This window comes from Bacillus sp. FSL W7-1034 (assembly GCF_038593365.1).
Lineage (GTDB): Bacteria > Bacillota > Bacilli > Bacillales > Bacillaceae > Bacillus > Bacillus altitudinis.
On the sequence record NZ_CP151989.1, the window covers coordinates 3,571,451 to 3,686,793 of the forward strand.

The window sequence follows — 115,343 nt, forward strand, 5'->3', positions numbered from 1 at the left end:
TGGCTTTTGAGGTAATCAATTCGGTAATCGTCTTGAATTGATCCGTCTTCCTCTACTTGATCGACAGCACCCAATCCATTTTCTACGATAAACAATGGTTTTTGGTAGCGGTCATACAGCTGATTCAGTGTCGTACGAAGCCCTTTCGGATCAATTTGCCAACCCCAATCACTTGCTTCTAGATAAGGGTTTTTCACACCTTCAAATAGGTTACCGCCAGTCACTTGTCCAAGAATCTCTGGATCTGTACTTGTCACAAAGCTCATATAATAACTGAAGCCAATATAGTCAACTGTATGGTTTCTTAAAATGTCTTCGTCCCCGTCTTGGAACTCAATGTTGATGTCATTTTCAAGGAAATAACGTTTCATGTAACCTGGGTAATAGCCTCTTGCCTGTACATCTGAGAAGAACAATGTTTTACGGTCTTGCTCAATTGCAGCAAACATATCTTCTGGTCTTGAGCTGTACGGATAAGTTGTCATCGCTGCAATCATACAGCCGATTTTCGCATCAGGAATGATTTCGTGTCCTGCTTTGACAGCTAAAGCACTTGCAACAAATTGGTGATGCGCTGCTTGATATTGAATGCTCTTCTCGTCTTCGCCTTCTTCAAATACAAGGCCGCCCCCTGTGAAAGGAGCATGTAAGACGACGTTAATTTCATTAAAGGTCATCCAATATTTCACTTTGTCTTTAAAGCGAGTGAACAATGTTTTCGCGTATGTTTCATAAAGATCCACAAGCTTACGGTTTCTCCATCCGCCGTAGTTTTTCACAAGTGCAAGCGGCATTTCATAGTGAGAGATAGTGACAACTGGCTCAATTCCGTGCTTATGCAATTCATCAAATACTTTTTCATAAAAAGCGAGGCCTGCTTCATTCGGTTCCGCATCGTCGCCATTTGGGAAAATACGCGGCCAAGAAATGGATAGTCTGAAGCACTTGAATCCCATTTCTGCAAAGAGTGCAATATCTTCTTTATAGCGATGGTAGAAATCGATTGCATCATGATATAAGTTAAGGTCTTTCATTGATTCATCGAATGGGTGCATAATACCATTTGGTGATACATCAGCTGTCGATAAGCCTTTTCCATCTTTATTATAAGCACCTTCAATTTGGTTACCCGCAACAGCGCCGCCCCATAAGAAACCTTTAGGAAATGTTTTTTCTAACTTGTTCATGTTGAATACCCTCCTCTTTTTCTTCTACACTGACTGTAAGCAGTGTCTCTTTTACTGTAATCGCCCCCTCTGTTTTCGCATTAACTTGTGCATAATCATTTGTGTTGGTGACGATAATTGGCGTTGTTACATCATAGCCTTCTTGCTGAATGCCCTCGATATCAAATTCAACGAGCACATCTCCTGCTTGAACAAGATCACCTGACTCTACATGACTTGTGAAATGTTTACCGCCAAGTTTTACTGTATCAATCCCCACATGGATGAGAAGTTCTGTGCCTTGATCACTCTTTAAACCAATAGCATGTTTCGTTTGGAAAATGGTTTCAACCTTGCCGTTGAACGGTGCTACTACACGTCCAACTGTTGGGACAATGGCTGTTCCTTTACCCATGATTTCATTAGAGAATGTTGCATCATTTACTTGATTGAGCGGCTTTAGTTGACCTTCAAGCGGGCTTTGTACCACTTCATTTTGAAGCGCTATTGTGTCTTTCTTTTCTTCTGGTTTGTCTGCTTTTGTATCATCTTTCACTGGTACATCTTTGAACCCTAGAACAAGTGTCATGATGGTTGCTACAACAAAGCCGATCACTAATCCAATGATGGAGTAAACAAATGTCGGTCCAATGAACGTTGGGAGACCTGGAAGACCTGCTGATCCTGATATCACATATGACTTTACTTTGAAGATAGACATGAACACGCCGCCTGCTGCTGCACCAATGAGGGCTGCAAGGAACGGTTTTTTCAATCGCATGTTCACACCATACATAGCAGGTTCAGTAATACCCATTAACGCAGTGATACTTGTAGACATCGCCAGTGATTTGAATGTTTTGTTTTTTGATCTTAAGAAGACACCGAATGCTGCGCCTGCTTGTGCCATATTCGCTACAAACATCATTGGAAGAATGAAGTCAAAACCGTTTAATGTAATGTTGTTGATCATGATTGGAAGTAGTGCATAGTGCATGCCCGTAATGATCAATGGTGACATAAAGCCACCGATTAAGAGTCCGGCCAAAATACCTGCATGTTTGAACAATAAATCAATTCCACCTGAAAGGCCATTTCCGATAATACCACCAAGCGGTCCAACCGCGATGAGCATAACTGGTACCACGACAAGAAGTGTAACTGTTGGAACAAGAATGATTTTTAGTGATTTCGGACTATATTTTTCCGCGAATCTTTCCACATATGAGCCGAGCCAGATCGTGAGTAGAATTGGAATCACCGATGAAGAGTACACAACGGCAACCACTGGCAAGCCTAGAAATTCTGTATTTCCTGCACCTAGTAAAGCAGTGAGCTGCGGGTGCAGTGCGGCTGCTGCAATGGCAGCGGCGATATACTGATTTGTGCCAATTTTTTTAGCTACGCTTACAGCAAGCAGAATCGGTAAGAAGTAAAAGGCTCCGTCTCCGATAGCTGTTAAAATCGCATATGTGCTGCTTTTATCTGAGATCCATTGGAACGTCAGCATTAATGCCAAGATCCCTTTGATCATACCAGCTCCAGCGATGGCTGGAAGAATCGGTGTGAAGACACCAGAGATAAAATCGAAAAGTTTAGAAATCACATTTTGTTTTGAAGCTTCTTCTGAACCGCCTGACTTTACATCTGTTGATAACCCAGAATCAGCAATCATTGCTTGATAGACGTTTGATACGTCGTTGCCAATAATGACATGGTATTGACCGCCGCTTTGATTCACGCCCATGACGCCGTCTGTTGATTGCAGCTTCTCTTTATCCGCTTTGCTTTCATCGTATAGGTTGAAGCGGAGCCTTGTCATACAATGCGTGACTTGCTTTACATTCTTTTCACCGCCGACAAGCTCTAGAACTTCTTTTGCTGTTTGTTTGTGGTTCATTGTGTAACCCTCCAATCGTTGATTTCATCTTGATATAGAAAAAACCTAAACATCCATTAATGCCCGAAAAATAGCGATTCAGACATTAATCGATATTTAGGTTTTGCCTGCTTAACCAGTAACAATCCTTCATAGCGATTGATCGTTATTCAATTTTATAAGCCTTTAGATACAAAAAAACCTAAATCATGCCTTATCAAAGATAGGGACAATGATTTAGGTTTTGCCTGCTTGACCAGTAACAATCCTAAAAGATTGTGGGTTATTAAGTTTATAGTTATAAATTAGCATGTTAATTTCGTTATGTCAACGCTTTCTTTTTGATTTATTTTCTTTTTATGACTCGATCGATGTGCAAAGTTAAGTATAACATCTCATCTTCTATGAGACTTCGGTTGTATTCTTTTTGAACATAGTCATTAATTTTCTCCGCACATTGAAAAGCGGCTGTATTTTTTTCCTTTACCACTTCATACAGAAACTCATTTTGATTTTCCATTTGTGTTTCGTTAAACAGACGCTGTCCAAAAAACTTCAAATGCGTGACAAAACGGAAATAATTTAATGATTCTTCGTCCAAATCAATTTGGAAATGATACTTTACGATGTTCAAAATATCTTGAATCAGTTTTGTAATTTGAATGACATTCGGCATTTCCTCATTCAGTTCTGCATTGACAATATGCATCGCAATAAAGCCTGCTTCATCCTCGGGAAGATGGATGTTGAGCTTGTCCTGTATGATCCGAATCGCTTCTACACCACACATGAATTCCTCTTTGTACAGCCGTTTGATTTCCCAAAGCAAGGCATTTTTAATGTCCATTCCTTTTTGATGACGTTCAATAGCAAAGGTAATATGATCCGTTAATGTGACATAGATGCTGTCATTTAAATTTTTGTTAAGGGTCGTTCTTGCGTGATCGATAATTGCCTCACACACTTGCATATACTCGATCGGAATATCATAAAGCAGGGTTTTGAATTTTTCTGATATATCTTTATTTTGAATGGAAAATACTTTTTCGATACGTTCTTCGTCAATCGGGTCTCCGCTTTTCTTTTGAAACGCAATCCCTCTGCCCATAATGACCAGTTCATGCTGCTCGTCGTCATACGCACTGACCACATTATTGTTGATTACTTTCGAAATGATCAATTGATCCCCCCCAGTACATTCCGCTTTTTCGAGCATTTCATTGTTGATTGATATGTCATGTTATTATTATTTTCAAAAAAGAGGACTTTAAGATGATTTTACATTTTTTTTTGATACGGTCAACTAGAAAGAATGACATATTACCTCTCAGAAATGACGATTTAGGGGCAAAAAGGCTAAAAATAGACAAAAAACACTCTTCAAAAAGAGTGTTTTTTACAAAATTAGGAGCAATCCCAGTTATAGACGACATTTTCGAAATGTTTTCGTTTGAGGTCTTCTGGTTTGATAAAAAAGTTAGCAATGCCGCAATCTCCCCACAACATGTCCACTTCATCATCTGAGTCAATTTGCAATAATAGCACAGTATGTTCTTGGTCTACATAGGTACGCGGGTCTTCTTGTGTAAAACCTGGGTATCCGCCAACTTTATGGCCAAAACCACTTGCTGTCTCATAAAATTCATCTAGCAATTGATCTGCTTCATCACCATCAATACCAACAGCATCTTCGAATAGATCCCAGCTTTGCTTTCCTGTGACTTTTTCAAAGCGGAAATCTCCTACACTGATCGTTTCGCTTGATAATTCACCTGTAATCGCACCTTCCTTCGTAACTGGAAAATAAAAATCGTCAGGAATTTTCACGAATGAAAAATCAGTCAATAAGTCTTCTTCAGCTAAGAAAGGTTCCTCAATAAATTTGATCCGAAAATCTTTTTGCTCTGTTTTTTGGTCAATATTCATCCCATAAAGATCATCATGTACAGAAATAAACACTTGCAAAAGTCCTGTTTCTGGGTAATCTTTCAGCTTTGGCAGCTGGCCGAAATTGATTTGTGCCAGCAGCTTCATAGGATGACCTTCTCCATCAACGGGATATTCTTCGTTTTTTGGGAAATAAGGATCACCTGCTATTTTGCTGTCATATGGTCCTGTTTTTCCTTGTTTTATCTGTAATTGAATTAGTGGTTTTTCGGTTTGATCTAGCAATGGACGGTAAGGCGCAAGTACTTCTTGCAGCTTTGCTGATTGTGTCAAGATGGTCTTCCTCCTTATGAATAGGTCTAATGATCAATACAGGTCTCTCTTTTTCTATCATACAGAAGTGTAACTTCCCTGTCAGTGAAAAACCCGTCAATATCATGACAAAAAACTCACTTTAACACGTTAAAAAACCTCCGATACGGCTGGAGGTTTGGTGATTCGTTTATTTATTTCACTTGATAATTCACTAAGTCTGTTGCCAATGATTTCATCGTTTCGTTCGTTTCGTGCAGCCCCTCAATAATTTTTGTGAAAGTGCCAACGAGTTCTGCTTGATGTTCAGAAGAAGCCACGATTTGTGCTATTTCTTCTTCCATTCCTTTGATAGAGCCTTGCACATCTTTTAGCGCTGTTTCAATATCAGTCGTTGCTTGCTTCGCGTGAGTAGACAGCTTTCTCACTTCTGTAGCAACCACCCCAAAGCCTGCTCCTGCTTCACCTACTCTTGCAGCCTCAATGGATGCATTGAGTCCAAGTAAGTTCGTTTGATCAGAGATACCTTTGATGAGATTAGACACTTGGTTGATTTTAGAGGAATTTTCGACAGTGGTTTTTGTATTTTGTAGAATTTGTTCACTTGTCGCTTGTAGTTCCTCTGAATGTGCGGCCACTTGCTGTACCATTGCGACTAGTTTTTCGGAAGCTTCGTTGCTTTCCGTCATGATGTGATCTAATCGTTGTTGATTCGTTTGGTCATATGCTACACAGAAGGCAGCGATCACTTGACCATTGTCATCTTTAATCGGGACGGCGACGATGTCCATAGGAATTCCGTACACCTCTTTAGGAATCTGGATAAACGATGGCTCTCTCCCATTTTTCAACATTGAAAAGTTTTGGAACCCGGGAGCTACAACATCCCCAGCTTTAAACCCTAAGTCAATGTTCCCGTGCTGCTGATAATAAAGAACCTTCTCTTTCCCTAATACAGAAAAGGTTAGCTGCTCTCTCATAGCTAGTCCAACGATTGGTAAAGCGTCTATTATGTTATCAATTCTCTGTGACATTCGCTCACGTTCATCCTCTCTTTTTCTCAGTACACTCTCTTTATCGGTTCTTTATATGATCTATTACAGCCTGCAATGTGTACTAATATCAACCAAATGACCTAAGACATATAAAACAGCCACATTCTATCAAGAGAATGTGGCTGTTTTTAAAAGAAGAAGATGCATATCAACACACTAATGACGATGAAAAAAAGATACATGCAGTCGATCCATGAAGTGCTGATGACATGATAATACGTTCTCTCCCTCGTCCCTGTGAAGCCTCTTGCTTCCATCGCAATGGCTAGTCGTTCAGATTTCCGTACACCTTGCGTGAAAAGAGGGAGTGCATAACGTATAAAGGCTTTCCAACTGTTTTTTTGCTTGTAACCTCTAATTTTATGTGCAGCCTTCATTTGCTTCAATTCACTTTGAAACAACGGGATAAACCGGAAGCCTGCCAGCATCCCATATGCCCATTTGGGTGACATTCGGCATTGATGGATTAAGCTCATCATAAAGGCCGTCAAATCAGTTGTTGATGTAAAAAGGAGACCAAATGTCACAAACCCGAGCATTCTAAAAGAAATGGTCAGCCCATTTCTTAAACTCTCCTCTGTGATATGAAACCATGCCCACTTCCAAACTGTATGATCTCCCTTGCCAAAGGCCGCGATCATCCAAAACACGAGAATGAAAAAGAGCAGATAAGGTACAAGTCTGGTGATGAGGTATTTCAAATTCCAGCCGCCTAGGACAAGTCCAATTCCAAGTGCAAACAGCCAGATGATGAACGTCGTTTTAGGATCAGAAATCGCCATCAGACAGCACATCGCAAGGAGATGGGCGAGTAATTTCATGACTGGATTTACAGTGGATAGAAAGGAGTGATTACTTTGCAATCGTCATCACTTCCTTTCTTTCAGCCATATAGCGGTAATGTAACGGCACTCTCAGCTCACAGGAAGTGACAAGTTCCTGATGAGAAAATAAATCAAAAGGCGTACCATCATAAACATGCTCCCCTTGATGAAAAACAAGCACCTGATCAGCGCACTCATCAACGAGTTCCATATCATGTGTGACCATGATAATAGTGGTGCCTTGTCGTTGACGTTCTTTTAAACGCCGGATTAACTCCCTCGCCGTTTTCTCATCCTGCCCGAAGGTCGGCTCATCTAAAATGAGTACATCCTGATCAAAAAGAAGCATCGTGGCAACACTTAATCTTCTTTTTTGTCCTAAGCTTAAGGTGAAAGGATGCGCATCTCTATGCTTCTCTAGGCCGAACTCTACCAATAGCTGATTCGTTTTTTCTTGCACAACAGGCTCTGGCCAATTTCGCTGTCTCCCACCAAATGCGATTTCATCAAACACTGTGTCCTGTATAAATTGAAGTTCTGGATTTTGAAATACAAAGCCTGCTTTTTCATATAATGTTCGGTCAGACCACTTTTTCAGATGTTTTCCTTTTAAGTAAATGTGACCTTTCTTTATTGGTTCTAAACGGATGACATGTTTAAGAAACGTACTTTTTCCGCTCCCATTTTCACCGATGATCGCAACCCAATCTCCTGCTTTTATATTAAGGTGCAGGTCATCTATAATGCTTTTTTTCCCGTAGCTTAATAGTAGATGATCTGTGCGAATAATGACCTCTCGATCTGTTGATGACAATTTCTCATGACGTTCTTTTCTCGCCTCAAAGGTTTGCAAGAGTGTTTGACTCAGTGGATGAAACGGATCTTGTACGATAGTGGACCATTTCTCGGGAAATATTTTCGGACGCCAAATGCCGGCTTCTTTCATTTCTCCCTCAAATGTGTTCATCAAGTCTTTTGGCGTTCCATCTGCTATGATACGGCCTTGATGATCTAATAAGATCACCCGATCCATCCACTCGATGACACCGTCTAACACATGCTCCACAAAAATCATCGTCTGATTCTGTTCAGCCGAAAGCTGCTGAAGCAATTGAAATATCTCCATTCTTCCTGCTGGATCAAGCTGTGCTGTCGGTTCATCAAAGAACAGGACATCTGGCTCTAATGCTAGTAAACATGCAAGCGCCAACCGCTGCTTCATTCCGCCAGATAAGGTATGAATATCTGTATTTGGGTCGACATCCAGCTGTACTTTTTTCATGAGATGCTGAATCATGTCATCCATTTGTTCTCGAGGGACAGATCGATTCTCTAAGCTAAACGCAATTTCTTCATTGACTCGGTGCATACAAAACTGCGAATCTGGGTCTTGAAACATGACACCAGTATGCCTTTGCCGCATCACTTCTCCCTGTACTTCAGCTTCCATATGCTCTGGAATAATGCCAGCAAGCACAGAAATCAGCGTAGATTTCCCGCTTCCACTTGGTCCTAATATCAGCACCTTTTCCTCCTTTTGAATAGAAAGAGATACTTGATGAAGAACGGGATTCGGCTGTTCATAAAAACGGACAGTGAGATTACTGCACGCGAGAAATGAATCCATGCTGGTCACCCTTACTTCGTTTTTCTTTCATGATGGCATATTGATTCAGCACACCCGTTTTAGATAAAGCATCCACCACAACCTTTGCCAAGCAACCACCGAGTAACATGCCGCTAATGACTTGAGTGACAAGTGTCATGAGTAACACTTGAGGCGTGTAATAGCCGAATCCATTGGCAATGAGGCTATATGCCATTGCCCCTACTGCTGCAAAGGCACCAGACAACATGAGTGTCCACATGCGATATCGCTTATAGCCAAATAGAGCGAAGGCGATTTCTGCTCCAAGTCCTTGGCATACACCAATCAAAAGCGCAGAAAGACCGAAGTGGCTGCCTGTCAGTAATTCCACGGCAGCGGCAGCTGTTTCTGCGATGAGGGCAGCGCCAGGCTTTTGGATAATGTAAGCAACGATTGGACTGGCAATGACCCAAATTCCGAACATGATGTTGCCTCCTGCTGGACCGACAAGGGCTGTAATCGGTAAATAAAGAGTCGACCACCCTAAATAGATAACTCCGCATGCCACTGATAAAATGACAGCAAGAACGACTTCTTTCATCTTCCATGTCATGAAGAATGCACCTCCATTTGGACAGGCCACTCTTCGACAGTAAAGGCCATGTCCCAGAATTTATACTCAAGCTGACAGCTTAAGATGAAGTGCTGTTTCATTTTCTCCTTTTCCTTCTCACTTGCTCCTTCCGCCCACTGATCAAGCCGTTTGCAAAGCTCCACTGTAACAGAGTCCGTTAACCCGCCATAAAACGTGATCCACTCATAGAATGGATGGGCAGGGTCGGGCTCAACATCTTTAAGCATTCGTTTGCCTATTTCCCAATAGGTCCAAGGGCAAGGGAGCAAAACCGCAATGATTTCTCCTAGCGTCCCTTCCTTTGCGACTTGCAGCATGTGATGAATATAGTGATGGGCACTTGGCGCCAAAGACGCACCTTGCAGTTCATCATAAGCGACACCTGCCACTCGGCAAAGGTTTTGATGAGGATGTGTCTCACTATCAAGGACAAAAGCCATTTGTTGATGGAAAAAGGTAATGTCCTCTCTGTCTGTACATCTGCTGATGGCTGCCGCATAAATTTTAATAAAGGCATTTAAATATTCTGCATCCTGTTTGACATAATGAATGATCTGTTCCTTTTCGAGTTCTCCTGCTGCGAGTCCTCTCACAAACGGATGCTGATAAATCGCTTCAAATAATGGTTCTGCTTCTTGCCTTAATTGGGTTGAAAATGTCATAAAAAAAGCCTCCTCTTTTTCAGTTGAATAAATGAAAAAGCCACCCCGAATGGAGCGGCCTTCTTATCGATTCAATCATGAATAAGACAAGGTCCAGCTCCACTTCCCTCCGCTAGTACAAACTAGATCAGGTTCAAAGGGTCCAAGATTTCCTCTTGTCTCAGTCATACATGACTCCCCTAGTGGACTTTTGTCATTTAATTATCTTTACTCTACACATGTGGCGATTTGATGTCAACCGCCGATCTTAATTCAATGTATTGATCGTTGGCAGCTTCTCGATCCCTGCTGCATAGTAGAAATTAAGGACACTGAAGAAATCAATTGGCTTTCCTGTCTTTAAATCAACAGCCAAAATATGATCGCCGTAATTTGTCAGGTCATCAATGTCTAAACGCCTTGGCGTTGTCTTTCCGAGAGTATCAACAAAGCTGCTATGGTAGTACTGCCCACTAGCAAACGATGATTCATGATACATAAATAATGTCTCCACATCTAAGTAGACAAGAATGGCCTCAGAGGAACTCGCGTATGGAGCAGAGTACGATACTGGTGCCGAAATACTCTTCACTTTTACACTGTCAACAGAATGCGTTCTCTGTTGATATTTTCCATCATATGAGAAATAAAATACACGCTCCCATTTATAATCAGCGGTCTTAGATTGTTTGTTATATACTTTTGTACCATTTGCGAAAACATCCCCATTGGCATACGAAGCAACAAAGTATTGCAATGTTGATGACAGGGATTCAGCACCTGTGAAATTTGGTGGGTTTTTTGCATTCACCTGTAATGTATATGAGTCTCCAAAGTCTCCACCGCTAGTAATACCAAACGCATAATCACCCGCTGGTAAATTGCTTAACGCAAGCAGACTGCCTGCCGGTTGAATCAGATCCGTTGGATAAGCTTGTCCTTCTTCATAATCAATAACAAATAACTGAACGAAATAATCAGCATTTGGAGAGATAATCCGGCTGATGAGCGCCTGAGGGGACGATGTACTTAAGAACCATAAATCAACTGGATCTTCCTCGTTTAAAACTGCCGATTGATTAATGGCTAGTCCATCAATAGAGCGAACGGCAGACGTGCGCATCTTTCCATCTGCAGCCGCTTTTCGTTTAATACTTATTCCCTTTTTCTTATCTACTTTAAATGATTTTTTTACTTCCTTCTGTTGAACCGCAGTCCCTTTATCCTGCTTTTCAAACGACTCTTGCACTTGCTGAATGGCTTTTTCAGTCAGTGGCGATACTTTTTCACTTGATTTTGGTGCATCTTCTGCTTTGATTGCTGGTGAAAATAAACCTGTTGTGACCAATAAAATAGACAGTAAGGCGGCGGTGATTTTGACATAAAATGCTCTCACAGGAACATCCCCTTTTCCCTAATTTGGGTTTTTTACCCTGTGATTATTTTACCATTTTTCTAATACTTGTTTTGGACTTTTTTAGGAAATTTTTATAACAAAAAACCAGCCGTATGCGTCACGACTGGTTTATTTGATGATTTATGCAATGGTTTTGACAAATAAACGTGCTGTTTCTGCACTTGATCCTGGATTTTGTCCAGTAATGATTTGTCCGTCTACAACGGCGAATGGCGCAAATGCATCGCCTTTTTCAAATGCTGCCCCTTGCTCGCGAAGTTTTGTTTCCAATAAAAATGGAACTTTAGATGTCAATTGAACAGCATCCTCTTCCTCATTTGTGAATCCTGTTATTTTCTTGCCGTCGATAAATGATTTTCCATCACGATCCTTCACATCAACAAAGGCAGAAACGCCATGGCAAACTGCCCCAACGGCTCCATTTTTGTCTGAAATCGCTAAGATCGCATCGGCAACCAATTGATTGGACGCAAAGTCGATCATTGGGCCATGTCCTCCAGCAAAGAAAATGCCATCATACTCAGCTGGGTTTACATCTGTCAGTGCCTTTGTGTCTTGAAGTAATTCATACACATCTTGATATTGTGCTGGAACTCCTTCAGGAATTGAATTTTTATCGATCGGTACTGTTCCACCTTTTATTGAAACAATTTGCACGTTGAGTCCATTTTCTTTAAAAATATGAAATGGCTCGGCTAATTCTTCAAGCCATAAGCCTGTTGGGTGTCCGTTCATTTCTGAGCTGCTTGTTGATACTAATAAAACGTTCTTGCTCAACTTTATCATCCTTTCTATTTATCATGTGGCTATTTTATATTTTGCACAATTAAATATCAAGCAATCAGACTTGGATACAACTCTTTATGTTATACCCGATTTTTTAAAAAATATAGCCTCACTTCAAATCTAATCATTCTGTCACATTCTATTGACAGGGAATTTCATGTAAAATTGTGATGAAATGATATAATATGAGAAACAATTGACAGACCTCTTGCGCTAGAGGGAATTTAAAAGGAGTGGAAAAAGAGATGAAAACCTATTCGATTGTGATGATTATCATCACGCTCTGTATCATATTGGCTGTCTTTTTAATGAATCTTACGGGCGTCATGTATGGAAAAATCATATTGGCTGTCGCTGTTGCCCTTTGTCTTACGTCCATTATTCGTTTGATGGGAATGCGTAAAAGATAAAAGCCGCCCTCTAGGGCGGCTTTACCGTGTAGACAAACCCCTCGCATTCAGTGTCAGTCATGCGCTTCGGTGCTCACCAATGTCAAATTCGCTCCGATGCTCGTCCTTCCTAAACTGCAAAGGTTTTCTATCACGCTGATAGGATTATATAGCCAGGATAAGTGCAATTAATGCAAGAAAAGCTGGTAACCCTTGTTTGATGATAATCGATTTATTAGACGTCACACCGCCAAATACTGCTGCGATGAACACACAAAGAACGAAAAATAGCTGAATCATATATCCTACGGTATTCGAACCAAGAATGAGCCCCCAAATGAGTCCAGCAGCTAGAAAGCCATTGTATAGCCCTTGATTAGCAAACATCACTTTCACATTTGGATCCTTTTGTAAGTGTTCAGGCAGATTGAAAGATCTTTTCGCCATTTTTGATTCCATAAAAAACATTTCTAGTAACATGATGACAATGTGCTCTAAAGCGACAATTCCTACTAAAATCATTGCTAAAATATTCAATTTAGTGAATTCCTTTCTGATAGACGGTCTCGTATTTGTATTTTGTCCGTGTATAAATCAAAGTCTTGGATTAGCTCTAACGCCTCATGAAAACGACTTTGTGGAATGTCTTTCATTTTTCTTACACCAAATTCCTTTTTAATAAAAGCCATGATGGTATTAATATGAAGCTTACCGTGGCCATCATACTCTAAATGGCTGCAAAAAGTCTGCATCGTCCCTCGAATCACCTTTAATTGCTTGGCAGTGACACAACTCATTGGTAACGCTCATCCTTTCTTGGTTTTTTAACAACTAAAAAGAACATTGAATGAAAGAAAAACCTTCCAATCTCTATTATATAATGGTTTCATTCGGATATCAAAATAAAAAAGAACAAACATTCGATCAAAGACGAGTCATACGCTAAAAATCCATGTCTTAACGTATCAAAAAGCCGGATTCATGGATAGAATCCGGCTTTTTGTTTAGTTGCTTTTAGAAATTAATACCTTTCCAACAGAACGGTCCTTACTTTGTCCGACGACTTTAAAGGATAGGCCGTATGTTGGCACATCACGTCCTGCATCCGGGTTATTTGGATTCACATAGTTCTTTTTATCACTAAATGTACGCGTTGGGCGGATATAGCGATCCTCTAAGGTTAAGCCTGTTGTCGCTGTATAATCAATATTCAGCTTCGTGCTTGGATTCAAAGAGAATGCTGCATCATGTACTTGGAAACCTGTCGCTGCAATAGAGCCGTCACTCCATTTCAACACTTGTTGATCTGCATCTACGACTCCAAGGAAGCCGTTCCCTGGATGTTTTCCAACCCAGTTATCACTGTACGATTGATCGACGTACCACACGACCAAACCGTTATTATAGCTCATCAGACTTGCTCCTCGTTTGATATGCTTTAAGCCTTTATCGACATCAGCATAAGAGCGCCATTCTAGTAAATAATACTGAGCGGCATATTGTTTTCCATTAGATTGAGAGAATCCATTAAAAGTGAACGTGGACGTTCCCTCGGCATCATCTGACCACACTTTTGCTCCATCTGCTGTAATCTTTAGATCATCTACAAATAAACCTGGCAGTGAATATCCTGCATCGGTTGTATAGCGGAATTGCAGATCGATCTTCTTCCCTGCATAAGCAGAAAGGTCAAAGGATGCATCTACCCATCCATCTGATTTTCCATCGATGCCATTGCCTTCATTCGCTCCTGCCTCATTTCGATCATTCGTAATATTACCAGCAATGGTTGTCCATTTGTCTGTCCCAGTTTCACGAACTTCTACATACGCATAGTCATAATCTTCTTCGATATCGTACCATGCTTTAAACGTAAGCTCGGCTTTGCTTCCCTTCGACAAATCAATCCCTGATGTCGTCATGGTAGCATTCAAATTGTCACCTGTTCCGCTGAAGTATGAATATTGCCCTTGTGCAGGCTGAGTGACCACAATCTCTTTATCTGGCAAATCAACTCGAACCGCATCATGGTTGGTTCCTTTTGTTGCTGCTTCATCGATTAAAACTGTTTTGCTTTTTGTTAATGTCTTACCATCAATGGTTTTTCCAGAAAGCCAGTTGCCGCCATGCAAGTTTTGAAGCATTTCTTTTGCATATGGACTAAAACCTGTTGGTTCCGTACCAGGTACTTTACCTGCCCAGCTTCCGCTTGACATGATAGACCAATAAGAAACGGGCTCTCCTCTGCCTGTGTATTGTGTATCGTATTCATCAGGCAGACCAAGATCATGTCCAAATTCATGTGTGAACACACCTGCTGCGCCATCTTCAGGCTCAATCGTATAATCTAGAGCGCCTAACTTTCCGCCTTGACCCACTTCTGATTCAGTGTTTGGAATCTCAAATACATCACCAAGTGACCAGCGATGCGACCAAATCGCGTCAGAGCCAAGCTGTCCGCCGCCAGCTTCTTCACCTACGCCAGCGTGTACAACCATGAGGTGGTCAATGATACCGTCCGGCTCATTATAAACACCGTCCCCATCCATATCATAGCGGTCCCATTGATCATATTCACCAAGGTCAATGTTTGGATCCTTTGCCGCTGCTTCGAGGGCTTCTTTCACCAATTCGCGCGGTCTGCCGTCACTGCCTGATTCGTCTGGTACGTTCCCGCCATAATATGCTGCTTCATGCTTGGCTGTATACCATCCAGCTACTGTTCCACTAATTGTGTAGCTTCCACCGGACTGCTTTTCATAATACTGCTTCATAGATACTTTTCTTTTACCATCTGGACCAATGTAGCCATTTTTTCCGAAAAGCATATCTTGGTAATGCTGCTGATCATACTTGTCATAGTACATATCAGTCTCTTCTTTTTTAATACTATTATGCTTATAATCTTTAAAATCTACTAATAAGACCAAAACTTTATCATTACGGACGTCGCCTTTATATTTTTCCTTTTTCACCGGCTTTACTTGATTGCCTTCTTTTCCTTTATGCTTCTTTAACTTTTTCTTTTTGGCTAGTTTATTATGTACATTTTGTTTGTATTCTTTTAGGAATTCAGGTTCTTCTGTTAAGGTACTTGCGCTTTGTTTCATCGCTGCTTCTTCTTTTTTCTTTAGGTAGTTCTTTAATGCTTTTTGGGTTTCTGCCTCATTGGCATTCTTTTTGATCTTTCCTTGTTTTTTCAAGGCTTTGATGAGGCGGTCTTCATTGACAACACTTGCGTCGAATGGAATACCTGAATAATGACCACCATCTGAGGTTGTTGACTTTTCTGAGGTGTGGGCAGATAGAGGGGTGCTGAAAGCTGTCAATGTGCCTAAACTGAGGACAGCTGTTAGTGCGATGCTCGTCCATTTCCCTTTTTTCATATTGGTTCCTCCCTAATTTGGTAATAAATAATATCTAATTCTAGCATATTCCAATATACTTAAGTCGAAAAACATTTTATTTTCAGAAACTTTGTGGAAAATGCACAATACGAGATTGAAATAGGTGGAACGAATTGTCGAAAATAAAAGAACCCTAGGCTATAAATGCCTAGGGTGTTTGTTGTTTTTCTATGAAAGTTGCTCTCCTTGATATGCAACAACATCAAGTGGAGCGGCTAAAAATTCTTTTGCCTTTGCGACGAAAGCTTGGAAATGTGCACTTGCATTATGGCTTTGAACCGCTGCTTCATCTTTCCACACTTCTACCATTAAAAAGGTGTTTTCTTTCTCTGTATCCTTGAAAAGCTTGTAGGACACATTTCCTGCTTCTTCCTGTGAAGCTTTCATTAAACCGTTGATTTCTTCTAGAAATACGTTTTCTTTCTCTGGATGAATGGTCATCCCTGCATGAATAATAATCATATGATCGTCTCCCTTTTTTTAAAAATTATTTCCACTCTGTGATGCGATCGATCGGTAAACGGTAAGAAGCATAACCTTCGTCAGCCGCTTTCCCAATGGATAGAAGCATAACTGGTACATAGCGCTCTTTATCCCAGCCGAATGTTTCAGCGATGACTTCTTTGTCATATCCGCCAATTGGGTTTGTATCATAACCATGCGCACGAGCAGCAAGCATCAGCTGCATTGACACAAGTCCACCGTCAATTAAGATCGTTTCACGATTCACTTGCTCTGGAAGAGCTTCAAAATGTGCAGTTAATGCAGCAATTTGTCTTTCTTTTACTTCCTGCGGCATGTAACCATTTTCTACTGCTTTTGAATAAATTTCTTCTAAGTATTCATTGTTTTTCATATCTGCAAACACAGCGATGACGGCTGATGATGTAGCTACTTGTGTTTGGTTGAATTTTGCGAGTGGTGCAAGCTTTTCTTTTCCTTCTGGGCTGTCAATGACCATGAAGCGCCAAGGCTGTGCATTCACTGATGATGGTGCTGTTGTTGCCTCTTCTAAAATCTCCGTCATTTCTTCTTTGCTAATTTTCACTGCTGGATCATAGTTACGAATGGAGCGGCGCCCTTTCATAATATCCATAAAATCGTTTGTTTTTAATGTTGTAGCCATGTGTAACACTCCTTTAGGTTGTTTGAATCTTCTCGATGTTTTGTTGTATACGGATGAGCACATCAGTGAGAAGCTTTCGTTCTTCATCACTTACGTTTTCAAGCATTTCTGAGATAAATCGTTCTTTTTCTTTTTTAGAAGCTTCGATTCTTGTTCTGCCTTCATCTGTCAGACGAACAAGCGTGACTCGATTATCTTCCGGCTTTCTTCTGCGCGTGACCATTCCTTTTGTTTCTAACTGTTTTAAGTGACGCGTCACAGCCGCACTATCAATATTTACTTTTTTCTGCAAATCGGATTGGCTGATTTCGTCGGCTTGGAATAACAGTGATAGCAACTCCAGTCTTGATTGGCTGATGCCCGTGCATGCTTCGAACTTCACACCCATCATACGGTTCACGCACTGCAAACGATATAATACCTCTGCTTCTTCAGAGCAAAATGCAGTCAATGCCATCCCCTCTTTTCTATTCAGATCAATTAGTTGATATATCAATCATTGACTCGTCAACTAATATACACCCATTGTTTCATGATTGCAAGAGGTTTGTTTCATAAAGTGAAATTTTTTATTTCAATCAAAAAAGACGAGCTTTTGCTCCTCTCAGACCGTAGACAAAGGGCTAAAATGTAGTTTATTTTAGCCCTTTGTCTTCTTTTCAGCGTGAAAGAAAACCTTTGCAGTCTAGGATGGACGAGCAATGGAGCGGAGCGAATTTGACATTCGTGAGCACCAGCGCGCAGGACTGACACCGAATGCGAGGGTTTGTCTTCACGCTGGGACGAGCTTTTGCTCGTCTTAAGAACTTGGTGTCGATGTTGGTCCCACATAGTAGCTGATAAATCCAATGATCATCAAGACTACAAAAATAAAGAGAATGAGTTTGAGCATTCTCATGGTTTATCCCCTCCCATTCATCTAACTTATCATATCTAGAAGAAGCGCTACCTAAAATTTACATAAAAAAAGACAAAAGCGATTCATCACTTTTGTCTTCTTCTCTTTATTCTGTAATCACTGTATGAATCAAAGTCGGAGCATCAGCATGGTCAGCGATGCGGATGTTGTCATAAATTTTCTCCATGACATTCGCTACATCCTCACGATTTGCATGCAGCGTCACGAGAGATTCACCTTTTTCTACACGATCGCCTACTTTTTTGTTGAGCATGATGCCAACAGATAGGTCGATATCGTCTTCTTTTGTTGCACGTCCTGCTCCAAGAATCATCGCTGCAACACCGATTTCGTCTGCGACGATTTCAGCGATCACACCTGATTCTTTTGCCGGCACTTCGATTTGATAAGGTGCTTGTGGCAGTTTTTCCGGTTGATCTACAATCGAGCCGTCTCCACCTTGGTTTTCTAAAAATTCCTTGAATTTCTCAAGTGCTTTGCCGTTTTTCATGACTTCAATTAGCTTTTCTCTTGCTTCATCAAGTGTCTCTGCTTTTTTCGCAAGAACGACCATTTGACTTCCTAATGTGAGCACAAGCTCGTTTAAGTCTTCAGGGCCTTCGCCTTTAAGCGTGTCAATCGCCTCTTTCACTTCAAGGGAATTTCCAATCGCTAATCCTAGCGGCTGAGACATGTCTGAGATGACAGCCATCGTTTGTCTGCCAACATTATTTCCGATACGAACCATTGCTTTTGCAAGCTTCTCAGAGTCTTCAGGTGTTTTCATGAAAGCACCTGCACCTGTTTTCACATCTAATACGATTGCATCTGCGCCAGCAGCGATTTTCTTACTCATAATCGAGCTTGCAATGAGCGGGATTGAGTTAACAGTTCCTGTTACATCACGAAGGGCATACAGTTTTTTATCAGCAGGTGTCAGGTTGCCTGATTGTCCAATGACCGCTACTTTATGACGGTTCACCAGCTCGATGAACTCGTCTTTTGTAATTTCAACGTGGAAGCCTTTGACTGCCTCTAACTTGTCGACTGTTCCACCCGTATGTCCAAGACCACGCCCAGACATTTTTGCAACAGGTACATCAAGTGCTGCAACAAGAGGAGCGAGTACAAGCGTTGTTGTATCGCCTACACCACCTGTTGAATGCTTGTCTACTTTAATACCTTCGATAGCAGACAGGTCAATTGTGTCCCCTGAGTTTGCCATAGCGAGTGTTAAATCTGCACGTTCTTGATCCGTCATATCTTGGAAGAAAATCGCCATCGCCAAGGCACTTGCTTGGTAGTCAGGAATTGTTCCGTCCGTATAACCTTTGACAAAGAAAGAAATTTCCTCTGAAGATAATTCTTTTCCGTCACGTTTTTTCGCAATGATATCTACCATTCTCATTGTTTTCACCATTCCTTTTTTAGTTTAGTAAATCAAACCGACAACGCCTGCTGTTAAGAAGCTGACGAGTGTTGCACCGAATAACAGCTTTAATCCAAAGCGTGCGACAACGTTTCCTTGTTTTTCATTTAAGCCTTTCACTGCTCCAGCAATGATACCGATAGACGAGAAGTTCGCAAATGACACAAGGAATACAGAAATGATCGCTTCTGTACGAGCAGTGAAATGAAGACCGTCGCCAGATAGAGCAAGCATCGCTACAAATTCGTTAGATACCATTTTGGTCGCCATAATACTTCCTGCTTGTACCGCTTCACTCCAAGGTACACCAACAAGGAAAGCAAATGGTGCAAACACATATCCAAGTACATCTTGGAAAGAAACACCGATGGCAGCTGTGAAAATGCCATTAATCATCGCAATTAATGCAACGAATCCAATCAACATCGCAGCCACAACAATGGCTACTTTGAAACCATCCATAATGTATTCGCCGAGCATTTCGAAGAAAGATTGTCTTTCTTCTTCTACGACTTCAAGCATGTCTTCGTCTTTAGACACTTCATATGGATTGATGATAGACGCAATAATAAATCCACCAAATAGGTTCAGCACAAGTGCTGTAACAACGTACTCCGGTTTAATCATTTGCATATACGCACCGACAATGGACATTGATACAGTCGACATCGCAGATGCACACAATGTATAAAGACGCTGTTGAGGTAATAATCCAAGCTGCTTCTTAATGGAAATGAACACTTCGGATTGACCCAAAATCGCTGACGCTACGGCGTTGTAAGATTCTAGTTTCCCCATTCCATTGACTTTACTAAGCAAATACCCAATTCCGCGTACGATCAGCGGAAGGATACGCCAATGCTGCAGGATACCAATCAAGGCAGAAATGAAGACGATCGGCAGCAAGACATTGATAAAGAAAGTTGACGCATTATCATTCATTAAACCGCCAAATACGAAGTTGATCCCTTCACCAGCATAGCCTAGAAGCATTTGGAATCCTTTTGCAAAGCCCCCGACTAGGAAGTTCCCAACACCTGTATTGAGCAGAATATAACCTAAAATAAATTGCAGTACAATCATGACAATGACTGGACGGAATTTCACTCGCTTTTTCCCGTTACTTGCCAGCCATGCAATGGCGAGAATCACCAGCAAACCGATAATACCAATGACGTATTTCATGTTTTTCCTCCTTGAATGAATTCGTTTACATTAATGTGCTTGTATGGAACAAACCCTATTTCGCAAACAAATTGCGGAAGAAAATCCCAGAAATGAGATCCTTCCGCATATGACTTTTTCATCATCTAATGAGTCATGATTGTTATCCTACCATAGGATCGTATGAATTAATAGTCTTTAGAAGGAGCTGATTGATCCCCTTTAATAATGGAAACGCCTGCACTGGCACCAATACGGGTTGCGCCTGCAGCTGTCATCGCTTCTACGTCTTCTTTTGTTCTTACGCCGCCTGATGCTTTGACACCGATGTCAGGTCCAACTGTTTTACGCATTAATGCGATGTCCTCAGCTGTTGCACCGCCTGTACTAAATCCAGTCGATGTTTTGACGAAATCAGCGCCAGCTTTTACAGAAAGTTCACAAGCTCGTACTTTCTCTTCATCTGTGAGTAAACAAGTTTCAATGATGACTTTCACTAAGGCTTTGCCTTTTGCTGCGTCTACAACGGCACGAATATCTTGTTCAACTGCATCATATTCGCCATCTTTCAATGCCGCAATATTGATGACCATGTCCACTTCAGTTGCACCGTTTTCAATGGCATCCTTTGTTTCAAATGCTTTCACTGCTGTTGTGTTTGCACCTAACGGGAAACCGATGACTGTACATACATCAACGCCTGTTCCTTCTAGTTCTTTCGCCGCAAGAGATACCCAAGTTGGGTTCACACAAACGGAAGCAAATTGATATGTCTTTGCTTCATCTAGTAACTGCATGATCGCAGCTTTAGATGTATCTGGTTTTAGTGCTGTATGATCAATGAGCTTTGCTATTGTCATGATTCACACTTCCTTTTAAATATGATACTTTCATCTTAAATGACTATTGAACAATTGTAAATATAGTTATGAAATTTTGTTCATCTATTTTGTGACATTTAAAAGAGCTCTTGCTGTGTGCTGATCGATCATCAATACGTTCGCATATTTTCCTCTCAGCGCCCCATGGATAGAGGCAACCTTTCGATGTCCACCAGCAACAAGAATGGAACGCTCTTTTGTTCTCAAATCATCCAGCTCCACACCGATTGTGCGATTGTTAATCGCTTCACTGCAAATGCGTCCTTCTTGATCATAAAAACGCGAACAGATATCTCCAACACTGGATGTCTTGAGCAGCGCCTTTTCTTCTTCACGGAAATAACCAAGCCTAAACAAAAGCGCCTCATCTCTTACCGTCCCAACAGTAAACACAGCGATATTTGCCTGTTTGCCCATTTCAATAATGCGCTGAATATGTCTGTCCTGTTCGACCATCTCTTTAACGGCGGCACTATCGAACACAACAGGCAGTGGCAAATAGCGTGGTGCCGTTTGAAAAGCTGATGCAAACAGCTGGATCGTTTCCGCAGAATATGTATTCACATGCGAATGGCTGATTCCGCCTTTCAGCTGAACCACTTCTACCCCTTTTACCTGTTTAGGTTGCATCTTTTGAGCAATTTGATACATCGTGGTGCCCCAGCTCACTCCAACGATATCGCCGTCTTTCACCGTATTTTGAAGATAATCTGCACCAAACCGGCTCAAGTAATCCGTAATCGTTGGATAATCGTCCTTTGGCGAAAATACCACATGAGCCTCGAGCAGATCATATTTTTCTTTCAGCAATAAGGACAGCTCATTTAAATCCTCAAATGGGTCCATCACTGTAATTTGGACGTACCCTTTTTCCTTCGCATACTGAAGCAGACGAGACACCGTTGGCCTCGACAGGTCAAGCTGCTTGGCGATTTCTTGCTGACTGTAATCAGATAAGTAATAGAGCCTTGCTGCTTCAATACTTAATTGCTGTTTCTCCCGATCCATTCGTACGCCTCCTTTTTTCCTCTATCATAACAAATTGTTCACTTCACCATGCACAAATGTTCATTTAAAGAAAATGGTGTAAGCTGCGTGAAAGGTCTCTTGCTTCTCTAAGGTTTGAATGCCGAATTTCTCCTTATACTGCCCGTTTGTCCCTTCCATATCAGCGATCCCATACCAAGGCTCAATACAAACAAAAGGAGCCATTGTTCCCTTTTCTTGATCATATGGAGACCAAATACCAACAAACGGAAAACCACTGAGATCGACCTCAACGCCGTGACCTGCTTGAGAAGTCAATGATACTTGATCAATATGACTAAAGATCATTGCATCGTTCTGAAAAAGTTCTGGGCGAAGTTGAATCGGCTCAAACTCAACACCTTTCTCCTTCTCTCTCACAAGTGAATTATGAAGTTCATATTGAACTGGATCATGTTCGGTGGAAGGTACCAATGTGAGTGAATAATCAGATGTCTGCTCGCCTTCAACAAGCGGGACATGAAATGCCGGATGCCCGCCAATCGAGAAATACATCGTGCCATCTCCTTCATGAACAATTTCCCAGGAAATCGTTAGTCCATTTTCCGACAGTGCATAACTGATGCGCGCTGTAAATTCATACGGATATTGTGACGTGTGACGGCCATTTGATTGATATTGAAAAATCACCTGATCTTTTGCTTCTTCAAATAGTTCAAAATCAACATCACGCAAAAATCCATGCTGCGAGAGTTGATACGTTTGATCGTCTATCTTGTATTGATCATCCTTCAACCGTCCTACAATCGGAAATAAGACGGGCGACACCCTGCCCCAATAAGCAGGGTCACCAGACCACATATATTGACGTCCACTTTCTTTATGAAGCACCTCTCTCACCTCGGCACCTCTCTCATTGATTTGAACCAATAACAGATCATTTTCAATCGTTTTCATTCAACACATCCCCTTTCCTTCTTCTTTTATTATGACAGGGATTTTCGGTTTGAGTATAAAAATAAGAATCCCTCAAGCCTTAGAATGTTTCTTCATATAAAAAAATTTTAAAAAAGACAGAAATTCGCCAACAAAATGTAATGCTGATTCGTCTAATCTTATATAAAATAAAAGAATCGTTGTTCTTTTGGAGTGACAACAAAAAAGACGCGTTTGACATTGATGGGGGATTCTTTTTCATGAACAGCAAGGAAAACCGTTTACGTTACATATTAGGATTAGATGGGCTGAGAGCTGTTGCCGTATTGGCGGTCATTGCTTATCACTTACATATTGGACCTGCGAGCGGCGGGTTTCTTGGCGTTGATTTGTTTTTTGTGATTTCTGGTTACTTGATTACAACCATCTTGCTGCATAAGCAGGATTTGGGCTATCAAGAGCTTCTGCCTTTTTGGATGGGCCGCATCAGAAGGCTGCTTCCAGCTGCCTACGTCATGATTTTTTTAATCGTCAGCTGGTGCGCCATTGCTGGTTCAAATGCATTAATGTCCATTCGTGGCGATGCCTTATCGTCCTTTTTTTATGTGAGTAACTGGTGGTACATTTTTCATCAGCTCTCTTACTTTGACAGCTTCAATGCTGTATCTCCACTAAAAAATTTATGGTCTTTGGCGATTGAAGAGCAATTTTATCTCATTTGGCCGGTACTGTTGATTGCTGGACTGAAATGGGTGAAAAATAGATCCCATCTTCCTATGATCACCTTTGGTCTGGCACTTGTATCTGCTTTATGGATGGCCATTCTCTATTCACCGGATACTGACCCGAGCAGGATCTATTATGGAACAGACACACGTGCGTTTGCACTCCTCATCGGGTGCAGTCTTGCATTTGTCTGGCCCATGCACAGACTTTCCAGCAGAAAATTACTTCCTATCGGCAGACGTATGTTACAAATAGCCGGATTCGGTTCGATGGTCATTTTCCTCTTATGTGTTTATGCAGTCGACGAATTTGACGGCTTTCTCTACCAAGGCGGTATGCTTTTATTCTGTTTGAATGCAGCGATCTTAATTGCGTGTGTCTGCCATCCTGCCAGTCTTATTGGGAAATGGCTGTCTTTTCAACCACTCGTTTGGCTTGGAAAGCGGTCTTATGGCATCTACTTATGGCATTATCCAATTATCGTGCTGACCACACCAGTCATTGAGATTGGACAGCCTTCCATGGGACGTGTCACATTGCAGCTCATCGCAATTCTACTCATATCAGAGGCTTCCTATCGTTTGATCGAACAGCCGATTCGTAAACTCGGGTTTAGACACTATTTTGCCTCTTGGTCGATTTGGAAAACAGGAATCAAGCAATGGTCTATGTCCAATAAAGTGTTTCTTGGGATTGCGGCAGTCCTTTTGATTTTATTTACCATTGGCATGTCTAGCTCGTCTCATACATCCCCGCATGCGCAAGAAGTCACACAAATTAAGACAGCGCCCCAAAAGGCAGGCGGTCAGACAGAATCAAAAGTGAAGAAAAAGAAAGACAAACATAAGAAAAAAGCAGCGGATCCTAAACAATTTCACCAAGTTCTTGCCATTGGTGATTCCGTCATGTTAGACATTGCTTCAAATTTAGAAAAGGCCTATGAACCCATCACCATTGACGCAAGGGTCGGAAGGCAAATGAACGAAGCCATCCGCATCGCCCCTCAATATGCTTCTTTTAACAAGGCTGATGCCGCTGTTATTATTGAGCTTGGCACAAATGGTTATTTTACAGAGGGGACTTTGACCTCATTCATTCAACATTTCTCGAAGGCACATATTTTTCTTGTGAACACTCGCGTTCCAAGATCTTGGGAAAATGATGTGAATGCAGTCATTGAGCGTGTGGCCAATCAACACCACAATGTGAGCTTAGTCGATTGGCATTCAGCCGCTACCGGACAGCCATCCTATTTTCAGCCAGATGGTGTTCATCTTTCCACAAAAGGCTCTGACACATTGACTGAGCTCATTAAAGCCAGTATCAAGAAAAAAGGAGATGTGTCCTCGGCATCATAAGAAGACTAGCATCCTGTGAAGAGAGATTCAAAAAAGACATGCTTTCCTATGATTGGAGGCATGTCTTTTTTTGTGATGGATGAGCACGGAGCTGCATTATGTTTTACTTTTAAAAGACCAAACGATGACAGGGATGAGAATTAACGATAAAATTCCTCCGCTTAAAGATAATGTAGCATAACTCGTATTCGCCATGACCATTCCTGAAAGGGCACCGCCAGAAGCACCTGCTAACGCAACAAAAACATCGAGTGTTCCTTGGGTTTTTGCCCGGTTTGATGGTTCTGTAGAATCCACTATTTGAGCAGTACCACTAATTAAACCAAAGTTCCATCCCAATCCAAGTAAAGACAAAGCAATGATTAATAGAATCATTGAATCACTTGGTGCGAATGCTGCTAATAAACCAGCAAGTAACAATGTGATGCCCGACGCTATGCTCATAGCTGTTCGTCCTAGTTTATCTACAAGTACACCCGTGATAGGTGAAGGAAGATACATGGCTCCTATATGAAAACCAATCACAATGCCCACTTCGGCTAATCCATGACCATGATGCTGCATATGCACCGGTGTCATGGTCATGAGTGCCACCATGACAATTTGAGTTAAGATCATCACTGTGGCCCCTACTGTAAGCCCTTTTTTATCTGTTTTTTTATCAGCAGCATCTGGTTTATTTCCATGCCCATGTTCTGCTTTGTAAGTTGCTATTCTTCGGGCAATGTCTAATGGATCAGGACGCAGCAGAATAAAAAGGACAAGACCAGCTACAATAAATGCTACTGCTGATAAAATAAAAGGACCGGCAAGTGCTGGAACACCAATGGACACTGCAAATTTACCCATCACTTCAACTAAATTCGGACCTGCTACTGCTCCAAATGTTGTCATGACCATTGTTGTACTAATTGCAGTTGCACGCTGTTTAGAATTCGCTAAGTCCGTCCCAGCATAACGCGCTTGTAAGTTCGTGGATGTTCCTGCTCCGTAAATGAAGAGCGATGCAAATAATAAAATGACACTATTCATCATAGCTGCCAGCACAACGCCAATTGCTCCGAGCCCTCCAACAACAAAACCTGTCGATAAACCGATGCGTCGTCCATAACGTTGTGAAAGCTTTCCTACAATGAAAGCTGACCCAGCTGACCCCAAAGTAAATAAAGCGATTGGGACTCCTGCATAGGCTTCAGTTCCAAGCATTTGTTGTGCTAAAATGGCACCTACCGTAATTCCTGCAGCTATTCCAGCCCCTCCAAATATTTGCGATAGACTGACAACAAACAATACTCGTTTATATAAATTTTTCAATTTTTGGGGTGAATCTATATAATTCTTCACTACATCTTTTTCTGTATCTAACACTTGTAAACACCCACTTGAGATTTATTTGCCCAATGTAACCATTATATCAGTTCCGACTACAATCCTTGATTTAAATCTCTTCCACCTCTCGGCCATTTCATGGAGAGCAAGCGGTTGTTTTCGGATCATAGACACCTTGTTTTGAAATGGATCATGAATAAAGCGCCCACATGACTGACCTGTTCTTTTGAACTGATGCGTATCTTTTGTCGTTTTCTTTTATGCCGTTAAAAGGCTGGCTCTCAATGCTAATGGGTGCTTTTCCTTCGTTTTTTGATCCACCAACGCAAAATCACCATTCTCATACGCTAATGAAAATAATTCTTCGATATGAAAAACACCTGCCTGAAACTGCTTGCTCAATACATGCAGTGCCACAGCACTGGCGACTTGAGCCGTTGCTTGAGACTCATCGCGACCTTTTATTCCAAGCGCTGCTCGATGAATTTCGTTACCCTTCATTCCTACCGCTTCCACTTTCACTGCATATTGATCTGTACCCATTTGAGCAGATTGAATCAGTGAAATGGCACGTTCCTTGATTTTCGGCATCGTGAGAAGGGACGTCATTCCGAGTTTCCTTGTGAGAGCAAATGCACGTGTCGCTACACCAGAATCAAAACAGAGCCTTGTTGTCACAGACGGCACATGGAGCGTCGAAGGCAATGTTTGCTGGTCAGAGAAAGGGAACTGATAGGCTTGCCGCTTTCCAAGCGTTTTGCCAAAATCAATGCGTTTCCCTCCAGTAAAACTTTTGACTTTCTTTCGCTGATGATTCTTCGTCAGCTCATAATCCGTATGCACATGATCAAGCGTCCATTCAATAGCTGCTTTTCCATGCTGGTCACCTAGCCCAAGCATGATACTAATATCAATTTGCTCCACAGAGGTCAGAATAGATGCCGCCTTCGCTGCAAGCAAATTGGTGAGACCAGGTGCAAGACCTACGCTCAGCACAGCCGTTGCGTTCAATTGCTGTTGATGGACCTTTGCTAGCTTCTCAATATAGGCTCCTTTTGCCGAAATATCGAGATAATCAATACCTGACCGTAAGCATGTTTCAGCAAATGACGTGTCATCTTGATCCAGACACATGATCACGAGTTTCGTTTCATCCATCCAGTCCGTATCCACTTGTTGTCTTACGTCTATCTGAAATGGACGTACACGCCCATTCGTTTGGCGTGCAAATTGTTCAGCCTTCTCATAACTTCGGCCAGCCGCAAAGACTTGCCCAGGATATACGTCACTTAATTGAAGACATATTTGCTGCCCCACATGTCCATAACCGCCTATCACCATCACTTTTGACCTCATTTTCCAACCGCCTTTCTATCGCCTCTTTTACAAACAATCCCTTTGATCATGCCCGCTTGAAAATAAGGTCTGATGTCTTGAAATCCCGCTTCGGTTAATTGTGCTGTCATCTTTTCTTCAGACACGGGATATGTGGTGACACCCAGCCTTTCTCGGAAGGACGTAAACACTTCCTTTCCCAAGCCTTGACGCTTCATGAATAGAGAAAGCATATGAAGCTCCTGCTGAAATGTCGGCGTTTCCGGGTCTCCTTGAATAAACGCCAACACGAGAGGAGCACCTGGTTGAAGCCGGCGGGCGATCTCCTGTAAAAAGGTCAGCTGATCTTTTACAAAATGAATGACAAGCAAACTTACTGCTGCATCGTACGACTTTTCAACCGGCACTTTGTCTAAGGACATCTCATACCATGTGACGCGATCTTGCATATGAAGCTTTTCCACTCTGCGCTTGGCCATATCAAGCATGGTTGGAGATGGATCAACCCCTGTGATATGCCAGTCTTTATTTCTTTGAAGCATGTTGATGATCTCTTCGCCCCCACCTGCTCCGACTGTTAACATGCGAGAAGCCGCTCCCATTAATTCGATTTCTACTCTATCCACTGTCAGCTCATGCAAAAGATGATAGCCCGGTACTTTATGTGCAATTGTCGCTGCATAGGATTCAGCAACAGGATCATGCCAATGTTGATTTACACTCATATGTCTTCTCCTCCAGTTTCCGCTTTGCTTCGTTTCCTTTACACTAACGGTATGTTATCTTCATTGTAAGAAGATAGATGAGAAAAAACGATCCCTAAAAGTGGGGATATTGAGGAGGAGATCAAATGAACAATCCAGCCGCTCATTTTCAGCAGCTGAGAAAAAGCATTCGAGATGAACTTGCTGCTATCTGTGATTTTGATGCTGCCTGTATCACAACCATTGATCCAGCTACTCTCCTCTCGACGGGTTCTTTTACAGATGAACCGATTGAAGCCATACATAACGAGCTGTTTCAAAATGAATATTTAAAAAAAGATGTTCACCAGCATGAGGATCTAGCGAAAGGTCCTGTCCACGCTGCCAGTCTCGTCCAAAGTGGAGAATACATCAATAGTGGTCGATACCAGCACATTTTGTTACCTAACGGATGGGCAGATGAATTGCGGGCAGCCCTTGTGATTCAAGGTGAATGCTGGGGAATCGCCAGCCTTTATCGGAAAAAGGAGAAGGAACCTTTTCATGAACAAGATATACAAGCGGTTAGTCGCCAAACACCAGCACTCGCAGCCAAGCTGAGAGATGAACTTTTTAAAAGAAGAGAAACGGAAGAAGATGAAACGGCGGAACACCAAGGCTTCCTCATTCTTTCACACGATTACCATCTTCTTTATGGAAATGAAACTGGACTTCATTGGCTTCACACCTTCCAGACCTTTGAGCAAATTCATGACGGTGCCATCATGCCCCGTCCGTTTAGAGCATTAGGTGCTAAGCTTTTATACGGCGGCGGTGACCAAACAGCGGTCAGCATCACCAGAATGCCGACAGGGCGTTTTCTCTCTCTTCAAGCATTTCGTTTAGCACAGGCAGCCGGGGAGGAAGAGGCTGTCATGATTCATATTAAGCGAGCTCAAACAAGTGAAATCCTTCCTTATATAGCGAAAACATATCGGCTGACAGAAAGAGAAATGAACGTCCTTGACTGTTTAATAAAAGGACAATCCACAAAAGAAATTGCCAGTACGTTATTTATCTCGCCTCATACGGTGCATGATCATGTAAAGGCGATGCTCGAAAAAACAAATTTGAACAGCAGACGTATGCTTGTTTACTTTTTCTCACACATATAAAAAAGCGGCTACCTCATTGGTAGACCGCTCTTTCTTTATTTTCCGATGACTCGCTCATGCAGGACATGTGCGACTCCTGCTTCGTTATTGGATTTTGTCACAACATCCGCAACTGCTTTGACATCTTCAATGGCATTTCCCATCGCAACGCCACAGCCCGCAAATTCTAGCATCGACACGTCGTTCCCATTGTCACCAATCGCCATCACTTCTTCACGAGAAATCCCCAGTTCATGCGCTAGAAGCTTCACAGCATTCCCTTTGCTCACATCAGGATGAAGAATTTCTAGGAAGAAATCTGTGCTTTTTACCATCATGTACTGATCCTTCACTTCAGATGGAATGGCTTGTATCGTCTTTTCCAAACGTTCCGGCTGATCAATATACATCATCTTCGGAAGTCTCATGGATGGGTCTGCCTCTTCGACAGGTAAATACTTAAGCGGCAATTTCGTTAAATACGATTCAAGTACCGTGTATTCACTAATATCCCGATTTGGTGTGTATAGATGAGCCGAATCGAAATAATGCATAGGTGTATCCAGCTGACGGCTCAGTTCATATAAAGAAGTCAAATCATCATAGGATAAAGTTAATTCTGATACGACTTCATTTGTATGGCTGTTTTGTACAAGCGCTCCGTTATAGGCGATGACATAATCCCCCTCTTGATCAAGCTGCAGCTCTTTTAAATAGCGGTGCACCCCGCCAATCGGCCGGCCTGTACATAAAACAATTTTAACGCCTTCTGCCTTCGCCTGTTGAATGGCTTCAAACACCTCATCCGGCACCATATGCTGATCATTTAATAACGTACCATCCATATCAATTGCGACTAATTTATACATTCACTGCTCCCCTTTTCTCAGCAAAACGTGCTGTCACTATTTTGAGTGATCATCTACATGATCACATGCTATTCATCATACTATGTACCTATTTTAGCCTATCGTTTTTTTCTCACGCTGTCTACTTGTTCCTATCTGTAACAAAAAATCACTTCATCCTCATCTATTATAACCTATTCTATAGAATCCGCTGTGAATAGAACAGACCTGTCATTTTAACAGTATGAAAAGGAACAAATGTTCATCGGAGAATATTTTGAAACTAGCAAATCTAATTGTATGATGGATAGCAAAGAAAGGAGGTGCAGGGAATGATTACATTTACGAGAGGAAAATTGTCAAAAATGTCTGGTGTACATATTGAAACCATTCGTTTTTATGAAAATGAGGGTGTGCTCCCCGAGCCTAAGAGAGCACATAACGGCTATCGTTTATATGATAAAAAATATGTACTCATGCTATCCTTTATCACTGAAGCAAGAAAGCTAGATTTCTCACTCAAAGAAATTCGAGAAATTATCACGTCACTATTCGAGAAACAGTCGAAAACAGAAGCGGAACAGCTGCTCGAACAAAAAGTAGAAGATATTCAAAAATCCATTCAAGAGTTAAAAAAGAGGAAGGCGGCCATTCAACTGTTAACGAAACAAACATTAGCTAACATTAGTTAATTGTAGAGACTGCCAAAGATGTGCCGGTATTTTTTACTGGCACCCCTCTGCGCCTAGCTGTTAAGTACACGTTGTATGAAAACATCAGGTATACTAGAGACAGCTTGACGTGACATCAATCGTATGAAAGGGGTTATGAATAGAATGAGAATAGCAACCATTGGAACAGGTGTGATTGTGGAAGGTTTCCTCCAGGCAATTGAACAGCTTGAAGGTGCTTCTTGCCACGCTGTCTATTCAAGAAAGGAAACGACGGCAAAGAAACTCGCAGATCAATTTGGGGTGCAAACGACTTATACGGATTTAACCACTATGTTAGAAGATCCCCATATAGAAGCGGTATATATCGCATCACCCAATCGTTTACATAGCGAGCATGCCACGGCTGCATTGAAACACGGAAAACATGTGATTTGCGAAAAGCCTTTTACCTCTAATGTGAAAGAACTAGAAGCCTTAATCGCTCTCGCAAAGGAAAAGCAGCTCTTCCTATTTGAAGCCATTACGACCGTTCATATGCCCAACTATCATTTAATCAAAAAACACCTTCATCAATTAGGCAGAATCAAACTCGTTCAATGCAACTATAGTCAATATTCAAGTAAATATAATCAGCTGCTCGCCGGGGAAACACCGAATGTCTTTAACCCAGAGTTTTCTGGCGGTGCCCTCATGGATATTAACATTTACAATGTTCATTTCATTATGAATCTATTTGGTTCACCGAAAGACGTTCGTTACCAGGCCAACCGCCATCCAAACGGCATCGACACATCTGGTGTTTTAACTTTTACTTACAATGATTTCATCGCCACAAGTGTTGGCAGCAAAGATACAAGCAGTATGAATTTCGCTTTGATTCAAGGGGAAAAAGGGTTCCTGCATGTGAAAAATGGTGCGAATGGCTGTGAGGAAGTGTTGCTGCATATAGGAGAACAAGTCACTTCACTCAATGCACAAACCAATTCAAACCGCCTGTTTTATGAAGCAGAAGCATTTCAGCATATCATTGAAACAGGAAATGTCGAAAAGTGTTATGAATGGCTTGATGACAGCCTTTCTGTTATGAAGGTTCTTGAAACCGCTAGGAAAGACGCCGGTATTGTTTTCCCAGCGGATCATGCTTAAATAAAAAAACCGCCTTCTGATGAAAAGGCGGTTTTTTGACATTAGATACTCTTTGAATATGCCACCAGACGCTGAGACATATGATTCACTTCATCAACTGAAGCGTTCACTTGCTCTGTTAAAGCAGCCTGTGTTTGCGTAAGAGCTGTCATATTGGAGATATTTTCAAGAATTTGATCGATTTGTGTTTTCATTTCAGTTAAACTAGATTCGATATTTTCTGTCGCATTGGCACTATGAAGCGCTAGCTTACGTACTTCATCGGCAACGACTGAGAAACCGCGGCCCTGCTCGCCTGCTCTTGCTGCTTCAATTGCGGCATTCAAACCAAGCAGATTCGTTTGGTTTGCCACTTCTTTGATCAAGTCTGAAATGTTCTTCGTCTCATCTGCACTGTTTTTCGCCAGATTAGCAGCAGACGTTGACTGCTCTTGGGCGACAGCAAGCTCTTGTGCTTGGTTTGTTACAGAACTGATGCCAGATACCATCTCACTAATAGAACTTGAAAGCTGCTCTACTTGGGAAGCCATTTCATGGGCTGTTTTTTCTTTATTTTTTTCTAACGTAATATCACGAATCGTTCCTGCGACACGTAAAGGGACACCCTTCTCATCACGAATGGTTTCACCGCCCGCATGATACCAGCGGTACTCGCCATTTTTACTCTGCAATCTATAATCAATGTCAAATGGTGTACGGCCAGAATGATCATTTAAGTGATCCGCAAAGGCTTGGAGAGCCGATTCTTTATCTTCAGGATGCAAACGATCACTCCAGCTGCTCAACACGTTCGGGAAATCCTTTTCATCTATAAAACCAAGCGTTTTTCTAAACTGCGGAGACCACCAGAATTCATTGTTTGGATTGACAGGATCGCCAGCCTCTACAACCATATCCCAAGGAGCTTCCACAAGCGCACGGTTGATCAAGTCATATCTTGTCACGAATGCTTGCAGCTCTTCTTCTTTCAATTTCTGATCATGAATATCAAAAAGAGCCCCTGCCACACGAAGAGGTACCCCATTTCGATCTCGAATCGTCGTTCCAGTTGCTTTGAACCAGCGATATTCGCCATTTTTCAACTTCAGACGATATTCGATATCATACGGTGTACGGCCAGAATGATCCAATAAATGCGTAGAGAATGCATTCAAGGTGTATTCCTGCTCATCTGGATGAATTCGAGATGCCCAGCTGTCTAAGACATTCGGAAAATCGTTTTCATTTTGAAAACCTAGCATTTTGCGGAAATCATCTGTCCATGTGAATTCGTTTTTTGGATTCACAGGATCTCCTGCTACAACCGTCATATCCCATAGACCCACTTGAATCGCTTTTGTCACTAAATTCATACGCATATGAATATCTTCTTGCACTTCTTGCATCTTTTGCAACGCTTCATTTATTTGAGCCACTGCTTCTATTGTTTGACTAGAAGAGAATGCAGCAGTATCAATTCTGGCTGAAAAATCTCCCTTCTCAATTCGTTCAACTAATTGACTGCTTTCACTAAGAAGGGCTTCCGACGATGAATCACTTGCTTTTCTCATAAACATCTTCAATAACTCCTTTCATTCTTTCATACATTTTTGAAATATTTTACAGTTATAAACAATTCTTTATTAGGACTTTAGTAATACAAAAGATATATCGACAAAAACTGAATATTGTTTATGTCAGAATGAAGGCAAATGTTCATTTTTTCACGAAGTTTTAGATTTTGGGGATGGGTCATGGAAAAGATTTATGGAAGAAAACGGCTCATTTGATAGAATCAACCGCCTATTTTGTCTGAAAAATCTCTTTTTTTATATTGACACTGACCGCTCGAAAAAAGAAAATGGAACATAAGCATTTTAAAAAAGGAGAACGTCATGAGCGCGAATCAGGAACAACACGAATTAAAAAAGCTTTTATCGCCGCGTCATATTCGCATGATTGCGATGGGCGGGGTCATTGGTACAGGAATCTTTAAAGGAAGTGCCGATACAATCGGCTTAGCAGGTCCTGGAGTTATCTTTTCCTATGTATTTGCTGGATTGCTTCTTCTCATTGTCATGGCGGCTTTAGCTGAAATGGCCATCGTCTACCCGGGGAATAACCTTCGCGACCTCATACAGATTGCGCTTGGTCAACGTTTTTCATTTGTTGTCGGATGGGTTTACTGTTTTATGTGGCTCACTGTATGTGTCATTGAAATCATTGCAGCGGGGAGTTTACTTCAATATTGGATGCCAAACGTACCTTTATGGTCTTTATGTTTACTTTGCTCGCTCTTAGTCATCGGAATTAATTTAAATAATGTAAAATACTTTGGTGAAATTGAGTTTTGGTTCGCTGGAATGAAGATTTTCGTTATTATTGTGTTTATTCTTCTCGGTGCTGCATTATTATTTGGAATCATTCCGAGCGAACAAAGCACGCCTGTTCTCACCAATTACCAAAACTTTGTCCCGAACGGATGGGGTGCTGTCTTTGCCTCATTATTAGTGGTGATCTTCTCGTATGGAGGCTCTGAATTGATCGGGCTGACCATTACAGAAACAAAGGATGCAGAAAAGGTATTACCTGGTGTTGTCAAAAGTATGATGTGGCGCATCATCTTGTTTTACACACTGCCGATTTTGATTATTTGTGGACTCATTCCTTGGAATCAAATTGATCCGAATAACAGTCCTTTTGTCCAAGTCTTTTCAGCAGCTGGCATGCAAGGTGCCTCTCACTTCATTAATTTCGTCTTAATTACAGCCGTTCTATCTGCCGCCAACTCTGGTATTTACGGCACGACGAGAATGATTCATTCTCTATCTAAATCAGACGGCGGTCCAAAAAAGCTGGCACAGGTCAACAAAAGAGGTGTACCTATTTTAAGTTTATGGGTGACCGTTCTATTTCTTTTAATCGGAACATTCTTTGCTTACTTGTACCCAGATCAAATTTTCAGCTATATGCTGGCTATCCCTGGTTTTGCGGTTTCTCTTATTTGGATCAGCATCTGTCTGGCTCATTTGAAACTGCGTCCAAGATATCCGCAGGAGCCGTATTTCAAAGTTTGGTTATTCCCGTATTTCACTTTATTTGCTGGTCTTGTACTCAGTGTCAGTTTTGTTATGTTCCTATTCAGACCAGAGAACTTACCTAGCTCGATTATCAGTATCGGTTTCTTAGCAGCCGCCATCATTGCTTCATTCTTAATGAAAAAGAAAGCTTAGAAACGCAAGCAAAAACCCGCCTCAGTGGCGGGTATCAGATTGTTGACAAAGGGCTAAAATGAACTTGATTTTAGCCCTTTGTCTTCTTTTCAGCGTGATAGAAAACCTTTGCAGTCTAGGAAGGACGAGTACTGGCGCGGAGCGAATTTGACATTCGTGAGCACCAGCACGCAGGACTGACAAAGAATGCGAGGGTTTGTCTACACGCTGAAACCCGCCTCAGTGGCGGGTTTTTTCATGAGCAGCTGCTGTGACTTCGAAATCGACAGACGCTTTTGGGATGCCGTTGATGATGATGGTTAATGTATGAATGCCCTCATAGTGCTTTCTCGTTGTCATATTTTGAAACGACTGTGATCGGACAAATTCTCTATGCAGGGCCGATCCTGTATCAAATTCTGTGATTTTAAATACCTTTTGATTGCGTGTACCACGAGCTTTCACGTAATCAATGGCATACTCTACGCGCAGCTTTAATGGCTTATCTGCCTGAAGAATAAAATGAAACGTCAGCTTCTCTCCAATACGAACGGGGTCTTGCGTCACCTTCAAATCCGTTACTTGGATAGACGGATCATCTCCATAGCCAAATAAAGCCATGATATCTGGATCGCCTTTTTTCAATAACGTACGAGATGCATGTTTGACAATCCAGTTTGTATGTTCATTGGTTCCATACCAGCTTTTGACCATTTGCTTCATGAGGTCTGGCTGAATTGCAGAAATATCATTTAAATGATTCGCTACACTTTTTTGCACATACTTGGCCGAATCTGACTTCAAATTTTCTAGAATGGGCAGCGTGACAGAAGGGTCCTTTTTCAGCGCAGGGACGGATAATCCCCACGGCAAACGAGGCCTGCACCCTTCACTAGCGAGACGGCGAATATGTTCATTTTGATCCTGTGACCACACAAGCATCTGCGCCAGCATTTTCTCTTGATCTTGAATGAGAAAAGGTCGAACGGCAAATTCAGCAGTGGAAAACGGTGTAAAGAATTCAAGTGCTTTGATCGAGATATCCCAATGGTCAACACCATATGTCTCGACGTAGTCTGGAAATACGAGCGCACTGAGCCCTGTAAAATGCGGTGCTGTCTGACGCAGTACATCGATTGCCTTCTCATAATCTTCAGGCAGACAGGCGTGCATCGATTCAGTCACTCTTCTCATTCGTCCTTTTAACTCCAGCTGCTCCCAATCCTCTTGAAACACGAGCTGCTGAAAGTGATCAGCATCAAATACAGTTGACGCTTGCGCCAGTTTTTCTGCTAAATGTTGAATAAATGGTTCATTATATACATGTTTTAAAGGTTCGATCGTGTCCGCCTCCCATAGCTCAATATCATTATTTTATCCTAAATTGTCAAAAGCGGCATAACAACAAACCAAAAACAGCCCAATCCCGAAGAATTGAGCTGTTGTCCCGTTATATAAACATATTTATGATCATAATAAATGCAATGGCGCTAACGGAAATGATGGTCTCCATAGCCGTCCAAGTCAAGAACGTCTCTTTAATGGTCATACCAAAATACTCTTTGATCAGCCAAAAACCAGAGTCATTGACATGAGACAAAATCAGTGAACCCGCTCCTGTTGCTAAAACAAGCAACTCTCTGCTCACATCCGGCATGGATGCAGCAATTGGGGCTACAATTCCGGCCGCTGTCATCATGGATACTGTAGCTGATCCTGTTGCCACACGAATAACCGCAGCAATCAGCCAGCTAAGTAAAATCGGTGAGATTGGGGAGTGTTTGGCTAAATCAGCAATATAATCCCCAACGCCTGAATCGATCAGTACATTATTGAACGCTCCGCCTGCACCAATCACAAGCAGAATGGAAGCGATCGGTCCCAAACAATCGTTACTGAATGACAGCACTCGGTCACGGCTCATCCCTTGTATAAAGCCAAGACTAAAGAAAGAATACACTGTCGCAATCAATAAAGCTGTTATGGGATCTCCAATGTACTTGAACATCTGATACCACATACTATCCTCTGGCAAAATAATATCCGCCAACGTGGCAAGCAGCATAAGAATGACCGGCACCAAAATGGTAAACATCGTATTCGCAAAACCAGGAAGCTTCCGATCAGCATGTCGTTCCGTGAATTGCTTTCTGAGCAGCTCTGGAACTGGTTTATGTATCCATTTTCCAATCCACTTACCGTACAGCGGTCCAGCGATAATAGCTGTTGGCAAACCGACGATGATTGAAAAGAAAATCGTTTTTCCCACGTTGGCATGATAGATGCCTACTGCTGCCATTGCAGCTGGATGAGGCGGGACTAGCCCATGCACAACAGACAAGCCTGCGATTAATGAAATCCCAATCGTCACGAGCGAAATGCCCGTTTCAATCGCAATGGTAAAGAGTAAGGGAATGAGAAGAACGAATCCGACCTGGAAAAAGACAGGTATCCCCACGATAAAGGCTACAAACATCATCGCCCAATGCACATTTTTCGTCCCAAAACGACTGATGAGTGTTTGAGCTATCCGCTCAGCGCCCCCTGACTCAGCCATCATTTTCCCAAGCATGGTCCCAAGTGCTAGTACAATCGCCAGTAACGATAACGTGTTCCCTAATCCCGTTTTAATCGATTGAATGATTTCCTGTAAATCCATTCCTGTAGCAAAGCCTACTAGCATAGAGGTAATGATCAAACTCACAAACGGATTCAACTTAGCGACTGTAATGAGAATGAGTAAAAGGACAATCGCCGCAATCACAATGAATAAAAGCATGTTCTCCCACCTTTTCCCTGATGTTTAACGATTTTGTTTTAATTGCAACGCACTAATGACATCAAATTCATCCTTCAGTTTGTCATAGAGACGCTCATATAAATAAAACAGCTCTATGTATGTTTCGTTGTTCTTCATATTTGGTTCATGGCGGGCAGAAATACGGATCCATTCCTGTACCTCTTCTATCTCTTCCATATGACCTAAACTATGAAGTGCAAGGACAGCCGCCCCAAGTGCGGAAGCCTCGTAGCTCTCTGGAACAAGCACTTCTCTGCCCATTGTATCCGCCAAAATCTGCCGCCATAGCGGGGATCTCGCAAATCCACCAGAAGCCCTGACATCCTTCGCTGGACCTGTTAAATCTCTTAGTGCCACACCGATCGAGAAAACACTCATAATGACGCCTTCTAACACGGCTCTAATAAAGTGCTCGAGCTTATGCTGAAGACCGATCCCGAAGAACGTGCCTCTTGCGTTTGGATTCCAATAAGGTGCTCGCTCACCTGTTAAAAATGGTAGAAACAGCAGTCCTTCTGAGCCAGCTGGAACCTTTTCTGCAATATCAATCATTAGATCGTAAGGGTCTACACCTAGACGCTTTGCTACCTCCACCTCGGAAGACCCAAATTCATCCTTGAGCCATCTCAGCATAATTCCGCCGTTATTGGTCGGTCCTCCGACGACCCAATGCTTGTCCGTCAATGCATAGCAAAATGTTCTTGATTGCTCATCTGTAATTGGCTGATCTACGACTGTACGTACTGCACCACTTGTCCCAATCGTGACTGCTACCTCACCTTTGCCAATCGCACCAACACCAAGATTCGCTAGTACACCGTCATTTGCACCCACAACAAATGGTGTATCTTCTTCAATGCCCATTCGCAGCGCAATTTCTGGCTGAAGCCCACGTAGCTGATGCGTCGTTGGAACAAGTTCAGACAGCTGATTCACCTGAATTCCTGCAATACGTAGTGCCTCCTCGTCCCATTGAAGCGTTTCCAATCGGAACAGTCCTGTTGCTGATGCGATTGAATAATCGACCACATACTGACCGAAGAAATGATAAAGAACATACTCTTTGATGGAAATGAATTTTGCTGCCTGATTGAAGACGTCAGGTGTCATTTCCTTGATCCATCGTATTTTTGAAAGCGGTGACATTGGATGGATCGGTGTTCCGGTTCTTTTATAAATTTGAAAGCCATCTAAGTCCGTTATGATTCGTTTCGCTTGTTCTGCACTTCTGTTATCAGCCCAAATGATACTGTTTGTTAATGCTTTTCCATTCTCATCCATGACGATTAAGGAATGCATCGCCGTACTAATTCCCACACCTATGAGGTTTTTTGCATCAAATGTTGCTTTCGTCAATGCGCCTCTTACACTCGCAATCACAGCATCTAAAATATGTTCAGGGTTCTGCTCAACCCATGCTGGCTGGGGGTGAATGAGGTCATAAGGAACAGAATGCTTTGATATGACTTTCCCCTGTGGTCCAAATAGAACCGCCTTTGTACTTGTTGTTCCAATATCCAAACCAATTACCGCCTGGTTTCCCTTCATCTGTATCACGCCCAATCATTGATTTGAAATAAAGTGTCGTGGTGCCGGTGTACCTGATAAATCCCATTATAGGAATATTTTTTTCGACATTCAACGATCAAAAAGAAAATAATTTTCACTAAAAACCTCAGAATCGTTACCACAACAGCATTTTTCACTAATAGAAAAATTTATTTTTGAAACCATTACACTCTTTTTTGAGAAATGGTTTCTCTCATTTGCTTTAAGTTTGTTAATGTTTCCTGCTGCCTTAAATGTGCAAGCGCAAAATATAGCACATCAATCACAGTAAGCTGGGCAAGCCTAGCAGACATCGCTTCCGTTCGGAAAGCCGTTTCTTGCGTTGATGTATACAGCGTGACATCTGCAAGCTGACTCAATGGAGAACGCTGATAGCTTGTAATGCCAATGGTTTTCGCTCCTTTTTCCTTGGCTGTTTTCATCGCATCCAGTAAATCCTTATTTCGACCAGAATGAGATATACCAAGCACTGTGCTCTTTTGATCAAGCAGACCTGCCGACATCGCTTGAAAGTGAGAATCTGTATGAACAATACAGTTGATGCCTGTCCTCATAAATTTGTGAAAAGCATCTGTGGCGATGAGGCCAGACCCACCGCTGCCATAAAACTCTAAGCGCTCTGCTTCATGGATTAATTGTACGGCTTTTTCTACATCTTCTGGATTCAACAATTGAAAACTATCCTTTAATGCAGTGATGTTTGCCTGAAATACCTTTTGCATAAAAACGGCAGTATCATCGTCAAGACTCATCTCTTCATCTACATAATCAGGCTTCGTTTGGTCTATTTCCTGGGCAATAGCAATCTTCAAATCTTGATACCCCTCAAATCCAAGCCTTTTACAAAGACGAAAAATCGTTGCCTCTGAGCTCGCTGTCTTTTTGGCAAGCTCGACAATCGACAAATGGATGATGTCGCGGGGCTCACTCGTAATGTGCTCAGCAATTGCTTTCAGTTTTGGCGGCAATCCTCTGCTTGCTGCCCTTATCTTATCCATACTACTTAAACTGATAAAAGCCAATTGACTTCACTCCTTCTCTATTCATGTGAGCGCATACATTTCCTCATGTTCCCATCTTATAAAAAAGAAGCCTGTTTGCACAGACTTCTTTTTTAAGAATTCAAGACTTTGATCATTAAATCAAAAAACCCTTCAGCATCTACATCCATACACATTTGAAGATTGCGATCTTTTCCCCATTGATGCTGAAAATCACATATCATTTGACCATCGCAGAACTCACTCTTCGTCTCCACTTCTACATGAAAAGCCTGTGTATTCACAAGTTGTTTATCAATTGCAAGACTTACAGCAAGCGGATCATGCATAGCACATGCCCACACCCCATTCCGCTCAAAATAGCGCTGGCGGTAAATGCTTGTGCTCTCTCTGATATAACTGGCTAACGTTTCATTTTGAATGGCATCAATTCTCTCATCCGTTAACAAGACCTGTCTCGTGACATCCAGCCCTACTTGAGTCAATGAAGGGAAACCAGCCTCCAGCACCAATTTCGCCGCTTCTGGATCTGCATATGTATTAAATTCCGCAACCGGTGTGACATTCCCCTGTCCCTGCACGACACCCCCCATAAAAATGACTTCTTTCACGTGATGAATCAGCTCAGGGCATTTTTTTACCGCAAGGGCTAAATTCGTTAACGGTCCTGTCAACACGAGCGTAACCTGCTTCGAATACTTCAGCACTTGGTCAATGATAAAATCAGGCGCAAAACCTTCATCTGCGGTCTTCTTAGGCTCGACATCTTTTAAAGCGCCGCCAATTCCATCCTCCCCATGCACCCGATGTTCATAATGAGGGACTCTCAAAAGAGGCGTTACTGCACCTTTGATGACAGGGATTTCCTCTGCCTCAACCAACTCAAGCACTTTACACGTATTCAACGTCGCCGCTTCAACAGACACATTCCCGCACACCGTTGTGATCCCCAACATATCAAACCGCTTACTTTTCACTGCAAGCAAAATACCAATCGCATCATCAATTCCAGTGTCTACATCCAAGATCAATTTCTTTTTATTTGCCATGTTTGAAAGCTCTCCCTTGTTTGTAAGTGTTGTTAGGGGAATGATAGCATATTTTGAAATTGATTTAGGGAATCAATCGGCTTTGTCGACTTGTTATTTCACTTTTTCTCCAATGTCTTTCAAATATTGTTCGCGTTCTTTTTTAGATAAACTATTTAGATAGTCTTCTTTCACTTGAGGATCAAAATCTTCCCAGTTCTCAAAACGATCTCCTAGTTCTGCTGAATAACTCATTGAACCGATTTCTTTTGTTCTATACTTTAATGAAGCGGAGAACTCGTACTTTTCTGGCTCATCATTTATATATCCTCTAATTACGATGTAGCCCATTGGATCAATAGTTACCCTCTTCTTAAACGTTATGGTCTTAATAAAGTGATGGATGTCTTCTTTGCGTAAACATTCTTCTATTTTAGGCTTCATTTTTTCTGCGAGCTGTTCTGCTTTTTCTTGATCGCTCTTTTCTTTTACCACATCATTTGTTTTACTTTGCTTATTGTGCTGAGTGATTAACGAAGTCACTGAGACAATGATGATAACGACCAAAACAGATACAAGTTTTATTGTGTTTTTCATGTCTACCGTTGCCACCTTCTTAATAATGAACAATAAAAAACAGGTAGGTGATTACCTGTTTTATTATTTTTCTCCAATATCTTTAAGATACTGTTCACGTTCTTTTTCGGAGAGTCTTTTAAGATAGTTTTCCTTTAGTTCAGGTTCATCTTTGAATTTATCCCAGTCTTTAAATCGATAAGATAATTCAGGAGAAAAAGTCATGGTACCTACTTCCTTAGATCGATATTCTAATGATGCAGAGAAATCATACTTTTCTGGGCTACCATTAATATGCCCTCTAATTATTATATAACCCATTGGATTAACGTTTACTCTTTTATCAAACGTAATGGTTTTAATAAAGTTGTGAATATCTATTTTATGTAAACGTTCTTCTACTTTCGGTTTCATTTCTTCTGCGAATTCTTCTGCTTGTTCTAAATCGTTCTTCTCTTTCACTACTTCATCAGAAAAACTCTGATGAATGAACTCTACAATGAACACAGTTATTGAGATGACGGTAACCACAATGATGATAGAAAATTTCAATGTATTTCTCATGAAAAGCAAAAACTCCTTAATATACTTTTAATCAGTCTACCAATGAAATTGACAAAATAAAAACAGGTAGGCTAGTACCTGTTCTACTCTTTTTCTCCAATGTCTTTGAGATATTGTTCTCGTTCTTTTTTGGGGAGACTTTTTAGGAAATTCTCTTTTAATTGTGGTTCATCTTTATATTTTTCCCAATCCCTGAAACGAATTGATAACTCGTATGAATAACTCATTGAACTAATTTCGTTAGTTCTATACTTTAAAGATGCAGAAAAATTGAACTTCTCAGGTTCATCGTTAATGTATCCTTCAACTACAATATAACCCATTGGACTTATGGTAACTTCCTTTTTAAACGTTATATTTTTTATGAAATGATGGATGTCCATTTCATAAAGATCCTCTTCTATTTTTGGCTTCATTTTGTCTGCGAATTCTTCTGCCTTTTGTTGATCACTTTTCTTTTTTTCTTGCACAGTATCCCTTCCTCCTGGATCGCTAGTTTTATTTTGCTTATCATGTTGGTTTAAAAGCACTAACACAGATATGATTATTATTACAATTAGAGCAAATAAAACTTTTAATGTATTTTTCATTAGCACCAATATCCACCTTTTGAAATTTAAAATATATTTTTAACCTTTATGCTCTATAAACCCAGACTATAATAGATATTTAATACATTCTATAATATAATCATTATGATAAATATTACAGGAGTGACATTTTTGTCTAAAAAAATATCAAGAAATACGCTTAGCGACGAAGACTACAATAAGATTTCGGACGAATCCTATAAAATAGATAATTATAGCGATTCAAACATGATAAAAATAAGTAATGGTAACAACATGTACGTCATTGACTATAAAGAAACCGAAAAAGGGCTCAATGCCTTAACTCTTGTTTCTGAAGAGGATTTCACTCGCTCAAATGGCGGAAAAGACCTCACCAAAATCAAAAACGCCGTCATCGCCTACCGTGGCTCAGAACCGATTGGGGCAGGCCAATATAAAGATACCATTAAAAAACATGGAAAAAAAGAGTCAGATGATCTTCTTTCTACCATTTTGACAAAGCTGCCTCCTTTTAGCCAGTCAGAGACGTCAAAGGAAGTCACGACGAAGATGACGACAGGGACAACGACCTATACAAATGAGATTGTGCAAGATTGGTTGATTTCAGATACGAAGTATTTGATTAAAAATATCCCCTTTGAACACGGCGCAGAGAATCAAATGGTGCAGGCGGACCGGTATGCGAAAGAGATCCATAAGAAAATGCCGAATGCGAAGATGTATGTGACAGGGCATTCACTTGGCGGATCAAATGCTTCCTATGTTCTTGTCAAAAATGATTTTATTCAAGGCGGGGTCACCTTTGAGAATCCGAATATTTACCCAAATCTATCGGATGGTCTGCAAGCCAAAGCATTAAAAGGTGATTACCGCAATAGATTAACAGAATATATCAATCTCAATGATGGGCTATCTCTCTTAAATCGTCATACGACAGAAATCGGTCGTGTGAAAGTGATGTATGATGCCGCTTTACCTGAAGGCGTCGATTACACTGAGGACTCCTCAAAGGCCGTCCAATTTATGAAAAATCTCCTCAATCGGGCAATGAGTGTGAATCCTTCACTTGATGCGAATTTATTTCTTGAAGCCCTCGCCGGCAGCCATGGCTTAGACCGGTATTCCTTTTCGTCAGATGGCTCCGTTCAAACCATTGATGATATGTTGAGAAAAAACCCTTCTCTCACTGCCGCCATGTTACATCAATTGAGCCAATCAAATGTCCACCCGCAAAGTGTGGTAGCGATTTTAATCAAGTCGCATGTTCTTATGAACACAGGTCGTAAATTCTCCACATATGCCGAGCACCATATGCAGCAAATCATTCGTAAAATTGAGAAACTCGATGACAAAGTGGAGCAATCGGTGGAACGCGTTCGTTCAAGATACAAACAAATTGTCGGTTTTGGTTCGTATGACCAGCTGACGGCTTCAGATGTGGATGCTGTGATTCGCCACTTAAAAACAGAGGGTCTTGAAAATGAATTCTATTCGGTCAAAAAGTATGATGCAGCGATTGATCATGCGATGGATATGAAAAGGTGGATGGACTCAATATCAGATGATATGAGCCAGCTAGGAAAACAATACCACGATGCAGATACAACCCTTGCCAAGAATATGGGTATTTCTTAAGGAGTACGACAAATGGAATTTTCAAAGAAACAACCAACAGACGCAGATCGTTTTTTGCAGAGAGTGACAGATACGCATACATCTAGCTCCATCTTCTCTCAAGCAAACTTTAACACGGAAGACATGACACCAGCAGAGCTGGCTGCTTTGAAGGCAAAGATCAAAGAAGAACAGAAAACAGCGCTGATCAGAGCCATCCGGCATCAACTTCAAAATGAATTTGCAGAGGATCGCCAAGAAGCCAAAAAAATAGTAGATCTGATTGATGACCTTCTGATTAACGTGTACAAACATCAAAGGAACATCCAAACCCATATGTCAGGTGAAGCCATTGACGCGTTAATAGAGAAAATCGAAAAAAGACTCACATTTTTTGAGCTGAAAGAAGATGTTCAATCCGCCATCGACTCGATCGGCATTTAAATGAACCTGCCATCCGGTGAATCTTTTCCCCGTCTCACTCGTATATACTAAGAGTGATTGATTTGAAAGGAGTTCTGTTTGTGGGATATATGTTGTTATTTTCGGTTGTGATCGGTCTTGTCCTGACCCTTTTGCTCACACCACTCAGGTTAATCGTTAGAAAGAAAGGGACTGAACAACAGGTGCCGCTTATGTGGATTGCGGGACTGGCACTGCTGTTTATCATCGGGATTTTCGGCTTCTACTACATCACCAATTTAGACCGCAACCCATCATCACTGTGGCTCATTGGACTTGTTGTGACAGCAGCAGGTGCCTTTTTATCAGTGGGATTGGAGCGGAAGATCAAGGGCGTTTTATTTCTCATATTATTGCTGCTCGGTGTTTATATGGCAACCGCTTTTCTATTTAATGCAAATGAGAAATTCGACGTGTCTAAAATGGAGCAAAAAGTCGAAATCAAAGCGTTCGATGAGACAGAGACACCTGCGAGTGTACCACCGCAATTTGCTCGCAATAAGATGAAGAAATCGTTCGGACAGGTGCCAAACACGAGTTACTACGAGCTTGGCAGCTTGCAAATTCAGAAGGTCAATGGTGAGTATGTGTATATCGCACCCGTCGAGTTCTCCGATTTCTTTAAATGGATTCGTTCTGGTAGCACACCGGGTTACTTTACATTAAGTGCGACCGACTCATCTGCCAATCCAAAGTTTGTGAAAACCGAGATGGTCTATACGCCTTCTTCCTATTTCAATAAGGAAATTGAGCGGCATATCCGTCTTCAGTACCCAGATTTGATTTTCTATGGAGACACGCAGCTAGAGATCAATGATGATGGCAAGCCTTATTACATCCAAACATTTGGAGATTTCATCTCTGCACGAAACGGGTTTAAAGCTTCAGGTGTGGTTGTTGTGGATGCCAAAACAGGTGAAACGAAGAAATACGCCTTAGACAAAGTACCAGCCTTTATTGATGGCGCTGTGTCACCAGAGGCTGTCAGTCTGCAGAATAGTTACTTCGGCAACTATGTACATGGTTTCTGGAACAGTATGTTTGGAAAATCAGATGTGAAGCTGCCTTCTGATGAGGGGACTGAAGCCAATGTAAGTCCGGTGTTTGATTCAAAAGGGGATATGTATTACTTCACAGATTTCACCAGTCCAAAAGAGGGCGTTGATTCCATGCTCGGGTATGCACTAACAAATGCCCGAACAGGAAAAGCCACGTATTATACGGGTAATCTTGAAGAATCCTACATGGATTCACAGGGAGCTTTGCAAATTATTGAGAAACGATTTATCGAGAAGAAATGGAAGGGCCGCATGCCGATTCTTTATAATTTCTACGGGGAAGCCAGCTGGCTTACACCTGTTCTCGATTCAAACGGGTTCCTGCAAAACTACTTTATTGTTTCGGCAGCCAATCCTGAAATCGCCGCATACGCTTCTACACCAAATGAAGCACTAAGAGCCTATAAAACTGCTCTTCAAAAAGGCGGCGGTACAGTCAATAGTTCATCAAAGCAAGAAAAGAAAGAGTCGACAGGCAAAGTGAAGAGGGTGTATAAGGAAAAGACCGGTGATTATACAACCGTCACCTTCTTACTAGACGATGGGAAAAACTACACCATGTCATCTGAAAAAGAGCCTCTTATTATTTATTTAAAAGAAGGCGATCAAGTCAACATGAAGTACACAGATACAGGTGAGATTTTCCTCCCAGTCGATGAAATCAACATCAAAGGATTATAAAAAAAGACGTTTCTCCTACTGCGGAGAAGCGTCTTTTCTCTCTTTTCTCAACAACTCGACAAGCAATTCCTTATTTTTATTCCCACCTGTCATCGGGGATTCGATATAGGAAAATGTCCGTTTAAAGTCCATTCCCCTCACAGAAATGACAGCCAATTCCCCGCCAATGCTGCCCCGCTGGAGGACATATTTAGATAAAACAGATAGCCCCATTCCATGAATGACAGCTTCTTTTATCGCTTGATTGCTGCTAAACGTCACAAAAGTCCGCGCTTTCAGTCCATTTGATTTCAGGACGTGCTGTAAGTATTCTCCTGTCCCAGATCCTTCTTCTCTTGTGATCCATGTTTCATTTTGTAATTGATCAATGGTGACATCCTTTTTCTTTGCAAACGGATGGTCTAATGGGGCAACGATATACAGTTCATCCTCTAGGAACGTTTCTACAGAGAGTTCTTTGTCATTGGTTTGTCCTTCAATCAGTCCGATGTCGACATGGAACAACCGAACATGTCTAGCGATCGCCTCTGTATTATCAATGACTACCTCAATATCAACATGCGGATAGAGCTGATGAAATTGTGCCAAAATTTGCGGCAGCACATACTCTCCAATGGTAAAACTCGCTCCAATCGTGAGCTTCCCTCGTGCCAGATGATGATGCTCATAAATATCCTGCTTCGCCTGTTCATATAAACGAATGATTTGTTTTGATCGATGGTACAGCATATCTCCAGTTGGCGTCACCGTTAATTGCTTTGGCGAACGATTGAGCAGAACCGTCTGAAATTCCTGCTCCAAGTTCTTAATGTGAAGACTGACACTCGGTTGAGAAATCCGTAGCTTCTGAGCTGCTTTTGTAAAGTTTTTCTCTTCTACCACTGTCACAAATGTCTTCAGTGCATCATAATACATCTGTCCCTCTCCTATCAGAAATCTTAATCCTACATCTTCAATACATATATCTTACTAATTCCTTTCCAACTCGTAAAGAACAGCCTAAACCAATCAATTTAATAAAAATATTTACTAATTTTTTTAAAGACTCTATACTGAAAGGAGATATTTTCTATAGGAGGTGCTGACTTGGCAGCTAAAATAAAGGACATTGCGGAAAAAGCCGGATTATCCATCGCCACCGTGTCTCGCGTACTGAACCAAGATCCCAACCTATCGGTTACGGATCAAACACGTGAGAGAGTATACGCGGCAGCAGAAGCTTTGTCCTATCAAAAAAAGACATTCAAACATTCACTAAAAAAAATTGCCTTTCTCTATTGGATGACCGAAAAAGAAGAGCTTGAAGATATTTATTTCAAATCCATTCGTCTAGGCATTGAGGAACTCACCAATACCAGAAGCTTAAATGTTACCGCTTACAACCCATCTGATGGTCTTCAATCGATTGATCCTTCTACAGAAGGCATCATCGCCATCGGTCGATTTAAAAAAACTGAGCTTGATCAATTATATGCGATCACAAAACATATCGTCTTTATTGATACATCACCAGATGAAGACCGCTTTGATTCTGTGAAACCAAACCTGAAACGAATTGTAGAAAAGATTATCGATTCTTTTATCGAAAAACAGCACACATCCATCGGATTTATTGGCGGGACAGATCTTGATCTCAATACAAATAGGCGGATTCCAGATATTCGTGAAACGACCTTCCGCCAGTACATGACAGCACACAACAAACTGGATAAACAATTGGTCTATATCGGTCACCACTTCTCTGTAGATGAAGGCTATTCATTGATGATGAAGGCGATCGACGAGCTCGGCGATCACCTGCCAACCGCTTTTTGTGTCGCAAGTGATCCTCTTGCGATAGGCTGTTTACAAGCATTAAATGAACGCGGTTTTTCTTTACCAAATCGAGTGAGTGTCTTTAGTATCAACGATATTCACGTCTCTCAATATGTGTCACCACCGCTCACAACTTATCACATCCATACCTCTTTACTTTGCGAAACAGCTGTCGATTTACTTTTAGAAAGACTGGTTGATGGCAGAACATTACCAAAAACCGTGCTGATTGCCTCAGAACCTGTCTTTCGGAAAAGCACGATATAAACAGCTGGAAGGCCTGCCGTATATGGTGGGCTTCTTTTCTCTTTATTTCAGTAAAAAATTTTACTTAATAAATTTAATAAAATGTGTTTACTTTTTTTACTCAAGTTGATATTCTCACATTAAGAAAGCGTTTTCTTATCATCTGTGAAAAAAGAACGAGAGGGGATTACGAATGAAAAAGGGAAAATGGGCGACATTATCGGCAGTCGTTGGTACTGCTGTGCTGCTGCTGTCAGCATGCGGACCAGGAGATGACAATTCAAGCGGTACACAGCCGGCATCTACAGGTACAAAGACCTTGCTAGTGTGGGAGGATGTCAAAAAGTCTGATGGGATTCAAGACGCCGTCAAAGAATTTGAAAAACAAAACGACGTGAAAGTCAAAGTGGTCGAAAAGGCATATGCCGACCAAATTGAAGCGCTTCGTCTTGATGGCGCAGCCGGCACTGGTCCAGATGTCATCACCATGCCTCACGACCAAATTGGATCAGCTGTCACAGAGGGATTGTTACAAGAAATCAAACCAGATGAAAAAGTAATCAATTCCTTCACAGACGAATCGATTCAATCACAAACGATAGATGGCAAGCTGTATGGCCTGCCAAAATCCGTTGAAACCACTGTGCTTTTCTATAACAAAGACCTTGTCAAAAAGGCACCAACGACACTCGATGGCTGGTATGACCTTTCGAAAAAGCTGACAAAGGACGGGAAATACGGTTTTGTTGCGAAGTGGGATGAAATTTATTACGCAGAAAGTGTATTAGGCGGTTCAGGTGGCTATATTTTCAAACAGAAAGACGATGGTTCTTATGACGTCAATGATATTGGTCTTAATAACGATGGTGCCATCGAAGGCGGAAAATACATTCAGACATTCTTTAGCGAAGGACTTTTCCCGAAAGGTATCATTGGTGAGCAAGGAATCAATGTCCTCAATTCCTTATTCACTGAGAAAAAGGCAGCGGCTGTCATTTCTGGTCCATGGTCATTTGGTCCTTATAAAGAAGCGGGTATCGACTATGGCGTGTCCGAGCTACCAACACTCCCTAACGGAAAACATATGAGCTCGTTCTTAGGTGTAAAGAGCTACAACGTCTCCTCTTATTCTAAAAATAAAGAACTTGCCGAGAAATTTGTTGAGTTTATCACGAACGAAAAAAATTCGAAAAAGCGCTTTGAAGTAACAGAGGAAATTCCACCAGTGAAAAAGCTGATGAAAGACCCAGTCATTACTGAAAACGCTAATGCGGATGCTGTTTCAAAGCAAACGAAATATGCCACGCTGACACCGAACAATCCAGAGATGGCAGAGGTGTGGAAGCCGATTGACAGCGCATTAGGGCTGATTGCGACTGGCCGTACCGATGTGAAAAAGGCATTTGATGATGCGGTTAAACAAATCGACTCGCAAATTAAAGCGAATCACTCCAAATAAACATCAAGCGCAGGTAGCTGTTCATCTATCATGCTGCCTGCACTTGATCTAATTTCATATGAAGTAGGTGTTAGACGTGACGGGTAACCTTGAACTTGACCGCACACACATAATGGAATCAAAGACACACCGGAGACGGGCGCTAATGTTCTCTCTTATACCCGGGATGGGGCAAATATACAACAAACAGTATGGCAAAGGGGCACTCTTTTTCCTGTTTGGCGTTTCTTTTCTACTTGTGTTTTATGATTTATTCAATATTGGCTTCTGGGGGCTGTTCACACTTGGTACGATGCTGCCTCGTGACAACTCTGTTTTCCTTTTAGCAAAAGGAATTATTGCACTTTTAACAGCTGGATTTGGCATCGGTTTTTATGTACTCATGATACGTGATGCATTTATGAACGGAAAGAAACGTGATCAAGGGGTTCCGCTTCATTCCATCCGTGCTCAATACCATCAGCTCATCGACCAAGGCTTTCCTTACTTAATGAGCACTCCTGCTTTCTTTTTACTTCTATTCTCTGTTGTCTTTCCTATTATGTTCAGCTTTGCGCTGGCCTTTACAAACTATGATTTATACCACTCGCCTCCTGCCAATCTCATTGATTGGGTAGGCATCAAAAACTTTCAAAATATCTTTTCAATCGATATTTGGAGAGACACATTCATTGATGTACTAGGCTGGACGGTTGTATGGACGTTGGCTGCATCGACCCTTCAATGTGCTGTCGGCATTTTCCTAGCGGTTCTGCTCAATCAAAAAGATTTAAAAGGAAAACGGTTTTTCAGAACGATTTTGATTCTGCCGTGGGCTGTTCCAGGATTTGTGACCATTTTGGTGTTTGCTGGATTGTTTAACGACACGTTTGGTGCGATCAACAATACCCTTTTTGCATCGATTGGAATTGATCCAAAACCATGGCTGACAGATCCATTTTGGAGCAAAATCGCTCTTATTGCGATGCAGACTTGGCTTGGTTTTCCTTTTGTGTTCATTATGACAACTGGCGTTTTGCAGGCCATTCCTGAAGATTTATACGAGGCTGCAACCATTGATGGGGCAAATTTCTTTCAGAAATTCCGTTCCATTACATTACCGCTTGTCCTCTATTCAATTGCACCTATATTAATCACGCAATATACGTTTAACTTTAACAACTTTAATATCATCTATTTATTTAATGGCGGGGGGCCGCCTGTTGCTGGATCCACAGCGGGGGGAACAGACATCTTGGTGTCTTGGATTTACAAACTGACGATGCAGTCTTCTCAATATGCACTCGCTGCCGCTGTTACAATCTTACTGTCAATCTTCGTCATTGCCATTGCACTTTGGCAGTTTAAGAGAACGAATTCATTCAAAGAGGAGGACATGATGTGATATGGGATCAAAACAAAATAAGCTCATTCGCCTGAGTATCACTTATTTCATCCTTTTCATTGCCTCCGTTTGTATTCTATATCCACTCCTTTGGACGATCGGCGCTTCCTTTAATCCTGGGAACAGCCTGATGAGCACAAGCATGTTTCCGAAGAATCCAACGTTCAGCCACTTTACAGAACTCTTCTTCGGTCAGGGGGCACTTTATGCAAAATGGTATTGGAACTCAATGAAAATCAGTATTGCGACTATGCTCTTAACGTTGATCCTTGTCAGCTTTACAGGTTATGCCTTTTCTAGGTTCCGATTCAAAGGACGCAAGAATGGACTGATGCTCTTTTTGCTGCTGCAAATGATTCCTCAATTTTCAGCGCTGATTGCCATATTTGTATTGGCTCAAATGCTTGGACTCATTAACAGCCATCTTGCATTGATTTTGATTTATGCAGGCGGACAAATTCCGATGAATACGTATTTAATGAAAGGCTATCTTGATGCGATTCCAAAGGATCTTGATGAATCAGCCAGAATGGATGGCGCAGGGCATTTCCGGATTTTCATCCAAATTATTATGCCACTTGCCAAGCCGATTTTAGCCGTTGTTGCCATCAACTCATTTACAGGACCGCTCGGTGATTTCATTATCTCCAGTGTCATTGTCCGCTCACCCGAAATGTATACGCTCCCAATCGGTCTATACAATCTTGTATCAGACAAAATGGGTGCCAGCTACACGACCTTTGCAGCAGGGGCTTTACTCATTGCGATTCCAGTTGCTTTATTGTTTCTTGTTTTACAAAAACAATTTGTATCCGGCCTCACACAAGGCGGGACAAAAGGATAAGGGGAGATTTGATGAAGAAATGGTTGCTTGTCACTGTTGTCGTTTTCTTTCTGATGGGGTTAGGTATTCTGCCTGAAGCAAAGGCTGATACGATTTCGGTGAAACCGATCAATGGATTGCAAGGTGATTTCATCAAAGGAGCCGATATCTCCATGCTCGCAGAAGTGGAGCGAAGCGGCGGCAAATACTACAACCAAAACTGGCAGCAGGTTGATCCGCTCAAGCTATTAAAAGAGAAAGGTGTCAACTATGTGCGCATCAGACTCTGGAACCATCCATACGACAACCAAGGCCGTGCCTATAACGGGGGGACAAACGATTTAAATACCGCCATTGCTCTCTCGAAACGTGCAAAAGCACAAAACATGAAAGTGCTGCTTGATTTTCACTACAGTGATTTCTGGACCGATCCCGGTAAACAGTTCAAACCGAAAGCTTGGATCAATCTCTCCCAAAGCGATTTAGAAAAAGCTGTTGGCACTTACACAAGCGATGTACTTAAAGCGATGAAAGCACAAAATGCCCTACCAAATATGGTACAGGTCGGGAATGAATTAAATTCAGGTATGCTTTGGCCGAACGGAAAGAGCTGGGGTGAAGGCGGCGGTGAATTTGACCGACTCGCTGCTTTGCTAAAAGCGGGGACAAATGCTGTCCGCTCTGTCGATTCAAACATCAAAGTCATGCTTCATCTTGCACATGGAGGGGACAATGGTGCATCTCGCTGGTGGTTTGATGAAATCACGAAACGAGGCGTTTCGTTCGATACGATCGGTTTATCTTACTACCCGTATTGGGACGGGGGATTTAGCGGTCTTACTAACAACATGAATGATATTAGCGCCCGCTATAACAAAGATGTCATCGTGGTAGAAACCGCCTACGGCTTTACAACAGCAAATGGTGACAACCTCGATAACTCATTTAACCAAGATTCAGTCAATACGGCCGGTTATCCAGCATCACCACAAGGGCAGGCATCTTTTATACGAGATCTATCAGAAAAAATTTCACAAGTAAAAAACAATCGCGGGAAAGGGTTCTTTTATTGGGAGCCGCTTTGGATTCCAGCAAAAGGTGCTCCGTGGTCTAGTCAATACGGGCTCGCTTATATTCAAACAACCGGCACAGTCGGGAATGCTTGGGAAAATCAGGCCATGTTTGATTTCAACGGAAAAGCCCTGCCTTCTCTTGATGTATTTAAACAAATGACACCGTAATTAAACAGATAGGACGTGACAAAATGGGAAAGCGTTACCCACTCGTTCACCCAGATGTGAAAGGCTTTTTGCATGGTGGCGACTATAATCCTGATCAATGGCTTCATATGCCGGAGATCATTGACGAAGATTTTCGATTAATGAAGCTTGCACACTGTCAAACATTCTCTATCAACATTTTCGCTTGGAGCAAGCTCGAGCCAAAAGAAGGGGAATATGATTTTGCCTGGCTGGATGATATCATGGATCGCTTGGCAGCGCAGGGAGCTCACGCCATTCTCGCCACGCCAAGCGGAGCAAGACCTGCTTGGCTCTCGCAAACATATCCAGAAGTCTTACGCGTTGAAGCAAACCGCCAGCGCAACTTACACGGACTTCGCCATAATCATTGCTTCACCTCACCGGTTTATCGAGAAAAAACGAATACACTCAATCGTTTGCTTGCTGAACGCTACAAGGACCATCCAGCGCTGATCATGTGGCACATTTCAAATGAATACGGCGGCGAATGTCATTGTGATCTTTGCCAAGAAGCATTTAGAGACTATTTGAAAGACAAATACAACCATGACCTTGAAGCTTTGAATCAAGCATGGTGGACGGGATTTTGGAGCCACACCTTTACCGATTGGTCACAAATCGAGTCACCAGCCCCTCATGGCGAGCACATGATTCATGGCATGAACCTAGACTGGAAGCGTTTTGTCACAGCACAAACGATCAATTTTTATCAAAATGAAATTGAACCGCTACGAGAATTAACACCTCATGTGCCAGTAACCACCAATTTTATGGGCGACTATCCGCATATGCGTCCTTTTCTTGGACTGGATTATCATCAATTTGCAAAAGAAGTCGACGTGATCTCATGGGATAGCTATCCAGCATGGCATAGCGGCAGAGAATCCACTGTAGAATTAGCGTCAAACGTCGCCTTCGTTCACGATTTGTATCGTTCATTAAAGGGCGGTCAGCCGTTTCTTGTGATGGAAAGCACACCAAGCCTCGTGAACTGGCATGAAGTGAATAAGGTGAAGCATACAGGAATGGCACACCTCTCTGCCATGCAGGCGATTGCCCACGGGTCCGACTCCGTCCTTTATTTCCAGTGGAGACAAGGCCGGGGCGCCTCTGAAAAATTCCACGGCGCTGTTGTGGATCATTCAGGACATGAACACACGCGTGTGTTTCAAGAAGTCGCTGATTTAGGAAAACAGCTGGAGCAGCTTCAACCGATTGCGGGTACATCCGTTCAACCAGAGGTCGCCATCATATATGATTGGGAAAACCATTGGGCAATTGATGATGCGCAAGGCTTAAATAATACCAACAAACGCTATGTAGAGGCTTGCCAAACTCACTATCGTAGTTTCTGGAAAAAGGGCATCCCTGTTGATATTGTCGGGATGGAAAAGGACTTCTCATCCTATCGAGTGCTTGTGGGACCAATGCTCTACATGATCAAACCAGGCGTGGCAGAAAAGATCGAAGCATTTGTCAAAGAGGGTGGCATTTTTGTGGCAACGTACTGGAGCGGCATGGTTGATGAAAACGACCTCTGTTTCCTCGGTGGTTTCCCTGGCCCTCTCCGCCATGTACTTGGTGTTTGGGCAGAGGAAATCAACACATTGATGCCAGATGAACACGTTTTAATGACCACAGGAAATGGACGCACCTACCATGTCGGGCAATATTGCGAATCCATTCACCCAGAATCAGCCTCTGTGTTAGGGCATTTTGAGAATGGCTGCTATGAAGGACAGCCCGCCCTTACTGTCCGTCCATTTGGCAAAGGGAAAGCATACTATATGGCTTCTGAAAATGAGCAAGCGTTTTATGATGATTTTTACGAAGATCTCATCACAGGAATAGGGATAAAGCCGATCCTCTCCTCTTCAATTCCAGAGGGAGTCAGTGTACAGAAACGAACAGATGGATCGCAGGACTTTGTGTTTATGATGAATTTTACAGAACAGCAACAGAACATTTCACTAGATTCAGCGGAAAGCTATGAAAATATGCTGACTGGACAGCATACATCTCAACAGTTACAACTGAATCCTTACGAATACGTTATTTTGAAAAAATAGTGTGAAAGAAGCGTCCATTCAAAGGGCGCTTTTTACTTTTTGTTGAATCTAAATACCTATATATTTTCTCCCGGTAGTAGATTGTCAATAGAAGTATTATTTTTTATCTAAATTTTTTGACATATTGAACACCGCACCATGATTGGCCTCGCCATCCTTTTTTACCATTGTATAGGTATGAAAGCGGTTGCCTAATACTCATATTTTTGATACTCTTTTTTTCAATGCAAATGTGGGATTGCATTGGTAAAAAAACAAACAAATGTAAACGGTTTATTGTAGGGGGAGGGGCTTATGTTAACGTTTGTTGGATTGTTGATTATTTTAACGATTGTTGTTTTGCTGATTTGGGGGAAAGCAAGTCCAATTGTCGCCATGGTCATGGTGCCTTTAATAGGGGCGCTCATCGCAGGATTTGGTATCAATGACATTCAAACTTTCTTTGAACAAGGGATTATCAAAGTTTTGCCAGTGGCGACCATGTTTATCTTCGCCATTTTATTTTTTGGCATTTTACAAGATACAGGGTTCTTTGAACCTGTAATTAAAGCGTTAATCAAGCTGACAAAAGGGAATGTTGTCACAGTTGCGATGGGAACTGCCTTGATTGGAGTCATCGCACACTTAGACGGAGCAGGCGCTACAACCTTTTTATTAACTGTACCTGCACTGCTTCCACTTTATAAAAAATTACATATGAGTCCTTATTTATTGCTATTGTTAATCGGAACGAGTGCTGGATTAACCAATATGATTCCATGGGCTGGCCCCACAGGACGGGCAGCTAGTGTCCTAAATATGGACCCATCTGAACTGTGGGTACCGCTTATTCCCATTCAGCTGATCGGGGTCGTGCTCGTATTAGGAATGGCATTCATTTTAGGAAAAAGAGAAGAAAAACGAATTCGGGTGAAAATCGCGGCAAATGAAATAGCTGCTGTCCAATTAGAAGGCGCCGATTGGGATCGTGCTATTCAATCGATCAGCGAAACAGGCGATGCGTCTTTAAAGCGTTATCACTTAATGTGGGTCAACCTCATTCTATTTTTAGCTGTTGTTGTCCTTCTCGTGCTGAACGTGATTCCTGCTAGTTATATGTTTATGATTGGTCTTTCACTAGCACTTCTGATTAACTTTCCAAATGTAAATGTACAAATGGAGCGAATTAAGGCGCATGCTCCAAGTGCACTAATGATGGCAGCTGTAATTTTCTCCGCAGGTTCTTTTTTAGGAATTCTTGAAGGAACGGGCATGCTGAAGGCGATTGCAGTGGACAGTATTCACATTTTGCCAGCTTTCTTACTGCCATTTTTACATATCATTGTGGGGATATTTGGGGTTCCGCTTGATATGCTGACAAGTACGGATGCCTATTATTATGCACTTCTGCCGATTGTCGAATCGATTACATCAGAGGTTGGTGTGTCAGGGACATCTGCAGCATACGCCATGATGATTGGAAATATCATCGGCACCTTTGTCAGCCCCCTTGCACCTGCTGTATGGCTTGCCATCGGTCTTGCAGGGGTCGATATGGGGAAACATATCCGCTACTCCTTCTTTTGGATGTGGGGGTTCAGTATCGTTTTACTCATCATCGCCAAACTGATTGGCATCATATAAAAAAGAAAGACATGCGCAAACCAGCGCATGTCTTTTTCTTTGAATTATGAAGGATACTCACTCGTGTGAATGTCTGTTTTCGGTTTTCTAATGAGTGACATCAATCCAACGATTAGCAACAAGATCATCGGAACGAAAGCAAGACCAACAGTTCCAATTAAAAGAGTCACAGCCGAAACCAAGAAAAGAATACCAGAAAGCACGGCACGGCGGTCTGTTTTCAAAACAATCACACCAACAAGGGCTAAGACAGCCGCAATTGCGGAAACAACCATAAACTGAACGCCAAAGGCATGAACCGATGCCTCAAGTGTTTCAACTGGCAAGGCGCTGCCTTCCTCTTTTAACACTTCATTCAATTCTTCATAAACTGCTGGGTCCACAGAGAGCATCAATGCCCCAAAACCAACACCAATTACGTTGAGGACAATACTGATAATCCCCATAATTTTTTCACCTTTACGCTTAATCATTGATAGAAACCTCCTAAAAAGTTAAATTAACCTGTTTTTACTTCTCGCTTTTGGAAGACGATTAAAGCAACCGCCAAGAAGATGGCCCAGTAAATGACTAGGACCGTTAGTGAGAATCCTAGGGACATGCCTTCGATATAAGTAGGTGTTTCTGCGAAATACTGTACAGGATCGTTGGCAAACAATAAGTATTTCGCCCAATCAAAGAAGAACATCAAAATGCTTGTGATGGATGCTCCGACAACATAGGCTAATACACTAATCGCTATGGAAATGGCCTCACTTCTAAACACCGTTGAGATGGCAAAAGAAAGTGTCCCTAATACAACAAACATAGCACAATGCGCCAAATAATAAGAGACCATATTTGCAAACTGAGACCGTTCAATGACTTCACCATTTTGATAAGCTAAATACACATAATCATGGTTTAGTCCAAAGAATATCGCACCTAAGATAAAGGATAAGATAAATAGGACAGCGATCAAGAAAAGTGAATATAGTTGAACGGTAAAGTATTTAGACAAAAGAACCTTCAACCTGGATGGCGGACGAATCAGTAATAATTTAATTGTACCATGCTTATATTCAGCCGAAACAATTGTGGCTGCAATAATAATCACAAATACACCGACCAGCTGAAGCAAATTAGCATTTGTTTTCACATAAGTCCATGCATTTTTACCGAATTGATCGGCTGGAGGTAGATCATGTTTGATTCGATACTCATTGATCGCTATATCGGTTTCAAGGGATCTCTTATAAAATCCTATATTATCCTCTTTCAATTCTTTCTTATTTGCTTTATTGATTTCTTGCAACTCAGTTTTCCAATCACCGGATGCTTGATCTCCGTCATTTGTCTTAACAGCAAAAATCAACGTCGCAATCATACCTAAAACAAGAAGCCCAACCATAATCCAAGTACCCACACGATAACTGATTTTCATCCACTCGTTTTGAATGAGGCGAATCATACGTCTGCCTCCTTTTTACCTGTTAAGCTTAAGAACTTATCTTCTAAGGTTTGTTTTTCTATTTTGATTTCGTACAAATGAATAGAAGCTTCGCTCAAATGACGAATCAATTGTGGCATCTTCTCTTCTAGGATGGAGAAGAATAAGTACTGCTCCTCTTCTCTAACTGTGATGCCTTCCTCAAATGCTTCAATGAGCTTTTGAGCTTCTTCAAGCTCACTTGATGCTACTTTCATTCGATAATTGACCAAATCATCCTGCTTCGTCTCTGCACGCTGATCCTCAATCGCAATCAGCTTTCCTTTTTGGATAATGGCGAAACGATCACACATCAATTCCATTTCTGACATGAGATGACTTGAAACAATGACAGCAAGCCCTTCTTCCTTTGCCAACCTTCTCAAGTAATCTCGTATCATACGAATTCCCTCTGGATCTAGTCCATTGGTCGGCTCATCTAAGATTAGCAGTTTCGGTTTATGTATCAATGCCTGAGCAATCCCCAAACGCTGCTTCATTCCTAATGAAAACGTACGGACACGCTTATGTTTCACATGCTGCAAACTAACTAGTTCTAGCAGTTCATCAATTCGACCTTCATCCACTTTTCCATTCATTCTGGCAAAATGAACAAGGTTTTGTCTTGCCGTTAAATGATTATACATTTCTGGATTTTCAATAATTGCACCGACATCTTGGATGGCATGCTGATATGAGGTTTGAATACTATGACCATTAATCAGAATGTCACCGGATGTAATGGGAGAAAGACCGACCATCATGCGAATGGTTGTCGTTTTTCCTGCGCCATTCGGCCCTAAGAAGCCAAAGACTTCGCCCGCTTGGACAGAGAAACTCAAGTCTTGAACAATCTTTTTCCCGCGAATATGCCTAGATACATTTTGCAGTTCTAAAACGTTCGTCACGTTACCTCTCCTTCTTTGTCTAAGTATCATCTATCATCTATTTCCTGATAAACACCATGATCCGTCAAAAATAGAAGAACACTTCCATATGGTACAGCAATGCCCAAAAGTTGTGAAGGGGATTAGGCAAAATTTAGAGAATCATCTGCCTTTTTTAAGGTAGAGTTAAGAAAAGCGTGAATTTTTATAAGAAAAGAGGCTTGATTTTTTAAAAAAAGAATGATTTTCAATAGGTACATATGTATGAAATGATGTTTAAGATTATACCTTTCACCTATAAATATCGAAATAAAAAAGAGGCTGATGATCGACAGCCTCTTTTCATATATTATACTTTCTTCACAAACTCCGATTTTAACTTCATCGCGCCAAAGCTAGGAATTTTACAATCAATGTTATGATCGCCTTCGACTAAACGAATCCCTTTGACCTTCGTCCCTATTTTTAAAACCGAAGAAGAACCTTTGACTTTTAAATCTTTAATCACAGTGACCGTGTCACCATCACTTAATAGATTTCCATTCGCATCTTTGACAGCAAGCTGTTCCTCTGCCACTTGTTCTTGTTCTAGCGACCACTCATGCGCACATTCAGGACAAATAAGCATGCTGCCATCCTCGTATGTATAGGTTGAACTGCACGATGGACAATTCGGTAGATTAGACATTTGTGTTTCCTCCAACTTTCTTTTTCATTTAGAACCATTTTACCACATTTCTATAGAAAGGGATGTGATAGAAAAGGAAACATTTTTCATCATTTACTTATCTCTTCCAAATGTCATAACAGCCGCAATATTCCTTGCTGTTCTCTCTACATGCACACTAGCATCATACATGGCTTCAGCCAGAGTCGTGACGCCAGGGACAATACTAAAAAGTGCATCAATGCCATGATCATGTACGACTGCACTGTCTTTTGAGAGGGACCCAGCGATGCCAATCACAGGGAGTCCATATTGTTTCGCAGCTTTGGCTACACCGATTGGCGTTTTGCCGTAAATGGTCTGTTGATCAATCCGCCCTTCCCCTGTAATGACTAGGTCAGCGTCCTTTAGTACGTCAGCAAAATGTACGGCTTTCAGTACAATATCGATTCCCTTTTGCAGATCAGCCTGTAAAAAGCCTAATAAACTCGCGCCCAGTCCTCCTGCCGCTCCTGCACCTGCCGCATCCCCAAAGGAGACATGAAGATGCTGCTTAGCCACTTGTGCAAAATGAGATAAATTCTTGTCCAACAGTTGAACCATTTCTGTATCTGCTCCCTTTTGAGGACCGAACACAGCAGACGCTCCTCTTTCACCCGTTAAAGGATTATCCACATCACACGCCACTTCCAGACGGACTGATCGCAATCTTGGATCCAGTCGAGATAGATCAATAGAAGCTAATTGATTCAGTGATCCACCGCCCGGCGTGAGGTCTTGGCCTGCTTTATCGAGAAAAGAAGCACCTAAACCTTGCATCATGCCAACGCCGCCATCATTTGTTGCGCTTCCGCCAAGCCCAATGATTAAATGCTTCGCTCCTTTATCCAGCGCTGCAAGCATTAATTCTCCTGTCCCTCTAGACGTCGTGAATAAGGGGTTCCGTTTTTCTGGCGGGACAAGATGTAATCCTGATGCTGCTGCCATCTCTATGACAGCTGTCTGCCCATCTCCCAACATACCAAAAAAGGCATCCACAGGTTTGCCAAGCGGGCCTGTGACCACTTGATTGACAATGGTTCCGCCTGTCGCATCCACTAACGATTGAACTGTGCCTTCTCCTCCATCTGCCATTGGGATTTTCATATATTCTGCATCTGGCAAAATAGAGCGAAATCCTCGTTCAATGGCACATGCTGTCCCATAAGCAGATAAACTTTCTTTAAATGAATCTGGTGCGATCACAATTTTCATCCAAAAACCCCTCGTTTCTCATTAAGTCCTCAGCCGAACAGCTGGAAAATACCAAAGATAATGGTCGATACAACGGTTAATGTCAAACCAATTAACGATTCAAAGGGCATTAATTTCAACCGTTCTTTTATATCCATTTGAACACTTCCAGCCGTTGCATGGAAAAAGCTTCCGTGTGGCATATGGTCTAGCACAGTTGCGCCAGCGTGAATCATAGCTGCGCCTGAAAGGGCAGATACACCAAGACCAATAAGAGTTCCGCTAAATACACCACTTGCAACTGCCGTCCCTGCAGTTGTCGAAGCTGTGGCTGCTGACATAAAAATTCCAGACGTTGGTGCAAGCAAGTAAGGAGGTAATCCCGAAGCGTCAAGCGCCTGAATAAATACCGCTTTCATGGAAGAATTCGATACAATTCCAGCTAATGTACCTGTCCCTAGTAACATGATCGCTACACCTGACATTTTATGCAGCCCTGACATCGCATAATCATTGAGAAACTTCCCTTTTTTCATGAAAAGAGCGCCTACAATTCCTCCTATTGGTAAGGCAATCATTGGATCAATATTTATTTGAAACAACGGTCTCAAGGCTAACAAGAGAATGGTCACAAGCGGGCCTACAAGCGCTTGTAGAAAACCAGGTACTTGAACCTCGCCTTGGTCAGCTCCCTCTTCCAAAACAGGTGTCCCTTTATTCGCAAGCTTTTTGGCTAAAACATACGTGACGGCTATCCCGAAAATAGCCGGTATGACACCTGCCGCCATCAGGGAAGTAAGCGGGACACCAAAAGCATCAGAGGCTGCAATGGCATTCGGATTCGGTGACATGATATTCCCCGCCTTCCCTCCTCCAATCATCGCAAGTAAAATACCCGTTTTAGAAAGTTTTGCACGCTTGGCAATGGCAAGTGCGATTGGTGCTACTGTAATGACTGCTACATCTACAAAAACACCCACCGTTGTTAAAATCATTGTTGCAAGTGCGAGTGCTAAAAGTGCCCTCGCCTCTCCAAGTTTTTTCACGATGGCCTCCGCAATAGATAACGCTGCACCCGACTCAATTAAGACCCCTGCCAGTACACCTGCCGCCATGATTCGAAGAACAGCCGGAATCATGTCCTTTGCGCCTTCCATCATGACGTTCACGGTCTGCACAACATCTACACCGCCAACCAAACCGCCAATAAATGCGCCTGCCAGCATGCCATAAGCAGGTGATACTTTTTTTAGAATGAGAACAATAGCGATCACAAGCGCAGTCAATGCGCCCAATGTACTTACTGTCACATCTCCACCCATACTCCATCCCTCCTGATTGTCTTTTCTTAATTGTAAGCGTTTACTTGTCGGGATCGAGTTGTGAATCTAGATGAACTTCTTTTATTTATTTCTTCATCCAGTTGTGCAAATGCACAATTAAGACAGTTGATTGTCCAATTGTGCTATGTACAGCTCCATCAACTGTTTCACATGACGAGGATCTTTTCCGGTCAATGCCTGGATTTTATCTAAACGATATCGCAGTGTATTACGGTGAATAAATAGACGATCAACGATTCTTTGTAAATCCCCGCCCTCTTCAATGTAAACCTTTAACGTTTGAACGAGTTCCGTTTCTTGTATCAGCGGATGATAAAAATCACTCCACCGTTTGCCCTCTTTGGCGGCTCTCGCTTTTATAAACAAGCTTTCAAGCTGATAAGATTCAAAAACATATATGCTTTCCTCTGGATGGAGCACCTTTCCTAACCGCAGGGCTTCTCTCGCATGCTGAAAGGACAACGGTAATTGACTCATGTCCTCAGCGACAGTTCCTACACCCACTAGCACTTGTCCATCAACTGCACCTGCCATTGTTTGTTGCAGCTGTTCGATCACATGCTTGAATTGATGGTCACATATCGGCTGTCTTAATAGGATCAATTCATGACGGAAGGTCATGCCTAGTAAATCATCCGCATTCTTATCGTATTGAATGGCATGCATCATTTTGTGTACAGTATCCTCGGACGATGGAATCGGCTGAAAAACAATAGCCATTCGCCGCTTGTCTAAATCCATTCCAAGCCAGTCAGCACGATGCTTCAGCTGATGATCACCCATGTCAGATTCGGAGATGAGCTGATTCACAATTTCACTCTCTATTCGCTGCCGCCACTGGAAGCGTTCAAGTAGAAAAGACTGCTCTAATACGAGCTCAGCTGCCATTTTCACCAGCTCGGCATGATGACGAATGTCCCCTGGCTCACCCGTAATCCCAATTACACCAACGACTTGTTCGCGAAAGCAAATAGGCAGATTGATTCCAGGCCTCACGCCTTTTAAGCAGCGGGATGTCTCCTGATCAATCTCCACACTATCTCCGCTTGACAGCACTAGACGTGCTCCATCATGTTTTTGTCCAATCCTTTTTCGTTCACCAGACCCAATAATGACACCATCTGCATTCATGACATTGATGTTTTGATGTAAAATATGCATCGTACGTTCAACCATCTCTTGCGCCAATTCACTGGTTAAAAATTGCATTCAGCATCTCTCCTGAAGGGGTTTTCATTCAATGTATCATAGTGTCATTGCACAATAAATGCAAAGCTAAAAAAAAACAGCCATTGACAAAGATACGCCAAAAAGTGTTTAATCGAATCAAGGGACCGACCGACAGTCTAGTCAAAAGAAAGGATGGCTTTATGAGAACCGTTAAACATCCTGAGGAACGCAAAAATGATATCTTAAATGCAGCAGAGAAGCTTTTTTCAACCAAAGGCTATCAGCAAACCACAATTATTGACATCCTCAAAGCCGTTGGCATTGCAAAAGGCACATTCTATTATTACTTTACTTCCAAAGAAGAAGTGATGGATGCAATCATTGACCGGATCATAAAAGCAGATATCATCGAGGCAAAGCGTATTGCCGCTGATCCAGATATCTCAGTGGTTGATAAATTATTTCGCATCATCATGGCACAATCTCCTAAACAGGGCAGCCATAAAGAAGGCATGATCGAACAATTTCATCAGCCTGCTAATGCAGAGATGCATCAAAAAAGCTTGATCAAAGCCATTACAGAGCTATCACCCGTTTTAGCAGAAGTCATTCAGCAAGGGGTAGAAGAAGGGATATTTCAAACGGATTACCCGCAAGAAACTGTCGAATTTCTCCTCGCTTCTGCACAGGTTATCTTTGATGAGGGACTTTTCCAATGGACCACAGCGGAAAGCATACAACGAGCTCTAGCATTTATCGCAATCCTTGAAGCCTCATTACATGCAGAAAAGGGGAGTTTCTCCTTCCTTCTCCAACGTTTAACTGGAGAACCGGAAGACAATAATCAGTGATTGGTCACTTCAATACCAATCCTGCATACATTATAGACTGACGGTCGGTCTAAAAGGAGAGTGATTTTCATGTCGTTATCAGCCAAAAATGGTTCCACCCACTTTATCTACCTCGTGCTCGGGCAAATTATTTCCGTTTTCGGGTCTTCCTTGATTCGTTTTGTTCTATCTTTACACGTCTTGGATATGACACATCGTGTTGATTTATATGCTCTGCTTTTCGCTTTATCCAATATCCCGCTCCTCCTTTCGCCATTAGCTGGAGCAATTGCTGACCGGTTTAACAGAAGAAATTTGATGATTTTATTTGATGTTCTTACTGGCATTATGATTCTGTCTTTTTATTTCTGGTTATTTTCAGGTCATGATTCACTTTATATGATTGGAGCCGTCATGATTCTCCTTGGTGTCATGAGTACGTTTTATGCTCCTGCTGTGATGTCCAGTATTCCTCAGCTAGTGAAAGAAGAAAAATTAGAACAAGCGAATGGCATCGTGAATGGCGTACAGGCCCTTTCAGGTGTTGTCGCTCCTATCATTGGCGGCGTTTTATACGGACTCATTGGGAGCCAGGTCATCATAGGCGTTAGCAGCATTGTATTTTTTCTATCAGCATGCATGCTTTTACGGTTAAATATCTCTTTCTCACCTAGCCCACTCGCAGAACCGATGACCAAAGTACTCTTGAAAGATATGAAACAAGGCTTTTCCTATATCGGAAGCCAGTCATTTTTAAAAAGAGCCATGCTGCTTGCAGCGCTACTAAATTTCATCCTCACACCATTTTTTATCGTTGGAGGTCCCATTATTTTAAGGGTCACAATGAAAAGCAGTGACATCATGTATGGAATAGGAATGGGCATCATTGAGTTTGCCGTCATCGCAGGCGCCCTGCTAGTTGGTCTTGTAGCGAAACATTGGCGGATTCCTACTTTGTATCGCTGGCTGCTCGTCATCGCAGTCATTTTGCTGCCTGTTGCTTTTTCAACATCCAAGATGGCTCTTCAATTTGGTACATTTCCAGCCTATTTTCTCTTTTTAGCAGGGTGTCTCCCAATTGCCATGCTGCTCACCATGATTTCGATCGTTGTCATCTCACATGTGCAAAAGAAAACACCCAATGCTCAATTAGGAAAAGTCATGGCCAATCTAACAATGGTCTCTCAATGTGCTGCACCGCTCGGTCAAATGATGTATGGGTTCTTGTTCAACACTTTTTCCGCTAGCATGTATGTGACCGTGTTAATCGTGAGTGCCTTGATGTTTGCACTTGCCTTCCTTACAAAAAATATGCTTCGACATGAAGGAGAATCAGCCTCATGAGATTGACGTTTATCAAGAAAGACCTAACCCGCCACCGTCTCATTTCAATCGGCTTAACCCTTTGCATCATGATGACATCATTTTTAGCAACAAGCGCTGCGCAAATGACGGCCCAGCTGAATGGTTCCATTTCTGATCTACTCCAATCAGCCAAAGCACCAGACTTTGTCCAAATGCACGATGGCAGCTTAGATGAAAAAGCGGTCGATATATTTTCAAGTAAACAGTCGATGGTGAAGGCACATCAAATTGTTCCAATGATTCCGATCGAACACGTCAGCATCAAGTTCGGGCAGGAGCCTGCTCAAGCGGGTGTGATGGATCATTTATTTGTAAAGCAAAATCGCTATTTTGATTTCCTTTTAAACGAACGAAATGAAAAGCTCACTGTAAATAAAGGAGAAGTAGCAGTCCCTATTTATTTTCAACAAAAATACCATTTAAAGATTGGCGAAAGGTTACTCATTTCAAAAGGCTCTCATCAATTCTCTTTTCAAATCAAAACGTTCTTACGAGATGCCCAAATGAATCCAAGTCTTGTCAGTTCAAAGAGATTTCTTCTGCATGATGCGGACTGGGTGGCACTGAATCAAGTGTTTCAAAAAAAGGAGTACTTAATTGAATTTTTATTGCATGATGCTAGTCAAGCAGATGCTTTTCAATCACTCTATCAATCATCTGAGCTGCCACAACAGGGGCCTTCTGTCACATTATCCCTGCTTCGCATGCTGAATGCTCTAACAGATGGTATGGTGATCGCCATTCTCCTTCTTGTCTGCTTTCTGCTCATTAGCATTTCCCTCCTCTCTCTTCGTCTCGCTATGACGGCCGCTATAGAAGAGGATGAACGTGAAATTGGAATCTTAAAAGTACTAGGAATCCCTTTATCAAAAATCAAACAATTATACGTTGGGAAGTATGCTGTGCTTGCCTGTATAGGGTGTATAGCAGGATATTTGATGACACTCATGTTTGGTGATTTGTTTACAGCCAATATTCAGCAATATATGGGGAATCGCTTCTCTTTTATTCATCAGGTGATTCCGCTTTTGGTGTCAATTTTGACGGCAATGATCGTCATCTCATTCAGCTATACTGTCCTAAGGAGATTTGGTCAAATATCAGCCGCTCAAGCTATTCAAGGCGGCATAAGCTCACCAAGCCGTAAAAAACAAATTCCTATGTACCTCCAGAAAAACAGATTCCTCCCAGTCAATTTTTGGTTTGGATTGAAAGATCTGTTCTCGCGAATAAAGATGTATTCAACAATTACATGTATTATTGCGCTTTGTACATTTTTAATGTTAATGCCGATTCAGTTATGGTACACATTACAATCACCAGATTTCATCACATATCTTGGCTCTGGAAAAAGTGACCTTCGAATTGATATTCGGCAGGGAAATCATTTAGAGAAAAGTACAAATAAAATAGAGTCTATGATTAGCGTAGACCAAGACATTCAAACATCTGCCGTCTATGAAACAACTTCTCTACAAGCCAAAACAATGGAGAATACATTAGAAACGCTCTATTTAGAAACAGGTGATCTATCAGCATTCCCTCTCACCTATTTACAAGGACGGGAACCGTTGAAGGAGGAAGAGATTGCTTTATCGGTGTTGAGTGCTGACTCACTTCAGAAAAAGATAGGCGAAAAAGTCACTCTCGCCACAAATGGACAGCAAGTTCAAAAAATGGTTACCGGCATTTATCAAGACGTCACCAACGGAGGGAAAACAGCTAAAGCATTATCTCAGCCTTTTCCTCATTCATCCCTTTGGAAAACCATTCAAATACAATTAAAACAAGGAATAGATATGGTAGGGAAAAAAGCAGCACTTGAAACAAATATGTCTCCTGCAAAAGTGACAGATATGAAAGAATATGTGCATCAAACAATAGGAAGCACCGCATCTCTAGTAAAATTGATTGCATTATTTTCAACCATCGCAGCTTTTGGAACAGCCAGCCTAATGTTAATGATGTTTCTGCACATGTTAAGGGCGAAAGATTTAAATCGTACTCACTTGTTAAGGACGATTGGTTTTTCTCAAAAAGATTTAACCTATCAATACTTAACAAGTTTTATCGTCGTTCTCTCTATTGGCGCCTTCATTGGAGCAATCGCTGTTCATACTATTGGTCCGGCGTTGATGAGTGCAGGCGGAGCATCATTAGGAGCATCCAGCCTTCAGTGGTTAGCCCCAAAATGGGTTTGGATCGTGTATCCTCTCCTGCTGTTTATAGTGAATTTAACTGTCATCTCGTGGTTATTGAAGTCCTTTTTTTCTAGTAAAATCAGTCGTCATACTCTTTCATAAGGAGATGTTTCACATGGAACAATTAATTGAAGCGAAGCAATTGTCTTTACAAATTGATTCATTAAAAGGACAAAAACAGACCATTCTTAGAAATATTCACTTAACCATTAAACGTGGAGAATTTGTCACCATTATGGGACCTTCAGGATGCGGAAAAACTTCTTTGCTTTATCAACTTAGCGGTATAGAGACATCCTCCAGAGGAGAAATCAAATATAAAGGTCAACTGCTATCAGAAATGACAGACAAACAGTTAACAGCTTTACGCTTATCAGAGATGGGATTCGTCTTTCAACACAGCCACTTACTAAAAAACCTCACTCTATTTGATAACATCATTGCTGCAGCTTACTTAGCGAAGAAAATGCTGAGAAAAGAAATCAATGAACGAGCGAAATATTTAATGGAGAAACTTGATATTGATCATTTAGCTGATAGATATTTATCAGAAGTATCAGGAGGACAGCTCCAAAGAGCCTCTATCTGTCGAGCTCTTATGAATGAACCAAACATTCTTTTTGCCGATGAGCCCACAGGTGCTCTTAATTCAAGCACCACAAAGGAAGTCATGGATATTTTTTCACAAATCAATTCTGAAGGAACAACTCTGCTTCTCGTCACCCATGATCCAAAAGTGGCCCTTTGCTCTGAAAGAATTTTGTTTATGAATGACGGTGAAATTTCAGCCCATTTAAATTTAGGAAAATACGATCGCTTTACCGCTGAGAAACGAGAGGCCTTGTTAAACAAGTGGTTACAAAACTTAGGGTTTTAATTGGTGTCAAACAGGCAGAAAGCTGCCTGTTTTATTTTTTCTTACACTCAAAGGAGTAATCCATAGTCAAACTATTTGTTTCTAGTATGATTTTGCCATCTTCTTGTTGACAAGATTCTGTCAGCAACTCAATTTCTTTGCTATAAAAGTATCTCTTTGAGATATAAAGAGTGACTAAAACAAGTAAAAGCGTCGTCATCACAATTGTCATTTGCCAGTTTAACATTTGAAATCTTTTTTTCATTTCAACATCCTTTCTGAAAGGTCAACACTTGTCTCGGATATTCACCTTTCTCTGTAACTTCCAGTTTCTTTTCCAAAATCATCTAGCAACATCATAACTGATTTTCCCTTCTAGATCGACCTTTCATTGTTCTTCTCTCATAGCTAAAAAAGCTTTATTTCATATATTCGGATGGTATTTTCGACCATAAACTTAAAACTAATAGTATCTATCACGTTTTTAGACTTCAAAAAAAAGATTTTACTCATTTGAATAAACAATCAATCATCAATACAATAACGTACATCTCATGACATAAGGTCCTTTTTATTACCTCCTGTCAATCACCTCCCAGAAACGATTATATTTTACCAAAAATTGTGATATCGTTTTTTATTGAAACAGGCGAAAGGATGTTAAAGAGGTGACATTTCCATGAAAATCATTTCAGCTGAACAGGTGGGGAACCGTTTAAATGATTGGCGAATTGCCATTCGTAAGCATGATGTGCACAATGCAAAGACAATCTACACAGAATTAAAGGAATTACTTCAAGAGATGGAAGAGAATCAGGAGGTCTTGACCTACTATTCATTGCTAGAAGGCAAGTTTAAGCTCATGTTATATGAACGAAGAGGTAAAAAACTGAATGAACCGACAGTGCTAGAATACCCTTCTAAAACAAACGACTTAATTGAATATTATTTTTACCTATATAAAGCCCTTTACGCTTCATATAACAGAGACTATGCATCAGCCATCGGACTGTTTAAAATTGCTGAGAAAAAACTACAAAACATTCCTGATGAAATAGAAGTAGCAGAATTCCATACGAAGGTCGCAAACCTATATATGATGCTTCGCCAAAGCCTGATTTCACTTCATTATATTCAGAATGCTATCGATATTTTCAAAGGTCATTATGGCTATGAAAGAAGACTGGCAGCAGCTTTTGTGATCGCAGCCACCAACTTCATGGATATTGGCGATTTCAAAAGAGCTGAGAATTACTACACAAAAGCATTACACATCTCAAATCAATTAAACGATCATTTTTTAGCATCACAGCTTTATCACAATATCAGTATTCTATATGCCGAAGTTGGAGAATCAAAAAAATGTATTGATGCCCTAGAAAAGGCTCTTAGTGATGATGACTACCTTTCATCTTGTTATTTCGAACACTCCATGTTTATGTTACTAAAAGAACTACTCTCCATTGATGAAAAGTCGCAAGCTCTCTATTATTTTGAATTGGTCAAACAAAAACAAGAAATAGACAGAAACCCCATCTATACAGCAAAAATGAATTTTCTCTATCACCTATATTTCACTGAAGACATATCCAAAAAAGCTCAAACCTGTTTCGATGACATCAGTATTCTGAAAGAATTAAAGGATGTTGAAGGTGCCCGTGAATTAAGTGCACTAGCTGCCAAACACTTTGAAGAGCTAGGTTCAATTCACCAAGCATACCTCTTTTTGAAGGATGCCTATCAATTAGAACACACTACACTTAATTGGAGGAATTATGATGAAAAAAGTGAGTTTACTCATTTTCGCTTTAGCCATCGTTGTTTTCGGACAAACGGTGTCTTACAATTCGTTAAATGATACAAATCTTGGCCCAACAGAACGACCTATCGGAACATAAACCGATACAATACAAATAACCACTTGCCTCGTTACAAGGCAAGTGGTCCACATTTATTTTAGTTCTTGATAAGAAATGAGGCGGTGAATATGTACCGCCAGATACGTAAGTTCGTCATTAGGAATAACAATACTATGCACCTGTTTAATATAATCTTTGATTTTGAAAGCTACATCCATCGCTTGAGGATACAAGTGTGCAATTTGTTCAAACAACTCATTTTCTTGATCTGATAATAATTTATTTGCGTAAAATCTTTCAACAAAGAATTTCACATGTGTAATAAATCGGCTGTAATGAATATTCTCTTGATCCATTTTCATATTCAACGTATAGCGGACAAGATTCACAATACTTCCGATCATCTTGGCATACTTCATGCCATCTTTGGAATCGGACTCTTCACCTAACGCATTAATTAAATGGAAGGCGATATTGGCCGCTTCTTCCTTTGGTAATTGTATGCCCAATGTATTGTTGACTAACTCAAGCGCATAATTACCTACTTCAAATTCTTCGGTATAGTAGTTTTTGATTTCCCAGTATACTCGATTTGTAATATTAATATTCTTCTTGTGCCGTTCTACTGCAAAATTCAAGTGGTCCATCAAGGTAAAATAGACACCAGAATTCAGACTTGAGTTTAAGCGTTTTTCAGCATATTGAACAATATGCTGAGTTAAATCGATAAACTCTTGCGGCATTGAATCTAACAGTTGGAGAAATTCCTTCGCTCTCATGTTATCGACAGACATAAACACTTGATCTGCCTTCTTTTCTTCAATCATTTGACCTGGTTTTTGTCCATAACCAATCCCCCGGCCGAATAGAACCATCTCCTGTTGGTTCTGATCTTCAGCCAGAACCACACTCGAGTTTAAAACTTTTTTGATTTTAAACATCGTTATCACCTGTTTTCATGATTGTGGTTTTTCAATCAAGCGATTCACCATTTGTGTCAATGACCTTTTTGTACCAATAAAATGAGTCTTTACGAGAACGTTTTAATGTACCGTTTCCATCGTCATCTTGATCTACATGAATGAACCCGTATCGTTTTGACATCTGTGATGTACCTGCACTTATAATATCAATTGAGCCCCAGCTCGTATATCCGAAGAGGTCAACGCCTTCTTCCACCGCTTCTCTCATTTGGCGGAAATGCTCTTTGAAATAGTTAATACGATAATCATCGTGAATTGATCCATCACTTTCAACAACATCTTTTGCACCCATGCCGTTTTCTACAATGATCAGTGGTTTTTGATAACGATCATATAATTCTATTAAAGAAATTTTCAGACCAACCGGATCAATTTGCCATCCCCAATCAGTAGATGGAAGGTAAGGATTTTTGACCCCACGGATGGTATTTCCATCCGTTTTTTCTAATCCTTCATCAGCTGATTCAGTTAAAGACATATAGTAGCTGAACGAGATAAAATCTACTGTATTTTCTTTTAAAATAGAAAGATCATCTGATTCCATTTGGATATGAATGTTTTTTCTCTCAAGCATGCGCTTGATAAGCGGCGGGTATTCACCAAATACCTGAACATCTGCATAGAAATAGTTTTCTAAGTTTTGTTTCAATGCCCGCTCCACATCATTCGGATGACAAGTGTGCGGATACGTTGTTAATTTTGTCAGCATACACCCTACTTGACTGCCTGGTATGATGCGATGACAATCTGCTGTTACGAGTGCAGAGGCAATGAATTGATGATGGAGTGCTTGATAAACCGTTTCTTCCTCTTTCCCTTCTGGGCAGCGATCAGGAATGATTCCTGCTGTAATAAAAGAGTGGCGGTGAATACTATCTATTTCATTAAAGGTAAGCCAATATTTCACATCATGTTTATAGCGTTCAAAACATACATTGGCGAACTTAACAAAGAGATCAACGACTTTTCTTTCAACCCAGCCATTATATTTCACGCTCAGTGCTAACGGCATTTCATAATGTGACAGTGTCACAATCGGTTCTATGTTGTGTTTTTTCATTTCTGCAAATAAACGATCGTAAAATTGGAGTCCTTTTTCATTTGGTTCTTTCTCTTCTCCAGTTGGGAAGATACGGCTCCATGCAATAGAAATGCGAAGAGTTTTAAAACCCATTTCAGCAAATAGAGCCAAATCCTCTTTATAGTGGTGATAGAAATCAACACCTCTGCGTTTTGGGTACTTTTTATCATCTGGGTCTTTCATCGCTCGATCTATATTTTCAGAAGTAACAGCTAGATGCCCTTCATAATCTTCTACACTCAAATTAGACCGGTACATCGCAATATCAGCAACAGATGGGCCCTTTCCATCTACATTCCAAGCGCCTTCTGCTTGGTTGGCGGCAATGGCGCCGCCCCATAAAAATCCTTTTGGAAAACCTTTTATTGTCGTCATATGTTTAGCCTCCTAATTGGGTGATAACCATCAATGTATCTTGGCGATTGACCTCTTGTAATGGCTGTACCTTAATATCATATTGATCTGTATTCGTGATGACAGCAAGCGTAACTGGATCGTATCCTGCTTCCATGATTTTTTCTACATCAAATTCAATGAGTAAATCCCCTGCTTGTACACGATCTCCTGCCTGCACTTTTGGATAAAAATACTGTCCTTCCAACTGTACAGTATCAATGCCAATGTGGAATAAAACTTCCACCCCTTTGTCCGTTTTCATACCAAGTGCATGGTTTGTTTCGAACAGCAAGGTGACCTCACCATCTACTGGTGCATATAACGCTCCTTCTGAAGGAACAATGGCAATTCCGTCTCCCATGACCTTTGAAGAGAAAATATCATCTTTTACTTCAGATAGAGAGATCATTTGACCAATCACAGGGCTTTTGAAAGTTTCCCCTGCTCCAATTTGTTCAGCAAATGCATCTTGATCATTTGTCTTTTCTTCTACTTTTTTATCCTTACCTAATACAAAAGCAGCGATAAAAGCAACAACGAAGGAAATGACAGCTCCAATGACAGCAAACATTAGATTTCGTGGAAGCTCATCTGATATAAACATCGACATACTTGCTAATCCAGGACCAACAAGTACAAAAGCTTGTATACCAACTAATCCAATGAAGATCCCGCCAACAAACGAACCAATCATGACACTTCCAAGTACGCGTTTATTTTGAAGTGTCACACCATACAAAGCAGGCTCTGTGATGCCAAAAAATGCTGAAATTCCTGCCGAAATGGCTGTTGATCTGAGTACCTTGTCTTTCGTGCGTAGTGCCACTGCGAAACATGCTCCACTTTCCGCAATATTATGCGCAAGTGATGCTGGTAAATAAAGTGCTTCTTTCCCGAGGTTCCCCATCGTTGTCACTGCATAAGGGACCATTGCTTTGTGCATGCCTGATGCAACCATAAACGGGAGTACCGCTGCTAATATTGCGACAGCTACCCAGCCTACTGTATTAAACATCGCAAGAATAACGGATGAAAATCCTTGTCCTGCTGTAAAACCAAGTGGTCCTAATAACAGTAACGTAACTGGTACAGTAATGACTAATGACATCATTGGGACAAAGAAAATCCGAATTGGTTTTGGTGAAAATCGTGTGAAGAATTTTTCCATTTGAGCGTAAAGCAATACAGAAAGGATTGCTGGAAACACTTGATACGCATAAGCTATATTTTTTACGTCGAATGACATTAATTGCGCACCTTCAGTAAGCATGGCTGTCATGTTCGGAAGAAGGAGTGCACCGACTGCTGATAATGCGACCAGTGGGTTTACCTTTAGTTTATTTGCCGTTGTGACAGCGACTAGTAATGGCAGGAAGTATAGTGGTGCGTCACCCACCATATTCAGTATTTGATAGGTTTCGCCTTTTGCATCCACCCAGCCTAATAAAGAGAAAAGGAGAAGAAATGATTTTAAAATTCCTCCACCTGCGATAGCCGGAACAAGCGGCTGGAAGACACCCACAATGAAATCTAATAGAACTGTGCCTGCTTTTCTTTTTTCTTTTGGCTGATTGGATGGCACGCCTTGCCCGGATGAGCTGCCGCCCATTAAATTTGTTACCTGTTGATACACTTCAATCACGTCATTCCCAATGACCACTTGGCATTGTCCTGACATTCTGACAGCTATGACACCTGGTGTTTTTTCTAATGCTGGTACATCTGCTTTTTTCTGATCAATTAGTGTGAAGCGAAGTCTTGTTGAGCAGTGTTCAAGGTGTGCAATGTTTTCTTTACCACCTACATGCTGTAAAACATCTTTGGCGACTTGTGTGTAATCCATTTTTTCTCCTCCTTTTCTCATACATGAGACCTATATTTTGGCAACAAAAAAAGGACCTAAAACGACAAATTAAAGAAATTCATCGTTTTTAGATCCTGCCTGCATGACCAGTCACATGTCTAATTTATTTATATTGGATTTGTTTTTAGTATATATTGATTATATGAAAGCGTCAACATTTATTTTTCTGAAATTTATTAAGGTCTATATACCCAAAATACTTTTCTTTATTTACTTAAAGCAACTCTTTTGTTCCTTCTATCATCAATCAACAAAATGTTTCTCCATAAAAAACCAGATAAGTTGATTCACTCATCTGGTTTAAGATGCCTATTTTCTCTTTTCTTCTGCTTTCTTTTTAAATGCTTTCGCTTGTTTTTCATATTCCTTTTTCGTGACAGCTTTTAACTCTACCGAATCGCCTGTCATGATATATGGTTTAGGGAGTTTTTTATATTCCTGACGCGTGAAAGCTCTTAACTCTATTGTACCGTTGGTCTTTTTAATTGGCAGTTTGATTGATTTTGCATCTCGATCAGTCGAACCTATAAGTACACCTTGTTCAATTATAGGATCATAGCTCATGTCTAAAAATCCTCCACCATCCGTAAAGCCTCCGACTTCTAATTTCATTTCTTTATATGGCTTACAACCATCTTCAGAAACAGTTGTTATTAGAAAAGAGCCGAGCCATCCATTCTCAATATGCATGCTTTCCACTTGTAAAAATAGTTGTTTGTCCTCTGCCGTATATAGAAAACCATATACCTTCGCTACTTTATCCCTGAAGTGTCTCATATTGTCATAAAATCTAGTTTCTGATGTATCAACTAGATGTTGATGTCGATCTTGAATTTTTTTGTGATACGAATCTAGCTTTTTTCGATTGGTTGCTTTATATATCCTGCTTTTCTTATCACCTTGTTTTTTTACAGATAGGTCTTTCCCAGACATTTGAACTTCGTATATGATTGTTTCTTTGCCTTGTTTGACTCGAAATTCATAACCGTTTTCCTTTGAACTCCCGGACACTACATATTGTTTTTTATATATTTTGGGGTCCCACCATATTTCTTCTATATACTTTTCATTCAAATGCCCCGTTACTTTGCCTTTATTCTCAGATATCTCAAACCAGCTCATTCTATCCTTCGTTTTATACGCAAATGCATAGGCATGATTTAATGAATTCTTTTGTGCGATTGCTTGATATGCTGTCCAGCCGCCTCCACCTAAGATGAGTACTGCCAGGATAGACACGACCCACATTTTCAGTTTACTCATACGTACCTCCACTCATATATGTTTTGAAAAACCTTCATGATCCCTATTTATTCTGATCGCCCTGAAATGCCATTCACAACATTCATCTGTTCCAACACGATCTACTTTTGCCATTCTTTCGCCTTCTTTTTGAATGCTTCTGTTTGTTCTTGATATTCCTCTTTCGTGACCGCTTTAAATTCTATTGTCCCGCCTGCCATTTTAAAAGGAAATTTAATGTATGTTGCGTCTCGGTCAGTTTCACCTAAAATAAAACCCTTTTCAATTGCAGGATAAGTACTCAAATCAAACATCATCCCATCTGAAACTCCACCAGCTGTATGTTTCGTTTCTTTATAAGGTTCACCACCATCTCCTGGGGCCTTTCTCATTAGAAAAGAACCTGCCCATTCAGACTGCATATACATTCGTTTTACTTTTAGAAATAGTTGGTACGAACCATCCTCTGCCGTATACAGATAACCATAAGCGCCTGTTACTTTCTTAATGAAGTTTCGTACATAATCATGAAATCTATTTTCCGTGTCATCCATCAGTTTCTCATATCGAGTATGAATGTCCTGTTGAACAGCACGTAGGTTTATTTGATCAACTGCTTTGTATGTGATGCTGTGCTTTTCACCTTGTTTTTTCACAGAAAGATCCTTTTCGGCAAGGTGAACTTCATATGTGACCGTTTCTTTCCCTTGCTTCACATAAAATTCGTAACCGTTTTCAATTGATTTCCCAGTTAATTGATATTTGTTGATAAATAGATTGGGGTCATAATGCCTTTTCGGATTTTCCTCTAAAATGGTTTCATTCAGATGACCTGTTACTTTTCCGTTTCTTTCCGTTACCTTGAACCAGTTCACACGATCATGAGTCTTATATGCAAAGGCGTAGGGATGATTCAAACCACTCTTTTTTGCGATTGCTTGATAGGCTATCCAACCGCCTCCACCAATCAGTAGTACCGCCAGAATAGTCATGATCCAGATTTTTGATTTACTCATATGTCCCCTCCAAACTATGATCGTTCACTCTATATGAAGGATTCATCTTATTGATTAACCAATCAGTGATCTCTTCACCTCCTTTCTAGCATTTATTTTTTTCTCATACCTCTTGTATCTGCAGTTATACATCGTTTATTATATATCTAAATGATATATCTTTTAGATAGGTGTGTTAATCAATGAAAAAATACAATGATACGACGTATGCGATTTTGGGGATTTTAACGACAGATTGTAAGTCTGGGTATGAAGTGAAGCAATTAATTGATAGGAGCTTGCATCACTTTTGGAAAATTAGTTATGGACAAATTTATCCAGCTTTAAAGTTAATAGTCGAGGAAGGGCTTGCGAAGGTTTCACCCGCTTCTACAACTGGGCGCTCAGACAAGCGGGAGTATCATCTGACTGAAAAAGGGCTGGACACGTTGAGGCAATGGCTGGCGCAGCCGCTCGATCAAGTACCATCAGAACGAAATGAAGTGTTATTAAAGTTATTCTTTGGTCAATATCTTTCGTTTGAGAAAAAATTGGTGCTTTTACAAGATTATGAGAGGCAGCTCCGTATCCGTTATGAGACATATGTTGCGATTGAACAAAACATTCAAGAGCTGTATCCAGATGAAGCTGATGCGAAGTATTGGCTATATACATTAGATTACGGAAAGAAAGTGGCGCAGGCTGGAATTGATTGGTGCGTGGAGACCTGTGAATCGATGAAGAAAGAAGGATGAACAAGTGAAAAAAAATATACGTGCTGGCAGGTATACAACAGACAATTCTGAACCGATTGTTGTGTTCATTATCGGAATGAGAATCAATAAACGCTGGGCTGTCCATCAATGGCTGCCAGTATTTAAGGCGATGCCGGGGATGATCAAAGAACTTTATACACATCAAGAAGAACTTGGTTTTCTCGGGACAGAAAATTACTTCGGTTTACGCACCACCACCATGATCCAATATTGGAAATCAACAGAGGATCTCCTTGCCTACGCCAAGATGGAGAAGCATTTGGCTGCTTGGAAAGGATTTAACCAAAGAGCACGAAATAATGACGCGGTCGGAATTTATCATGAAACGTATCAAATTCAAGCCGGCTCATATGAATCTATCTACGTGAACATGCCTTCATATGGATTGAGCCAAGCTAAAGCACCCATCCTAATTGGAAAAGGGAAAGGAAAAGAAACCGCAAAAGAACGCCTTTCTACAACAAATTCCTAGAGCTGATTCTCTAGGAATTTCTTTTTGCAACCATCACAAAATGTTTTAATATACGGGCAGTTAATCCCCAAATGGTGTAACGATCGTAATCATAAAACCACTCCTCAATCGAACGACTCCCCCAGCTGTATTTTTCACCATTCATGATTTTTTCATAAGGAAAGTCCTCTCCTGGTGTTGGCTGCACCGATACATGGTGTAAGTATGGTTCGTATTGGATGAGCCATGATAGAGGCACAGTAAAGGTCTCCTCTACTTCTTCTTGATTAAAGGAATGTTTGACCTGCTGTTCATCAATGATTCCGACAAATGGATATACCACAAAGGATGGAGAGGCAATATAAGGACTGAGCTGTCCTAACACCTTGACGGATTCGGGCGGAATCCCTAGTTCTTCATATGTTTCCCGCAGTGCGGCTTCTTGTGCGGTTTCGCCGCCGTCGAGTTTGCCTCCTGGGAAGCTAATATCGCCAGGCTGTTTTCTCATCGTCAGTGATCGCACTTCAAATAAAACATGCCATTCCCCGTTTACTTGCACCAAAGGGACAAGGACTGCCGCTTTGAACGCTGTCTCTTCTCCGATAAATAGCGGCTGTGATTGATGTAAGTCACTTTTTAATTGATCAATGAACATGGGCATCACCTATTTTCCGTTTCTCTTTTCTTTAGCGTATCATTGATTTCCTTTTGAATAAAGGCGATCTTTCTGACAATTATTTTTATCATTTTGACAACTATACTTGTCAAAATGAATATAATACTTTACAATCAAGATAACATTTTGATCAGAGTTGAGGTGACAGAATGAAAAATCGGCTAAAAGAGCTGCGGGCACGTGATGGTTTAAACCAAACGGAGCTTGCGAAACGGGCAAAGGTTTCCCGCCAGACGATCAGCTTAATGGAACGAGATGAATTAATGCCGTCTCTCTTACTTGCTATGAGGCTTTCACGTATTTTTCAAGAACCCATTGAACAAATTTTTCTATTCGAGGAGGATGAACTCACATGAAAACTGTATACAAAATGCTCTTAGGTGCTCTCCTTGGTTTTCTCGGTGCTTACTGTTTACTGGCAGCCGAATTTGAGCTGACACTTCTGCAAGCTGCATTTGAAGCGACTCTTGTCATCACTGGCTTGACAGTTCTATTCATCATTTATTGTTTTTCAGGCATTTCGCGCATGAAGAAAAGAGTCTCTCTTTCAGTATCTGGTGATGAGGAGGATGAACTCGAGGTAAAACAGTACCGAACCTTTACTGATGTAACGTTAGCTAATACGGTGAGTACCATTTTATCGATTATTGCAATTGGTATTTCCATCGTAACCGAGCAACCACTCTGGCTGATTCTCGCAAATGCTGCCTTATTTTTGATCACCGTCATTCTTTCTTATGCATCGATCTCTGTCCTAAAGCTCGTCTATCCTAATCGTCATCTACCTAGTCCATCCGATAAAGATTATGGCAAAAAACTGCTCGCCATTTCTGATGAAGGCGAAAAGCATGTGATGCTCGATGGGCTTTTTCACACTTTTCAAATGATGAATATTTTATTGACCGGTGCCATGTTTATTTTGATTGTCTATTCTCTTGGCGCCAATCACTCTCAGCTCTTCTCCATCATCGTCATTGGACTTGTTCTGATCATTCTTAATGCATACTATATGTTGAAGATTCGAAATCGTTAAATAAGCAAAAGCACAGCCCTTTAAAAAGGCTGTGCTTTTTTCGTTCATTATGCTGAACGTCGTTTCTGTCGTGCATAAATCAAAAATAGGAACCCAAACCATACGGGTGTCAATAACAGGGCTGGACGTGTAGCATCAGCGAAAAGCATGATGACAAGAATGGCAGCAAAGAGCACAAGAACCGCTATATTCACAAAAGGTGTAAATGGCGCTTTAAAGGTAGACGCCTTATGCAGTTCAGGACGTGTCTTCTTATATTTCAAATGACATATTAAAATAATACTCCATACCCAAATGAAACAAATGGCACTAATCGTAGTCACAATACCGAAGGCTTGTTCAGGAATTAGCTTGCTTAAAAGAGCCCCTACTGACACCACAATTGTCGACACAAACAGGGCATTACTTGGAACAGCATGTTTATTTAGACGGCCAAAGGATGCTGGTCCTTGTTTTTGATGACTGAGATTATACAAAATTCGGCTCGTTGAGAACATGCCGCTATTACAAGCAGAAGCCGCAGATGTCAGGACGACAAAGTTGATGAGCCCCGCCGCTACTGGTATCCCAATGAGCCCAAAGGTTTTCACAAAAGGACTTTCTGATGCACTGAGTTCTGTCCATGGGTTGATGCATAGTAATACAAAAATCGCACCTACATAGAAAAATAGAATTCTTAATGGAATTTTATTAATCGCAGACGGGATGTTTTTTTGCGGATTCGCTGTTTCTGCTGCTGACACACCGACAAGTTCCACGCCCACATACGCAAAAATCACCATCTGGAATGACAATAAGAAGCCTGTCACACCATTTGGAAAGAATCCTCCGTGTGACCACAGATTCGTTACCGTCACGGGCCCTGCATCTGTTTGGAAACCAATGATTAACAGGACAATTCCAACGCCAATCAACAGTAATATCGTAATCACTTTAATCAGTGCAAACCAAAATTCCATTTCTCCAAAAAGCTTCACCGTTAATAAATTAAATCCTAGCAAAATCAATAAACAAATAATAGCAGGAATCCACTGCGGAATATCAAACCAGTACTGCACATACACCCCGACCGCAATAACATCCGCCATCGCTGTCATAATCCAGCAAAACCAATACGTCCATCCTGTCACAAAGGAAGCCCATGGTCCAAGATAATCCTCTGCTATATCCGTTAAAGACTGATAGCCCGCCTTAGATAAGAGCAATTCTCCAAGTGCCCTCATGACAAAAAAGATGGCCATTCCGACAATTAAGTACGCAAAAATGATCGATGGTCCAGCCAATTGAATGGCCTTTCCAGACCCTAAAAACAGCCCAGTTCCAATCGTTCCGCCAATGGCAATTAATTGAACATGACGGTTTGATAAATCTCGCTTTAACTCTTGTTGTGCCAATTTCAACACCCTCCTACGACACGATCCTATACTGAAATAATGAACTCTCAAAAAGTCCATAAAAAAAGAGATTGGATGCGCTCCAATCTCACGGTCATAAAAGAATAGCAAAATAGAGAAAAGCAATACACAGTATGATCCATGCATCACAAATACAATATTTCGTACTCTTCTGTCCTTTTGCCTGAGATTGTGAACCCTTCGGCGCCGCACATACATGCGGTCTCTCCAGAAGCTGCTCCTGCCATAGTGTGACCCACAGCAATCATAGCCTTCGATATTTACTTTAAATGTTGCTATTTCTGAATAATTTTATATTTTACGCCTCTAAAAGAAAGCTGTCAATGGTAATCTTTTAAGATGTTGTTTCCTCCTTATCTGAAGCTGATATGACATCACTTCATCAACACCCCTTGATTAAGGTATAATGAAACAAAGAATGTTCGGCTCGTTTGGTGGAGACATCCACCTTGATGATGAACCATAGTTAGGCAATCCAATGAAGTTGGTGAAGACAAATGAAAAAAATGAACAAACAGCGTGTGACATTACAAGAAGTCGCTCGGCATGCCGGTGTATCGACTTCAACGGCCTCACTCGTTGTTCGCAACAACCCTAGGATCTCTGAAGCCACACGGAAAAAAGTGCTGCAATCCATGGAGGATTTGGGATACGTGTACGATCGCGTCGCTGCCAACATGCGGTCGAAAAGTTCAAATATTGTAGGTGTGATCGTCACGGATATTTCAAACACCTTCATTTCTGAATTTTTAATCGGTGTGCAAACCACCCTTGAGTCACTTGGCTATACCGTTTTACTTGGGACAACCTTTGATAGTGTAGATAAGCAGGAGCGTCTCATCTCCACAATGGTAGAGCACCGAGTGGGTGGAATCATCTTAAATCCAGCATCGAAAAGTTCGACACGAACGGTGAAACAATTAAACAACATTCGCACACCAAAAGTATTGGCAAACCGTGAATTAGCAGATGTCCATTGTGATTATGTCGGCGTTGATTATGAACAAGGCACTTGGATGGCGGTCCGTCATCTTCTTCAAAAAGGGCATCGCCGCATCGCCTTCTTAGGTGGAATCAAATCCTCCTCGACTTGGATTGAACGGATGAAAGGGTTCAAAAGAGCCCATGATGATGAGGACCTGACGATGGATGAATCTCTTATTATCGATATGGTGCCTACCCGTGAAGGCGGGAAAGAAGCCCTTGCCCAAGTGATTGACCTTCCCGAACCACCTACTGCTATTTTTTGCTTCAGTGATTTAGTGGCGTTTGGGGTCATTCAAGAATTGGCAGCGCGTGACATCAAGCCTGGTGAAGACATTGATGTAGTTGGGTTCGATAACATCCCTGAAGCGGAGATGTATCACCCGCCGCTCACCACAGTCTCATCATTTCCACGATCCATTGGAGTCAAAGCAGCCAACCTCTTATATCATAAAATGAACGAGCAGGATGAAGAACTGCAGCGATTGATATTAAAGCCTCAACTTCATATTCGAGAAACCTCGACATGATCATGAAAAGGAGAATTGCAAAGCGATTCTCCTTTCAGATTGTTGACAAAGGGCTAAAATGAACTTTATTTTAGCCCTTTGTCTTCTTTTCAGCGTGATAGAAAACCTTTGCAGTCTAGGAAGGACGAGCACTGGCACGGAGCGAATTTGACATTCGTGAGTACCAGCGCACAGGACTGACAAAGAATGCGAGGGTTTGTCTACACGCTGAAAGGAGAATTGCAAAGCGATTCTCCTTTTTTTATTGAGCAAGTCAACTATTTCTTTATTACATTTTTCTTTTTTTAAATCGCAAAGTCATAAACTTGACACATTTTATACACAGGAGTATATTTATCTCGTTGCTTCTTTTAGTATATCGTTATACCTTTTGTAAACATATCGTTATTTATGATATCAACTACAGTTAAAGATGGATCTTTTGATTCTGATCAAATCGAGGAAGTCCATCAACTTATGATAACTGTTATTATTTTTAATTATTTAGTAGAACGATGTACTTATTTGAAGAACAGATGAATATTCATTATTTTTTCATCAATCACACAAGGGGTGTTGTGATGGACTTAATATTATTTACGTTTAAGGAAATAACAAAGGGTAACAAGAATTTGGCCCGAACAGGGTTTCAAATATAGGAGTGGGAACATGAAAAATCCATACATTAAATCATCACTTGGCATGTACTTAAACTATTTCATGCTAGGCATGATCAATATTATTGTGGCATCAAACATGGAAAGCTTATCTGAACGCTACCATGTAGATATTCCAAAAATCAGCTTGCTTGTATCAGCAATCGGGATCGGTAAATTAATTGCTCTCTTTTTCTCTGGCCGGCTGGCAGACAGCTGGGGGCGAAAACCTGTCATTATTACAGGTAACTTTCTCTACTTATTATTCTTAATTGGAATTCCAATAACGACCAATTATACATTGGCTTTCATTTTTGCCATTTCCGCAGGGATTGCGAACTCATTACTTGATTCAGGAACATATCCTGCTTTGACAGAATCATTTCCTAAAAAAGCAAGTTCAGCTTCTGTATTAGTGAAGGCGTCTGTATCAATTGGTGCGACTGTTCTTCCATTTATCTTGGCATTCCTTATTGCACATGACATCTTCTGGGGCTGGGCATTCTTTGGTCTAGGACTTCTTTATTTACTTGTAGGCATTTACTTGATCTTTATGCCGTTCCCAAATCATAAGCAAACGGCTTCTCAAAACGATCTTCCCGTTCAAGAGCAAATGAAGGAAGAACCGAAAATGTTTGGTGAAGGTTTAGCTGTTGTACTTATGGGATTCACGTCTACTGCATTATTTGTCGTATGGCAAACTTGGCTTCCACAGCTCGGGTTGAAATTGATTGGGCTTGGCTCAGGACAAGCGACACAGCTTCTTTCTTATTTTAGTATTGGTGCACTCGTATCTGTTCTATTGCTTTCAATCGTATTAGATAAATTCATTTCACCGATTATGGTCGCCATTATTTACCCAATCGGGGCATTCCTTGCCATGCTTTCACTATTTCAAATCGAAACGTACGGCATTGTCATTGTTAGTACCTTTTTCTTAGGATTATTTACAGCCGGCATTTTCCAGTTGGCGATGAGTATTATGATGAAATTATTCCCTACAAACAAAGCAACGGCTTCATCATATGTCAACATTGCGGCAAGCTCAGCGTTTATCCTTGTTCCGCTGATTACAAGCGGACTCGTCAGCACGTACGATATTAAAATGACTTTATTTTTCGATATGATCATTGCGGTCATCAGCGTATTGTTAGCAGTCTTTGTTTTACGACGCATGAAAAAATTGTTTAGATAATTAAAGGAGATGTCAATCATGACAAACATACACGAACGTAATATTGATGGAAAAACAAAATTAGTCGGTCTTCTTGCAACACCAATCGGGCACAGCCTGTCACCACGGATGCACAACCTTGGCTATACACTAACAGGAATCAACTATGCTTACCTTGCTTTTGAGGTAGGAAATGATGAACTAGAAGCAGCAGTAAACGGGATGAAAGCAATGGGTGCAGCTGGATTTAACGTATCCATGCCGAACAAAATGAAAGTACTCGATTACTTAGATGAACTAGATGATTCTGCAAAATATACTCGCGCAAGCAACACAGTTGTGAACAAAGATGGCAAGCTGGTTGGTTACAACACAGATGGTCTTGGTTACGTAAGAAACTTAATTGAACACGGCGTTGAATTAGCTGGACAAAAGGTTACACTCGTTGGATCTGGCGGCGCTGCAACACCGATCGCCATTCAGCTTGCACAATCAGGTATTCGTGAAATTAGTATTTTTGCTCGTAATGATCAATACTTTGTTCAAGCAGAGGAAAATGTAAATTACATCAACAACGAAATGAAATCATTCGGTGTCAAAGCGAATATCTTCCCACTTGAAGACAAAGACGCTTTCCGTCGTGAAGTAGCTGAAAGTGCGATCTTAGCAAACGGGACAAGCCTTGGCATGAAACCATTAGATGAGCTCAGCATTATTGACGATACCCTTGATGTATTACGCAAAGACTTAATCGTGACAGATGTCGTCTACAACCCGCAAAAAACAAAACTTCTTGCTCAAGCACAAGAAGCTGGTGCCAAAACGATTAACGGTCTTGGCATGATGCTATGGCAAGGTGCCCTTGCGTACAAACTCTTTACTGGCGAGGATATGCCTGTTGAACAAGTGAAACAAATTCTGTTTGAAAATGACCGTTTCTAAACGAAACACAGAAAAAAGACGACCTCCGCTTTGGAAGTCGTCTTTTTTTATTCGTGTATCATCACACGGCGATATCGATAAAGGATATACACCGCGCCGATGATCGCCACAACAGCCACACCCGCATCAAATATAAAGATTTGCAAAATGGTCGAGTGGGTTTCGATCAAACCAGTGACGACTGGAATCACAATGGCGGACACTCCGCCTGCTGTTGAGATAATTCCTGTCATCGTCCCTTTGTTTTTCCAGAAGAACTCAGCCATTACGGTTAACGTCAGCTGAAAGACACCCGCTGTTGAAAAGCCCAATACAAATGCATTGACGGTCCCGATGACTGGAGACTTCACGACCAATAGCACACAGATAGAGGCTAATGTAATAATCGGATAGAGTAGCAGCACGGTGACCGGACGAACAATGCGGCGCAAAAGAAATGCGAGTAATAAGACAGACAGCAAACCGCCCATGCTATAGTAACTAAGCAGCTTCACAGCACTGCCAGAAGCCATTCCCAATATTTCCTCACCGTACGTAGGCAGCCAAATTTGCGGCAAGGCGTACAGACCATTTGATGTAAAACTGATCACAATCAGTGCGACCCCTTCTCTCCAAAACGTAGGCTCTGATGAGAAGCGCGGAAGTCCATCATGCTCCGTCACCTGAACTTGCTCCACCTTGCGATGATTTGGAAATGGCAATGTCCACAGCATCATCACATTCACTAAATAGATAAAAGCAGGTACAAAAAACGCAAATCCATAAAACAGATCATGCTCTGCTAAAAAGAAAATAGCGAGCGGCAGAATGGTCGCCCCAATCGAAATAAACGCCTTCACCATCACATTTGCAGATCCCGAGTTTTGAGGAAAAGCTTCCATTAAAGCCGGATACGTCCCTGCATCCATCGCCGAATTCGCCACCCCTGCCAAAATCGCAAACGCAAACGCGATTTGATAATTCGGAGACAATGGGATTCCGATGAGGAACACCGCCATCAGCACCCCGGAAACCAAAATGACCGGCTTTCGTCCAAAACGATCTGACAGTACGCCCGATAGACCATACGTGAGCACCCTGCCAATACCGAGTGCAGATATCATATAACTTATCCCCGCACTATTTGTATCTAATTGTTTGATCAAAAATGGCATATTAGAAGCCAAAATAATATTGACCATACCTAATAAAAAATAATTGATATAAAGACTAGAAGCCGTTCTCAAATACGGATTCCTCATGCTGACACACCCCTCAACACATTGCAATGAAGTGACAAATAATGGTTACGCTTACAAGATTCATGCGTGAGGAGAAACAGCTTTGCAACCTTCACGTACTTGAAACAACTCATCATTTCATACAGCTTACATGCCCTTCATTTATCAAGCATCTCTTCAAATTTTCACTAGCTCTTATTTTATATGAATGTGAAAGGTAATGATAGTGAATTGCTTAAATTTGAGGGAAATGGTGATAGAAAAAATCCCTCTAAACTCACATCCCCCAAAGACTAAACTCATAAAAATATTCTTTACGCTCTATGCATCATCCAAAATGAAAATCCTCTGCTATTAAAATGAAATCACCGTATCCACTTGAGAATTTGATGTGCTCAAGAAGTCTCGTTAAATGATGAAACACTTCATCTACATTCATCAAGAGCGATTCAATTTCATGATCTCAGAAAAACAGCAATCTCCCTTGTTTAGGAGTCGCTATCACCCTTAAGGCCATTTCCGTTAACAGTTGTGTAGGCTTTTCTATATGCTCTAGTTAGTTGTCTCCATGTATTTGACTTTTATGTTCTCTTGATTGCAGGAAAGTTAATACCTTCTGACAAAACAAATGATTTTCTTTGATCTCTAAAAAAGGGGGAAATGAAACAACCAGTCACCGAAAGAGTTTCGACAACTGGCTGTTTCATACGGTGTTTTGCTCCCAGTCTCACAAAACGGGAGGGCAAGTCCCAAATGTGGGGATTGTTTAAAATATTACGGATTATTCTCTTTTAGAGATACTATGAATGGCTTTGTATTCGCTCCTGTATTTTCTGGGTATGATCTTGATTTAAAATCATTGCCAATTCGGCCTCATTTAGAACAGATCCCCATCTAAAGATAATTTCACCATTCAAACCATACTTCAAAAAAAGCGCTTGATAATCTACTTCATGACTATTCTGATCCAATCCTGTGAAAAACAAATCTTTTATAGGTTCCTCTGTGAGCATAGAATCTCTTCTACTGGCAATCATGAAACTAGATTGATACTGATCCATTATTCGCAATGCCTTATCTAAATCAGATTGAGGTACTTTGGCCATACTGACATAAAATTGATTTTCTTGTTCATCTAAAAGTAATTCTGGCCCCTTTTCAAAACCTGAAGTATTTATTTCCGAATCAATTGATTTCCATACTTTTCGGAATCTCTCTATTCGCGAATGTACATCATTTACTTTCTTACTTAGAAAGATATAAAAATGGTAATTAGTTAATTGCCCGCTAAAAATTTCGATTAATTCATTTTGACAATAACTTTGAAAAGCCTCTATTCCACCATCATTTAAAAAGTGATATCCGTTTATACTATATACACTTAACTGTTTACATTCATTTATTTTCTGATCTAACCACTTATAGTAGTTTGTCACACCTTGTTCGAATTCAAGTTTTATTTTCATTAGTCACCTTTAATCAGTAATTAAAATTGCTCGAATTGGACAACTGCTTTTTCTTTTTGTAAAAACTCATCAAAAAAAGATACTAATCTATTTATATTCTCTTCTTTTGAATATAGTAACGGATTATAACCATCTGAAGGAGGCATATAATGAATAAATGGTTCCATATCCTCAGGGTAACCAAAATCAGCGTATACTTCACACAATTCATCCAATAACTCTTCAGGTGACTTCTTATTTTTTTCTTTTAAGTGAGACGTTATACCATATCTCCATTTCCTTTTTTCAATGTCCCATTGGCTAGATTCTTCTTCTACCAAATCATTGTATAATTCTACTAATATCATTTGGAGTTTTCTATAATCCTCATCTGGATCGCCAGCACCCCAAGCTAATTCTAGGATTAAAGAATTTTCACATTCAGTATGATTAGATAAGTATTCCACTGCATACTTGCTTATTTCTTTGTATGAGATCAAATCTAGCCTAATTCCTACATATATAGTTTTCCAATCATAGTGAATATTATATGTTTTTAAGACCTCTATAGAAAATTTCATTTCTCTTCATTCCTATCTCTTAGGATTTTGATTAGGCAATCCTGTAATTTCACCTTCTGGAATAAACCTTCTATGAGTAACTCCCTTATTTGGATCGACAATCCACTCAAAAATACCATTTTGATCTTTAACCGAAAACACTCTTTCAATTATTCGCAAATCTTTATTATAAACATCCTTATAGCTATAGTATTTCATACCACCCTCTATTTGATACAGCTTAACCTTTGTTTTATCACCACCGACCAAATCAAACTCTTTAGCCAATGGTGTGTAATTGTCAATTATATCATTGAAACCATGTTGACCATCTGGCTTTTTCAACGCACTCCCGACCCTTTTACTATCTATTACCGGATGTTCAATTTTATCTCCTTTAATCCCCATCTTCCCATGAAATCCTTTCGCCCCAAACGGCAAAAGCATCCCCAGAGCCGCATTCATACTCTCTTCCTGCTGTTCTTTTGAGATCTTATTTCCAAACATGTCTCGACCCGTAATCGCTTCGCTGAAGCCGTTTGTTGCGGTGAGGCCATATAAGCCTTTTTGTGATGTTTTCAACGCATCGAAAGACTTCTGTGATGTCTTGTAAATGTCGACTGCTCTGACTGCCGCCGACGTGGCTTGAGTCGTTTTATAAACGGCTTTCCCACCTTTAAAAATGCGTCCTGCCCAGCCGACAATCGGGATGTAGCCTGCTGCTGCCATGCCGCCTGCGGCGACTCGTTGGCCTGCGGTGAGTTCTTCACCTGTGATCGGATCGACACCTGTTGCGGCACGTTTTGCATCGTTCACGCCTGTCAGTTCATTGACGATATTTCCTCCGTAATCAAGAGCTTTTTCATACCACGGACGGTTGGCTAGCGCTTCTTGTTCCTTTGCGATCTTGCGAGCTTCTTCTTGATCTTTTTTGATTTTTAGATATTCAGAAGTTTGCTTCTCAATATCGCTTTTTGCCTTGTAGATTTCGCTATTTTGATACGCTTTCTTGTCAAAATTCATAGGCGAAATGGACTTTCCGTCATTTGTTGCATTGATCATTTCTGCGTACAATGCCATTGTAGCCTTCTCCTCAGTCTCTGACAAAGCATATTCATCTTTTAGATTTTGATCAAGTTCTATTAAATCTTTAACCGTTTTCTTCCGTTCATCTTCCGCATCTGAAATCTTTTCGTCAAAGGTTTTACTATCAAATACCTCCAGAGAAATGAGGTCATCAATATCTTGAAAAATCGTTTTGAGTGCCTTTTTTTGATCCTTCACGATGCTTTTGGCATTCTTGATTCCCATATGTACAGCGTTGTCTAAAAAGTGTTCTTCTACAAAGGTGTCGCCGCCAAAATTTGTATCATCAAGCGTCCCAGAAACACCTTCATGAAAGGCCTTTTGCTTATCGATGAAGCTGATAAACATGTCCACATTTCCGGCGAGTTCTTTGTAGAAGCTTTTAATGTTATCGGCACCTTTTCCAGTGAAGTCGTCACCGAGGTTGGCAACACCTTGAAGTGCCTTTTTTAAATCTATCATTTGTTCGCGGAGTTCCTGATAGTGTTTTGCCCTTGTATCCATGGCACTTGTTAGTGCTTTTGCATCAAGTATCTTGCCCAGATTAAGCCACTCCCTCCATTATTGATCATAAAGTCTATTTTACCGTGACCTCCATAACGGAAAAATAGGCTAAATGACATAAAAAATGGAATGGACTCTCTATTCAATTTACCCTCTACAATGGATAAACGAGTTTATCCATTGTAGAGATATAGAAAAGGCCAGACAGTTCATTATACTCTGTCTGGCCACATGTTCACGTTACTTATAATCATTGATTGGTCCTTTATCCATCAAAACATCGATCTCATTTGAATATTTCATTTTTAACTTCGGTCTACGCTCAGAGTTTGGTTTACTGTAAAGCTCTAGTGGACGGATGATCACGCCATCATTTGTGTTTTGAAGAATACCTGGAACACAAGAATAAATTCGATCATTGTCATTTGCATGTTTCGCGTGAATCGTGACAGACGTTCCTTGATGATTATCGATACTCATAGACACTCTATATCTATAGAAAGAACCTGTTCCATTTGATTGAGCAGAGTAAACAACGGGTACCACCGCAAGGATATCATCATTTAACCTTAGTTTAATGACTTCTGTTTTCATTGATTCACGATCTCTACCGACATCTCCCATATGCTCAACAGCCCCGTTACCGTAACTTTTGAGAGCGGGAACACCTTTTGCGCCAAACATGGCCACATCTATTTGTTTTCCTGACTTCGTATAGACCAATGCGTAAATATCATAATCGGTTCCAGACTCCCAAGATACTGTAGCCGTAATCTCTGGTGTTTTTTCAATGATGATCGGTTTATGACCTTTGTCTAGACTAATTTTACCTTGAACTTTCTCTAAGCTAATAGGTGCAGCGACTTTCTCTTTAGCCGCTGTGTTCATTGGAGCAGGCTCATTAATTTGTTTTTCAGAAACCATTTCAGGAGGTGTAGAAACATCCTGTTCATCAGGTTCAACCTCCACCCCATAAAGCTTGCATAGCCCTTCCAATCCAGAATCGAAGCCACGCCAGATGGATCGTGCTTTCGTTTCACTATTTCTTATGTATAGCTCTACTACGACAATGCCCTTTTCATTTGTAAAGCTTACTGGTGTTAGGTATAGCACCTCATCACCTGTTCGAATTTCTGCTTGCAGATTCTTCACATGAGAAAAGCCGATTCCTCGATCCTCTGTTAGTGTAATAGCAATCTTTGTGATTCCGACAGGCACTTTGCTCATATCAAAATTCAATTGATGTCTTTTCAACTGATCTGATATCTCTGCTGGTAAAAGTGTCGCGACACCCGTAGTACTCTCCGGCTGATTGTAAAAAATAATGCCATTATCTCCTTGAACTAGATTTGAATCTGTTAAGAGAAACGCCGTTAAAGAAATATCAATTGCAGATGACACTTCATAACTGATGGATAATTGTCCCTTTGGAGAGTTTAGTACGGTATTGGCACCCATTTGCAGAGTTTGATTCATTTCAACAACTCCTATTCTTTATCTACCATTTATCGTTTTTATAGACCAATTATACCAAATAGTGCAATAGAACCTATTAATATCTTTCTCTCTTTTCATCTCTGCAATGATATGAGACAATGCCACCTAAAAACAAACTACTCTCGAAAGGAGAATCAATGTGTATAAAAAAATCATCCCAGCTGTTACAGTGATATTCGGTTTTTGGATTCTTCTTCAATTAGCATTTAGTATCAATGTCTTCCACAATCCAATGAATTATTTTATTGTGATCACTCTCTTTTTTCTTTGTATTCAGGCTACATTGAAGCATAGGAAATAAAAAAACCCGAACAAGCGAATCCCACGCTCATCCGGGCCAGTCATTTCTTTATTACACTTCTTCACCATTCGTTGCGATGACGTTTTGATACCAAGTAAACGAATCTTTTTTAAGACGATTCATTGAACCATTACCTTCGTTATCGCGGTCAACATAAATCATGCCGTAGCGTTTTTTCATTTCACCGGTTGTGAATGACACGATATCAATGATGCCCCAAGGTGTGTAGCCGATGAGGTCCACACCGTCATATTCAACCGCTTTTTTCAGTGCTTGAATATGAGAAGCGAGATATTGAATTCGCTCTGGGTCATGAATAGAGCCGTCTTCTTCCACTTGATCAATGGCACCAAAGCCATTTTCCACAATGAATAGCGGGATTTGATAGCGATCGTAAAAACGATTCAATGTATATCTTAAGCCTGTCGGATCAATGGACCAGCCCCAGTCACTTGATTTGATATACGGATTTTCTACACCATGTGGCAGTGCTCCATTGACAATGTCTCCGTTGTGATCAGATACTGCATCGCTTTTGACCGTTGTAGACATGTAGTAGCTAAAGCCAAGGTAATCTACTTTTCCTTTTCTTAAACTTTCTTCATCGCCTTCTTCAAATGGAATGTGATAGCCTTCGCGTTCAAATTCTTTTAACGCGTAGCTTGGATAGTAGCCACGCACCTGGACATCTGGGAAGAAATAGCGCTGTCTCATATATTCTTCTGCCAGCATGACATCCTCTGGGTTTGAGGAATATGGATAAATTGGCACGTGGGACACCATCGCTCCAATTTGAAAGGACGGATTGATCTCTTTTCCTTTTGCCACTGCCCATGCACTTGCAAGCAATTCATGATGGCCCGCTTGATACATGACTTCTTTGGCATTTTCGCCTTCTTTGACAGATACCCCTGAATTTGTCCAAAGGAACAACGGGTTGTTGACGTCCATTTTGTTATTGATTTCATTAAATGTCATCCAGTACGTGACCTTATCCTTGTAACGATTGAAGCATACTTCCGCAAATTTTGCGAAATATTCAGCGACTTTTCTGCTTCGGAATCCGCCGTATTCTCTTGCCAAATGAAGGGGCATTTCAAAGTGAGACAACGTAATGACAGGCTCGATTCCATGTTTAATCAGCTCATCAAACACATCATCATAAAACTGTAAGCCTGCTTCATTCGGCTCTTCTTCATCCCCTTTAGGGAAAATTCGGCTCCAGCCGATCGATGTTCGCAAGCATTTTAATCCCATTTCAGCAAACATGGCGATATCTTCTTTGTAACGATGGTAGAAATCAATGGCTTCATGGTTTGGATAAAAAGTTCCTTCTTCTATCGTTTCCGTGATCTGTCTTGGTACACCATGAGCACCTGCTGTCATCACATCTACAACACTCGGCCCTTTGCCAGCTGCATTCCATCCACCTTCGAATTGATGAGCGGCTAATGCCCCACCCCATAAGAAATCTTTTGGTAAAGTCATTATCTATTCCTCCTATTTCACAATTGTCATCATGACGTCAGTTGGCTGACATGTCGAACGTTTCTCTACAATCACATCTTCGTATGCTTGGGTATTGGTAATGATAACAGGTGTGATTGTTTGTAATCCTTTGCTTTCAATTGCTTCCTGATCAAATGTCATCAACAAGTCACCCTTTTTCACCTTGTCGCCTTCTTTGATATTGAGTGTAAATGCCGATCCATCTAGAGAGACCGTATCAATTCCTACATGAACAAGTAACTCTACACCAAATTCAGAACGCAGACCAATCGCATGTTTTGTTGGTGCAAGCATGACGACACTGCCGTCAAACGGTGCAAACAGTTTGTTATCGGTCGGATGAATGGCAAAGCCTTTCCCCATCGCCCCAGAGCTAAATACGGCATCTGGCACTTCAGATAACGAAAGCACCTTTCCTGTAAGTGGAGCCGTGATCATTTCTTCATTGTTCATAGAAGTATTTGCCGTTTCTCTGTCTTGATCTTTAACAGGTGTTTCACCAGCTGACTGTTCTACCGTATCTTCTCCATATCCGAACATTTGAATAAGCACAACTGGTAAGATCAGCGCAATGGCCACACCAATCAAAATACCAATGATAGACGTTGGATAATCTGCACTGATTCCGTTCACAATGGTCAGCGGGCCGGGCAGTCCTGCATATGCAAAGTAATAAGGCGTAAAGAAGCTGGCCACAACGGCACCGACCGCTCCAGAAATACACCCGAAAATAAACGGCTTTTTAAAACGTAAGGTGACACCGTAAATCGCAGGCTCCGTAATACCGAAAAGTCCTGTGATTCCAGCTGAAACCCCAACTTTCCGTGTTTCCCGATTTCTTGCTTTTAAAATAACTCCCAGCACCGCACCGACTTGAGCGATAACAGCGATGGTTTGATATGCCTGAAAGGAGTCACGTCCATATTGTTCAAAGTTCGCAAGTACCATTGGCGTGATGCCCCAGTGAACACCGAAAATCACGAGGACTTGCCAGAAACCACCGATAATGGCACCTGCCAGAGCTGGTACATTTTCAGCTAAGACATTGTATCCGTTTGCAATTCCATTTGCACCTGCTGTCGAAAGAGGACCGATTAATAGAATGGTTAACGGAACCATGACGACCATACATAAAAATGGGACAAATAGCGGTTTGACGACCTCATGAATTCGTTTGTTTAAGAATTTTTCTACATAGGAAAGAATCCATACTAAGAAAAGCGGTGGCAAGACGGATGATGTATAAACCGTTTCAGATAACGCAATCCCTAAAAAGGTCACACCTTCCCCTGATGCTACACGTCCAGCAATCTCTGTCCAAGAAGGACTGACAAGCGCTGCTGTACAAGCAACCGCAATATACATATTCGTTTTGAAATGCTTGGCTGCAGTTATCGCAATAAAAATGGGCAAGAACGTAAACGGTGCCCAAGAAATAAAGCTAAACACTTCATAAGTGCCTGTTTTCGAGAAGCTTGGAAATATCAAATTTATTAAGATAAGTGCACCTTGCAAAATACCAGCTGCGGCTAAAATATACACAAATGGCGCAAACACAGCGGACATGGTCGCAATGACCCGATTCAGTATCGTTCCTTTGTTTTCATTCGGCTGGTCATCATCCGACGTTTGGAGCTGAACAAGGTTGGAAAAATGCTCATATACCTCACCTACATGCTGACCGATCACAACCTGAAACTGACCACCGTTTTCCACCACTGTAATGACGCCAGGCATGGCGTTGACTGCTTCTTTTGCCTTTGGATTAGAACGCTTCAGCACCAAACGCAGCCTCGTGGCGCATCTTGCGGCACTCACCACATTTTCTTCTCCGCCAACTGCTTCTAAGATGTCTTCTGCAAGCTTTTGATAATCCCTCACTTTTGACATATAAACCCCCCTTTATCACTACTAGTATATGTACATTATAATTATACCGGTACAATTTATCAATACATATATAATTTGAGTTTGCATATCAAAGAGAAATCGAGATGTGCTATAATACAAAGACAATAAATCGTGAAAACAAAGAGGAATGGCTATGTTAAAGTATCAACAAATTGCGAGCGATATTGAAAAATATATTGTCACACATGAGCTGCAGCAAGGAGACAAACTCCCTGTGCTTGAGACGCTCATGAATCAATTTGCTGTGAGCAAAAGTACAATTATCAAATCATTAGATTTACTCGAAAGAAAAGGGATTGTCTATCAGGTGAGGGGCAGCGGCATCTTTGTGAGAAGGCATAGGCGCAAAGGCTATATTAGCCTATTATCCAACCAAGGGTTTAAAAAAGATTTAGAGGAATTTCAACTGACATCAGAAGTTCTCACGTTAGATACCGTCAAACCGCCAGAAGAAGCTGCGCTGAATTTAAACATTGAACCAGATGAGGATGTTTTCTACCTTAAACGCATTCGTTACATCAATGGACAAACTTTATGTTTAGAAGAGTCCTATTACCGGAAAACCATTATTCCTTACCTCAACACAGAAATTGCAGCCGATTCTGTATTTAAATTCATTAGTGAAGGCCTTGGTCTTAAAGTGGGCTTTTCTGACATGTACCTGCAAGTTGGCAAACTAAACGAAACTGAAGCGAAGCATCTCGGACTTAAACAAGACGATCCTGCCCTCCGCGTTGAGACCGTTTTCCATCTCACAAACGGACAGCCCTTCGACTTCTCGAAAATCACGTATAACTACATGCAATCCCAATTTTTTATTCAGGCGAATAATTATTATGGGTGATGAAAGGAAAAAGCCCCTGATACATTCAGGAGGCTTTTCTACTGTTCTCTTTTAACCTTTAAATATTTCTTCCCTCTCTCTTGAGTAGTTAGCCCGTCAATGAGAGTATCACCATAAAAAATGACTAAATAATCCCCTTTACCTATAAGAACAACTGGAAAAGCATGATGTTCCTGCAGACTCTTTTCAACATCATCTGGATGAAGCTCGACTTCCATTTCATGACCAATGAATGCATACTCAAACGGAAGAGTATGATAAAGTTCTACAAGACACTGTTCGATCTCCTGTTGAATACGAACGACATCATGTGAAACAACCTCTGTCCACTTTAAATATAGAACGAATCCCACAAAACCAGCTTCTTTTTGTATGTTGATAGTCGTATGTTTTAGACATGTTCCCGCCAATTCAAATTCTGTATAAAAACCTTCCAAGTAATTGTTTTTGATTTTATTCTCTTTTACATCATGTTCGATCCATGCTTCGCCATTAGCGTCCTGACTAAACTTTACTTTTGTTATTGAAATGCCTTTCTTTGTTAAATAGTCAATCAGTTGGTGGAAAGTGGTTATTAAATGAATGTCATCATAGAATACCAATCCAATATTGATATATCCTCCTAAAGCTATGCTGAATCCCTCGCCTTCTTTTTGTTTTGTTCAAGCATACTACAAAAAAGCAGGTTCCTTCGTACCTCCCTTTTGATCCATCATTATTTTTTTCTTAAATGTCTTCACCGCCTTACCACTATTTGACAATATTTTTCCTGTAATGGTACGTAGACTTTCCCGCCCTTAGTGCTTAGTTGTTTGATATTGTATTACATGAACAATTCCAATACATCACATCAAAAAGATTCATTTTACGAATGCATCCTACACACTTATGATGAACATAACAACATGGTTAGGAGGATTCGTCAGATGAAAGATATTAGGGTGTATCATGTCGATGCGTTTACAACTGAGAAATTTGGAGGTAATGCCGCTGGAGTGGTGTTGGATGGGGAATGGTTAACGGAGGATGAGATGCAGAATATCGCCAAGGAGTTGAACTTACCCGAGTCCGTTTTCTTGCTGCCGGCACATGATGAGAAAGCCGATTATCGAGTGAAATATTTCACTCCAACGGAAGAGGTCAATTTCTGCGGGCATGCGACGGTTGGGTTGACTTGGCTTTTAGCGACGGAGCTAGATATGGCTAAAGAAAAATCAGGGGTTGTGTTAGAAACAAAGATCGGCCATGTTCCCGTTGTATGGCACGAAGAGAATGGCAAAGTTGTGGATGTCGAGATGACACAGGTCACGCCAAAGACGCGAGATTTTATCATCGATGTAGAAGAGCTTAGTGATATTCTCGGTATAAGCAGTGACAGGATTGATCCATCCTATCCTATAAAATTAGCAAACACCGGAAACTGGCATCTCCTGATTCCGCTGAAACACCAGAATGACATTGATCAAGCAGCACCAAACTTAGCAACTTTAGGGAAAATGAATAAAGAGCAGGATATCACAACGACTCATCTTTATACGTTTCAATCCACAAAGGACTGTGATCTTTATACAAGGGATTTTGCACCTGGCATTGGTATACCCGAAGATCCTGTAACGGGAGCAGCAAACGGGGCATTGGCCGGATATCTGTATTTGGAAGGGATCATTCCTCAGCAAGAAACCACTCATCTGAGCATTGCCCAAGGTGATGCAATCGGCAGACCAGGATTGCTTCGTATCACGGTCATTCCGAATGAAGCAAAGCCGGTCATTAAAGTAGCAGGTGCAGCGGTTATTACCATTCGTGGGGTGATCACGCTATAAATTGATCAGCTTGAATAGAGACTCTCGTTCAAGCTGAATCTATTTAAAATGATCTTTGACTGCTTCAATCCATCTTTTAGTAGAGGGAGAGGCTGCGTTAAAAGATTTAAACGCCATATTGATTTCGCGATAAACACGGGTCTCAAGTGGAATTACGTTCGCATGAGGCACCTGAGGCGGCAAAATCAACTTCGGAATGATCGTAAGCCCAAGACCTTCCTGAACCATAGAGATGATCGTATTGTTGTCCCCAATCTCAAATAAAACATGGGGCTTCACGCCTCTGTCTTTTAATAATTTCTTAATGAGTTGATCACAGCCCGCTTTTGGCATAATAAATGGTTCATCTTGGAACGAAGCCACTTCCATCACCTTCTTTGTATGGAAACGATGACTCTCTTGCATGAGCACTACCAATTCATCTTGAAACAGTGGAACAGTTTCCAAATCTCTAGATGGCTGTGTTAAAAACCCAAGATCAACTGTGCCAGATGCGATCCACTCTTCAATCTCTTCATAGCCGCCTTCGTATAACTCCAATTGGATATTGGGATAACTTTTCGTAAAACGATGAATGAGCTGCGGAAGCATTTTTGAAGAAAAACTAGAGAACGTGCCGATCTTGATACTCCCCACTTCCATCCCTTGAATCAACGCCGCCTCCTGCTCAAGCAATGACGCATGATGAATGATTTGGCGAATATGGGGCATCACTCGCTCACCTGCATCTGTCAGCGACAGCCCGTTTCGATTCCGATGAAGCAGCACAATCCCAAGTTCTGACTCAAGCTTCGCCATATTATGACTCACACCCGACTGCGTCAACCCAAGCTTCTCACCGGCTTTTGTAAAACTGCCGCATTCGACGACTGTTTGAAATACTTTGTATGGGAATGTCATTCGTTTGCTCACCTCGTATTTTCATATTGTAATTTGAAAAATAGATCAAAATGTCTGATTCATCTCGAAATTCAATTTTCACCTATAACCACTGAGATATTTTGCTAAATTTATGATACGATAATAGGCAAAAAGACTACAGGGGCTTGCTATATGAGTGAACTTTTTATTGAAAAACGCGATTTTATGACAGATCAAATTCAATCTTTACGAACCACCGTATTTCATAATCAACCTATTGTCTATATTCTTTATGATGAAAAGAAGAGACCATCTGCTTATATAGGTCAGTCAGTCCAAGCTAGCAGGCGTTTGAAAGATCATTTGAAAGACAAGAATAAGAATAAACTAACCAAAACCATTCTGATCGGACATGAACGCTTTCATCAATCTGCCTCTTATAATATTGAGACAAATCTCATAAACTACTTTATTGCGGAAAATCGTTTTCAATTAAAAAATGTTAGCCAGACGCGATCCAGGGAGATGCACCATTATTATCAGAAAGACTTTTACAATGAATATGTCTTTAATGAGATATGGACGCAACTTCAAAAAGAGGAGATCGTTACTCATTCAATTGATGCATTAAAAAATAGAGATATTTATAAACTGTCTCCCTATAAAGAATTATCACCTCAACAAGTAGAAATTAAAAATGAAATCTTATCTTTTTGTAAAAAGCATATCAAACAGTCCGGTCACCATGTGATTTCGATAGAGGGTGATGCAGGAACTGGGAAAAGTGTTTTACTAAGTTCTCTCTTTAATACGATCCAAGACTTATCAAACGATATGGAATCTATCTTAAACAAAAAGAACAATTATTTACTTGTGAATCATGCTGAAATGCTTAAAACATATCAAAATATCGCAAAAAGTCTGCCAAATCTGAAGAAGAAACAAATTATGAGACCAACCTCGTTTATCAATCAGATGACAAAGTCAGGTGATATGGCTGACATCGTGTTAATTGATGAAGCCCACCTTTTATTAACAAAAGATGATAAGTACAATAACTTCCATTATCAAAACCAACTAGAGGAGATTATCAAACGAAGTAAAATCACCATTGTCATTTTTGATCCAAAACAGGTACTCAAAATTAAGAGCTACTGGAATGAAAAATTACTCGAGGAAATAACAAACAGATACCATGCCAAGACTGTGAAACTTACAGAACAGATGCGTATGCATGCCGATACTGATACGTTGAAATGGATTGACCAGTTTGTCTCAAAACGATTATTAACTCTGCCTAAAAAACAAGAATCTTTCGAACTTAAAATTTTTGAGAATCCTAATCAATTTAAAACTGCCATTCAAGAAAAAGATAATGAAGTAGGTTTGTCCCGCATTGTATCTACCTTTGACTTTTTACATAAAAAAGATGGAGCTGCCTATATTGTAGATGAAGACGGTATCAATATGCCATGGAATTTTACAAATGATAAATGGACATGGGCTGAACATGCAGATTCAGTTAGAGAAGTGGGCTCAATTTATACAGTTCAAGGATTTGATTTAAATTATGTCGGCGTCATACTTGGCCCTTCTATCAGCTATGATGAAGAAAAGGATGAACTCCTCATTGACACGTCAAATTATAAAGATACAGGTGCATTCACATCCAGAAGTGACATGTCAGAAGAGGAAATCAAACAGGCAAAAGAAAAGATTATACTAAACTCAATTAACGTTCTGATGAAAAGAGGCATTCACGGGCTTTATATTTATGCAACAGATGAAAAATTGAGAAGGAAATTACAAGAGATAAAAGAAGCAGATGAACGTTCCTGAATTTAGATAGTTTGTTTTATTAAACACAAAAGCATAATGCCAGGTTACGATTAAATGAGTTAACATCGCTGCTATATTAATTATTTTTTGATTTATTATTCTTAACTCCACTATTAAAATCAGCTAGAATTAAACTATGAATATAATAAGGGTGATTTATATTATGAAAAAGACAGTTCATGTCGTTGGCGCTATCATTGAAAATGAAAAAAACGAAATTTTTTGTGCACTCAGAAGTCCAAGTATGACTTTATCTAATTACTGGGAATTCCCAGGAGGTAAAATTGAGTCAGAGGAAACTCCTGAACAAGCATTGAAGCGTGAATTCTTAGAAGAATTCACTTGCAATATTGATGTAGGCTCAAAAGTAGAAGACACGACATATGAATATGAAAATGTCATCGTACGACTTGAAACTTATAAAGCTAAATTAGTAAAAGGAAAGCCCATTGCATTAGAGCATGCTGACACTCGCTGGGTTAAGAGAGATAAACTAACTGAGCTTCATTTTGCTCCTGCAGATATTCCTGCAGTAGAAAAAATTATGAATGAGAAAATGTGATTGCAATGGATCAACGGCAGCAACTAATTGAAAACATCCAACACTCTCTATATAAAGGATTTATAGATAAAAATCAAAACGGATCATCACAATTTAGCCCAAAACTTCTAACAAACAAATATCCAGAAACAGTCTTAACCACATTACTCCAAGAATTAAAAATTTGTGAGACATTTATGTTTTCGGTTGCCTTTGTCACTGAAGGTGGTTTAGCAACTTTAAAAGCTGTACTCTATGATTTAAAACAAAAAGGCATTAGAGGACGCATTATCACATCAACATTTTTGAACTTTAATCAGCCAAAAATGTTTAAGGAACTTCTTAAACTGGAGAATGTTGAAGTTCGTTTAGCAAGTGCTAAAGGGTTTCACTCAAAAGGATATATTTTCGAACATCACAACCATTATTCACTCATTATTGGGAGTTCAAATTTAACTGATAATGCTTTAAAAGCGAACTATGAGTGGAATCTCTATTTTACCTCTTTGGAACATGGAGAAGTGATTTATCAATTGAAATCACAGTTTGAAGAAGCTTGGAATGAAGCAACACCTTTAACAAAAGATTGGATTAATCATTATAAACAACTCTATGATTTAAAACCCATTATTAAACAAAATGATTTGAATGTACTAGAATTAGATAAATACTATCTAACAAGTTCAATAGTTAAAAGCTTAACTATTCGTCCAAATAAAATGCAAGAATCAGCACTGAAAAATCTAGCTGCTTTACGCTCTAAAGGGGGGGGAAAAGCATTAATCGTCTCTGCTACAGGTACTGGGAAAACCTATTTATCAGCATTTGACGTCCGAAATTTTTCCCCTAAAAAAATGCTATTCCTTGTACATCGCGAACAAATCTTAAGGGACGCAATACAAGACTATCGGAAAATACTTGGTGGAAAAGAAGAAGATTATGGTATTCTATCAGGCAATTCGAAAAATGTAGATGCTAAATACTTATTTGCAACAGTCCAAACCATGAATAGAGACCTTTATTTAAAAACATTTGAAAAAGATCACTTTGATTATGTATTGATCGATGAAGTACATAAGGCCGGTGCTAACACCTATTTAAAAATTATTAATTATTTTACCCCTCAATTTCTACTTGGTATGACAGCAACACCTGAACGAACAGATAGATTCAACATTTACGAATTGTTCGATTACAATATCGCTTATGAAATTCGCTTACAAGAAGCTCTTGAAGAAGAAATGCTCTGCTCTTTTCATTATTTCGGTGTCTCGGATTACGAAAGAGATGGTGAAATTATTGATGATACAACAAAGCTTCGTACTTTGGTATCTTCCGAAAGAGTGAAACATATCATTGAGAAGATTCATTATTATGGTTATTCAGGAAAAGCCTTACGTGGGTTAATGTTCTGCAGTTCAAAAGAAGAGGTTTATCAACTTTCCATCGCTCTAAATTATAAAGGTTTTAGAACAATTGGTTTAACAGGTGACAATTCTCTAGAAGACCGTGAAAAGGCTATTAAACAATTAACCGATGGAGAAATAGACTATATTTTAACTGTTGATATATTCAATGAAGGAATCGACATTCCTTGTATTAATCAAATCGTAATGCTTCGCCAAACGCAGTCTAGTATTATCTTTATACAACAACTAGGCAGGGGGCTTCGTGCGCACCCTTCAAAAGAATATGTGACAATCATTGATTTTATAGGTAATTATAAGAATAACTACTTGATTCCAATTGCTCTTTCTGGTGATCAAACCTTAAACAAGGATAATATTCGTCGAAAAGCGTCTAATACAAACTTTTTAAAAGGTGTATCTACTATTAATTTTGAAGAGATTGCTAAAAAGAAAATATTCGAGTCAATTAATAACACAAATTTATCAACACTAAAAAAATTACGTGAAGCATTCATAGAATTAAAAAATCGGATAGGACGTATTCCTTTCTTGTATGATTTTATGGAACAAAATTCTATTGACCCAGAAGTTATCATTAATTATTCTGATAACTATCATAACTTTTTAATAAAAATGAAAGAGTCACTTCCTGCAATATCAGATTATAATCTATCGGTTTTAAACATGCTGTCAAAGGAAATTTTGAACGGAAAAAGGATACATGAAGCTGTATTAATTGAAGCACTACTTCATAACAGTGTGATTTCTAAAGAGAATTTTTTTCAAACATTAAAAAATCATGGTACTTACGTTGATGATACAACCATTCAATCTATTGAAAACATATTCACACTAAAATTCCATGTTCAGAAAGATATTAAAAAATATAAAGCTAAGCCATTAATTGATATCACCAATGGATATTATCAATTAAACGAGGAAATCAAAGGGAGTTTAGAGAATTCCCATTTCTCAACATTTATAAAGGATATTCTAAAGTGTGCTTTTGAAAAAAACAAACGTTATGATAGAACAAAGGCCTTTACTTTATACAAGAAATATTCCCGTAGAGATGCTTGTCGTTTATTAAACTGGCCTCATGATGATTCATCAACTATTTACGGTTATCGTGCTAAACACAAGACTTGTCCTATTTTTGTGACCTATCATAAACAGGATGAAGTTGAAACAACTCAAAATTATAGTGATGAATTTTTAGCACCTGATTTATTTAAATGGTATACTCGTAATCGTTTAACAATAGATTCACCTGAAGTAAAGAATATTTTGTCTTATAAGGAAACTGGAATGGACATACATCTTTTTATTAAAAAAGATGATGGGGAAGGTACCGATTTTTATTACCTCGGGCAAGTGGAAATTGATATGAACAGTGTTAAAACCGAAACTATGCCAGATGGAAAGGGCAATTACCTATCGGTCGTTACTATGAATTTATTACTCGAACAACCTGTACCGCAAGATATCTATCATTATTTAATTGAATCATAAACTCGTAATTGATCTCTATTTTTATAATCCATTCTCTATAACTAGTAATAAAAATAGCATTGACAGAGGACTTTCTTTAAAGGGGGTACTCTTGACAATGCTTTATATCTTACATGTAGCTCCTTATGCTACATGTAAGATATAGGTTTTGGCTTTATTGCAGAAAGATCTGTTTTCGTGATTTTCTGCAATTTAAAATGTCGACTTCATATTTAACTTATTCTAAATTCATCTTTAATTCATCGTTGTCGTCGACGAAGACCTAGACGCCGCTTCATCCGCTTTCACACAATCAATCGCAACAACCAATGCAATCATCACAGGCTCCATCTCTTCTTTCAAAATATCCACCTTGTAGCTATCCCCCCAAGTAAACCATTCCTTCTTTACCTGACCGATCACTTCGCCGCTTTGCAGCACTTGGAAATTCATATCCCACCAGTTCCCTTGTACTTCGATACCAGCAGCATCAATTGAATATTTTGCTTTGAAGAATGTAAACTCTTTTTTGATCGTCAATACCTCTTGTCCATTGACTTCTACTAAAAACTTCGGTAAAAAGCTGAACATTTTCTTCGTAATTAAAGCGATGACTTCTCGTTCTGTATTCAAAATGGTAAACGTCTTTGGCACCTTCATAAAGCTGCCTTCGACCACATATACATCATTCTCCTGTTGGTCCTTTACCGTAAACCTGCCGCTCAGACTAAATACCTTTTGCTTCATATACAGCTGCTTCATAAGTACCTCCGATTCAGTTCAAAAATTTATCCGTTCTTCCCTTACCCCTGATTATACCAAAAAATAGAATGTGCAAAAAACCACCTGATATCAGGTGGTTTTCGATTACTGATCCATTTTCAGAGATTCTTTTTCATATGTTTGAAAAGCATCTTCCATTCCCATGATGACCTCTTTCATTTTGACATAACCACTTGTATAAGGAATAGAATCTCTAATCTCTTCCCACATAAAATGATAGAACTTCAGGTCATCTGTTTCACACATCACAAAATCTGTGTAATCCTTACCTGGAAGAGCTTCAGCATCAAAAAAGCGCACCGTCACATGTTCCTCATATTTCTGCATCAACTCTTGCAGCGAAGCCGCATGGGTTCTGCGCTCCTCTCGTGGTAAAGCAAGCCAAGATGGATAGAACTCTAATAAAACAACCATCATATATTTCATCATCATGCCCCTCGTTTCTTCTATGATGTGATGATTGTACGCCAGATCTAGAGAATGTGCATTAACATAGGTTAATGTTCAGCAGGATGCAGCAGCCTGCTCAGCGAAACCGGAGAAATACCGATATATGAGGCAATATGATATTGAGCGATACGCTGATGTAACCCGGGATATTTCAATAAAAACGCCTGATATCGCTCAATGGCTGGCAAATATAGCAGTTCCCTCTCACGCTCTTCCTTTCTCGTATACAGCCTTTCTACACTCACCCGAACAAACCGCTCCCACATATGACTTCTGTCCATCAATATTTGAAGTAGATCATACGGAATTTCAATCACGATAGAATCCTCCATCGCTTCAATCGAATAAGGAGAAGGCTGCCCATTGATCATACTTGCATAAGAAGTAGCAAAATCATCTTCCAACGTAAAAGCCACGTTGTACTCCCTTCCATCCGGTAACAAATAGAAGAGACGGAAGAGACCTGTTATGCAGAAATAGGCATGCTTCACTGGATCGCCAGCCTTGATCACGCATGTACCCACTTTTAATTGTTTAATCGTTGTTCCATCTTTAAAGGCTTGCCAATGATTTTGTTCAATTGGATATTTCGATATTTTGGTTTTGAACGTGTCGTATGGGTTAGTTATTTTATCCATCTGTAAGTTACCTCTCTAGTAATGGAAGACTTGATAAAAAATTGTATCAGGAAACACTCAAGTTATAATGGAAATATAAGCGATGATGAGGGGAGAAACAATGAAAAAAATCACTTTTTTTGACTGGACCATCCATTTACAAGCGGACTTAACAGCGATTACCGATCATTATGAAAAGAAAATGGTCATTTTAGAGCCATCTGTTGAACTAAATAGCATCATCTGGATGGATGACAACAACGAGCTACAAATCAAACCTACTTGGGATTGTGTCATTTCAATTGATCCAACCAATAAATCACTGACAATCCGGCAAACAAAAGAAGTATTCGGAGATGTGTACGAATGAAAATAGGAGGAACTATGAAGAAAACCGCTTTTTATGATTGGACGATTCACTATCCTGACCATTTAACAGCAGTCAAAGATGATACAGAAAAGAAAATGGTTTTTCTAGAACAAACGATTGAATTTAAAGGAATGATCCGTATTGATGAGAGTGACGAACTGCAAATAAAGCCGACATGGGATTGTGTCATTATTGTAAATGCAAAACAGATGTCTATGACAGTTCGTGATGCAGAAGACTTTGTAGGTTTACCATAAACATTAAAAAGAAAAGTCTCATTTGACACACACAAACGAGACTTTTCTCAAATACTATTTCTTTGGAAAAACCGTCGTAAAAGTCGTTCCTTCTTTTTCATTGCTTTCTACTTCAATAGAAGCATTGTGGTACGACAGGACTTCTTGCACGATGGATAATCCAAGACCCATTCCCTCTTTATTTCGTGCCTGATCTACCCGGTAAAAGCGTTCAAATATTTTTTCTAATGTGTGGTGTTCTATGCCAATCCCCGTATCTCTAATCGTCACAACCGCTTCCGATTCATTTTCATTACAATGAATACTGATTTCCCCAAACTCTTTGTTGTACTTAATGGCATTGCCAATTAAATTCTCCCAAACATTGATCAGCAAGGTCCGATCCGCATATACCGAAACAGGCTGTAGATCCAACTTAATTTCTAGACCTTTCTCTTCTATTCGCCATAGCATCGAATGGACCACTTGATGAAGCTGCTCATCCACCCTGACGATTTGTTTATTCGTTGGATATGTCCCTTGATCAATAGAGGTTAAAATGAGAAGTTGTTTCGTTAAGTTAGATAATCGCTTTGCTTCTGTTTGAATAATGTGGTTGTATTTTTTCCCTTCGCTTGATGAAATCTCCTCATTTAGTAATTCAGAATACCCTCGTATATTTAATAGTGGTGACTGAAAATCGTGCGAGACGTTATTCACAAATTTCTTCCTTGCTTGATCGGTATTCTCTAACTTCTGCTGCATCATCCGAAAACGATCAGCAAGCTGACCAATTTCATCTTTTCGATTGATCATTAATGGATACTGAAAATTATGGTTTGCCATCTCTTGCGTCGCACTCGTCAATTCTGAAAGAGATTGGGTGACCTTTCGAGACATAAATAAAATGCCAATGATACTGCTCACAAAAACGGCGAAGATAAATCCAAAAATAATCAAATGGAACTCTGTAAAGAAACTGATATTATTTGGGCGTAAAAATAAGCCCCATTCTTCCCCGTCAATTTCTATTTTCGTCCCCACTGTATTTTGTATATCATTTGCGAAATGACTCATGATTAAGTATGAATTTTTAAAGGATTTGATCCCGTTGTACGCTTTACCGCCTTCAAATAAGGCGTGCATTTGGTCATTCCATTTTTTCGTTTTAAATGGTTCGCCAAACATCTTCATCTCCCCATCTTCTTTAACCAAAGCGATTTGGTACCCTAGATCGCTCATGGTTTGCAAAAAATCAGAAGAGGCCTGCAAGGTAATTTCATGTTCTTTGATTTGTTTAGATAACTGCTCGGCAATGGCTAAATATCGATCATTCATTTGCTCTTTGACAACATGATTGTAAATCAAGTTAGAACAAATAAATCCAATGAAGATGCTAATCAAAACAATCAAACACGTATATAGCATAAAACGTTGTTGTAGTTTCATTCTTTTACCTCAAGTTGATAGCCGAAACCACGTATTGTGACAATTTCAATCGTCGCTTCCGCCCTTTTTAAACGTTCTCGTATGCGGTTAATATGCGTGTTTAATGTGAATTCGGGTTGATCTAACGTATCCCCCCAAATGTCATCAATTAAATCCCAGCGGCTTACATTGCGGTTTGCCCGCTGCAGCAGATAATATAGAATTTCTAATTCCCGCATAGGCCAGATATATTGCTGATTGGCAATCGTTAATTCCCAGCGGTTCGTATCAATCTGAACATTTCCCGCAGTTGTTATAGCTTCTATAGATTTACGATATCGTCGTAAAATCGCATTTACACGGAATAGCAGTTCTTTCGTTTCAAATGGTTTGACGATATAATCATCAATCCCTTGTTCAAATCCTTGTTGCTTATCTTCAATCTGCCCTTTCGCTGTCAACATAATGACCGGCAGTTCATATTGTTTCGTCACAATGTTCGCCAGCTGAAAGCCATCCATCCCAGGCATCATCACATCAATAATCATGAGATCAAATGACTGTTGTTGCAAAAAAGCAAGCGCTGCCTCAGCATTGCTTGCTTTTTTCACTTGGTACCCCGCCTGCTCTAAATGGATGGACACTAATTGCAAAATGGCTTCATCATCATCCACAACCAATACATGCAATTATCCTTCCTCCTTTATTTCCTTAGCTTTGTCTTTTTCAAAGAATAATATGAGTGACGGCAGCAACATTCCTCGCACGAAGAATGTATCGATGATAATCCCAATAGCGACAATAAATCCAAAGATAAATAAATCCGTAATCGGCATAGTCATTAATGCGGCAAACGTTGCAGCAAGAATGATCCCCGCTGAAGAAATCACCCCGCCTGTATTTCGTATCGCTACTTCTAATGCAGCTTTGACGTGTAACGTTTGGCGTTCTTCTAAGAAACGGCTCACAAGGATGATGTTATAATCAATTCCTAATGCCACGAGAAAGATAAAGGCATACACAGGGGCACGAGTTGAAATCGCATCATATCCAAATAACACATCGACTAAGAAAATACCTAAGCCTAATGCAGATACAAATGAGATTAAAATCGTCGCCATCATATAAATCGACATTTTCATGGAGCGTGTCAAAACGAGTAATAAGATCAGAATGAGTAATGTTTCCAGTAATACGATCTTTTTAATATCGGATTGATTCACTTGTTGCTCATCCACTAATTTAGCTGTTGTGCCAGCAAAAGATAACTGTACCTTTTGACCATCTGATAATCGATAGGTGGCTTGATTTGTACGGAAATCTCCTAAAAATTCAATAGCCTCTATACTGTATGGATTCACTTTTAATGATATCGTCATTTTGCCGTGCTCTCCATCTTTGGTTACCCCCGAAGGACGAGCCGATCCTATCTCTTCATTTTCTGAGAATTGGGCGGAGATTTCTTGTAAATGTTCCTGAGTTAGCTTTTGACCAGTCACAAGTACTGTTGTCTGGGCTAGATCACCTTTATTAAATTTTTCCTCAACGATTTCAAATGCAACACGAGAAGGTAAATCCTTCGGGAAATTTTTCACCGAGTTAAATTCATAATGTAAATTGAAAATATTCGCACCTGTCACAAGTAAAAACAGTAAGACCGCACCACCAATTAATCCTGGTTTTCGAACCACGAATTTGGCAAGAGGTCCCCATATGCCATGTTTTGCTTCTTTTGCTTCACCATATGTCGGTACTTTCGGCCAAAATGCTTTGCGGCCAAATAATGCAAACAAGGCTGGAATCAGTGTGACAGAAGCCATCATAATGACCACCATCGCAGCACCAAAGATTGGCGCAAAGTTTTGATAATCACGGAAATCCGCCACAAATAAAATGATCATCGCCGCAAATACTGTACCGCCAGCAAATAAGACCGGTTTGGCTGTTGAACGCATCGCTACTTTCATCGCTTCAAATTGATTTTCATGATGTTGTAACTCCTCACGATAACGCGAGAAAACAAACAATGAATAATCAATCACAGCAGCAAATAACAAAATGCTCATAATCGAGGTGGTTGAGTTATTGATTTCAAGTCCACCCACGCCAAGTAAAGCCACAACTTGATTGACCACTTGATAGACAATGACCGTTGCGAACAATGCAATGATCGCTAATAACGGAGAACGGTAAATGACGATCAATAAAACCAAAATGATTGCAACAGTAGCTAATAGCAGTTTCAAGTCGGCAGATTCAAACAGCTTCACCGTATCCCCCGCTATACCTGCTGGACCCGTAATATAAAAATCAGCATCTAGCCCTTTCGCTATGTTTGTACCGACATCCGTTGTCTCATCATTAATCTTTGCATAATCAGCATTGCCTAATCCTGCTTTCAAATTCATTGGCACAATCATGGTCGTTTCATCTTCTGATAAAAAAGCGGATAACGCTTGAGGAGGCAATGCGGACACATCGACAATATCTTCAATCCCCTCAATCTTTGCCTCTTTGATTCCTTGAATGATCGTTTTTACATCTTGAATAGCCAGCTTTCCATTAGGGTTATGGAACACATATAATCCCGGAGTCCCTTTATCACTTGGGAAATACTGATCTAACTTCTTTTGTGTCACGATGGACTGAGCATCACTAGGTAAAGATTGAAAATTGCTCACTTTATGATCGCCCAATTTAGGCCCAGCACTCAACCCGATCATGAAAACAAGCCAAATGATAACAGTCAGCCAAGCTCCTTTTTTTGTAGACATTTTATCAATAAATGATCTAAATCCCTTCATTGATGGTTCTCCTCCTTTTCTCACCGGTTCGAGTATATCGCCTGTATATAAACTTGATATAAACTCAGGGAAAAGGACGAGCCATGAAAATAAAAAAAGCAGAGGTTTATCCCTCTGCTAATCCTTCATAACCATTTACAAAATATGCGATCGTCTCTAACTCATCTTCTTTTAGTTCTCTGTTCACATGTGTTTGATATTCACTCTTGATTCTCTCCTGATCTCCCCCATAAAGATCAGTGTATTTCGCCATCATTCGAAGCTTGTCTGTTTCCTGACGAAACTCCTCTTTTGTCCACGGCCTTTGGTGCGATGGAATATACGTCTCCGCATCAAAAGCATCTAACTCATCTAAAAGACGCAAGATTTCTTTTACCGTATAATGTACTTTTTCAGCATACATTTTCGGATAAATGCAATCACCAAGAAACAGGATTTTTTCCTCTTTCACATACACGATCACTGAATCTGCAGCATGATCGCCCCCAACATGCTGCACAACACAAGTGACCCCGCCAAGATCAATCTCCATCCGACGATCAAACGTGACATCCGGTAAAGCCACCTGAATGTCTCGATGATTCTTATATTCTTCTTTTATCGCCTTCGCACAAAACTCAATCTCCGTTCCTTCCCTCACCCGCTCATCAATCGCCTCATCTGACCAAGAAAACGGAAGAAGCTTCTCCATTTCCTTTCTGGTTTTTGCAGAAGCAATTGAAACCGCATGAGGCAGCGCCGGTAGACCAAAAATATGATCCCAATGCCAATGCGTGAGGACCACCATATCGGGCGTGGCGTTCTCGTGTTTTAAAGTTTTTTGGATAAAATAGTTCGCATGATCTTCTGAATTACCGGCATCGATCATTAATGTTTTGTTATTGCCTTCGACCATGCCTAGGATGGGGCGGTCAGTGAGTGATACTGGTGTGATGAAGGAGAAGGTTTTGCCTATTTTTTTGATTGTGTGCATGGTGTGCCTGCTTTCTAATATTCAGATTTTATTTTCGTAGTGCGAAGGTAAACCGAATCCTATTTCTTTAATAAGTATTTGGCTAACTTTCGATCTTCTTTATCCTTTGTCTTCACGGCAATATGTTCAATCAATTCCCTTGTGGCCGCTTTCTGCGCATACGAAGGAGGCCATTCCTTTAATACACTTAAAGCATGATACTGTAAATTTCCATCATTTGATCTAAGTGCAGCTTGAATCAATGGTAATCCTACACCGTCGTGTTCATATAAATCTTGCACAATATATTGTAGACAAGCCACTTCATCATCTGAGAGGTTTGATAACGATAAATGTGTTTCTGCAAATGTACAAAGCTCTCTAATATGCTGGTGATGATTTGTGTCCATCACAGCAAAGTATATTTCACTATTTGTCGGATCTTTCTCAAGTAAAGCAAATAGATGCTCAATCACATCTAAACGATAAAAGAGAGCGATTTCAAGTGCTTGGGAGCTAAAACCCTGTTGTAACGAATCGGTTGCAAGCTTTGGCCATCTACTGTCATTGATAAACGGTTGAACAGCTTCCTGGATAGCCTTATAATCGTCCTGTTTCCATGAAGCATTCAATCGGTCTTCCCAAATCTCTTGTTCATCATTTAAAAACTCATTTATTTTCAATATTGAATAAAAGTCCTCAATTGTTTGGCAGTGCTTATGAGCATGGTGAATAAATCGGCAGAGAACTGAGCTTGCATTTGAATACTCATCGATTCCGTAGATAGAAACCTCATCTTCTAATAACGCTTGAATGATGAGACTCGCTCCATCGTATATTTCTTTGGAAATTTCATCTTCTGATAAAGCTGTTTCCAGATCACCATTAAGAGCACAAGTATAAGCTAAGTATTCATTCATGATTGTATTTTCGCAGCCCTTTGTTAGTAGCCATCGTTTTATTTCTGGTGTCGAGGCTTCCAATTGCTCAACAGCCGAAATCTTTCCCCATCCATCGACGGACTTTGCAAGACGCCAAACATGTTCGTTTCCTTGAATTGTGCCATTCTTCAATGCAAACACGACATAAGAAGTAAATTCTTCATGCATACCTATTGTGAATAAAAGCTCTTTGTATTTTTCACAGTTTGTACATCCCAGTATCATGACTGCAAATTTGACGACCTCCCGATGTGCCGCATGTTCAAGAAGCCATAACGCTTCTTGCTGTACACGGGATTCATCCCATTGTGTTTGCTGAAATCGTTCAATTAGCTCACTGTTGCGACTCGCCATATTGTTAGAAATGATTTTTTCATATGTTTTTTTTCTCGTTTCGTTTGTAGGATGA

103 protein-coding genes, 1 pseudogene and 2 riboswitches (2 of these 106 running past the window's edge) are annotated in these 115,343 nt (G+C 40.6%); of the genes and pseudogenes, 36 read left to right on the forward strand and 68 right to left on the reverse strand.

All coding sequences use genetic code 11. The features are described from left to right. From NST73_RS18435 to NST73_RS18485, 11 genes are all read right to left on the reverse strand, one after another. On the reverse strand, nt 1-1,187 hold the 5' portion of the coding sequence (locus tag NST73_RS18435; RefSeq protein ID WP_342499272.1) for a glycoside hydrolase family 1 protein. The gene continues 232 nt to the left of window position 1, outside the view; 1,187 of the gene's 1,419 nt are visible here — the first part of the coding sequence; the start codon lies at nt 1,185-1,187; its stop codon lies off the left edge, out of view. Beyond that, on the reverse strand, nt 1,159-3,066 hold the full coding sequence (locus NST73_RS18440; RefSeq protein WP_342499273.1) for a beta-glucoside-specific PTS transporter subunit IIABC: 1,908 nt from the start codon (nt 3,064-3,066) through the stop codon (nt 1,159-1,161). Before NST73_RS18440 ends, NST73_RS18435 begins: the two co-directional genes overlap by 29 nt. 325 nt (nt 3,067-3,391) lie before the next feature. Continuing rightward, entirely contained in the window at nt 3,392-4,225 is an 834-nt protein-coding gene (locus NST73_RS18445) for a PRD domain-containing protein (protein ID WP_017368351.1), read from the reverse strand. Nucleotides 4,226-4,449: 224 nt separating this feature from the next. Then, nucleotides 4,450-5,265, reverse strand: a complete 816-nt coding sequence (locus NST73_RS18450) for a YwqG family protein (protein WP_144679024.1) — start codon at nt 5,263-5,265, stop codon at nt 4,450-4,452. Nucleotides 5,266-5,438: 173 nt separating this feature from the next. After that, nucleotides 5,439-6,278 carry a methyl-accepting chemotaxis protein gene (locus NST73_RS18455; RefSeq protein WP_041508003.1) on the reverse strand — a complete coding sequence of 280 codons (840 nt, stop codon included), beginning with the start codon at nt 6,276-6,278 and terminating at the stop codon, nt 5,439-5,441. A gap of 149 nt (nt 6,279-6,427) precedes the next feature. Continuing rightward, on the reverse strand, nt 6,428-7,162 hold the full coding sequence (locus tag NST73_RS18460; RefSeq protein ID WP_024719222.1) for an energy-coupling factor transporter transmembrane component T: 735 nt from the start codon (nt 7,160-7,162) through the stop codon (nt 6,428-6,430). Next, nucleotides 7,152-8,750 (reverse strand): ABC transporter ATP-binding protein, encoded by a 1,599-nt coding sequence (locus tag NST73_RS18465; protein ID WP_268361312.1) that lies wholly within the window; start codon nt 8,748-8,750, stop codon nt 7,152-7,154. The genes NST73_RS18460 and NST73_RS18465 overlap by 11 nt, the downstream gene beginning before the upstream one ends. After that, entirely contained in the window at nt 8,725-9,324 is a 600-nt protein-coding gene (locus tag NST73_RS18470) for an ECF transporter S component (RefSeq protein WP_019743666.1), read from the reverse strand. The genes NST73_RS18465 and NST73_RS18470 overlap by 26 nt, the downstream gene beginning before the upstream one ends. Further along, nucleotides 9,321-10,007, reverse strand: a complete 687-nt coding sequence (tenA, locus tag NST73_RS18475) for a thiaminase II (RefSeq protein WP_017358641.1) — start codon at nt 10,005-10,007, stop codon at nt 9,321-9,323. The genes NST73_RS18470 and tenA overlap by 4 nt, the downstream gene beginning before the upstream one ends. 87 nt (nt 10,008-10,094) lie before the next feature. Continuing rightward, nucleotides 10,095-10,198: riboswitch (TPP riboswitch) on the reverse strand. A 56-nt stretch (nt 10,199-10,254) separates the two neighbouring features. Further along, nucleotides 10,255-11,382, reverse strand: coding sequence for a hypothetical protein (locus NST73_RS18480; RefSeq protein WP_041091253.1), 1,128 nt, complete (start codon nt 11,380-11,382; stop codon nt 10,255-10,257). Between the two features lie 141 nt (nt 11,383-11,523). After that, nucleotides 11,524-12,180: a type 1 glutamine amidotransferase domain-containing protein gene (locus tag NST73_RS18485; protein WP_017358640.1), complete on the reverse strand. Its 657-nt coding sequence runs from the start codon at nt 12,178-12,180 to the stop codon at nt 11,524-11,526. Between the two features lie 224 nt (nt 12,181-12,404). On the opposite strand from NST73_RS18485, the pseudogene NST73_RS18490 reads away from it, so the two are divergent. Continuing rightward, nucleotides 12,405-12,599 (forward strand): annotated as a pseudogene (locus NST73_RS18490) (hypothetical protein); the annotation flags it as partial. Nucleotides 12,600-12,743: 144 nt separating this feature from the next. Here the strand turns inward: NST73_RS18490 and NST73_RS18495 are convergent. From NST73_RS18495 to NST73_RS18545, 11 genes are all read right to left on the reverse strand, one after another. Then, nucleotides 12,744-13,115, reverse strand: a complete 372-nt coding sequence (locus NST73_RS18495; RefSeq protein WP_007498006.1) for a DUF1304 domain-containing protein — start codon at nt 13,113-13,115, stop codon at nt 12,744-12,746. Continuing rightward, a complete protein-coding gene (locus tag NST73_RS18500) occupies nt 13,112-13,375 on the reverse strand; it encodes an ORF6C domain-containing protein (RefSeq protein WP_008345710.1) in 264 nt (87 codons plus the stop codon). The genes NST73_RS18495 and NST73_RS18500 overlap by 4 nt, the downstream gene beginning before the upstream one ends. A gap of 207 nt (nt 13,376-13,582) precedes the next feature. Beyond that, the gene (locus NST73_RS18505) at nt 13,583-15,964 is read right to left on the reverse strand and encodes an immune inhibitor A domain-containing protein (RefSeq protein ID WP_096882063.1); all 2,382 of its coding nucleotides are present in this window, start codon (nt 15,962-15,964) and stop codon (nt 13,583-13,585) included. A gap of 189 nt (nt 15,965-16,153) precedes the next feature. Next, nucleotides 16,154-16,447, reverse strand: coding sequence for a putative quinol monooxygenase (locus NST73_RS18510; RefSeq protein WP_008345714.1), 294 nt, complete (start codon nt 16,445-16,447; stop codon nt 16,154-16,156). A 25-nt stretch (nt 16,448-16,472) separates the two neighbouring features. Further along, the gene (locus NST73_RS18515) at nt 16,473-17,111 is read right to left on the reverse strand and encodes a nitroreductase family protein (RefSeq protein ID WP_017368360.1); all 639 of its coding nucleotides are present in this window, start codon (nt 17,109-17,111) and stop codon (nt 16,473-16,475) included. Between the two features lie 13 nt (nt 17,112-17,124). Beyond that, on the reverse strand, nt 17,125-17,568 hold the full coding sequence (locus tag NST73_RS18520; RefSeq protein ID WP_045033720.1) for a MarR family transcriptional regulator: 444 nt from the start codon (nt 17,566-17,568) through the stop codon (nt 17,125-17,127). Nucleotides 17,569-18,115: 547 nt separating this feature from the next. Beyond that, nucleotides 18,116-19,417: a pyrimidine-nucleoside phosphorylase gene (locus tag NST73_RS18525; RefSeq protein ID WP_041091254.1), complete on the reverse strand. Its 1,302-nt coding sequence runs from the start codon at nt 19,415-19,417 to the stop codon at nt 18,116-18,118. 24 nt (nt 19,418-19,441) lie between these two features. Beyond that, complete coding sequence (locus NST73_RS18530) at nt 19,442-20,623, reverse strand: NupC/NupG family nucleoside CNT transporter (protein WP_017358632.1); 1,182 nt, start codon at nt 20,621-20,623, stop codon at nt 19,442-19,444. Between the two features lie 167 nt (nt 20,624-20,790). Next, on the reverse strand, nt 20,791-21,462 hold the full coding sequence (gene deoC, locus NST73_RS18535) for a deoxyribose-phosphate aldolase (RefSeq protein WP_096882069.1): 672 nt from the start codon (nt 21,460-21,462) through the stop codon (nt 20,791-20,793). An 84-nt stretch (nt 21,463-21,546) separates the two neighbouring features. Next, on the reverse strand, nt 21,547-22,491 hold the full coding sequence (locus NST73_RS18540; protein ID WP_007498020.1) for a sugar-binding transcriptional regulator: 945 nt from the start codon (nt 22,489-22,491) through the stop codon (nt 21,547-21,549). A gap of 60 nt (nt 22,492-22,551) precedes the next feature. Then, a complete protein-coding gene (locus tag NST73_RS18545) occupies nt 22,552-23,427 on the reverse strand; it encodes an aldose 1-epimerase family protein (RefSeq protein ID WP_039164984.1) in 876 nt (291 codons plus the stop codon). Between the two features lie 239 nt (nt 23,428-23,666). Here NST73_RS18545 and NST73_RS18550 point away from each other — a divergent pair, with 239 nt between their 5' ends. After that, complete coding sequence (locus NST73_RS18550) at nt 23,667-25,490, forward strand: acyltransferase family protein (RefSeq protein WP_135009513.1); 1,824 nt, start codon at nt 23,667-23,669, stop codon at nt 25,488-25,490. Nucleotides 25,491-25,586: 96 nt separating this feature from the next. On the opposite strand, the gene NST73_RS18555 is transcribed toward NST73_RS18550, so the two are convergent. The 3 genes from NST73_RS18555 to NST73_RS18565 all read right to left on the reverse strand — a co-directional run bounded on the left by NST73_RS18555 (nt 25,587) and on the right by NST73_RS18565 (nt 28,879). Continuing rightward, nucleotides 25,587-26,858, reverse strand: a complete 1,272-nt coding sequence (locus NST73_RS18555) for an MFS transporter (RefSeq protein ID WP_047947042.1) — start codon at nt 26,856-26,858, stop codon at nt 25,587-25,589. 219 nt (nt 26,859-27,077) lie between these two features. Further along, complete coding sequence (locus NST73_RS18560) at nt 27,078-28,175, reverse strand: saccharopine dehydrogenase NADP-binding domain-containing protein (RefSeq protein ID WP_342499274.1); 1,098 nt, start codon at nt 28,173-28,175, stop codon at nt 27,078-27,080. Next, on the reverse strand, nt 28,172-28,879 hold the full coding sequence (locus tag NST73_RS18565; protein WP_342499275.1) for a class I SAM-dependent methyltransferase: 708 nt from the start codon (nt 28,877-28,879) through the stop codon (nt 28,172-28,174). Before NST73_RS18565 ends, NST73_RS18560 begins: the two co-directional genes overlap by 4 nt. 125 nt (nt 28,880-29,004) lie before the next feature. On the opposite strand from NST73_RS18565, the gene NST73_RS18570 reads away from it, so the two are divergent. Continuing rightward, the gene (locus NST73_RS18570; RefSeq protein ID WP_096882075.1) at nt 29,005-30,012 is read left to right on the forward strand and encodes a LuxR C-terminal-related transcriptional regulator; all 1,008 of its coding nucleotides are present in this window, start codon (nt 29,005-29,007) and stop codon (nt 30,010-30,012) included. A 35-nt stretch (nt 30,013-30,047) separates the two neighbouring features. Here NST73_RS18570 and yidA read toward each other — a convergent pair whose 3' ends face one another. Further along, on the reverse strand, nt 30,048-30,860 hold the full coding sequence (yidA, locus tag NST73_RS18575) for a sugar-phosphatase (protein WP_008345739.1): 813 nt from the start codon (nt 30,858-30,860) through the stop codon (nt 30,048-30,050). Between the two features lie 311 nt (nt 30,861-31,171). On the opposite strand from yidA, the gene NST73_RS18580 reads away from it, so the two are divergent. Both NST73_RS18580 and NST73_RS18585 read left to right on the forward strand, forming a co-directional pair. Beyond that, the gene (locus NST73_RS18580) at nt 31,172-31,531 is read left to right on the forward strand and encodes a MerR family transcriptional regulator (RefSeq protein ID WP_007498034.1); all 360 of its coding nucleotides are present in this window, start codon (nt 31,172-31,174) and stop codon (nt 31,529-31,531) included. A 144-nt stretch (nt 31,532-31,675) separates the two neighbouring features. Continuing rightward, on the forward strand, nt 31,676-32,659 hold the full coding sequence (locus tag NST73_RS18585) for a Gfo/Idh/MocA family oxidoreductase (protein ID WP_342499276.1): 984 nt from the start codon (nt 31,676-31,678) through the stop codon (nt 32,657-32,659). Nucleotides 32,660-32,700: 41 nt separating this feature from the next. On the opposite strand, the gene NST73_RS18590 is transcribed toward NST73_RS18585, so the two are convergent. Further along, entirely contained in the window at nt 32,701-34,215 is a 1,515-nt protein-coding gene (locus NST73_RS18590; RefSeq protein WP_135009510.1) for a PAS domain-containing protein, read from the reverse strand. 318 nt (nt 34,216-34,533) lie between these two features. Between NST73_RS18590 and NST73_RS18595 the strand changes: the two genes are divergently transcribed. Continuing rightward, nucleotides 34,534-35,871 carry an amino acid permease gene (locus NST73_RS18595; protein WP_144679015.1) on the forward strand — a complete coding sequence of 446 codons (1,338 nt, stop codon included), beginning with the start codon at nt 34,534-34,536 and terminating at the stop codon, nt 35,869-35,871. Nucleotides 35,872-36,090: 219 nt separating this feature from the next. Here the strand turns inward: NST73_RS18595 and NST73_RS18600 are convergent, their stop codons facing one another. From NST73_RS18600 to NST73_RS18635, 8 genes are all read right to left on the reverse strand, one after another. Further along, nucleotides 36,091-37,044, reverse strand: a complete 954-nt coding sequence (locus NST73_RS18600) for a DNA alkylation repair protein (RefSeq protein WP_135009803.1) — start codon at nt 37,042-37,044, stop codon at nt 36,091-36,093. Nucleotides 37,045-37,300: 256 nt separating this feature from the next. Next, on the reverse strand, nt 37,301-38,629 hold the full coding sequence (locus tag NST73_RS18605) for a GntP family permease (RefSeq protein WP_144679014.1): 1,329 nt from the start codon (nt 38,627-38,629) through the stop codon (nt 37,301-37,303). A gap of 24 nt (nt 38,630-38,653) precedes the next feature. Continuing rightward, nucleotides 38,654-40,198, reverse strand: coding sequence for a gluconokinase (gene gntK / locus NST73_RS18610; protein ID WP_342499277.1), 1,545 nt, complete (start codon nt 40,196-40,198; stop codon nt 38,654-38,656). A gap of 185 nt (nt 40,199-40,383) precedes the next feature. Next, complete coding sequence (locus NST73_RS18615; protein ID WP_034646848.1) at nt 40,384-41,217, reverse strand: MurR/RpiR family transcriptional regulator; 834 nt, start codon at nt 41,215-41,217, stop codon at nt 40,384-40,386. 116 nt (nt 41,218-41,333) lie between these two features. Continuing rightward, entirely contained in the window at nt 41,334-42,269 is a 936-nt protein-coding gene (locus NST73_RS18620; protein WP_144679011.1) for a nucleoside hydrolase, read from the reverse strand. A gap of 93 nt (nt 42,270-42,362) precedes the next feature. Continuing rightward, complete coding sequence (locus NST73_RS18625) at nt 42,363-42,845, reverse strand: DUF1433 domain-containing protein (RefSeq protein ID WP_058337127.1); 483 nt, start codon at nt 42,843-42,845, stop codon at nt 42,363-42,365. A gap of 63 nt (nt 42,846-42,908) precedes the next feature. Beyond that, the gene (locus NST73_RS18630) at nt 42,909-43,388 is read right to left on the reverse strand and encodes a hypothetical protein (protein WP_024720435.1); all 480 of its coding nucleotides are present in this window, start codon (nt 43,386-43,388) and stop codon (nt 42,909-42,911) included. An 83-nt stretch (nt 43,389-43,471) separates the two neighbouring features. After that, nucleotides 43,472-43,978, reverse strand: coding sequence for a DUF1433 domain-containing protein (locus NST73_RS18635; RefSeq protein WP_047946721.1), 507 nt, complete (start codon nt 43,976-43,978; stop codon nt 43,472-43,474). 132 nt (nt 43,979-44,110) lie between these two features. Between NST73_RS18635 and NST73_RS18640 the strand changes: the two genes are divergently transcribed. The 3 genes from NST73_RS18640 (at nt 44,111) to NST73_RS18650 (ending at nt 47,775) form a co-directional block, all read left to right on the forward strand. Then, nucleotides 44,111-45,595 carry a lipase gene (locus tag NST73_RS18640; RefSeq protein ID WP_342499278.1) on the forward strand — a complete coding sequence of 495 codons (1,485 nt, stop codon included), beginning with the start codon at nt 44,111-44,113 and terminating at the stop codon, nt 45,593-45,595. Nucleotides 45,596-45,607: 12 nt separating this feature from the next. Continuing rightward, nucleotides 45,608-46,018 carry a hypothetical protein gene (locus NST73_RS18645; RefSeq protein WP_024720438.1) on the forward strand — a complete coding sequence of 137 codons (411 nt, stop codon included), beginning with the start codon at nt 45,608-45,610 and terminating at the stop codon, nt 46,016-46,018. An 80-nt stretch (nt 46,019-46,098) separates the two neighbouring features. Beyond that, nucleotides 46,099-47,775, forward strand: a complete 1,677-nt coding sequence (locus NST73_RS18650; RefSeq protein WP_138279190.1) for a hypothetical protein — start codon at nt 46,099-46,101, stop codon at nt 47,773-47,775. Between the two features lie 15 nt (nt 47,776-47,790). On the opposite strand, the gene NST73_RS18655 is transcribed toward NST73_RS18650, so the two are convergent. Then, entirely contained in the window at nt 47,791-48,690 is a 900-nt protein-coding gene (locus NST73_RS18655; protein WP_008347343.1) for a LysR family transcriptional regulator, read from the reverse strand. A 171-nt stretch (nt 48,691-48,861) separates the two neighbouring features. Here NST73_RS18655 and NST73_RS18660 point away from each other — a divergent pair, with 171 nt between their 5' ends. From NST73_RS18660 to NST73_RS18690, 7 genes are all read left to right on the forward strand, one after another. Continuing rightward, nucleotides 48,862-49,857: a LacI family DNA-binding transcriptional regulator gene (locus NST73_RS18660; RefSeq protein WP_047946713.1), complete on the forward strand. Its 996-nt coding sequence runs from the start codon at nt 48,862-48,864 to the stop codon at nt 49,855-49,857. Nucleotides 49,858-50,029: 172 nt separating this feature from the next. Continuing rightward, nucleotides 50,030-51,295, forward strand: a complete 1,266-nt coding sequence (locus NST73_RS18665) for an extracellular solute-binding protein (protein WP_342499279.1) — start codon at nt 50,030-50,032, stop codon at nt 51,293-51,295. Between the two features lie 112 nt (nt 51,296-51,407). Beyond that, the gene (locus NST73_RS18670) at nt 51,408-52,679 is read left to right on the forward strand and encodes a sugar ABC transporter permease (protein WP_186365904.1); all 1,272 of its coding nucleotides are present in this window, start codon (nt 51,408-51,410) and stop codon (nt 52,677-52,679) included. Nucleotide 52,680: 1 nt separating this feature from the next. Continuing rightward, nucleotides 52,681-53,523 carry a sugar ABC transporter permease gene (locus tag NST73_RS18675; RefSeq protein WP_007497274.1) on the forward strand — a complete coding sequence of 281 codons (843 nt, stop codon included), beginning with the start codon at nt 52,681-52,683 and terminating at the stop codon, nt 53,521-53,523. Between the two features lie 11 nt (nt 53,524-53,534). Continuing rightward, on the forward strand, nt 53,535-54,743 hold the full coding sequence (locus tag NST73_RS18680) for a glycosyl hydrolase 53 family protein (protein ID WP_144679007.1): 1,209 nt from the start codon (nt 53,535-53,537) through the stop codon (nt 54,741-54,743). 23 nt (nt 54,744-54,766) lie between these two features. Then, nucleotides 54,767-56,833 carry a beta-galactosidase gene (locus tag NST73_RS18685; protein ID WP_144679006.1) on the forward strand — a complete coding sequence of 689 codons (2,067 nt, stop codon included), beginning with the start codon at nt 54,767-54,769 and terminating at the stop codon, nt 56,831-56,833. 294 nt (nt 56,834-57,127) lie between these two features. Next, on the forward strand, nt 57,128-58,456 hold the full coding sequence (locus NST73_RS18690; RefSeq protein WP_024720446.1) for a citrate:proton symporter: 1,329 nt from the start codon (nt 57,128-57,130) through the stop codon (nt 58,454-58,456). A 44-nt stretch (nt 58,457-58,500) separates the two neighbouring features. Here NST73_RS18690 and NST73_RS18695 read toward each other — a convergent pair whose 3' ends face one another. The 7 genes from NST73_RS18695 to NST73_RS18725 all read right to left on the reverse strand — a co-directional run bounded on the left by NST73_RS18695 (nt 58,501) and on the right by NST73_RS18725 (nt 65,263). Next, the gene (locus NST73_RS18695; RefSeq protein ID WP_024720447.1) at nt 58,501-58,929 is read right to left on the reverse strand and encodes a DUF4064 domain-containing protein; all 429 of its coding nucleotides are present in this window, start codon (nt 58,927-58,929) and stop codon (nt 58,501-58,503) included. 26 nt (nt 58,930-58,955) lie between these two features. Next, nucleotides 58,956-59,906 (reverse strand): ABC transporter permease, encoded by a 951-nt coding sequence (locus tag NST73_RS18700; protein ID WP_047946708.1) that lies wholly within the window; start codon nt 59,904-59,906, stop codon nt 58,956-58,958. Further along, nucleotides 59,903-60,832 (reverse strand): ABC transporter ATP-binding protein, encoded by a 930-nt coding sequence (locus tag NST73_RS18705; protein WP_008347360.1) that lies wholly within the window; start codon nt 60,830-60,832, stop codon nt 59,903-59,905. Before NST73_RS18705 ends, NST73_RS18700 begins: the two co-directional genes overlap by 4 nt. A 328-nt stretch (nt 60,833-61,160) precedes the next feature. Further along, on the reverse strand, nt 61,161-61,499 hold the full coding sequence (locus NST73_RS18710; protein WP_129547988.1) for a zinc ribbon domain-containing protein YjdM: 339 nt from the start codon (nt 61,497-61,499) through the stop codon (nt 61,161-61,163). Nucleotides 61,500-61,592: 93 nt separating this feature from the next. Continuing rightward, a complete protein-coding gene (locus NST73_RS18715) occupies nt 61,593-62,732 on the reverse strand; it encodes a glycerate kinase (RefSeq protein WP_144679005.1) in 1,140 nt (379 codons plus the stop codon). Between the two features lie 29 nt (nt 62,733-62,761). Then, nucleotides 62,762-64,033: a GntP family permease gene (locus NST73_RS18720; protein WP_144679004.1), complete on the reverse strand. Its 1,272-nt coding sequence runs from the start codon at nt 64,031-64,033 to the stop codon at nt 62,762-62,764. 117 nt (nt 64,034-64,150) lie between these two features. Then, nucleotides 64,151-65,263, reverse strand: a complete 1,113-nt coding sequence (locus NST73_RS18725; RefSeq protein ID WP_301232096.1) for a sugar diacid recognition domain-containing protein — start codon at nt 65,261-65,263, stop codon at nt 64,151-64,153. Between the two features lie 161 nt (nt 65,264-65,424). Here NST73_RS18725 and NST73_RS18730 point away from each other — a divergent pair, with 161 nt between their 5' ends. The 4 genes from NST73_RS18730 (at nt 65,425) to NST73_RS18745 (ending at nt 70,497) form a co-directional block, all read left to right on the forward strand. Next, nucleotides 65,425-66,075 (forward strand): TetR/AcrR family transcriptional regulator, encoded by a 651-nt coding sequence (locus NST73_RS18730; protein WP_008347371.1) that lies wholly within the window; start codon nt 65,425-65,427, stop codon nt 66,073-66,075. 69 nt (nt 66,076-66,144) lie between these two features. Beyond that, nucleotides 66,145-67,398, forward strand: coding sequence for an MFS transporter (locus NST73_RS18735; RefSeq protein ID WP_144667415.1), 1,254 nt, complete (start codon nt 66,145-66,147; stop codon nt 67,396-67,398). Further along, nucleotides 67,395-69,722 (forward strand): ABC transporter permease, encoded by a 2,328-nt coding sequence (locus NST73_RS18740; protein ID WP_144679002.1) that lies wholly within the window; start codon nt 67,395-67,397, stop codon nt 69,720-69,722. The genes NST73_RS18735 and NST73_RS18740 overlap by 4 nt, the downstream gene beginning before the upstream one ends. Nucleotides 69,723-69,735: 13 nt before the next feature. Beyond that, entirely contained in the window at nt 69,736-70,497 is a 762-nt protein-coding gene (locus tag NST73_RS18745; protein WP_144679001.1) for an ABC transporter ATP-binding protein, read from the forward strand. A 31-nt stretch (nt 70,498-70,528) separates the two neighbouring features. Here NST73_RS18745 and NST73_RS18750 read toward each other — a convergent pair whose 3' ends face one another. Beyond that, nucleotides 70,529-70,741, reverse strand: a complete 213-nt coding sequence (locus NST73_RS18750) for a hypothetical protein (protein WP_017359929.1) — start codon at nt 70,739-70,741, stop codon at nt 70,529-70,531. Nucleotides 70,742-71,155: 414 nt separating this feature from the next. Here NST73_RS18750 and NST73_RS18755 point away from each other — a divergent pair, with 414 nt between their 5' ends. Next, nucleotides 71,156-72,334 carry a tetratricopeptide repeat protein gene (locus NST73_RS18755; protein ID WP_342499280.1) on the forward strand — a complete coding sequence of 393 codons (1,179 nt, stop codon included), beginning with the start codon at nt 71,156-71,158 and terminating at the stop codon, nt 72,332-72,334. 93 nt (nt 72,335-72,427) lie between these two features. Here NST73_RS18755 and NST73_RS18760 read toward each other — a convergent pair whose 3' ends face one another. The 5 genes from NST73_RS18760 to NST73_RS18780 form a co-directional block, all read right to left on the reverse strand. Continuing rightward, a complete protein-coding gene (locus NST73_RS18760) occupies nt 72,428-73,276 on the reverse strand; it encodes a PRD domain-containing protein (protein ID WP_008347382.1) in 849 nt (282 codons plus the stop codon). Between the two features lie 31 nt (nt 73,277-73,307). Next, nucleotides 73,308-74,774, reverse strand: a complete 1,467-nt coding sequence (locus tag NST73_RS18765) for a glycoside hydrolase family 1 protein (protein ID WP_144679000.1) — start codon at nt 74,772-74,774, stop codon at nt 73,308-73,310. Between the two features lie 4 nt (nt 74,775-74,778). Next, complete coding sequence (locus NST73_RS18770; protein ID WP_342499281.1) at nt 74,779-76,638, reverse strand: beta-glucoside-specific PTS transporter subunit IIABC; 1,860 nt, start codon at nt 76,636-76,638, stop codon at nt 74,779-74,781. A 330-nt stretch (nt 76,639-76,968) separates the two neighbouring features. Beyond that, nucleotides 76,969-77,922 (reverse strand): hypothetical protein, encoded by a 954-nt coding sequence (locus NST73_RS18775; RefSeq protein WP_144678998.1) that lies wholly within the window; start codon nt 77,920-77,922, stop codon nt 76,969-76,971. A 101-nt stretch (nt 77,923-78,023) separates the two neighbouring features. Continuing rightward, nucleotides 78,024-78,917 (reverse strand): hypothetical protein, encoded by an 894-nt coding sequence (locus tag NST73_RS18780; RefSeq protein ID WP_046344838.1) that lies wholly within the window; start codon nt 78,915-78,917, stop codon nt 78,024-78,026. A 182-nt stretch (nt 78,918-79,099) separates the two neighbouring features. Between NST73_RS18780 and NST73_RS18785 the strand changes: the two genes are divergently transcribed. Both NST73_RS18785 and NST73_RS18790 read left to right on the forward strand, forming a co-directional pair. Next, nucleotides 79,100-79,651 (forward strand): PadR family transcriptional regulator, encoded by a 552-nt coding sequence (locus tag NST73_RS18785; protein WP_008347390.1) that lies wholly within the window; start codon nt 79,100-79,102, stop codon nt 79,649-79,651. 4 nt (nt 79,652-79,655) lie between these two features. Continuing rightward, a complete protein-coding gene (locus NST73_RS18790; RefSeq protein ID WP_008347392.1) occupies nt 79,656-80,144 on the forward strand; it encodes a DUF4188 domain-containing protein in 489 nt (162 codons plus the stop codon). A 10-nt stretch (nt 80,145-80,154) separates the two neighbouring features. Here the strand turns inward: NST73_RS18790 and NST73_RS18795 are convergent, their stop codons facing one another. Further along, entirely contained in the window at nt 80,155-80,778 is a 624-nt protein-coding gene (locus tag NST73_RS18795) for a CoA pyrophosphatase (RefSeq protein WP_045033635.1), read from the reverse strand. A gap of 170 nt (nt 80,779-80,948) precedes the next feature. On the opposite strand from NST73_RS18795, the gene NST73_RS18800 reads away from it, so the two are divergent. Then, on the forward strand, nt 80,949-81,155 hold the full coding sequence (locus tag NST73_RS18800; protein ID WP_025208285.1) for a helix-turn-helix transcriptional regulator: 207 nt from the start codon (nt 80,949-80,951) through the stop codon (nt 81,153-81,155). Further along, nucleotides 81,152-81,832 carry a DUF3169 family protein gene (locus tag NST73_RS18805; RefSeq protein ID WP_144678997.1) on the forward strand — a complete coding sequence of 227 codons (681 nt, stop codon included), beginning with the start codon at nt 81,152-81,154 and terminating at the stop codon, nt 81,830-81,832. The genes NST73_RS18800 and NST73_RS18805 overlap by 4 nt, the downstream gene beginning before the upstream one ends. Before the next feature lie 47 nt (nt 81,833-81,879). Here the strand turns inward: NST73_RS18805 and NST73_RS18810 are convergent, their stop codons facing one another. Further along, nucleotides 81,880-83,226: an amino acid permease gene (locus tag NST73_RS18810; protein ID WP_024720465.1), complete on the reverse strand. Its 1,347-nt coding sequence runs from the start codon at nt 83,224-83,226 to the stop codon at nt 81,880-81,882. 162 nt (nt 83,227-83,388) lie between these two features. Continuing rightward, nucleotides 83,389-83,468: riboswitch (glycine riboswitch) on the reverse strand. 276 nt (nt 83,469-83,744) lie between these two features. On the opposite strand from NST73_RS18810, the gene NST73_RS18815 reads away from it, so the two are divergent. The 3 genes from NST73_RS18815 to NST73_RS18825 all read left to right on the forward strand — a co-directional run bounded on the left by NST73_RS18815 (nt 83,745) and on the right by NST73_RS18825 (nt 87,512). Continuing rightward, entirely contained in the window at nt 83,745-84,761 is a 1,017-nt protein-coding gene (locus NST73_RS18815) for a LacI family DNA-binding transcriptional regulator (protein WP_024720466.1), read from the forward strand. Nucleotides 84,762-85,409: 648 nt separating this feature from the next. Beyond that, on the forward strand, nt 85,410-86,591 hold the full coding sequence (locus NST73_RS18820; RefSeq protein WP_024720467.1) for an MFS transporter: 1,182 nt from the start codon (nt 85,410-85,412) through the stop codon (nt 86,589-86,591). A gap of 18 nt (nt 86,592-86,609) precedes the next feature. Further along, nucleotides 86,610-87,512, forward strand: coding sequence for a shikimate 5-dehydrogenase (locus NST73_RS18825; RefSeq protein ID WP_008344408.1), 903 nt, complete (start codon nt 86,610-86,612; stop codon nt 87,510-87,512). A 47-nt stretch (nt 87,513-87,559) separates the two neighbouring features. Here NST73_RS18825 and NST73_RS18830 read toward each other — a convergent pair whose 3' ends face one another. The 5 genes from NST73_RS18830 to NST73_RS18850 form a co-directional block, all read right to left on the reverse strand. Then, nucleotides 87,560-88,753 carry an MFS transporter gene (locus tag NST73_RS18830; protein ID WP_024720468.1) on the reverse strand — a complete coding sequence of 398 codons (1,194 nt, stop codon included), beginning with the start codon at nt 88,751-88,753 and terminating at the stop codon, nt 87,560-87,562. A 779-nt stretch (nt 88,754-89,532) separates the two neighbouring features. Next, nucleotides 89,533-90,198, reverse strand: coding sequence for a hypothetical protein (locus NST73_RS18835; protein WP_326242315.1), 666 nt, complete (start codon nt 90,196-90,198; stop codon nt 89,533-89,535). Nucleotides 90,199-90,218: 20 nt separating this feature from the next. Next, nucleotides 90,219-90,758, reverse strand: coding sequence for a DUF2247 family protein (locus NST73_RS18840; RefSeq protein ID WP_041508048.1), 540 nt, complete (start codon nt 90,756-90,758; stop codon nt 90,219-90,221). Nucleotides 90,759-90,770: 12 nt separating this feature from the next. Next, the gene (locus NST73_RS18845) at nt 90,771-92,366 is read right to left on the reverse strand and encodes a T7SS effector LXG polymorphic toxin (protein WP_342499564.1); all 1,596 of its coding nucleotides are present in this window, start codon (nt 92,364-92,366) and stop codon (nt 90,771-90,773) included. Between the two features lie 201 nt (nt 92,367-92,567). Then, on the reverse strand, nt 92,568-93,803 hold the full coding sequence (locus tag NST73_RS18850) for a TerD family protein (protein WP_217967659.1): 1,236 nt from the start codon (nt 93,801-93,803) through the stop codon (nt 92,568-92,570). Nucleotides 93,804-93,963: 160 nt separating this feature from the next. Between NST73_RS18850 and NST73_RS18855 the strand changes: the two genes are divergently transcribed. Continuing rightward, nucleotides 93,964-94,125, forward strand: coding sequence for a hypothetical protein (locus tag NST73_RS18855; protein ID WP_008347425.1), 162 nt, complete (start codon nt 93,964-93,966; stop codon nt 94,123-94,125). 51 nt (nt 94,126-94,176) lie between these two features. Here the strand turns inward: NST73_RS18855 and bglA are convergent, their stop codons facing one another. Next, nucleotides 94,177-95,616, reverse strand: a complete 1,440-nt coding sequence (gene bglA, locus NST73_RS18860; RefSeq protein WP_024718493.1) for a 6-phospho-beta-glucosidase BglA — start codon at nt 95,614-95,616, stop codon at nt 94,177-94,179. A 9-nt stretch (nt 95,617-95,625) separates the two neighbouring features. Then, nucleotides 95,626-97,524 carry a beta-glucoside-specific PTS transporter subunit IIABC gene (locus tag NST73_RS18865; protein WP_342499282.1) on the reverse strand — a complete coding sequence of 633 codons (1,899 nt, stop codon included), beginning with the start codon at nt 97,522-97,524 and terminating at the stop codon, nt 95,626-95,628. A 154-nt stretch (nt 97,525-97,678) separates the two neighbouring features. Between NST73_RS18865 and NST73_RS18870 the strand changes: the two genes are divergently transcribed. Beyond that, the gene (locus NST73_RS18870; RefSeq protein WP_017359955.1) at nt 97,679-98,389 is read left to right on the forward strand and encodes a GntR family transcriptional regulator; all 711 of its coding nucleotides are present in this window, start codon (nt 97,679-97,681) and stop codon (nt 98,387-98,389) included. A gap of 38 nt (nt 98,390-98,427) precedes the next feature. On the opposite strand, the gene NST73_RS18875 is transcribed toward NST73_RS18870, so the two are convergent. Then, a complete protein-coding gene (locus NST73_RS18875) occupies nt 98,428-98,991 on the reverse strand; it encodes an Imm64 family immunity protein (RefSeq protein ID WP_039164849.1) in 564 nt (187 codons plus the stop codon). Nucleotides 98,992-99,315: 324 nt separating this feature from the next. Between NST73_RS18875 and NST73_RS18880 the strand changes: the two genes are divergently transcribed. Beyond that, nucleotides 99,316-100,212 carry a PhzF family phenazine biosynthesis protein gene (locus tag NST73_RS18880; protein ID WP_058336397.1) on the forward strand — a complete coding sequence of 299 codons (897 nt, stop codon included), beginning with the start codon at nt 99,316-99,318 and terminating at the stop codon, nt 100,210-100,212. Nucleotides 100,213-100,251: 39 nt separating this feature from the next. Here the strand turns inward: NST73_RS18880 and NST73_RS18885 are convergent, their stop codons facing one another. After that, nucleotides 100,252-101,112 (reverse strand): LysR family transcriptional regulator, encoded by an 861-nt coding sequence (locus tag NST73_RS18885; RefSeq protein ID WP_056703896.1) that lies wholly within the window; start codon nt 101,110-101,112, stop codon nt 100,252-100,254. A 153-nt stretch (nt 101,113-101,265) separates the two neighbouring features. Between NST73_RS18885 and NST73_RS18890 the strand changes: the two genes are divergently transcribed. The 3 genes from NST73_RS18890 to NST73_RS18900 all read left to right on the forward strand — a co-directional run bounded on the left by NST73_RS18890 (nt 101,266) and on the right by NST73_RS18900 (nt 106,374). Then, nucleotides 101,266-102,912, forward strand: coding sequence for a DUF2075 domain-containing protein (locus tag NST73_RS18890; protein ID WP_058336398.1), 1,647 nt, complete (start codon nt 101,266-101,268; stop codon nt 102,910-102,912). Nucleotides 102,913-103,075: 163 nt separating this feature from the next. Then, on the forward strand, nt 103,076-103,474 hold the full coding sequence (locus NST73_RS18895) for a (deoxy)nucleoside triphosphate pyrophosphohydrolase (protein ID WP_058336399.1): 399 nt from the start codon (nt 103,076-103,078) through the stop codon (nt 103,472-103,474). A 5-nt stretch (nt 103,475-103,479) separates the two neighbouring features. Further along, entirely contained in the window at nt 103,480-106,374 is a 2,895-nt protein-coding gene (locus tag NST73_RS18900; protein WP_058336436.1) for a DEAD/DEAH box helicase, read from the forward strand. A gap of 234 nt (nt 106,375-106,608) precedes the next feature. Here the strand turns inward: NST73_RS18900 and NST73_RS18905 are convergent, their stop codons facing one another. From NST73_RS18905 to NST73_RS18915, 3 genes are all read right to left on the reverse strand, one after another. Then, complete coding sequence (locus tag NST73_RS18905) at nt 106,609-107,115, reverse strand: LURP-one-related family protein (protein ID WP_144680281.1); 507 nt, start codon at nt 107,113-107,115, stop codon at nt 106,609-106,611. A 105-nt stretch (nt 107,116-107,220) separates the two neighbouring features. Further along, nucleotides 107,221-107,562, reverse strand: a complete 342-nt coding sequence (locus NST73_RS18910) for a darcynin family protein (RefSeq protein ID WP_039165381.1) — start codon at nt 107,560-107,562, stop codon at nt 107,221-107,223. A 71-nt stretch (nt 107,563-107,633) separates the two neighbouring features. Next, a complete protein-coding gene (locus tag NST73_RS18915) occupies nt 107,634-108,224 on the reverse strand; it encodes a Crp/Fnr family transcriptional regulator (protein WP_144680283.1) in 591 nt (196 codons plus the stop codon). A gap of 100 nt (nt 108,225-108,324) precedes the next feature. On the opposite strand from NST73_RS18915, the gene NST73_RS18920 reads away from it, so the two are divergent. Both NST73_RS18920 and NST73_RS18925 read left to right on the forward strand, forming a co-directional pair. Beyond that, complete coding sequence (locus tag NST73_RS18920; RefSeq protein WP_144680285.1) at nt 108,325-108,573, forward strand: hypothetical protein; 249 nt, start codon at nt 108,325-108,327, stop codon at nt 108,571-108,573. Between the two features lie 14 nt (nt 108,574-108,587). Then, entirely contained in the window at nt 108,588-108,830 is a 243-nt protein-coding gene (locus NST73_RS18925) for a hypothetical protein (RefSeq protein ID WP_144680287.1), read from the forward strand. A gap of 54 nt (nt 108,831-108,884) precedes the next feature. Here the strand turns inward: NST73_RS18925 and NST73_RS18930 are convergent, their stop codons facing one another. The 5 genes from NST73_RS18930 to NST73_RS18950 form a co-directional block, all read right to left on the reverse strand. Then, nucleotides 108,885-110,258 carry a HAMP domain-containing sensor histidine kinase gene (locus NST73_RS18930; RefSeq protein WP_144680289.1) on the reverse strand — a complete coding sequence of 458 codons (1,374 nt, stop codon included), beginning with the start codon at nt 110,256-110,258 and terminating at the stop codon, nt 108,885-108,887. Further along, nucleotides 110,255-110,926: a response regulator transcription factor gene (locus NST73_RS18935; protein WP_058336405.1), complete on the reverse strand. Its 672-nt coding sequence runs from the start codon at nt 110,924-110,926 to the stop codon at nt 110,255-110,257. Before NST73_RS18935 ends, NST73_RS18930 begins: the two co-directional genes overlap by 4 nt. Continuing rightward, nucleotides 110,927-113,041 (reverse strand): MMPL family transporter, encoded by a 2,115-nt coding sequence (locus tag NST73_RS18940; protein ID WP_144680291.1) that lies wholly within the window; start codon nt 113,039-113,041, stop codon nt 110,927-110,929. It lies immediately after the preceding gene. A gap of 106 nt (nt 113,042-113,147) precedes the next feature. Continuing rightward, nucleotides 113,148-114,014, reverse strand: a complete 867-nt coding sequence (locus NST73_RS18945; protein WP_144680293.1) for an MBL fold metallo-hydrolase — start codon at nt 114,012-114,014, stop codon at nt 113,148-113,150. A gap of 59 nt (nt 114,015-114,073) precedes the next feature. Continuing rightward, nucleotides 114,074-115,343, reverse strand: partial view of a hypothetical protein gene (locus NST73_RS18950; RefSeq protein ID WP_144680294.1) — the 3' portion only. The gene runs 560 nt beyond the window's last position; 1,270 of the gene's 1,830 nt are visible here — the last part of the coding sequence; its start codon lies beyond the right edge, outside the window; its stop codon occupies nt 114,074-114,076.

Bases quoted from the DNA above. Each gene is read 5' to 3' on its own strand.
- NST73_RS18815 (WP_024720466.1), top strand. From the start codon at position 83,745: ATGAAAAAAATGAACAAACAGCGTGTGACATTACAAGAAGTCGCTCGG.
- NST73_RS18465 (WP_268361312.1), bottom strand. From the start codon at position 8,750: ATGGATTCATTTCTCGCGTGCAGTAATCTCACTGTCCGTTTTTATGAA.
- NST73_RS18675 (WP_007497274.1), top strand. From the start codon at position 52,681: ATGGGATCAAAACAAAATAAGCTCATTCGCCTGAGTATCACTTATTTC.
- NST73_RS18605 (WP_144679014.1), bottom strand. From the start codon at position 38,629: ATGCTTTTATTCATTGTGATTGCGGCGATTGTCCTTTTACTCATTCTC.
- NST73_RS18530 (WP_017358632.1), bottom strand. From the start codon at position 20,623: ATGAAATACGTCATTGGTATTATCGGTTTGCTGGTGATTCTCGCCATT.
- NST73_RS18505 (WP_096882063.1), bottom strand. From the start codon at position 15,964: ATGAAAAAAGGGAAATGGACGAGCATCGCACTAACAGCTGTCCTCAGT.
- deoC (WP_096882069.1), bottom strand. From the start codon at position 21,462: ATGACAATAGCAAAGCTCATTGATCATACAGCACTAAAACCAGATACA.
- NST73_RS18540 (WP_007498020.1), bottom strand. From the start codon at position 22,491: ATGGATCGGGAGAAACAGCAATTAAGTATTGAAGCAGCAAGGCTCTAT.
- NST73_RS18525 (WP_041091254.1), bottom strand. From the start codon at position 19,417: ATGAGAATGGTAGATATCATTGCGAAAAAACGTGACGGAAAAGAATTA.
- NST73_RS18745 (WP_144679001.1), top strand. From the start codon at position 69,736: ATGGAACAATTAATTGAAGCGAAGCAATTGTCTTTACAAATTGATTCA.
- NST73_RS18630 (WP_024720435.1), bottom strand. From the start codon at position 43,388: ATGAGAAATACATTGAAATTTTCTATCATCATTGTGGTTACCGTCATC.
- NST73_RS18665 (WP_342499279.1), top strand. From the start codon at position 50,030: ATGAAAAAGGGAAAATGGGCGACATTATCGGCAGTCGTTGGTACTGCT.
- NST73_RS18550 (WP_135009513.1), top strand. From the start codon at position 23,667: ATGAACAGCAAGGAAAACCGTTTACGTTACATATTAGGATTAGATGGG.
- NST73_RS18725 (WP_301232096.1), bottom strand. From the start codon at position 65,263: ATGCAATTTTTAACCAGTGAATTGGCGCAAGAGATGGTTGAACGTACG.
- NST73_RS18940 (WP_144680291.1), bottom strand. From the start codon at position 113,041: ATGAAGGGATTTAGATCATTTATTGATAAAATGTCTACAAAAAAAGGA.
- NST73_RS18900 (WP_058336436.1), top strand. From the start codon at position 103,480: ATGGATCAACGGCAGCAACTAATTGAAAACATCCAACACTCTCTATAT.
- NST73_RS18770 (WP_342499281.1), bottom strand. From the start codon at position 76,638: ATGGATTACACACAAGTCGCCAAAGATGTTTTACAGCATGTAGGTGGT.
- NST73_RS18765 (WP_144679000.1), bottom strand. From the start codon at position 74,774: ATGACGACAATAAAAGGTTTTCCAAAAGGATTTTTATGGGGCGGCGCC.
- NST73_RS18730 (WP_008347371.1), top strand. From the start codon at position 65,425: ATGAGAACCGTTAAACATCCTGAGGAACGCAAAAATGATATCTTAAAT.
- NST73_RS18595 (WP_144679015.1), top strand. From the start codon at position 34,534: ATGAGCGCGAATCAGGAACAACACGAATTAAAAAAGCTTTTATCGCCG.
- NST73_RS18805 (WP_144678997.1), top strand. From the start codon at position 81,152: ATGAAAACTGTATACAAAATGCTCTTAGGTGCTCTCCTTGGTTTTCTC.
- NST73_RS18590 (WP_135009510.1), bottom strand. From the start codon at position 34,215: ATGTTTATGAGAAAAGCAAGTGATTCATCGTCGGAAGCCCTTCTTAGT.
- NST73_RS18440 (WP_342499273.1), bottom strand. From the start codon at position 3,066: ATGAACCACAAACAAACAGCAAAAGAAGTTCTAGAGCTTGTCGGCGGT.
- NST73_RS18880 (WP_058336397.1), top strand. From the start codon at position 99,316: ATGAAAGATATTAGGGTGTATCATGTCGATGCGTTTACAACTGAGAAA.
- NST73_RS18560 (WP_342499274.1), bottom strand. From the start codon at position 28,175: ATGAGGTCAAAAGTGATGGTGATAGGCGGTTATGGACATGTGGGGCAG.
- NST73_RS18830 (WP_024720468.1), bottom strand. From the start codon at position 88,753: ATGAGGAATCCGTATTTGAGAACGGCTTCTAGTCTTTATATCAATTAT.
- NST73_RS18515 (WP_017368360.1), bottom strand. From the start codon at position 17,111: ATGGCTACAACATTAAAAACAAACGATTTTATGGATATTATGAAAGGG.
- NST73_RS18680 (WP_144679007.1), top strand. From the start codon at position 53,535: ATGAAGAAATGGTTGCTTGTCACTGTTGTCGTTTTCTTTCTGATGGGG.
- yidA (WP_008345739.1), bottom strand. From the start codon at position 30,860: ATGTATAAATTAGTCGCAATTGATATGGATGGTACGTTATTAAATGAT.
- NST73_RS18755 (WP_342499280.1), top strand. From the start codon at position 71,156: ATGAAAATCATTTCAGCTGAACAGGTGGGGAACCGTTTAAATGATTGG.
- NST73_RS18905 (WP_144680281.1), bottom strand. From the start codon at position 107,115: ATGAAGCAGCTGTATATGAAGCAAAAGGTATTTAGTCTGAGCGGCAGG.
- NST73_RS18625 (WP_058337127.1), bottom strand. From the start codon at position 42,845: ATGAAAAACACAATAAAACTTGTATCTGTTTTGGTCGTTATCATCATT.
- NST73_RS18500 (WP_008345710.1), bottom strand. From the start codon at position 13,375: ATGAGTTGTGTCACTGCCAAGCAATTAAAGGTGATTCGAGGGACGATG.
- NST73_RS18780 (WP_046344838.1), bottom strand. From the start codon at position 78,917: ATGAGTAAATCAAAAATCTGGATCATGACTATTCTGGCGGTACTACTG.
- NST73_RS18710 (WP_129547988.1), bottom strand. From the start codon at position 61,499: ATGTCTAATCTACCGAATTGTCCATCGTGCAGTTCAACCTATACATAC.
- NST73_RS18690 (WP_024720446.1), top strand. From the start codon at position 57,128: ATGTTAACGTTTGTTGGATTGTTGATTATTTTAACGATTGTTGTTTTG.
- NST73_RS18580 (WP_007498034.1), top strand. From the start codon at position 31,172: ATGATTACATTTACGAGAGGAAAATTGTCAAAAATGTCTGGTGTACAT.
- NST73_RS18685 (WP_144679006.1), top strand. From the start codon at position 54,767: ATGGGAAAGCGTTACCCACTCGTTCACCCAGATGTGAAAGGCTTTTTG.
- NST73_RS18750 (WP_017359929.1), bottom strand. From the start codon at position 70,741: ATGAAAAAAAGATTTCAAATGTTAAACTGGCAAATGACAATTGTGATG.
- NST73_RS18870 (WP_017359955.1), top strand. From the start codon at position 97,679: ATGTTAAAGTATCAACAAATTGCGAGCGATATTGAAAAATATATTGTC.
- NST73_RS18620 (WP_144679011.1), bottom strand. From the start codon at position 42,269: ATGGCAAATAAAAAGAAATTGATCTTGGATGTAGACACTGGAATTGAT.
- NST73_RS18910 (WP_039165381.1), bottom strand. From the start codon at position 107,562: ATGAAATATATGATGGTTGTTTTATTAGAGTTCTATCCATCTTGGCTT.
- NST73_RS18865 (WP_342499282.1), bottom strand. From the start codon at position 97,524: ATGTCAAAAGTGAGGGATTATCAAAAGCTTGCAGAAGACATCTTAGAA.
- tenA (WP_017358641.1), bottom strand. From the start codon at position 10,007: ATGACATTTTCAACCCAATTAAGGCAAGAAGCAGAACCATTATTTGAA.
- NST73_RS18925 (WP_144680287.1), top strand. From the start codon at position 108,588: ATGAAGAAAACCGCTTTTTATGATTGGACGATTCACTATCCTGACCAT.
- NST73_RS18635 (WP_047946721.1), bottom strand. From the start codon at position 43,978: ATGAAAAATACATTAAAAGTTTTATTTGCTCTAATTGTAATAATAATC.
- NST73_RS18945 (WP_144680293.1), bottom strand. From the start codon at position 114,014: ATGCACACAATCAAAAAAATAGGCAAAACCTTCTCCTTCATCACACCA.
- NST73_RS18920 (WP_144680285.1), top strand. From the start codon at position 108,325: ATGAAAAAAATCACTTTTTTTGACTGGACCATCCATTTACAAGCGGAC.
- NST73_RS18795 (WP_045033635.1), bottom strand. From the start codon at position 80,778: ATGTTCATTGATCAATTAAAAAGTGACTTACATCAATCACAGCCGCTA.
- NST73_RS18600 (WP_135009803.1), bottom strand. From the start codon at position 37,044: ATGAGAAGAGTGACTGAATCGATGCACGCCTGTCTGCCTGAAGATTAT.
- NST73_RS18930 (WP_144680289.1), bottom strand. From the start codon at position 110,258: ATGAAACTACAACAACGTTTTATGCTATATACGTGTTTGATTGTTTTG.
- NST73_RS18695 (WP_024720447.1), bottom strand. From the start codon at position 58,929: ATGATTAAGCGTAAAGGTGAAAAAATTATGGGGATTATCAGTATTGTC.
- NST73_RS18800 (WP_025208285.1), top strand. From the start codon at position 80,949: ATGAAAAATCGGCTAAAAGAGCTGCGGGCACGTGATGGTTTAAACCAA.
- NST73_RS18890 (WP_058336398.1), top strand. From the start codon at position 101,266: ATGAGTGAACTTTTTATTGAAAAACGCGATTTTATGACAGATCAAATT.
- NST73_RS18570 (WP_096882075.1), top strand. From the start codon at position 29,005: ATGAACAATCCAGCCGCTCATTTTCAGCAGCTGAGAAAAAGCATTCGA.
- NST73_RS18455 (WP_041508003.1), bottom strand. From the start codon at position 6,278: ATGTCACAGAGAATTGATAACATAATAGACGCTTTACCAATCGTTGGA.
- NST73_RS18840 (WP_041508048.1), bottom strand. From the start codon at position 90,758: ATGAAATTTTCTATAGAGGTCTTAAAAACATATAATATTCACTATGAT.
- NST73_RS18820 (WP_024720467.1), top strand. From the start codon at position 85,410: ATGAAAAATCCATACATTAAATCATCACTTGGCATGTACTTAAACTAT.
- NST73_RS18825 (WP_008344408.1), top strand. From the start codon at position 86,610: ATGACAAACATACACGAACGTAATATTGATGGAAAAACAAAATTAGTC.
- NST73_RS18835 (WP_326242315.1), bottom strand. From the start codon at position 90,198: ATGAAAATAAAACTTGAATTCGAACAAGGTGTGACAAACTACTATAAG.
- NST73_RS18715 (WP_144679005.1), bottom strand. From the start codon at position 62,732: ATGAAAATTGTGATCGCACCAGATTCATTTAAAGAAAGTTTATCTGCT.
- NST73_RS18720 (WP_144679004.1), bottom strand. From the start codon at position 64,033: ATGGGTGGAGATGTGACAGTAAGTACATTGGGCGCATTGACTGCGCTT.
- NST73_RS18775 (WP_144678998.1), bottom strand. From the start codon at position 77,922: ATGAGTAAACTGAAAATGTGGGTCGTGTCTATCCTGGCAGTACTCATC.
- NST73_RS18670 (WP_186365904.1), top strand. From the start codon at position 51,408: ATGGAATCAAAGACACACCGGAGACGGGCGCTAATGTTCTCTCTTATA.
- NST73_RS18615 (WP_034646848.1), bottom strand. From the start codon at position 41,217: ATGGATAAGATAAGGGCAGCAAGCAGAGGATTGCCGCCAAAACTGAAA.
- NST73_RS18760 (WP_008347382.1), bottom strand. From the start codon at position 73,276: ATGTTTAAAATCAAAAAAGTTTTAAACTCGAGTGTGGTTCTGGCTGAA.
- NST73_RS18655 (WP_008347343.1), bottom strand. From the start codon at position 48,690: ATGTATTATGATGCACTGAAGACATTTGTGACAGTGGTAGAAGAGAAA.
- gntK (WP_342499277.1), bottom strand. From the start codon at position 40,198: ATGAAGGGAAACCAGGCGGTAATTGGTTTGGATATTGGAACAACAAGT.
- NST73_RS18545 (WP_039164984.1), bottom strand. From the start codon at position 23,427: ATGAAAACGATTGAAAATGATCTGTTATTGGTTCAAATCAATGAGAGA.
- NST73_RS18850 (WP_217967659.1), bottom strand. From the start codon at position 93,803: ATGAATCAAACTCTGCAAATGGGTGCCAATACCGTACTAAACTCTCCA.
- NST73_RS18700 (WP_047946708.1), bottom strand. From the start codon at position 59,906: ATGATTCGCCTCATTCAAAACGAGTGGATGAAAATCAGTTATCGTGTG.
- NST73_RS18585 (WP_342499276.1), top strand. From the start codon at position 31,676: ATGAGAATAGCAACCATTGGAACAGGTGTGATTGTGGAAGGTTTCCTC.
- NST73_RS18470 (WP_019743666.1), bottom strand. From the start codon at position 9,324: ATGACATGGAAGATGAAAGAAGTCGTTCTTGCTGTCATTTTATCAGTG.
- NST73_RS18735 (WP_144667415.1), top strand. From the start codon at position 66,145: ATGTCGTTATCAGCCAAAAATGGTTCCACCCACTTTATCTACCTCGTG.
- NST73_RS18895 (WP_058336399.1), top strand. From the start codon at position 103,076: ATGAAAAAGACAGTTCATGTCGTTGGCGCTATCATTGAAAATGAAAAA.
- NST73_RS18915 (WP_144680283.1), bottom strand. From the start codon at position 108,224: ATGGATAAAATAACTAACCCATACGACACGTTCAAAACCAAAATATCG.
- NST73_RS18785 (WP_008347390.1), top strand. From the start codon at position 79,100: ATGAAAAAATACAATGATACGACGTATGCGATTTTGGGGATTTTAACG.
- NST73_RS18645 (WP_024720438.1), top strand. From the start codon at position 45,608: ATGGAATTTTCAAAGAAACAACCAACAGACGCAGATCGTTTTTTGCAG.
- NST73_RS18510 (WP_008345714.1), bottom strand. From the start codon at position 16,447: ATGATTATTATTCATGCAGGGATGACCATTCATCCAGAGAAAGAAAAC.
- NST73_RS18740 (WP_144679002.1), top strand. From the start codon at position 67,395: ATGAGATTGACGTTTATCAAGAAAGACCTAACCCGCCACCGTCTCATT.
- NST73_RS18885 (WP_056703896.1), bottom strand. From the start codon at position 101,112: ATGACATTCCCATACAAAGTATTTCAAACAGTCGTCGAATGCGGCAGT.
- NST73_RS18565 (WP_342499275.1), bottom strand. From the start codon at position 28,879: ATGAGTGTAAATCAACATTGGCATGATCCTGTTGCTGAATCCTATGCA.
- NST73_RS18520 (WP_045033720.1), bottom strand. From the start codon at position 17,568: ATGGCATTGACTGCATTTTGCTCTGAAGAAGCAGAGGTATTATATCGT.